At 62.9% G+C, this 109,142-nt stretch carries 113 protein-coding genes (2 of these 113 running past the window's edge); 54 read left to right on the top strand and 59 right to left on the bottom strand.

The window, feature by feature from the left end:
- On the top strand, positions 1-652 hold the 3' portion of the coding sequence (locus AD663_RS01575; protein ID WP_053213143.1) for a GlxA family transcriptional regulator. It extends 314 nt beyond the left edge of the window; the window shows 652 of its 966 coding nt (coding positions 315-966); its start codon lies beyond the left edge, outside the window; the stop codon is at positions 650-652.
- A 12-nt stretch (positions 653-664) separates the two neighbouring features.
- Here the strand turns inward: AD663_RS01575 and AD663_RS01580 are convergent, their stop codons facing one another.
- The 4 genes from AD663_RS01580 to AD663_RS01595 form a co-directional block, all read right to left on the bottom strand.
- Entirely contained in the window at positions 665-1,006 is a 342-nt protein-coding gene (locus AD663_RS01580; RefSeq protein WP_003177409.1) for a carboxymuconolactone decarboxylase family protein, read from the bottom strand.
- Between the two features lie 99 nt (positions 1,007-1,105).
- Positions 1,106-3,511 (bottom strand): penicillin acylase family protein, encoded by a 2,406-nt coding sequence (locus tag AD663_RS01585; RefSeq protein WP_053213144.1) that lies wholly within the window; start codon positions 3,509-3,511, stop codon positions 1,106-1,108.
- A 284-nt stretch (positions 3,512-3,795) separates the two neighbouring features.
- A complete protein-coding gene (locus AD663_RS01590) occupies positions 3,796-5,922 on the bottom strand; it encodes a hypothetical protein (RefSeq protein WP_053213145.1) in 2,127 nt (708 codons plus the stop codon).
- Positions 5,923-5,933: 11 nt separating this feature from the next.
- Entirely contained in the window at positions 5,934-6,422 is a 489-nt protein-coding gene (locus AD663_RS01595) for a CesT family type III secretion system chaperone (protein ID WP_003177412.1), read from the bottom strand.
- A gap of 157 nt (positions 6,423-6,579) precedes the next feature.
- Here AD663_RS01595 and AD663_RS01600 point away from each other — a divergent pair, with 157 nt between their 5' ends.
- Entirely contained in the window at positions 6,580-7,704 is a 1,125-nt protein-coding gene (locus AD663_RS01600; RefSeq protein ID WP_003177413.1) for a transglycosylase SLT domain-containing protein, read from the top strand.
- A gap of 35 nt (positions 7,705-7,739) precedes the next feature.
- On the opposite strand, the gene AD663_RS01605 is transcribed toward AD663_RS01600, so the two are convergent.
- Positions 7,740-8,897 (bottom strand): serine hydrolase domain-containing protein, encoded by a 1,158-nt coding sequence (locus tag AD663_RS01605; RefSeq protein WP_053213146.1) that lies wholly within the window; start codon positions 8,895-8,897, stop codon positions 7,740-7,742.
- A gap of 165 nt (positions 8,898-9,062) precedes the next feature.
- Between AD663_RS01605 and AD663_RS01610 the strand changes: the two genes are divergently transcribed.
- Entirely contained in the window at positions 9,063-10,277 is a 1,215-nt protein-coding gene (locus AD663_RS01610; protein WP_053213147.1) for a cytochrome P450, read from the top strand.
- A gap of 112 nt (positions 10,278-10,389) precedes the next feature.
- On the opposite strand, the gene AD663_RS01615 is transcribed toward AD663_RS01610, so the two are convergent.
- Positions 10,390-10,986 (bottom strand): GNAT family N-acetyltransferase, encoded by a 597-nt coding sequence (locus AD663_RS01615; RefSeq protein ID WP_053213148.1) that lies wholly within the window; start codon positions 10,984-10,986, stop codon positions 10,390-10,392.
- Positions 10,983-11,534 carry an RNA polymerase sigma factor gene (locus tag AD663_RS01620; protein ID WP_053213149.1) on the bottom strand — a complete coding sequence of 184 codons (552 nt, stop codon included), beginning with the start codon at positions 11,532-11,534 and terminating at the stop codon, positions 10,983-10,985. Before AD663_RS01620 ends, AD663_RS01615 begins: the two co-directional genes overlap by 4 nt.
- Before the next feature lie 318 nt (positions 11,535-11,852).
- Between AD663_RS01620 and AD663_RS01625 the strand changes: the two genes are divergently transcribed.
- The 12 genes from AD663_RS01625 (at position 11,853) to AD663_RS29020 (ending at position 22,985) form a co-directional block, all read left to right on the top strand.
- Positions 11,853-12,980 carry a TyeA family type III secretion system gatekeeper subunit gene (locus tag AD663_RS01625; protein ID WP_053213150.1) on the top strand — a complete coding sequence of 376 codons (1,128 nt, stop codon included), beginning with the start codon at positions 11,853-11,855 and terminating at the stop codon, positions 12,978-12,980.
- Positions 12,977-15,064, top strand: a complete 2,088-nt coding sequence (sctV, locus tag AD663_RS01630) for a type III secretion system export apparatus subunit SctV (RefSeq protein WP_053213151.1) — start codon at positions 12,977-12,979, stop codon at positions 15,062-15,064. The genes AD663_RS01625 and sctV overlap by 4 nt, the downstream gene beginning before the upstream one ends.
- A 154-nt stretch (positions 15,065-15,218) precedes the next feature.
- Positions 15,219-16,100, top strand: coding sequence for an FHA domain-containing protein (locus AD663_RS01635; RefSeq protein WP_053213152.1), 882 nt, complete (start codon positions 15,219-15,221; stop codon positions 16,098-16,100).
- On the top strand, positions 16,100-17,458 hold the full coding sequence (locus tag AD663_RS01640) for a FliI/YscN family ATPase (RefSeq protein WP_003177421.1): 1,359 nt from the start codon (positions 16,100-16,102) through the stop codon (positions 17,456-17,458). The genes AD663_RS01635 and AD663_RS01640 overlap by 1 nt, the downstream gene beginning before the upstream one ends.
- A complete protein-coding gene (locus AD663_RS01645) occupies positions 17,445-17,864 on the top strand; it encodes a hypothetical protein (protein ID WP_003177422.1) in 420 nt (139 codons plus the stop codon). Before AD663_RS01640 ends, AD663_RS01645 begins: the two co-directional genes overlap by 14 nt.
- Complete coding sequence (locus AD663_RS01650) at positions 17,857-18,426, top strand: hypothetical protein (protein ID WP_053213153.1); 570 nt, start codon at positions 17,857-17,859, stop codon at positions 18,424-18,426. The genes AD663_RS01645 and AD663_RS01650 overlap by 8 nt, the downstream gene beginning before the upstream one ends.
- Complete coding sequence (gene sctQ, locus AD663_RS01655; RefSeq protein ID WP_053213154.1) at positions 18,423-19,523, top strand: type III secretion system cytoplasmic ring protein SctQ; 1,101 nt, start codon at positions 18,423-18,425, stop codon at positions 19,521-19,523. Before AD663_RS01650 ends, sctQ begins: the two co-directional genes overlap by 4 nt.
- The gene (sctR, locus tag AD663_RS01660; RefSeq protein ID WP_003177425.1) at positions 19,520-20,173 is read left to right on the top strand and encodes a type III secretion system export apparatus subunit SctR; all 654 of its coding nucleotides are present in this window, start codon (positions 19,520-19,522) and stop codon (positions 20,171-20,173) included. Before sctQ ends, sctR begins: the two co-directional genes overlap by 4 nt.
- Positions 20,174-20,182: 9 nt before the next feature.
- Entirely contained in the window at positions 20,183-20,437 is a 255-nt protein-coding gene (sctS, locus tag AD663_RS01665; RefSeq protein WP_003177426.1) for a type III secretion system export apparatus subunit SctS, read from the top strand.
- Positions 20,437-21,234, top strand: coding sequence for a type III secretion system export apparatus subunit SctT (sctT, locus tag AD663_RS01670; RefSeq protein WP_053213155.1), 798 nt, complete (start codon positions 20,437-20,439; stop codon positions 21,232-21,234). Before sctS ends, sctT begins: the two co-directional genes overlap by 1 nt.
- A gap of 15 nt (positions 21,235-21,249) precedes the next feature.
- A complete protein-coding gene (gene sctU, locus AD663_RS01675) occupies positions 21,250-22,350 on the top strand; it encodes a type III secretion system export apparatus subunit SctU (RefSeq protein WP_053213156.1) in 1,101 nt (366 codons plus the stop codon).
- A 116-nt stretch (positions 22,351-22,466) separates the two neighbouring features.
- A complete protein-coding gene (locus tag AD663_RS29020) occupies positions 22,467-22,985 on the top strand; it encodes a hypothetical protein (RefSeq protein ID WP_003177429.1) in 519 nt (172 codons plus the stop codon).
- Positions 22,986-23,055: 70 nt separating this feature from the next.
- On the opposite strand, the gene AD663_RS01685 is transcribed toward AD663_RS29020, so the two are convergent.
- The 14 genes from AD663_RS01685 to AD663_RS01745 all read right to left on the bottom strand — a co-directional run bounded on the left by AD663_RS01685 (position 23,056) and on the right by AD663_RS01745 (position 33,218).
- Positions 23,056-23,505 (bottom strand): type III secretion system chaperone, encoded by a 450-nt coding sequence (locus AD663_RS01685; RefSeq protein ID WP_053213157.1) that lies wholly within the window; start codon positions 23,503-23,505, stop codon positions 23,056-23,058.
- A gap of 11 nt (positions 23,506-23,516) precedes the next feature.
- Positions 23,517-23,894 (bottom strand): hypothetical protein, encoded by a 378-nt coding sequence (locus AD663_RS01690; protein WP_003177431.1) that lies wholly within the window; start codon positions 23,892-23,894, stop codon positions 23,517-23,519.
- Between the two features lie 6 nt (positions 23,895-23,900).
- Positions 23,901-24,110, bottom strand: a complete 210-nt coding sequence (gene hrpT / locus AD663_RS28065) for an HrpT family type III secretion system protein (RefSeq protein WP_003177432.1) — start codon at positions 24,108-24,110, stop codon at positions 23,901-23,903.
- Entirely contained in the window at positions 24,107-26,257 is a 2,151-nt protein-coding gene (gene sctC, locus AD663_RS01695; protein WP_083455085.1) for a type III secretion system outer membrane ring subunit SctC, read from the bottom strand. Before sctC ends, hrpT begins: the two co-directional genes overlap by 4 nt.
- Positions 26,250-26,687 carry a type III secretion system chaperone gene (locus AD663_RS01700; protein ID WP_053213158.1) on the bottom strand — a complete coding sequence of 146 codons (438 nt, stop codon included), beginning with the start codon at positions 26,685-26,687 and terminating at the stop codon, positions 26,250-26,252. The genes sctC and AD663_RS01700 overlap by 8 nt, the downstream gene beginning before the upstream one ends.
- Positions 26,674-26,898, bottom strand: coding sequence for a type III secretion protein (locus AD663_RS01705; RefSeq protein WP_003177435.1), 225 nt, complete (start codon positions 26,896-26,898; stop codon positions 26,674-26,676). The genes AD663_RS01700 and AD663_RS01705 overlap by 14 nt, the downstream gene beginning before the upstream one ends.
- 649 nt (positions 26,899-27,547) lie before the next feature.
- On the bottom strand, positions 27,548-28,129 hold the full coding sequence (gene sctL / locus AD663_RS01710) for a type III secretion system stator protein SctL (RefSeq protein ID WP_053213159.1): 582 nt from the start codon (positions 28,127-28,129) through the stop codon (positions 27,548-27,550).
- Positions 28,107-28,697 (bottom strand): hypothetical protein, encoded by a 591-nt coding sequence (locus tag AD663_RS01715; protein ID WP_003177437.1) that lies wholly within the window; start codon positions 28,695-28,697, stop codon positions 28,107-28,109. Before AD663_RS01715 ends, sctL begins: the two co-directional genes overlap by 23 nt.
- The gene (gene sctJ, locus AD663_RS01720; RefSeq protein WP_053213160.1) at positions 28,694-29,581 is read right to left on the bottom strand and encodes a type III secretion system inner membrane ring lipoprotein SctJ; all 888 of its coding nucleotides are present in this window, start codon (positions 29,579-29,581) and stop codon (positions 28,694-28,696) included. Before sctJ ends, AD663_RS01715 begins: the two co-directional genes overlap by 4 nt.
- A 14-nt stretch (positions 29,582-29,595) precedes the next feature.
- Positions 29,596-29,970: a type III secretion system inner rod subunit SctI gene (gene sctI, locus AD663_RS01725; RefSeq protein ID WP_003177439.1), complete on the bottom strand. Its 375-nt coding sequence runs from the start codon at positions 29,968-29,970 to the stop codon at positions 29,596-29,598.
- Positions 29,971-30,012: 42 nt separating this feature from the next.
- Positions 30,013-30,942, bottom strand: coding sequence for a type III secretion protein (locus tag AD663_RS01730; protein WP_053213161.1), 930 nt, complete (start codon positions 30,940-30,942; stop codon positions 30,013-30,015).
- Between the two features lie 59 nt (positions 30,943-31,001).
- Positions 31,002-31,211 (bottom strand): type III secretion apparatus protein RspA, encoded by a 210-nt coding sequence (locus AD663_RS01735; protein WP_003177441.1) that lies wholly within the window; start codon positions 31,209-31,211, stop codon positions 31,002-31,004.
- Positions 31,212-31,281: 70 nt separating this feature from the next.
- On the bottom strand, positions 31,282-32,229 hold the full coding sequence (locus AD663_RS01740; protein WP_003177442.1) for a sigma 54-interacting transcriptional regulator: 948 nt from the start codon (positions 32,227-32,229) through the stop codon (positions 31,282-31,284).
- Between the two features lie 410 nt (positions 32,230-32,639).
- Positions 32,640-33,218 (bottom strand): DUF6436 domain-containing protein, encoded by a 579-nt coding sequence (locus AD663_RS01745; RefSeq protein WP_003177443.1) that lies wholly within the window; start codon positions 33,216-33,218, stop codon positions 32,640-32,642.
- 105 nt (positions 33,219-33,323) lie between these two features.
- Here AD663_RS01745 and AD663_RS01750 point away from each other — a divergent pair, with 105 nt between their 5' ends.
- Entirely contained in the window at positions 33,324-34,271 is a 948-nt protein-coding gene (locus tag AD663_RS01750; RefSeq protein ID WP_003177444.1) for an alpha/beta hydrolase, read from the top strand.
- A 128-nt stretch (positions 34,272-34,399) separates the two neighbouring features.
- Here the strand turns inward: AD663_RS01750 and AD663_RS01755 are convergent, their stop codons facing one another.
- Positions 34,400-35,143 (bottom strand): DUF2059 domain-containing protein, encoded by a 744-nt coding sequence (locus tag AD663_RS01755; RefSeq protein ID WP_003177445.1) that lies wholly within the window; start codon positions 35,141-35,143, stop codon positions 34,400-34,402.
- 140 nt (positions 35,144-35,283) lie between these two features.
- Between AD663_RS01755 and AD663_RS01760 the strand changes: the two genes are divergently transcribed.
- Positions 35,284-35,916 carry a 2OG-Fe(II) oxygenase gene (locus AD663_RS01760; RefSeq protein WP_003177446.1) on the top strand — a complete coding sequence of 211 codons (633 nt, stop codon included), beginning with the start codon at positions 35,284-35,286 and terminating at the stop codon, positions 35,914-35,916.
- 2 nt (positions 35,917-35,918) lie between these two features.
- Positions 35,919-36,452 carry a DUF523 domain-containing protein gene (locus AD663_RS01765; protein ID WP_053213162.1) on the top strand — a complete coding sequence of 178 codons (534 nt, stop codon included), beginning with the start codon at positions 35,919-35,921 and terminating at the stop codon, positions 36,450-36,452.
- An 84-nt stretch (positions 36,453-36,536) separates the two neighbouring features.
- On the opposite strand, the gene AD663_RS01770 is transcribed toward AD663_RS01765, so the two are convergent.
- Together AD663_RS01770 and AD663_RS01775 are read right to left on the bottom strand one after the other, a co-directional pair.
- On the bottom strand, positions 36,537-37,910 hold the full coding sequence (locus AD663_RS01770) for a GTPase/DUF3482 domain-containing protein (protein ID WP_003177449.1): 1,374 nt from the start codon (positions 37,908-37,910) through the stop codon (positions 36,537-36,539).
- On the bottom strand, positions 37,903-39,270 hold the full coding sequence (locus tag AD663_RS01775; RefSeq protein WP_053213163.1) for a DUF2868 domain-containing protein: 1,368 nt from the start codon (positions 39,268-39,270) through the stop codon (positions 37,903-37,905). The genes AD663_RS01770 and AD663_RS01775 overlap by 8 nt, the downstream gene beginning before the upstream one ends.
- A gap of 96 nt (positions 39,271-39,366) precedes the next feature.
- On the opposite strand from AD663_RS01775, the gene AD663_RS01780 reads away from it, so the two are divergent.
- Positions 39,367-39,879 (top strand): dihydrofolate reductase, encoded by a 513-nt coding sequence (locus AD663_RS01780; RefSeq protein WP_003177451.1) that lies wholly within the window; start codon positions 39,367-39,369, stop codon positions 39,877-39,879.
- A 114-nt stretch (positions 39,880-39,993) separates the two neighbouring features.
- On the opposite strand, the gene AD663_RS01785 is transcribed toward AD663_RS01780, so the two are convergent.
- Entirely contained in the window at positions 39,994-41,385 is a 1,392-nt protein-coding gene (locus AD663_RS01785) for an L-cystine transporter (RefSeq protein ID WP_003177452.1), read from the bottom strand.
- A gap of 243 nt (positions 41,386-41,628) precedes the next feature.
- On the opposite strand from AD663_RS01785, the gene AD663_RS01790 reads away from it, so the two are divergent.
- The gene (locus AD663_RS01790) at positions 41,629-42,684 is read left to right on the top strand and encodes a hypothetical protein (protein WP_003177453.1); all 1,056 of its coding nucleotides are present in this window, start codon (positions 41,629-41,631) and stop codon (positions 42,682-42,684) included.
- 453 nt (positions 42,685-43,137) lie between these two features.
- On the opposite strand, the gene ilvD is transcribed toward AD663_RS01790, so the two are convergent.
- The 4 genes from ilvD to AD663_RS01810 form a co-directional block, all read right to left on the bottom strand.
- Complete coding sequence (gene ilvD / locus AD663_RS01795; protein WP_003177454.1) at positions 43,138-44,979, bottom strand: dihydroxy-acid dehydratase; 1,842 nt, start codon at positions 44,977-44,979, stop codon at positions 43,138-43,140.
- A 258-nt stretch (positions 44,980-45,237) separates the two neighbouring features.
- Positions 45,238-46,443: a Bcr/CflA family efflux MFS transporter gene (locus AD663_RS01800; RefSeq protein ID WP_053213164.1), complete on the bottom strand. Its 1,206-nt coding sequence runs from the start codon at positions 46,441-46,443 to the stop codon at positions 45,238-45,240.
- A gap of 220 nt (positions 46,444-46,663) precedes the next feature.
- Positions 46,664-47,860 carry a class I SAM-dependent rRNA methyltransferase gene (locus tag AD663_RS01805; RefSeq protein ID WP_003206543.1) on the bottom strand — a complete coding sequence of 399 codons (1,197 nt, stop codon included), beginning with the start codon at positions 47,858-47,860 and terminating at the stop codon, positions 46,664-46,666.
- Between the two features lie 118 nt (positions 47,861-47,978).
- Positions 47,979-48,518, bottom strand: coding sequence for a type 1 glutamine amidotransferase domain-containing protein (locus tag AD663_RS01810; RefSeq protein ID WP_003177457.1), 540 nt, complete (start codon positions 48,516-48,518; stop codon positions 47,979-47,981).
- Positions 48,519-48,748: 230 nt separating this feature from the next.
- Here AD663_RS01810 and AD663_RS01815 point away from each other — a divergent pair, with 230 nt between their 5' ends.
- The 3 genes from AD663_RS01815 to AD663_RS01825 are packed head-to-tail and all read left to right on the top strand — an operon-like array spanning position 48,749 to position 50,782.
- Positions 48,749-49,564: an HDOD domain-containing protein gene (locus AD663_RS01815; protein ID WP_172680575.1), complete on the top strand. Its 816-nt coding sequence runs from the start codon at positions 48,749-48,751 to the stop codon at positions 49,562-49,564.
- A 30-nt stretch (positions 49,565-49,594) separates the two neighbouring features.
- A complete protein-coding gene (gene mutM / locus AD663_RS01820) occupies positions 49,595-50,407 on the top strand; it encodes a bifunctional DNA-formamidopyrimidine glycosylase/DNA-(apurinic or apyrimidinic site) lyase (protein WP_053213165.1) in 813 nt (270 codons plus the stop codon).
- Between the two features lie 54 nt (positions 50,408-50,461).
- Positions 50,462-50,782 carry a hypothetical protein gene (locus tag AD663_RS01825; RefSeq protein WP_003177460.1) on the top strand — a complete coding sequence of 107 codons (321 nt, stop codon included), beginning with the start codon at positions 50,462-50,464 and terminating at the stop codon, positions 50,780-50,782.
- Positions 50,783-50,944: 162 nt separating this feature from the next.
- Here the strand turns inward: AD663_RS01825 and AD663_RS01830 are convergent, their stop codons facing one another.
- The 5 genes from AD663_RS01830 to AD663_RS01850 all read right to left on the bottom strand — a co-directional run bounded on the left by AD663_RS01830 (position 50,945) and on the right by AD663_RS01850 (position 55,674).
- On the bottom strand, positions 50,945-51,196 hold the full coding sequence (locus AD663_RS01830) for a YfhL family 4Fe-4S dicluster ferredoxin (protein WP_003177461.1): 252 nt from the start codon (positions 51,194-51,196) through the stop codon (positions 50,945-50,947).
- A 133-nt stretch (positions 51,197-51,329) separates the two neighbouring features.
- Complete coding sequence (gene coaD / locus AD663_RS01835) at positions 51,330-51,809, bottom strand: pantetheine-phosphate adenylyltransferase (RefSeq protein ID WP_003177462.1); 480 nt, start codon at positions 51,807-51,809, stop codon at positions 51,330-51,332.
- A gap of 115 nt (positions 51,810-51,924) precedes the next feature.
- Positions 51,925-53,520 carry a GMC family oxidoreductase gene (locus AD663_RS01840; protein ID WP_053213166.1) on the bottom strand — a complete coding sequence of 532 codons (1,596 nt, stop codon included), beginning with the start codon at positions 53,518-53,520 and terminating at the stop codon, positions 51,925-51,927.
- 151 nt (positions 53,521-53,671) lie between these two features.
- Positions 53,672-54,217, bottom strand: coding sequence for a hypothetical protein (locus AD663_RS01845; RefSeq protein ID WP_053213167.1), 546 nt, complete (start codon positions 54,215-54,217; stop codon positions 53,672-53,674).
- Between the two features lie 26 nt (positions 54,218-54,243).
- Entirely contained in the window at positions 54,244-55,674 is a 1,431-nt protein-coding gene (locus tag AD663_RS01850; protein ID WP_053213168.1) for a coniferyl aldehyde dehydrogenase, read from the bottom strand.
- 148 nt (positions 55,675-55,822) lie between these two features.
- Between AD663_RS01850 and AD663_RS01855 the strand changes: the two genes are divergently transcribed.
- Both AD663_RS01855 and AD663_RS01860 read left to right on the top strand, forming a co-directional pair.
- Positions 55,823-56,494, top strand: coding sequence for a TetR/AcrR family transcriptional regulator (locus AD663_RS01855; RefSeq protein ID WP_033045878.1), 672 nt, complete (start codon positions 55,823-55,825; stop codon positions 56,492-56,494).
- 36 nt (positions 56,495-56,530) lie between these two features.
- On the top strand, positions 56,531-57,385 hold the full coding sequence (locus AD663_RS01860; RefSeq protein WP_003177467.1) for a sulfurtransferase: 855 nt from the start codon (positions 56,531-56,533) through the stop codon (positions 57,383-57,385).
- A gap of 30 nt (positions 57,386-57,415) precedes the next feature.
- Here the strand turns inward: AD663_RS01860 and AD663_RS01865 are convergent, their stop codons facing one another.
- The 4 genes from AD663_RS01865 to AD663_RS01880 are packed head-to-tail and all read right to left on the bottom strand — an operon-like array spanning position 57,416 to position 61,891.
- Positions 57,416-58,414: a hydrolase gene (locus AD663_RS01865; RefSeq protein ID WP_003177468.1), complete on the bottom strand. Its 999-nt coding sequence runs from the start codon at positions 58,412-58,414 to the stop codon at positions 57,416-57,418.
- Positions 58,415-58,441: 27 nt separating this feature from the next.
- The gene (rsmD, locus tag AD663_RS01870) at positions 58,442-59,053 is read right to left on the bottom strand and encodes a 16S rRNA (guanine(966)-N(2))-methyltransferase RsmD (protein ID WP_053213169.1); all 612 of its coding nucleotides are present in this window, start codon (positions 59,051-59,053) and stop codon (positions 58,442-58,444) included.
- Positions 59,053-60,543, bottom strand: a complete 1,491-nt coding sequence (locus AD663_RS01875) for a pitrilysin family protein (RefSeq protein WP_053213170.1) — start codon at positions 60,541-60,543, stop codon at positions 59,053-59,055. Before AD663_RS01875 ends, rsmD begins: the two co-directional genes overlap by 1 nt.
- Complete coding sequence (locus tag AD663_RS01880) at positions 60,536-61,891, bottom strand: pitrilysin family protein (protein WP_003177471.1); 1,356 nt, start codon at positions 61,889-61,891, stop codon at positions 60,536-60,538. Before AD663_RS01880 ends, AD663_RS01875 begins: the two co-directional genes overlap by 8 nt.
- A 332-nt stretch (positions 61,892-62,223) precedes the next feature.
- Here AD663_RS01880 and ftsY point away from each other — a divergent pair, with 332 nt between their 5' ends.
- The 4 genes from ftsY to rpoH all read left to right on the top strand — a co-directional run bounded on the left by ftsY (position 62,224) and on the right by rpoH (position 66,320).
- The gene (ftsY, locus tag AD663_RS01890; RefSeq protein ID WP_053213171.1) at positions 62,224-63,666 is read left to right on the top strand and encodes a signal recognition particle-docking protein FtsY; all 1,443 of its coding nucleotides are present in this window, start codon (positions 62,224-62,226) and stop codon (positions 63,664-63,666) included.
- On the top strand, positions 63,663-64,334 hold the full coding sequence (ftsE, locus tag AD663_RS01895; RefSeq protein ID WP_003177474.1) for a cell division ATP-binding protein FtsE: 672 nt from the start codon (positions 63,663-63,665) through the stop codon (positions 64,332-64,334). The genes ftsY and ftsE overlap by 4 nt, the downstream gene beginning before the upstream one ends.
- A complete protein-coding gene (gene ftsX, locus AD663_RS01900) occupies positions 64,331-65,353 on the top strand; it encodes a permease-like cell division protein FtsX (protein ID WP_053213172.1) in 1,023 nt (340 codons plus the stop codon). The genes ftsE and ftsX overlap by 4 nt, the downstream gene beginning before the upstream one ends.
- Before the next feature lie 112 nt (positions 65,354-65,465).
- A complete protein-coding gene (rpoH, locus tag AD663_RS01905) occupies positions 65,466-66,320 on the top strand; it encodes an RNA polymerase sigma factor RpoH (RefSeq protein WP_003177476.1) in 855 nt (284 codons plus the stop codon).
- 197 nt (positions 66,321-66,517) lie between these two features.
- Here rpoH and mtgA read toward each other — a convergent pair whose 3' ends face one another.
- On the bottom strand, positions 66,518-67,240 hold the full coding sequence (gene mtgA / locus AD663_RS01910; protein ID WP_003177477.1) for a monofunctional biosynthetic peptidoglycan transglycosylase: 723 nt from the start codon (positions 67,238-67,240) through the stop codon (positions 66,518-66,520).
- A 71-nt stretch (positions 67,241-67,311) separates the two neighbouring features.
- Here mtgA and AD663_RS01915 point away from each other — a divergent pair, with 71 nt between their 5' ends.
- From AD663_RS01915 to trmB, 4 genes are all read left to right on the top strand, one after another.
- Positions 67,312-67,692, top strand: a complete 381-nt coding sequence (locus tag AD663_RS01915; protein ID WP_003177478.1) for a DUF423 domain-containing protein — start codon at positions 67,312-67,314, stop codon at positions 67,690-67,692.
- A 91-nt stretch (positions 67,693-67,783) separates the two neighbouring features.
- Entirely contained in the window at positions 67,784-67,984 is a 201-nt protein-coding gene (gene thiS, locus AD663_RS01920; RefSeq protein ID WP_033045879.1) for a sulfur carrier protein ThiS, read from the top strand.
- Positions 67,985-68,039: 55 nt separating this feature from the next.
- Positions 68,040-68,834 (top strand): thiazole synthase, encoded by a 795-nt coding sequence (locus tag AD663_RS01925; protein WP_003177480.1) that lies wholly within the window; start codon positions 68,040-68,042, stop codon positions 68,832-68,834.
- Between the two features lie 9 nt (positions 68,835-68,843).
- On the top strand, positions 68,844-69,569 hold the full coding sequence (gene trmB / locus AD663_RS01930; RefSeq protein ID WP_003177481.1) for a tRNA (guanosine(46)-N7)-methyltransferase TrmB: 726 nt from the start codon (positions 68,844-68,846) through the stop codon (positions 69,567-69,569).
- Between the two features lie 129 nt (positions 69,570-69,698).
- On the opposite strand, the gene AD663_RS01935 is transcribed toward trmB, so the two are convergent.
- The 9 genes from AD663_RS01935 to AD663_RS01975 form a co-directional block, all read right to left on the bottom strand.
- A complete protein-coding gene (locus AD663_RS01935; RefSeq protein ID WP_003177482.1) occupies positions 69,699-70,022 on the bottom strand; it encodes a DUF3392 domain-containing protein in 324 nt (107 codons plus the stop codon).
- 19 nt (positions 70,023-70,041) lie between these two features.
- Positions 70,042-71,241 carry a radical SAM family heme chaperone HemW gene (gene hemW / locus AD663_RS01940; RefSeq protein WP_003177483.1) on the bottom strand — a complete coding sequence of 400 codons (1,200 nt, stop codon included), beginning with the start codon at positions 71,239-71,241 and terminating at the stop codon, positions 70,042-70,044.
- Positions 71,238-71,834 carry an RdgB/HAM1 family non-canonical purine NTP pyrophosphatase gene (gene rdgB / locus AD663_RS01945; protein ID WP_053213173.1) on the bottom strand — a complete coding sequence of 199 codons (597 nt, stop codon included), beginning with the start codon at positions 71,832-71,834 and terminating at the stop codon, positions 71,238-71,240. Before rdgB ends, hemW begins: the two co-directional genes overlap by 4 nt.
- Entirely contained in the window at positions 71,831-72,265 is a 435-nt protein-coding gene (locus AD663_RS01950; RefSeq protein WP_053213174.1) for a DUF4426 domain-containing protein, read from the bottom strand. Before AD663_RS01950 ends, rdgB begins: the two co-directional genes overlap by 4 nt.
- A 25-nt stretch (positions 72,266-72,290) precedes the next feature.
- Complete coding sequence (metW, locus tag AD663_RS01955; protein WP_003177486.1) at positions 72,291-72,911, bottom strand: methionine biosynthesis protein MetW; 621 nt, start codon at positions 72,909-72,911, stop codon at positions 72,291-72,293.
- 7 nt (positions 72,912-72,918) lie between these two features.
- A complete protein-coding gene (locus tag AD663_RS01960; RefSeq protein ID WP_003177487.1) occupies positions 72,919-74,058 on the bottom strand; it encodes a homoserine O-acetyltransferase in 1,140 nt (379 codons plus the stop codon).
- Positions 74,059-74,187: 129 nt separating this feature from the next.
- Positions 74,188-74,778, bottom strand: coding sequence for a YggT family protein (locus AD663_RS01965; RefSeq protein WP_003177488.1), 591 nt, complete (start codon positions 74,776-74,778; stop codon positions 74,188-74,190).
- Positions 74,779-74,788: 10 nt separating this feature from the next.
- A complete protein-coding gene (gene proC, locus AD663_RS01970) occupies positions 74,789-75,607 on the bottom strand; it encodes a pyrroline-5-carboxylate reductase (RefSeq protein ID WP_003177489.1) in 819 nt (272 codons plus the stop codon).
- Positions 75,608-75,642: 35 nt separating this feature from the next.
- The gene (locus AD663_RS01975) at positions 75,643-76,329 is read right to left on the bottom strand and encodes a YggS family pyridoxal phosphate-dependent enzyme (RefSeq protein WP_003177490.1); all 687 of its coding nucleotides are present in this window, start codon (positions 76,327-76,329) and stop codon (positions 75,643-75,645) included.
- Positions 76,330-76,382: 53 nt separating this feature from the next.
- Between AD663_RS01975 and AD663_RS01980 the strand changes: the two genes are divergently transcribed.
- A complete protein-coding gene (locus tag AD663_RS01980; RefSeq protein ID WP_003177491.1) occupies positions 76,383-77,417 on the top strand; it encodes a type IV pilus twitching motility protein PilT in 1,035 nt (344 codons plus the stop codon).
- 159 nt (positions 77,418-77,576) lie between these two features.
- Here AD663_RS01980 and AD663_RS01985 read toward each other — a convergent pair whose 3' ends face one another.
- Positions 77,577-78,188 (bottom strand): C40 family peptidase, encoded by a 612-nt coding sequence (locus AD663_RS01985; protein WP_003177492.1) that lies wholly within the window; start codon positions 78,186-78,188, stop codon positions 77,577-77,579.
- A gap of 249 nt (positions 78,189-78,437) precedes the next feature.
- Between AD663_RS01985 and AD663_RS01990 the strand changes: the two genes are divergently transcribed.
- Positions 78,438-78,863, top strand: coding sequence for a TM2 domain-containing protein (locus tag AD663_RS01990; protein ID WP_053213175.1), 426 nt, complete (start codon positions 78,438-78,440; stop codon positions 78,861-78,863).
- A gap of 132 nt (positions 78,864-78,995) precedes the next feature.
- Here the strand turns inward: AD663_RS01990 and AD663_RS01995 are convergent, their stop codons facing one another.
- From AD663_RS01995 to gshB, 7 genes are all read right to left on the bottom strand, one after another.
- The gene (locus tag AD663_RS01995; protein WP_053213176.1) at positions 78,996-80,267 is read right to left on the bottom strand and encodes a dihydroorotase; all 1,272 of its coding nucleotides are present in this window, start codon (positions 80,265-80,267) and stop codon (positions 78,996-78,998) included.
- On the bottom strand, positions 80,264-81,268 hold the full coding sequence (locus AD663_RS02000; protein ID WP_003177495.1) for an aspartate carbamoyltransferase catalytic subunit: 1,005 nt from the start codon (positions 81,266-81,268) through the stop codon (positions 80,264-80,266). The genes AD663_RS01995 and AD663_RS02000 overlap by 4 nt, the downstream gene beginning before the upstream one ends.
- Before the next feature lie 24 nt (positions 81,269-81,292).
- The gene (gene pyrR / locus AD663_RS02005; protein WP_003177496.1) at positions 81,293-81,799 is read right to left on the bottom strand and encodes a bifunctional pyr operon transcriptional regulator/uracil phosphoribosyltransferase PyrR; all 507 of its coding nucleotides are present in this window, start codon (positions 81,797-81,799) and stop codon (positions 81,293-81,295) included.
- A gap of 82 nt (positions 81,800-81,881) precedes the next feature.
- Positions 81,882-82,319, bottom strand: coding sequence for a Holliday junction resolvase RuvX (ruvX, locus tag AD663_RS02010; protein WP_003177497.1), 438 nt, complete (start codon positions 82,317-82,319; stop codon positions 81,882-81,884).
- Complete coding sequence (locus tag AD663_RS02015; RefSeq protein ID WP_003177498.1) at positions 82,319-82,888, bottom strand: YqgE/AlgH family protein; 570 nt, start codon at positions 82,886-82,888, stop codon at positions 82,319-82,321. Before AD663_RS02015 ends, ruvX begins: the two co-directional genes overlap by 1 nt.
- Before the next feature lie 213 nt (positions 82,889-83,101).
- The gene (locus AD663_RS02020) at positions 83,102-83,998 is read right to left on the bottom strand and encodes an energy transducer TonB (RefSeq protein WP_053213258.1); all 897 of its coding nucleotides are present in this window, start codon (positions 83,996-83,998) and stop codon (positions 83,102-83,104) included.
- 105 nt (positions 83,999-84,103) lie between these two features.
- On the bottom strand, positions 84,104-85,075 hold the full coding sequence (gene gshB, locus AD663_RS02025; RefSeq protein ID WP_003177500.1) for a glutathione synthase: 972 nt from the start codon (positions 85,073-85,075) through the stop codon (positions 84,104-84,106).
- A gap of 224 nt (positions 85,076-85,299) precedes the next feature.
- On the opposite strand from gshB, the gene AD663_RS02030 reads away from it, so the two are divergent.
- The 7 genes from AD663_RS02030 to AD663_RS02060 all read left to right on the top strand — a co-directional run bounded on the left by AD663_RS02030 (position 85,300) and on the right by AD663_RS02060 (position 96,432).
- On the top strand, positions 85,300-85,728 hold the full coding sequence (locus AD663_RS02030; RefSeq protein WP_003177501.1) for a PleD family two-component system response regulator: 429 nt from the start codon (positions 85,300-85,302) through the stop codon (positions 85,726-85,728).
- Between the two features lie 46 nt (positions 85,729-85,774).
- On the top strand, positions 85,775-86,140 hold the full coding sequence (pilH, locus tag AD663_RS02035) for a twitching motility response regulator PilH (RefSeq protein WP_003177502.1): 366 nt from the start codon (positions 85,775-85,777) through the stop codon (positions 86,138-86,140).
- Between the two features lie 10 nt (positions 86,141-86,150).
- The gene (locus tag AD663_RS02040) at positions 86,151-86,690 is read left to right on the top strand and encodes a chemotaxis protein CheW (RefSeq protein WP_003177503.1); all 540 of its coding nucleotides are present in this window, start codon (positions 86,151-86,153) and stop codon (positions 86,688-86,690) included.
- A 209-nt stretch (positions 86,691-86,899) separates the two neighbouring features.
- Entirely contained in the window at positions 86,900-88,960 is a 2,061-nt protein-coding gene (locus AD663_RS02045) for a methyl-accepting chemotaxis protein (protein ID WP_003177504.1), read from the top strand.
- Positions 88,961-89,138: 178 nt separating this feature from the next.
- Positions 89,139-95,072, top strand: coding sequence for an Hpt domain-containing protein (locus AD663_RS02050; RefSeq protein WP_053213177.1), 5,934 nt, complete (start codon positions 89,139-89,141; stop codon positions 95,070-95,072).
- Positions 95,065-95,538: a chemotaxis protein CheW gene (locus tag AD663_RS02055; RefSeq protein ID WP_053213178.1), complete on the top strand. Its 474-nt coding sequence runs from the start codon at positions 95,065-95,067 to the stop codon at positions 95,536-95,538. The genes AD663_RS02050 and AD663_RS02055 overlap by 8 nt, the downstream gene beginning before the upstream one ends.
- A gap of 288 nt (positions 95,539-95,826) precedes the next feature.
- Complete coding sequence (locus tag AD663_RS02060) at positions 95,827-96,432, top strand: nucleotidyltransferase domain-containing protein (RefSeq protein ID WP_053213179.1); 606 nt, start codon at positions 95,827-95,829, stop codon at positions 96,430-96,432.
- A 165-nt stretch (positions 96,433-96,597) separates the two neighbouring features.
- On the opposite strand, the gene AD663_RS02065 is transcribed toward AD663_RS02060, so the two are convergent.
- The gene (locus AD663_RS02065) at positions 96,598-97,089 is read right to left on the bottom strand and encodes a hypothetical protein (protein WP_053213180.1); all 492 of its coding nucleotides are present in this window, start codon (positions 97,087-97,089) and stop codon (positions 96,598-96,600) included.
- A 343-nt stretch (positions 97,090-97,432) separates the two neighbouring features.
- Between AD663_RS02065 and mdcA the strand changes: the two genes are divergently transcribed.
- From mdcA to madM, 9 genes are all read left to right on the top strand, one after another.
- On the top strand, positions 97,433-99,103 hold the full coding sequence (gene mdcA / locus AD663_RS02070) for a malonate decarboxylase subunit alpha (RefSeq protein ID WP_053213181.1): 1,671 nt from the start codon (positions 97,433-97,435) through the stop codon (positions 99,101-99,103).
- Positions 99,104-99,979 carry a triphosphoribosyl-dephospho-CoA synthase gene (locus tag AD663_RS02075; protein WP_003177513.1) on the top strand — a complete coding sequence of 292 codons (876 nt, stop codon included), beginning with the start codon at positions 99,104-99,106 and terminating at the stop codon, positions 99,977-99,979.
- The gene (locus tag AD663_RS02080) at positions 99,979-100,278 is read left to right on the top strand and encodes a malonate decarboxylase subunit delta (RefSeq protein WP_003177514.1); all 300 of its coding nucleotides are present in this window, start codon (positions 99,979-99,981) and stop codon (positions 100,276-100,278) included. The genes AD663_RS02075 and AD663_RS02080 overlap by 1 nt, the downstream gene beginning before the upstream one ends.
- A complete protein-coding gene (locus tag AD663_RS02085) occupies positions 100,271-101,122 on the top strand; it encodes a biotin-independent malonate decarboxylase subunit beta (protein ID WP_053213182.1) in 852 nt (283 codons plus the stop codon). Before AD663_RS02080 ends, AD663_RS02085 begins: the two co-directional genes overlap by 8 nt.
- Positions 101,119-101,922 carry a biotin-independent malonate decarboxylase subunit gamma gene (mdcE, locus tag AD663_RS02090; RefSeq protein ID WP_053213183.1) on the top strand — a complete coding sequence of 268 codons (804 nt, stop codon included), beginning with the start codon at positions 101,119-101,121 and terminating at the stop codon, positions 101,920-101,922. Before AD663_RS02085 ends, mdcE begins: the two co-directional genes overlap by 4 nt.
- Complete coding sequence (locus AD663_RS02095) at positions 101,916-102,539, top strand: malonate decarboxylase holo-ACP synthase (RefSeq protein ID WP_053213184.1); 624 nt, start codon at positions 101,916-101,918, stop codon at positions 102,537-102,539. The genes mdcE and AD663_RS02095 overlap by 7 nt, the downstream gene beginning before the upstream one ends.
- Entirely contained in the window at positions 102,536-103,456 is a 921-nt protein-coding gene (gene mdcH, locus AD663_RS02100; protein ID WP_003177518.1) for a malonate decarboxylase subunit epsilon, read from the top strand. The genes AD663_RS02095 and mdcH overlap by 4 nt, the downstream gene beginning before the upstream one ends.
- 66 nt (positions 103,457-103,522) lie before the next feature.
- Positions 103,523-103,939 (top strand): malonate transporter subunit MadL, encoded by a 417-nt coding sequence (gene madL, locus AD663_RS02105; protein ID WP_033045882.1) that lies wholly within the window; start codon positions 103,523-103,525, stop codon positions 103,937-103,939.
- A gap of 1 nt (position 103,940) precedes the next feature.
- Positions 103,941-104,705, top strand: a complete 765-nt coding sequence (gene madM, locus AD663_RS02110) for a malonate transporter subunit MadM (RefSeq protein ID WP_003177520.1) — start codon at positions 103,941-103,943, stop codon at positions 104,703-104,705.
- A gap of 111 nt (positions 104,706-104,816) precedes the next feature.
- Here madM and AD663_RS02115 read toward each other — a convergent pair whose 3' ends face one another.
- Positions 104,817-105,731, bottom strand: coding sequence for a LysR substrate-binding domain-containing protein (locus AD663_RS02115; protein WP_003177521.1), 915 nt, complete (start codon positions 105,729-105,731; stop codon positions 104,817-104,819).
- Between the two features lie 277 nt (positions 105,732-106,008).
- Between AD663_RS02115 and AD663_RS02120 the strand changes: the two genes are divergently transcribed.
- A complete protein-coding gene (locus AD663_RS02120; protein WP_003177522.1) occupies positions 106,009-106,626 on the top strand; it encodes a hemolysin III family protein in 618 nt (205 codons plus the stop codon).
- Here the strand turns inward: AD663_RS02120 and AD663_RS02125 are convergent.
- Entirely contained in the window at positions 106,614-107,537 is a 924-nt protein-coding gene (locus AD663_RS02125; protein ID WP_003177523.1) for a LysR family transcriptional regulator, read from the bottom strand. The two genes, AD663_RS02120 and AD663_RS02125, sit on opposite strands and share 13 nt — an antisense overlap.
- A 105-nt stretch (positions 107,538-107,642) precedes the next feature.
- Here AD663_RS02125 and AD663_RS02130 point away from each other — a divergent pair, with 105 nt between their 5' ends.
- Together AD663_RS02130 and AD663_RS02135 are read left to right on the top strand one after the other, a co-directional pair.
- Positions 107,643-108,884, top strand: coding sequence for a D-amino acid dehydrogenase (locus AD663_RS02130; RefSeq protein ID WP_053213185.1), 1,242 nt, complete (start codon positions 107,643-107,645; stop codon positions 108,882-108,884).
- A gap of 23 nt (positions 108,885-108,907) precedes the next feature.
- On the top strand, positions 108,908-109,142 hold the 5' portion of the coding sequence (locus AD663_RS02135) for a transporter substrate-binding domain-containing protein (RefSeq protein WP_003177525.1). The gene runs 668 nt beyond the window's last position; 235 of the gene's 903 nt are visible here — the first part of the coding sequence; its start codon is at positions 108,908-108,910; the stop codon falls past the right edge of the window.

The following is a 109,142-nucleotide window of genomic DNA, read 5'->3' on the forward strand; positions in this document are numbered from 1 at the left end:
TGGCTCGATCTGCAACGGCGCCTTCATGCTTGCCCGGGCGCGATTGCTGGACGGCAGGACCGTCACCACTCATTGGGGCGACGCCGTGGCGTTGGCACAGATGTGCCCCACGACCCGGGTCGAAGCGGATCGTCTCTACGTGCAGGATCAAACGCTTTACACCTCGGCCGGGGTTAGCGCGGGAATCGATCTTTCGTTGTTCCTGCTGGCCCAGGACCATGGCCCGGACGTGGCGCTGAGCGTTGCCAAGCGGTTGGTGGTGTTCACCCAGCGCGCGGGTGGGCAATCGCAGTTCAGCCCTTTCCTTACTCCCCATGCCGAGCCGACGTCCACCGTGGCCCAGGTCCAGGCCTATGTATTGGCGAACTTGAACGGTGACCTGGCCATCGCCGACCTGGCCGTCGCCGCGAACATGAGCCAGCGCAACTTCTCTCGGGTCTTCACCCGCGAGGCGAAGGTCACGCCGGCGGAGTTCGTCGAACAGGCCCGGGTGGACGCGGCGCGGGTGATGTTGGAAAGCACCCGCGCCCCACTCAAGACCGTGGCCTGGCAATGTGGCTTTCGCGACGCGCAGCACATGCGCAGTGTGTTCAATCGCAGGCTGGGGGTGACCCCGCAGCAATTCCGATTGAATTTCGCGGCGATGGTTTAGGTTCGTCGCCTCTCACTTCTTCAGCGCGTCATGGGCCTCCAGCGCCCGCAGGGAGTAGATGTACGCCGCGCCGGCATTCAATGACACCGCCGTGGCCAGGGTGGCGGCGATTTCTTCGCGGGTGGCGCCGGCCTTGATGGCGGCGTCCGTGTGAACGCCGATGCAGCCATCACAGCGAGTGGTGATTGCCACGGCGATGGAGATCAGCTCACGGGTCTTGGCGTCGAGTACGTTGTTTTCGGCCGCAGCTTCATCCAGGGCCATGTAGGCCTTGACCATCTTCGGGTTGCTTTTGCCCAAGGCGCCGAAGGCGCTCTTGATGGTAGGCAGCAGTTCGGACCAGTTATGGAACATGGCGTTGACTCCTTTGGCAGTGATGGGGACAGCGAGCCCTTGTAGTCTTGACCATGAATGGCAATCAAGCCCGCTGCCGATGAAAAATAACAGCGCGAATCATGGCGTTCTGGCCGGCAGCAGCTTCAAGGTGCCACGGGTGTTGGCCGTCACCTCTTCCTCGGCCAGGTGCGCCTGTTGATACAGCCCCTCGATGTACGCCTCGGCCTGGTCTTCGTAGTGCTTGTCGAACGGCACGCCGCTCTGGCCAACGGGGTTGATCGTGACACTGTGGGCCGGGTCGGCGAAGTCGATGATACGGCGGGTAGAAGGCCCGTAGGTCACAGGCCAAGGCGCCGGGCCGATCGTGGCCGAAAGGTTGTTGGGCACCTCGTGGGTGCCGGGTGCGGCAAACGGGCCGACGTTGAAGATCCGGTCCAGCGGCTTTTGCATACCCAGCGGGTGGCCGTGAGTGAGGGTGTGGGCCTTGCCCCACTGCCATTGCGTGGCGTCGTCACCGAAAGTGGCCTTCAGGTGCGCCAGGCTCCTGTTCCAGGCCGTTTTGACGATGTCGCTACGGGTTTCCTTGCCCAGCGTCGTGCGGTCGTCCCACCAGGGGGAATCTTTCGATGCTGCCAGGCGCGGCAGGGCTGCGTCGATCACCCGGGTCGACAATGCTGTTTCGAAGAAGCCATCGCCCAGCTCGTCGCGCAGGGCGGCATCGGCCAGGTTGAACAGCAACTGGTTGAACAGCGTGGCGCTGGTGGAATCCAGGGGGTAATCGCCCTGCCATTGGGCCAATTGCTCGACCCATTTGCGCTCCCCCGGGTCGCTGACCATCTCACGCAACACCGGTAGCAAAGGCGCGAGCAGACGCGGGCCATAGGCAGTGGTCGTGCCCAGTTGCAGTTTCTGGGTGGTCTCGATGTCCCACTTCGCCTGCTTGTCGCTGAGCAGCAGGTTGAGTTGCTGGCCGCGGTCGGCGAGGTTGTAGTAGCCCGGGATCTCGATGCCGCTGGCCGCCACCGGCTGGAAGTTGGCCGAAATGATATAGCCCCGCGCCGGGTTCTCTTCCTGCGGGTTGCTGCTGAACGGGTAGAAGCCTTCTTTTTCCGCCTCCGGGCTGCTGCCATCGAGGATGAAGCCGGGCTTCACGCCGGCCGGCCGCTTGGGCAGCTGTGCGGCGGCCCACCAGCCGATATCCCCTTTGGCATTGGCCCAGACCACGTTCAGCCCGGGTGCATGGATCTTCGCCGAGGCACCCCGGGCCTTGGCGAGGGTGTCGGCGCGGTTGAGCTGGTAAAAGGCCTCGAGGATCGGGTTGCGACTTTCCAGGAAGCCCCACCACATGGCGACCGGCGTCTTGCCGGCACTCGCCCCAAGGGCGTCGTTGACGATCGGGCCGTGGGGCGACTGGCGCAGCACCAGCGTCACCGGTGCCTGGCCCTTGACCGCAATCTGCTGTTCGCTGCGCGTCATGTCTACCCATTGCCCGCGGTACCAGACCTGTTCGGGATTGTCCGGGTTGGTCTTCTCGGCGATCAGGTCCAGGTCGTCGTTCTGGAACATGGTGATGCTCCAGCCGAAATCCTTGTTCATCCCCAGCGTCGCGAAGGGCAACAGTGCCTGGTAATGCCCATAGAGCTCGAAACCCGGCGCTGAGAGATGCGCCTCGTACCACACCGACGGCGCGGAAAAGCGGATGTGCGGGTCGCCCGCCAGCAACGGCTTGCCGCTGTGGGTGCGGCTGCCGGAGACCGCCCAGGCATTGCTGCCTTCGAATTGCGGCAGGCCGTTTTCGGCCAGGGCCTGTTCGCTCAGGCGGGCGAGGGCGTTCAGGCCTTTCCAGTCGCTGTCGGCCAGGGGCAAACCGGCCTTGCGACCTTCGGCCAATACGCCTTGGGGCTGCCAGTCCAGGTCGAAAATGTTCAGGTAGTCGGTGCCCAGTTGATCGCGCACGTAGGTCAGCAGCGGTTCGGTGCGAAAGGCCGCGGCAAAACTGTAGGCCATGTAGCCGGTGACGCTCACGGTGTCCTCGGCAGTGAAGGGCCGCTTGGGAATGCCCAGTACGTCGAACTCCACGGGTCGGGTGTGGGTGTCCTGATAGAGATTGATGCCATCCAGGTAAGCCTGCATCGCAACCCAGGCCGGGGATTGCGGATCCTGTTCCGTCACATAGGTCGCGGCACGCTCGCGGATGCGCAGGCTGCGCATCAGTTTGTCGGTGTCGAGCAGCTTTGGCCCGAGCACCTGCGCCAGCTCACCACGAGCGAGGCGGCGCATGATCTCCATCTGGAACAGCCGATCCTGGGCGTGGACGTAGCCGAGGGCGCGGTACAGGTCGGTTTCGTTTTCGGCGCGGATATGCGGCACGCCGCGTTCGTCATAGCGCACGGTCACCGAGCCGTGCAGCCCTTGCAACTGCACCGTACCCTGGCGGGTGGGCTGCTTGCTGTAGAGGTAGCCGCCCGCGACGATGATGGCGGTGGCGACCAATGACAGGAAGGCGATGAGGGTGCGTTTCATGGTGATTCCTTGTTGGGTGACAGCGGTTCCATGGCTTCGCTGTTCATGACTTCTTTAACACGTCGGTGCGTACCTGTGCATCGCTCGTCTGAGCGATTTTCCTCAGGCGGTCGAAAGGCTATCGTGGTTCGATGCTGTAATCACGTCGGTCGACATCGAAGAGCAGGGGGATATGAGTCGGCGTGTGTCGCGAGGGCCGGCCACGGGGAGTATCCCTGCGGCCGGCGTTGGAGGGAGGTATCAGTCCTGGTTATCGGGCCGCCACGCGACGCTCGATGGCTTCATCAGGCTGGCCGGGTGGTGGGTGCTGGTTCGTTGGACGGCCCGCCTTGGGGCCGCGCTTCGCCTCGTTCTGCCAGTTGAATGTCATCGCCAGGGGTTTTTTTAGGCCTCGTTGCCATGCTCTGAGCCCAGTCGGTAGTCAGGTTGAGCCCCGCGATAGCGGTTTGCGGAACGACTTGGGTAAGGCCGCGGGTCACGTGGTAGGTGTTTTCGAGGTCGCGCCGCCAGCCTTCTGGCTGGGTGTGGGGCAGACCGTCTCGATTTGGGTTTGTAACGTTCTGCAGTGGTACGTTTGCTCGCTTGGTCAGGTCGTCCGTGCCGCTCAGCGCCTTGTTTTCGAGCGGCGCCGCCACGCTGTTGGCAAAGAACGGAAGCAGTGTCAGGCCGGAGGAGAAAAAGGTGGTGACGATCTGTTCCATCTTTTCTCGCAACTCCGGATTCTCGTCCACCGCGGCTGCGTCGCCCACCGCTGTACGCATGGCGATCCCTTCGCCTACGCCAACGATCCGGTTGGCGTAGTCGCTGACGTTGGTCATGCTGATCGGGTTGAGTTTTCCTGCCGCTTCGGAAAATGCCTTGGGTAGCAGTTCGCTCCAGTTGCGGTTTTCCCTTGTTACCCGGTAGGTAGGAATCTCCTCGTCACCGTGGGTTTGTGCGTATTTCGCCACTGCCTGGCCACCGGCCATGAAGGTGCCGCCCACTGCGGAGGCAGTTGTGCGGGCGAGGATCCCGCCGGCGTTTACCGAGGTGAACTGATCAATGGTATCGCGCACAGCATGGGCGGCCCCAAAGGCGAGGTAGCCGGTGAAATCGCCACTCATGGTGCCAAAATTGTTCGCGTTCTGTTTGAGCTTGAAGTCGTTGCGCTTTTGCTCCTGTGTCAGGTTGAGCGCGTCGCGTCCAGTGTTTTCGACCCGACGCCCGTCCTGCGTGACGACATTCAAGGCCTTGGGATAGACCGACAACGGATCGACCTTTTCCAGGCCTGCACCGATGGTCTTGTCGACAACGACCTGGACGAACGGGCGGATGCCGTCGCTGATCACTTTGTGGGCGGCGCCAAGGACTGTCGAGGTCGCCGCGACATGTTTGCCATAGGAGGCGTCCGCCATTTTTTCATCGATCGACGCCGTGATGGCGCCAAAGTGACCCGCAGACGCCACGCCCTGTGGGATCCCCGCACCGGCAAATACCGCCAGGCCCGTTACAAAGCCGGTCTTGGTCTTGAGGTCGGCGACATAGTCCTGGCGTGCGACGTTCTTCAGCGCGGTGTCCAGTACCTCGTTTTTCTTCGTCGCCGTCGCCAGTGCGCTTGGCGTGTTCGGCTTGTCGTCATCGGTCTTCAGCAACTCGCCAAGCTCCTCCCGGACCTCGCGCAACTGGCCCAATTGATCCTGCGCCCGGTCCCGCTCGGCCTGGGGAAGGCTCTCGTTGCCAGCGGCTTGTTGCGCATGCTCGATTCGGCTTTCCATAAAGGTGTTCAAGCGCGTGGGCATGTCTTGTGTCATGGCTTGCATGACACCCTTCGCATAACTGCGGAAGGCTTTGTGGCTATCTTGCAGCAACTTGCGATCTTCCCCTTCCGGGGTTTTATCGATGACTTCCTGGCACAACGAATGATAGGCGCCGAGGGTATTACCCATGCGGTCGCAGTGTTTGTCCCAGACGGCTTTGAAGCCACCGTCTTCTTTCCTGTCGTCCTCGTTCTTGCCCAGGTATTCGTTGAAGTCCTTGACGAATGCTTCGGTTTCTTCGTGGCCCGACAGCATCGGGTGGGGCGTGCCACCCAGTGTGGTCAAGTGCTTCTGTACGTCTTGATAGCTGGTCCCCGGCGCGTAGCTCAATATTCTGCCTTCCAGGGTCATGTGATCACGTGCATAGCCGATGGGGTCGCTGTCAGGGTTCTTCTTGCCGAGGCTGTTGACCAGTCCTGTCAGGCGCTGTTGCCGGGTCTTGAGTGTTTTCTGAGTCTCATCGGTCGGTTTTCCTTCGAAGTGATAAGGCACGAGGGGATTGGTGGAGGGACGAACCTGCCCGGCCAGGCTGGTTCCCACCGGCGTGATCCGATCGTCCTGTTGCTGGCGCAACGCCGCGGAGCTGGTGCTTTGTCCTACTGATAAATCAGGCATGTGGTGTTCTCCTAGATTGACAGGGCGTTGTTGAGCCCGGAGCTACGGGGAGTGGGTTTGTGCTGGGTGGTCTTGGCGCTGTCGCTTGGGCTGGCACCGTCGAAGAAGTAGCCGTCTCGCCAAATCAGCGCCATATCGGCGGCGGCGCCCATCAGACCGAGCAGGCGTTCTGCCGCAAGCTCCTCCAGCGGCACGTGGCCGATCAGGATCACTTGTTCGCTGTCGCGGTTGTAGGACAGGGAAGGGCAGAACGCCCCGCTCAGCAGGTACAGGTTGGTTTCCAGCAGCCGTTGCAGGACCGCTTCCCGATTCGCCACCGGCAATGGCCCGAAGCTGCAATAAATAAAGACGTCTCCCTCACCCACGCCTGGGGTGTGCTTCAGGGAAAAGTCCACATCCTTGACTGACAGGTTCGCCTGTTCGTAGAACGCTGACGGGGTGGGGATCATCGTGAGTTCGCACAGCTGGTCGATCAGCCTGCAATAGGTGGGTGACGCCATGGTTGACCTCGCATTGTCGCGCCGGCGCCGACGAGCGCCTGCTAGCCCATGGTGAGTGACACCTGCGTCATTTCAGTTCCCGCCCACCGTTGGCGCGTGGAACCGCTGCCCTGTGATCTGCCACCCAATGGCGCCACCTCATTCAAGGTTGACCGCCATGTCCCGTTCACTTGCACGCTCGCCGGCCCTGCGCTTCGCCCCCAAAGGCTTGTCCATGCTTGCCATAGGCACCTTGTTGTACGGCTGTCAGCATCTCGAACCGCAGCTGACCATCGGCGATCCCTTCGCCAACGAGCCCTACCGTTCCCAGTTGCGCTGGCTGGAGCCGGCGCCCACGGACACCCTCGTGCAGATCGACGAGTTGTCGGGACAAAACAACGGCAGCCTGTGGGCGCGTATGCGCCAGGGATTTTCCCTGCAGGCCAGGACCCGGGGCGTGGCGCGCATCGATGAGCAGCGCCGCTGGCTGCTGGAACGTCCGGCGTTTCTTACCCAGACCGGACGCGCCGGCAGCCGTTACTTGCACTTCATCGTGGGCGAGCTGAGCAAGCGCAATATGCCGCTGGAGCTGGCGCTGTTGCCGGCCATCGAAAGCGGCTTCAACCCGAACGCCCAATCGCCTGCCCAGGCCATGGGCCTCTGGCAGTTCATTCCCGCCACGGGGCGCCGCTACCAATTGCAGCAGCGAGGCGACTATGACGAGCGCCGGGACATTCCATCCTCCACCCGGGCTGCCCTGGATTATCTGTCCTACCTGCATGACTACTTCGACGGCGACTGGCTGCTGGCGCTGGCCGCCTACAATGCCGGCGAAGGGCGGGTTCGCGACGCCATCACGCGCAATCGTGCCCGTGGCCTGGCGACCCGTTACTGGGACCTGTCGTTGCCCGGCGAAACCCAGAACTACGTGCCCCGGTTGCTGGCACTGTCGCAACTGGTGAATTCCCCCGCCGACTATGGCGTGAACCTGGCGCCCATCGCCGACCAGCCGTATTTCCAGATGGTTGCCTTGACGCAGCCCGTGGACCTGGCGCGCCTGGCGACGTTGTCGGGGGTGCATGAGCGCGAGTTGCGCATGCTCAACCCCGCCGGACGCGGCCGGGCCAGTGGGCGGCTGCTGATGCCCATGGAAGCCTCGCGCAGGTTGTTGGCACAACCAGACATGATCGCCAAGGCGGCGCGCCCTCACGTGGCCGGTGGCGAAGAGCCCTTGGTCGCCTCGCCCGATACCGGCACGGCCGAGCCGCAGGTGGCGGAGGTGGCTGCGCCACCAGGGGTGTGAGCCAAGGCCCACCCCCGAGCAGACCGCGCATTGAGTCAGAGGCAGGCCATCGCGACGTTGGCCAGGCCTCGTGCGCGAGGGTCCATCAAGACGTAGGAACCGATGGTGTTACAGGCGAAGCCGAACGCCACGTCGCGCTCAGGGTCGGCAAAGCCGATGGTGCCACCGGCGCCCATGTGCCCGAACGCCTCGGCCCCCATGCCGTAGCTGCCGTTCGCCACATGCGGTTGGTTGAGCATGACACCCAGGCCGAAACGCGCAGGGGTCTGCAGGGTCGGGTCGTACCCCGCACTGTGCTCGCGCAACATTTCGTTGAGCAGCGGCGACTCCAATAACCGTCCATCGAGCAGGCCCGCGTAGAACGTCGCCAGGCTGCGGGCATTGCCGTGTCCGTTGGCCGCCGGTTGGGTCATGCGCTTCCAGCCGGCTTCGTTGCTGCGTCCCAGCACCATCGGCGGGTTGGCGAAGGCCAGCGCGCTCATGGCGGTCGGTTCGTTGAGCACGAACTGAAGCACCCGGGCGAAGGCCTCGTCGTCGATCTCGTCCTTGGTGCGTGCCATGTAGGCGCATCGAGCGATGGCTGCATCGTCCAGGCCGAGGTGGAAATCCAGCCCGAGCGGCACCGCGACCCGTTGGCAGATGCTCTGCGCCGGTGTCTGGCCGTCCACCCGGCGCAGCAATTCGCCGAGGATCCAGCCGAACAGTAACGGCGAATAGGTCTGCTGTTCCCCTGCGGCCGCCCATGGATGCTCTTCGGCGATCAGGTCCGTCATGGTGGTCCAGTCGTAGAGGGTTTCCGGTGCCAACGGCGTGCGCAGCGCCGGGAGCCCGGCGCGGTGACAAAGCACTTGACGCAGGGTGATGGATGCTTTGCCGGCGTTGGCAAAATCGGGCCAGTAATGACAGATCGGCGCGTCCAGCTCCAGGCGTCCTTCGCCCACCAGTTGCATGATCGCCACCGCCGTGAACGGCTTGGTGCAGGAGAACAGATTGAGCAGTGTGTCGCGTTGCCAATGGCGCTGCGGCTCTGGGCCGGCAATGCCGGCCCAGAGGTCGATCACGGTTTCGCCGTCAATCTGGATACACAAGGCGGCGCCGCGTTCGAAGGGGCTTTGCATCAGTTGGGTAAAAGCTTTTTTGACCGGTTCGAAGCGGGTGTCGCATTGGCCATGGATAGCAAGTGCACGCGTCATGTCAGCTCCACGAAGGGATGGTATTTTCCCTTGAGTGACCGTGGCGGTGCAAACGGTTCATCGACAGCTAGACGCCCATGTGGAGAGCGAACTTGCTCCCCCAGGGATCTTTTTTGGCGAGCCGTGCCACTCAGGAGCAACGATGCATGCCTTTGGAGAGTGTTCATGGCTTACGAGCGTACCCTGGATTGGAACAGCGACGCGTTTCGCGGCGAAGCTTATCGGCATTATGCGGCGCTGCGCGAGGCCTCTCCGGTGTTCCTCAGCCAGCCTGAGGGGCAATTGCCGATTTGGTATGTCACCGGCGCCCGGGAAGTCGAGGAGGTGCTGCTCGACAGCGACCGCTTCGCCCGTGACCCGTCACGGATCGACCCACAGTTCGCGGCGATGCTCGGCGGCGAGCAATCCATCGCATTTCTTAACGACCACATGCTCAACCGCGACGGGGACGACCATCGCAGGTTGCGCCGTTTGGTCAACAAGGCCTTCACCCTCAAAGCGGTCAACGCCATGCGCCCGCGCATCCTGCAGATTGCCGAGACGTTGCTGGACCCCGTGGGGCCGAACGGGCAGATGGACGTGGTCAGTGAATACGCATTTCCCCTGTCGATCATTGTCATCGCCGAACTGCTCGGTGTCCCCGCTCAAGACCGGGACGATTTTCGCCGCTGGTCGCAGATGATCGTCCAACAGGTCGGGCAGGACTTGAGTCAATTGCAGCGTTGCTACAGTGAATTCGCCGCCTACATGCTCGCCTTGATCGATCAGCGCCGGGCGCAACCGGCCGACGATATGATTTCGGCGCTGGCACAAGTCGAGGAAGAGGGCCGGATGCTTAGCCGAAGCGAGCTGTGCAGCATGATCGCGCTGCTCATCATCGCCGGCCACGAGACCTCGGCGTCGATGATTGGCAACGCCGTCCACATGCTCTTGCAAAATCCCAGGGCGCTGGCGCGCTTGCGTGACGAGCCGGCACTGATGCCCAACGCGGTCGAGGAGTTCTTGCGTTATGACTCGTCGGTGGAACGGGCAATGGTGCGCTTCGTCACCCGCGACACCGTCCTGGCCGGCCAACATTTGCAACGCGGGCAACTGCTGGTTGCGGTGGTGGGCTCGGCCAACCGTGACGAAGCGCTGTGTGCAAATCCTGGCACACTCGACGTCGCTCGCCCGGCTTGTCCGCACATGGCGTTCGGCAAAGGTATCCACTACTGCCTGGGTGCCTCGCTGGCCAGGCAAGAGTTGGAGATTGCCTTGAGCACACTGCTGCGGCGATGTCCCGGCTTGCAATTGGCCGTTGACCCCGGCGCCATACGCTGGCGCTACGTTCCCAATTTCAGGGGCCCGCAAGCGCTGCCGGTGTGCTGGTCAGTGGACTGACGCAATCGCAACGCGCGATGAGACGCCAGGAGGCGCCCACCTCAAGAAACGGGATGGGCGCGAAAGCTGAAAAACACGGCCCGCCCGGCCAACCGCCGGGCGAGCCGCAGGTTCACGCCAGGCTGGCCTGCGCGTCTTGCCTTTGCACGAGGGGCTTGGCCGGCGCGGTGTCGCTTGGCGTCAGTTGCAAGCCATAGAGCACCACGTCCGCACGGGTGGCGCCGAACCGCGCGATGCCGGGAAAGCGGCCCCACAGCGTTGCGCCCAGGCCTTGCACGCCGCGTTTGCTCGCCTCGTTATGCTCGATGATCCAGGCCACCAGCGTCTCGAAACCATAACGCTTGGCCAAGGTGACGGCGGCCTGGCCGAGGCGAATGCCAACGCCGCTTCCGATGTGGTCGTTGCGTACGTAGATCGACACTTCGCCGGTCAATCGGCAGGCCTGGGCGCCCCAGCTGAAGCGGTTGACGATCAACCAGGCGATGACTTCGCCCCCCCGTTCGAGTACGTAGATCGGATCCCCTTCCTTGACGAAACAGTCGACGAAGAAGGTCATTTCCTTCAGGGAAAACGCTCTGAGTACCGGAGAACTGGTCCCTCCCAGAGCGCTTTCGTTGAAGATATCCGTCATCACCGGCAAGTCATCAGGGGTGAAACGGCGCACACCGCGCGGCAGGTCGGGCCGGTTGTTCAAACGATTGCCGGTCATGGCTGTACCTCCCCGTAGACGCTTCGCTTGAGTTGTTCGCGGGCGCGAAACAACCTGGAGCGCACGGTGCCGATGGGCACGCCCAGTCGCTCGGCGGCGTCGCGATAACTGCTCTCGGTGTCCACGGCGGTCCACAGCGTATCGCGCATGTCCTTGGGCAGCGCATCCATGGCCAACAGCGTGCGGTCCAACAGTCGACGGTGTTCGCACTGCTGGCTCAGATCGGTGCCGTCGCTGGATTCGATGAACTCGCTTTCATCGAAGGTACTCAGCGGCGGTTGTGCGTAGAAGCGCCGAAAATGATTGCGGATGAGGTTGAGGGCGATGCCACACAGCCAGGTGTCCGGCTTTGCCAAGCCCTTGAATTTCTCCTGGTTGCGCCAGGCTTCCAGATAGGTGAGTTGGACGATGTCGTCGGCGTCGTCCTGGTTGAGTACACGTTTTTGCACAAACAGACGCAGCTTGCGTTCTTCGCCGAAGACGAAGCTGGTTGCGCGGACGCCGGATCGGACGGTCCCTGGGGGTGTCATGAGGTTCAGACTGCTCATTGATGTATCCCTCTGAATGGATTCCATAGCGTCGACAGCAAGGTCGACCTGACCCCTTCAGCAGGAGCTGTGCCATACCTCTGTTTATTTTTATCTATCTGATAAACAAGGGTTTTATCTGTCTTTAAACACGCGTTCGGTGCAAAGGGCTGCGCAGCGGCTACAAGATCCGCTGCACTAATTTGCACGGACGAGGATCGGCTCAAGGGTCTGTGTGTCGTCGCCGCTGGAGGCCTGCGCAAAAGGCTGTTCAGGGATGGAACTCATTGCGCACTCGCCGCCACCCACTGAGCGTCCCAAACCACGCTCGCGGCCATCATGAAAGTAGAAGCACCGATCAATACGCGCATTGCCGTCAATCTTGCCCAGGCCGCTTCGGCGGTGGCGGGCCTGGGCAGGCCTGGCGAAACGTTGCAGGCCGTGCAGTCCAACTCGATGGAGGAGGTCGGCATGACCTTCAGCCATCATGTGGAGCGCAACACCAAGGCGCTGAGCCAGCGGCGTATTCGCAACGCCCGCAGCGAGGTGGGGCAGGCGCGGGTCGAGACGCGTGAGCAGTTGGAAGAGTGGTACGACCAGCTCGGTCATCCTGGCAAGCAGAGCCTCGGGGCGATGGCTGCCCAGGCCGGCATGCTGTTGAATGGCGAGCCGGTGCTCGAAGAGGTGGTGCAGGCCACCGGTGGTGATCCGGCCCGTACCGACCTGATCCTGCAGCAAGCGTTGCGTGATGCCGAGGCGCAAGGCCGCCTCGTCGAAGCCAGGCGTGCGCGCGATTACCTGCAGCTGTTGCGCGAACGCTATGGCGCACAGATCCAGGCGGGCATGAACATCGCCGAAGCGCTGCGTGCTTCGGGCGGTGACCCCGAGCTGCGCCAGGCGGTCAGGCGACTCTATTACGACACGGTGGTGCTCAAGCAGTCGTTGCCCACCATGATGCAGGCGTTGCTGGGACTGTTCGGCGAAGCGGCATTCGTTTCGGGGCTGGACATGATGCGTCGGGCGCTGGCTGACGACATCGCCGCGCAGACACCTTCGCGGCCAACCGCCCTGCTGCGCACGCTGCTGATTGGCCTGGCTGCCTCGACCCAGCTCAGCAGCGTGCTGCAAAGTTGCCGCCAGTTGCTGGAACAGTTGGCCTACAGCTGTCCGGCCAGCCAGCTCACGGCCGTGCTGTTGCTCCAGCGCATGCTGGGATTCGTCAGCAGTGGCCTGTCTTCGGCGGAAGTACGCCGCATCGGTCGGGAATTGGGTGGCGAACTGGAGCGGGATCAATTGGTTTGCCTGAACGGGTTGTACCCGATGCTCAAGCGCATGCCCGTGGCCCTGTGGCGCGATGGCAAGAGCCGTCAGACCGCGCTGAAGAACCTGCTGGTATTGCTCGATGAGCGTTCCCGGGGCGAACCCCGCACACAGACCGCCCGCCCGGTCATCGGGGGCCGCCCATGATCGCCCTGTTGAACAAAGTGGCCGGTGAAGCAGTGCGTCGCGTCGAAGTGGTCGGGGCGTTCGTGGTGCTCGGCATTGTATTCATGTTGATCCTGCCTTTGCCGACCTCGGTGGTCGATGCGCTGATCGCAATCAACATCTGCATCTCCTGCCTGCTGATCGTGCTCTCGCTGTACCTGCCCCGGCCGCTGGCGTTTTCCTCGTTTCCGGCGGTGCTGCTGCTGACCACGCTGTTCCGGCTGGCGCTGTCGGTGGCAACCACACGATTGATCCTGCTCCAGGGCGACGCCGGCCATATCGTTCAGGCGTTCGGCAATTTTGTGGTGGGAGGCAACCTGGCGGTCGGGTTGGTCATCTTTCTTATTCTGACGGTGGTCAACTTCCTGGTGATTACCAAGGGCTCCGAGCGGGTCGCCGAAGTGGCGGCGCGTTTTACCCTGGACGCCTTGCCGGGCAAACAGATGTCCATCGACAGCGACCTGCGTGCAAACCTGATCGATGTCAGCGAAGCCCGCCGGCGTCGCGAAGAGCTGAACAAGGAAAGCCAACTGTTCGGTGCGATGGACGGGGCGATGAAGTTCGTCAAGGGCGACGCCATCGCCGGCCTGGTGATCGTGGTGATCAACCTCATCGGTGGTTTCTCGGTGGGGATGCTGCAACACGACCTCGGCGCCTCCGAATCGATGCACTTGTATGCCGTGCTGACCATCGGCGATGGTTTGATCGCGCAAATTCCGGCACTGCTGATTTCCCTGACCGCCGGCATGATCATTACCCGGGTATCGCCGGAAGGGCAGCCGGCGGGTAGCAGCGTTGGCAAGGAAATCGCCAAGCAATTGACCGCCGAACCCAAGGCCTGGGTGATCGCTTCGGTGGGGATGCTCGGCTTTGCCGCCTTGCCCGGCATGCCCACGCTGGTGTTCATCGTGATCGCCCTGATCACCGGTACCACAGGCATCGTCCAATTGTATTCACGCGCGCGTGAAGCTCGCCGGGGCGACCAGCCGACGGATGTCGTGGCTCCCGAACACAACGGCGCTGAAGACCTGCGCAGCTTCGACCCAACCCGTGCCTATCTGCTGCAGTTTTCCAAAGCGATGGAAGGCAACGCTGCGACCGAAGAGGTCATCCAGGCCATCCGCAAGAAGCGCAATGGATTGGTGGCCGGCTTCGGCCTGACCTTGCCACCCTTCGAGATCGAGTACAGCGCCACGCTGGAGGATGACGAGTTTCGGTTCTGCGTGCATGAAGTGCCGATGTTGCGGGCTACCTTTGGAGAGCGTGTCGCCGTGGCACGTGGGCCGCTGCCGTTCGAGCCTAGCGATGCGCGAGTAGGCAGCGAGGTCCGTGACGAGCACCAGTGGTTGTGGCTGGCGCCAGATGACCCGCTGCTGGCGGACGAACGCGTGGAGGCAGTGTCGGCAGCCGAGTTGCTGGTGGAGCGGATGAGTCGTGCCATGTTTGCCACGGGGCCGCAATTCCTCGGGCTTCAGGAAAGCAAGTCGATTCTCAGTTGGCTCGAAGCCGGCCAGCCGGAGCTGGTGCAGGAACTGCAGCGAACCATGCCGTTGGCCCGTTTTGCCGCCGTGTTGCAGCGCCTGGCCGGGGAGGGTGTTCCGCTGCGCGCGGTGCGCCTGATCGCCGAGTCCTTGATCGAACATGGGCAGCATGAGCGTGACGTCGGTGCGTTGACCGACTACGCGCGCATCGCCCTGAAGTCGCAAATCTATCACCAGTACCGCGACGAAGCGGGCCTGCACGTGTGGCTGCTGACGCCGGAAACCGAGGGGCTCTTGCGCGACGCGCTGCGCCAGACCCAGACAGAAACCTTTTTTGCCTTGGAAAGCCTGCATACCCGTGCCTTGGTGATGCAGTTGCGCGAAGGCTTTCCGTTGCGTGCCAGGCGCGTGGCCGTGCTGCTGGTGGCCCAGGACCTGCGCGCACCGCTGCGTGATTTGCTGCGTGACGAATTCAATCACGTCCCGGTGCTGGCCTTCAGCGAGTTGCACAGCAACGCCCAGGTCAACGTGCTGGGTCGTTTCGATCTCGAACAGGAACACTTGCGAGTGGAGGAAGCCGCGTAACGGACGGGCTTGGCGCGTCGGGACCGTCGTCGCGCAATGATGCAAATCCAGGTGCGTTCGACGGCCTGGCTGTGACAGGAGAAGGGGGGCGCGAGAGCCCCGCCGTACAACCGGATTGAGGGCGAACATCGGTCGCCCCTTTGAGGACTTGGCCATGTTCGAACTGCGGGTATTGAGTGGTCTGCATCAAGGCGCGGCATTGCCGCTGGTGGGCGAGCAGTGGGTTATCGGGGCGGCGGAGGATGCCGACCTGGCGCTTTACGATCCGGGTATCTGCGCTCGTCACGTACGCCTGAGCCAGAGACAGGGCGAGTGGCTGTTGGATCGGTTGGACGGCACGGTGGGCGATACCGAGGGCGAGCCTCAGGTGCTACAGGCCAACACGCCGTTTTCGGTGGCGGGTGTCTGGTTGTGCCTGGCCCTGGCCGATCAGCCTTGGCCGTCCGAGGCGGTGCTCGATGACGCTGCCCCGATCGGTGCGAGCCAGGAAACCCCCAAGCCCGCCGCGCGGCCGTCATGGCCCAAGCGCCTGGCGATCGCCGCGACGGTGATCACCGTTGCCTCCAGCGCCTGGGCATTCACCAGTCAACCGACGCAGACCGTGGACCGCAGCCCGGCCCAGCCCCTCAAGCGCGTCAAGGTGACATTGGACAATGTCGAGGCGGTGCGCCTGGAGCTTGACCGCATGCTGCAAGAGCGTGATCTGGACGCGGGCGTGCGGGTCGAGGTGGATAACGATCGGCTCGTGCTGGTGGGTGAACTGCCACGTCAACGCCTGGCGGTGGTCGAGCGATTGATCGAGCGCTTCAATGACCGCTATGACACGCCGGTCACCCTGACGGCCAATGTGAAGGAACACCTGACGCAACTGCCCTTTCAGATTGCCCAGATCGTGGGCGGCAAGCGCGGCCATGTCGTCACGTCGGATGGGCGCCGGCTGTTTCTGGGCGACCAGATCGATGGCCTGCGCTTGACCTCGATCGACAGCGGCAAGGTCGTTTTCGAGGGTGATCAACGCTACGAGGTCACCTGGTGATGACGCAGGCGGCCATCGCCCGCCTTGAGGACTGGGAAACCAGGCAGCGCGTCCATTTGCGTCGGTTCGCGCCGGTCGTGGTGCGCGGGCGGGTGCAGCGGGTCAGCGGCATATTGTTGCAATGCCGCCTGCCTGGGGCACAGATCGGCGACCTGTGCCGGGTCGAGCGCGATGCACGGGAATCGCTGCTGGCTGAGATCGTCGGCTTCGATCAGCACGACGCTCTGCTCAGCGCCCTCGGTGGCCTGGAAGGCGTGCGGGTCGGGGCGGCGGTGGAACCGCTGGGCATGCCGCATCGGGTATGCGTGGGGCCGCAATTGCTCGGCCAAGTGTTGGATGGGTTCGGTCGGCCGCTCGTAGACGGCGGTGCGGGAGCGTTCGCCGATGCGCATGTGTTGCACGCGTCGGTGGTGATTGGCGAGGCCCCGGCGCCCACCGCAAGGCCGCGCATCCAGCGGCCCTTGATGACCGGTGTGCGGGCCATCGACGGCCCGCTGACGCTCGGCGAAGGCCAGCGTGTGGGCTTGTTCGCCGGTGCCGGTTGCGGCAAGACCACGCTGCTGGCGGAGATCGCCCGCAACGTTGACTGCGATGTCATCGTGTTCGGCCTGATCGGCGAGCGTGGTCGTGAACTGCGCGAGTTCCTCGACCACGAACTCGACGATGAGCTCCGTGCCCGTGCCGTCCTGGTGTGTGCCACCTCCGACCGTTCCAGCATGGAACGCGCCCGCGCGGCGTTTACCGCCACGGCATTGGCCGAGGGCTTTCGCGCCCGCGGCCAACGCGTGCTGCTGCTCATCGATTCGCTGACCCGGTTCGCCCGCGCCCAACGGGAAATCGGCCTGGCCGCAGGCGAACCGTTAGGGCGCGGTGGCCTGCCTCCGTCGGTCTACAGCCTGCTGCCGCGCCTGGTCGAGCGGGCCGGGCTGACCAACGAAGGCGCCATCACCGCCCTGTATACGGTGCTAATCGAGCAGGACTCGATGAACGATCCGGTGGCGGACGAAGTGCGTTCTTTGCTTGACGGTCACATCGTGCTGTCACGAAAGCTCGCCGAGCGCGGCCATTACCCGGCGATCGACGTGCTGGCGAGCCTGTCGCGAACCCTGGCCAACGTAGCCGAGGCGGAGCACCTGCGGGCGGGCATCAATCTGCGTCGGCTGCTATCGGCCTATGAGCAAATCGAATTGATGCTGCGCCTGGGCGAATACCAAGCCGGCGCCGACCCGCTGACCGACCTTGCCGTGGAGTCGCGTGGTGCCCTGGATGCGTTCCTGCGCCAGGACCTGCGCGAGCCTGCGCTGTTTGCGTCCACGCTCGATCATCTCCAGCAGTTGACCGCCTATGTCCCGGGCTGACCTGAACGCCCTGGCGCCCGTGCGCCGCCACCGCGAAGCGCAAGCTGAACGGGTATGGCACCAGCAGCGCGACCTTTTGCGCGAGCGGGAAGCGGCGCTGGTTGCCGCGCGGGCGCAATGGCAGGCCGCCGCTGAACGGCAGGCGGCGCAGCGCGAGGCGTTGTACGACGAACATCGGGGGCGGGCGGTAAGTGCGAGCCAATTGAAAGCCTGGGGCACGCAGGAGCGTCGCTTGATCGGCGAGTTGGCCGAGCAGGCGCGTGCCGTGCAGGTGTTGGATGAGCAACAGGCGCAACAGGCCCGCAACACCGAAGCCGCCCAACAGCAGTTGCAACGACGCCGGCGTGACCTGGAAAAGCTCAAGGCATTGATGGAGAGCCTCGTGGAGATTCCCTGTGATGAATGAACGCACCGTGGGCAATGGACCGACGCCCCGTCACGAACCTTCGACGTCCCCCGTCCGGCATCCGTTTCGGGCCTGTGAGCCGCCGCCCGTCCAGGTCAGTCGGGCGACGCGGCCAGCGGCGCGCGAGCCTGCGCCGGGTGCTGGGCGCGATCCTGATGGCACGGTGGGGCGCAGCGACAGCTACTGGTTTCGCCAGTGGGTCGATGCGCCACAGGGCGACTCGCAAGATGACACCGCAGGTACCGGTTCTCTGTCTGGGCGGTTGAGCCTGGAGGGTGGCGACGTGGAGGCCTTCGTCGACCAGCTCACGCCACGCTTGCAGGCCACGCTCGACCAGCAACTGGACCTGCTGCTGCATCTGCCGAATCTGGGCCGCATCCGGGTGGCCGCACGGCGCTTGGGCGGGGCGTCGGGTTGGGACATCGGCCTGAGTGGCGAAAGCGATGAGGCACAGGCGCGACTGTCGAGTCGCTCCGGCCGCCTCGAAGACGCCTTGACCCAGGGCTTGGGCCAGCGAGTGATCGTGCGCGTGGAGCGCGAAAAAGAGGAAAGCCTGACATGACCGTCCGCGCGTTACCGCTACCGCGTATCCGCACCGAGGACGCCAGCGCCCGGCAGCTTTTAGGGGTAGGCGTCAGCTTGCCCTTCGAGGTTGCCGGCGAGACCGGGCTGCTGGAGCTGACCCTGGGCAGCGGCCCCGAGGGCGCAGCGCCCTGTGTGCTGGAATGCGCCCATGGCGTTTTCACCCTGAGCGAGCCCGGCGCGGTGTTGAGTCTGTTCGGTGAGTGCCCGGTGGTGCTGCCTGCCGACCCCGGGCCGGATGACGCGTGGTTCTGGGCGCTGTTTCATCAAACCCTGAGCGAGACCCTGCGTCAGGCATTCGGTTATCTCAAACCGGTGGCCACGCCCAGCGCCCCTGGCATCGGCTGTCGGCTCGAAGTGAGGCTGGGGACGGCGTGCGTCGTCAGTCATCTGGAAATTGCCGGATCGATCCTGCTGGCGCTGCTCCGTGGCGCTCCCTGGCAACGCCGTGCAACACCTTGGATCGAGGGCCTTGAGCTACGCGTGCCGTTACTGGTGGGCCAGTTGGCACTGCCCGCCGGGCAGTTGGCGGCGCTGCGCCCCGGTGACGTATTGGTGCCGGAAACAGCGTTGTTCGATTCGTCCGGCCAGGGACTGATCCACTTGGGCCGGCATTGTTTGCAGGTGTGCGTGCAAAGCCGTACCGCGCCGTTGCGCCTGACCGTATTCGCTCTGGAGGAGACCGTTATGAGCACCACCACCGATACCGATATCCTGACGCCCGACTGGGACGATACCGCCCGATACGAACCCGATGCCCAAGCCGACGAGGCGGCAGCGCATCCGGTATCGCTAGCTGCCGATACCCCGGCCGAGGCGATGGCCGAACCGATCGCCGTCGATGCCAACGAGCGCTTCGATGACCTGCCGCTGGCACTCACGATACGCTGCGGTCACTTGAGCCTGACCTTGGCCGAACTGCGCAACCTGGCGCCCGGTGCCGTGCTGCAAGTGCAAGGCATGGCTCCAGGAGGCGGGGCGCTGTTCTATGGCGAACGTGCCCTGGCCCATGGCGAGTTGGTGGAGGTCGATGGCCGGCTGGGCCTGCAAGTCGCCCGCGTGGATGTGGCTGGATGAGTTTCCAGGGGGTCGACCCCTTCCTGCTGGCGCTGTTCATCGGTGGGATCTCGCTGGTGCCGCTGCTGCTGATCATTTGCAGTGCCTTTCTCAAGATCGCCATCGTATTGACGATCACCCGCAACGCCATCGGCGTGCAGCAGGTGCCGCCGAATATGGCGCTGTATGCGATTGCGCTGGCCGCGACGCTGTTCATCATGGCACCGGTCGGCCACAACATCGCCGAAGCGCTCAAGGAACGGCCACTGGATTTCAGTAACAGCGAGGCCTTGCAGGAGACGGCCTTGAACGCAGTCAAGCCGCTGCAGGCCTTCATGTCGCGCAATACCAACCCGGACATCCTTGCGCACCTGCTGGAGAACACCCAGCGCATGTGGCCCAAGGAGCGCGCCGAGCAGGCCAGCCGTGACGACCTGATGCTGCTCATCCCGGCGTTCATGCTGTCGGAGCTCGAAGCCGGTTTCCAGATGGGATTCCTGATCTACATCCCGTTCATCGTCATAGACCTGATCGTGTCCAACCTGCTGCTGGCGCTCGGTATGCAGATGGTCGCGCCCATGACCATTTCGTTGCCGCTCAAGTTGCTGATCTTTGTCCTTGTGCAGGGCTGGACGCAGTTGCTCGACAGCCTCTTCTATTCCTATCTTTGAGGACCTGCGATGGATGCGCTGACGTTATTCAAGGAAGGCATGTTGCTGGTGGTCCTGCTCTCTGCGCCGCCGTTGATCGTGGCGGTGATCGTCGGCGTGCTGACCTCGCTGGTCCAGGCACTGATGCAGATCCAGGACCAGACCTTGCCCTTCGGTATCAAGCTGGTGGCGGTCGGGCTGACCCTGCTGGTAACGGGACGCTGGATCGGCGGGGAGTTGTTGGGGTTGTTGCGCCGGGCGTTCGAAATGATGGCCAACACCTGATGACGGCCCAGGCGTTCATCCCCTATGTCGACTTGCTGCTGTCGATAGCGCTCGGTATGGCGCGCATTTACCCGGTCGCCTACCTGGTGCCGGTGTTCTGCTTCCAGCATCTGCGAGGCTTGCCGCGTCATGCCGTGGTATTTGCCTTGAGCATGTTGCCAGCGCCCGGCATCCGCCAGGCCTTGATCGACGCAAAGGTCAACTGGCTGTCACTCGGTGGGCTGATGTTCAAGGAGCTGGTGTTGGGTTTCTTGCTCGGGGTGCTGCTGGCCGTGCCGTTCTGGCTGTATGAATCGGTAGGTGCGTTGCTGGACAACCAGCGCGGCGCCCTCATCGGTGGCCAATTGAACCCGGCGCTGGGCGCTGACACCACGCCCCTGGGCCATCTGTTCAAGGAAATGACCATCCTGCTGCTGGTCGCCACGCTGGGCATTGGCACGCTGACGCAGGTGATCTGGGACAGCTACCTAGTGTGGGCGCCCACCGCCTGGTTCCCGTTGCCCGGAGCGGATGGCTTCGGTGTGTTCCTGGGGATAATCGCCGAGATGTTCATGCACATGATGCTGTATGCGGCGCCGTTCATTGGCTTGCTGTTGTTGGTGGAATTCAGCCTGGCGCTGCTTAGCCTGTACAGCCCGCAATTGCAGGTGTTTGTCCTTGCCATGCCGGCCAAGAGCCTGATCGGCTTGGGCTTCCTGTTGTTCTACCTGCCCACGCTGTGGGATGCGATGACCGGCCGTCTCGGTCGCTACGTGGAAATCCGGCACCTGCTTCACCTGCTGTTGCAGGCACCCTGATGGAGGGCTCCGTCCATGAGCGACGACAGCGGTGAAAAGACCAAGCGCGCGACGCCGAAGAAAATTCGCGACGCGCGCAACAAAGGCCAGGTCGGCCAGAGCCAGGACCTGAGCAGCCTGCTGGTGCTGGCAGTCATCACCGAGGTGGCGTTGACGCAGGTCGAAGACAGCATGCAGACGCTGCAAGACATGGTGGCGTTCCCGCTGCGCCGGTTGGATGTCGTGTTCGTGCGTGCGTTCGAGGAGACCCTGGCTCATGCCGGTGGGGTGTTGCTCAGTTTCACCTTGATGACCGTAGGGCTGGCGATCGTCACGCGCCTGGTGGCCGGTTGGATGCAGTTCGGCTTCCTGTTCGCCCCGGAGGCCCTTCAACCCGACCCCAACCGTCTGAATCCGCTGAACCAGGCCAAGCAAATGGTCTCCGGCCAGGCGTTGATCCATTTGCTGATGGGCCTGGTAAAGGCGGCGTTTATCGCCATGGTGCTTTATCTGGTGACCCTGCCGTCGCTCGGGTCGCTGATCGGTTTGGTCAACAGCGACCTCCACACCTATTGGCGCGGCCTGGCCAGCCTGTTCCGGCACATCATGCACGTTTGCCTGGGTGTGTTGCTGGTGCTGGCGATTCTCGACTTCGGCCTGCAGAAGTACTTCTTTGCCAAGCGCCTGCGCATGAGCGAGGAGGAGGTGCGCAAGGAATTCAAGGAAATGGAAGGCGATCCTCACGTCAAGATGCATCGCCGCAGCCTGGCTCGGCAATGGGTCGAGCAGCCCGCCAGCAAAGAGACCAAGCCGGTGGAAGATGCCGACATGCTGGTGGTCAACCCCACCCACTTTGCCGTTGCGTTGTTGTATCGGCCGGAAGAGACCGCGCTGCCACAGCTCATCGTCAAAGGTGTCGATGCCGAGGCCCGTGCGCTGATCGAGCGGGCCAAGGCGGCGCGGGTTCCGGTGATTCAATGCATCTGGCTGGCGCGCACGATCTATCGCGAGGACGTCGGTGGGTATATCCCCAGGGAAACGCTGCAGGCGGTTGCGCACATTTATCGGGTGCTGCGCGAGCTGGACGATGAGGCCAAGGGGGAGGTGATCGAGATTCCGGAATTGAATCTGCGCTGAGGCGATGGAACCGATGCACATGCGGTTGCCACTCAGGTAGTGAGCCAGGCTCGTCCGGACGATACCGGCCTGCCGACAGTGCCCATCACACAGACATCGACTCGTGGAGGATTCCCATGCCTGAACCCAATTCCCTGACGAGCCCCGTGGGGCGCGCAGGTGCCCTGCACGGCATCGACAGCTTATCGCCATCGCGCTCACCCTCGCTGAGCCAACGACCCCGCGAGGCGCAGCAGCGCCAAGGCACCCAAAGCCTGCACGGCCGCGGACGTTCGTCATCGACGCCTCCGGCGGTGCATCAACGCGGTCGCACCCGGACGCGGGATGCCAGCCACGCGGCGGCGCCGAATGACACTCAACCGCTGGATGACGCGTCAACCTCCAGCCCCACTTCGGCATCTCGCACTCCGGACTCCTTCATGAGCGAGATGGAAACCCGTCAAAAGCAGTTGATGGAAAGGCAGTTCGATATGCAGATGCGGATGGAGGAGCGCCAGAGCGCCATGGTGCTGGTTAAAAGCTCCGCCGACATGGCCAAATTGATGAGCGATACGGTGACAGAAGTCACCAAGGGCTTTATGGACAGCGCGAGGAAAGTCATGCAGGAGGGCGGAGAAGCCATGAAGCTTCGTTAACGTCCGGCGATGCCTTTCGGTCCCGTGGGCGTTGCCCAGCGGGGTCGGAAGGCATTCATGCCGTGGCCGCTTAACCCAGCCGCGTGCGGTTTGTGTTGAGCGAAGCCGGGCGTGGACCACTGGGCGTCGCGGGCGCCATCAGGCGTGTACGAACCTCGGCGACCTGGTCAATGAAGCCCACGATCCAATGGCAGAACCGCGCCTCATCGAGCATCGACAACGGGCAATGGGCACAAAGGCGAACGCTGCCCTTATCGTCCAGCGCCAGCCAGCTGCCGCCGAGCAGGTCCAAGCGGAAATTGAGCTCCAGCAAGCGCTTGTGCAGGCCGGGCGCGTGGGCCGGCACATCGATCGAGCAATGAAGAATAACGGCGTCGCCGAGGTCGGGTAGTTCGATGACCACGGCTTCGCGGTTGTTTGTGTCATACAGCGCGCATACGCCACCTTCCAGTTGCAAGTCCGCATGCAGATGTTCCGCGAGGGCCGAGATCAAACGCTGGGCTAGCGGTGCGACGGTCATGGACACCTCCCTCAATAAGTGGCTGAGTAGTCGTCGAGGTCTTCCAGGCCCAGCAGCGACAACTGCCGGGACTGGATTTGATCGAGCAGTTCAGTGGATATCGACGAGTCCGGCAGAGCATGCCAAACCACCAGCGCTCGCTGTGGATCGAGAAATACGAACAATTGGGCGTACTCCGTCGGGTTGGCGAAGCGCCGTTCCAGTGCCCGTTGGATCTGGTTCGCATGCAGCGCCTGGCTTTGTATCTGCAAGGCGAGCCCCACGCTGTGCGGCTCGCGTCGCAGGCTGAATTCAATGCCGGGAGCAATTTCCCAATACGTCGCGATGCCGGCCATGATGTTTTTCTGAAAAGCCTGGCGAGTGCTTACGCTGTGTACCGAAAAAGACATGGCGTTTCAGTTCTCCAGTGGGACGACCGTATGGTCGAGCGGGTGTTCAGGAGAGCCAAGACCGCCACGCATACCGGGCGACCACCAGATCACCAGTCGGCCGCTGTCGGGCTCGGCACGATCACAGGCCTCGCCGTGGCAGCCCGAGCGGCTCGCACAACCGGCGAACACGGGCAGGCTCAGAAGTAGAACGAACAGCAGTGATGGGCGATTCATGGCGTGGTCCTCGCACGGGTTTGCAGGAGGGAAGGGCGCTCACCGCCAGGGGTGCGAGCGGGTTGTTTCATCACCACGAACACTTCGGTTTCCTCGCCGGGCTCAAGCCACACCTTCGGCCAGGCGGAGGCGGCCATGGACCAGCGACTGCTGCAGCTTGCCTCGTCGAAGCGCAGACGCTGCTGGCCGTCATTGCGGACCACGCCCACGGCGATTCCATAATCGGGGCCCGCAAACCATTGGGCCCGTGCCGCGTCCAGCGATAGTCCGGGTGGCAAGGCGCAAAGCGTATCGGGCGAGTATGGAATCGATGCCGCTTGTTTGAACGTTGTCGGGACATGGCCATCGGCGAGTTGGGCCAGCACGTCGCTGACCTCCAGCCGACCGACGGGTCGGTTGCCGTTGCGTCGCTCTTCCAGGCGCGCCATGGCGCTGTCGACCTGTTCGCGGTCCAGGGCGGAAATGTAGCGGGCCGGGTCGACCTGGTCGCCGATCAGGCGTGGTGTGATGATAAACACCCGTTCGCGGCGGTTGGTCTGGCGCGTGGTCGACGAAAACAGCAGCGGGCCGATCAGCGGGATACGACCCAGCCACGGCACCCGTTCCAGGTTGTCGCCGGTCTCTTCGGTATGAAAACCGCCCACGACCAACGAGCGGCTTTCGCCCATGACCGCCTGGGTGCTGACCACGCCCCGGCGCACGCTGGGTGTCTGCTGGCCAACCTCCGAGGGTTCGATGCGACCGTCTTCGATGTCCAGGGACATCTGGATCTGGTTGCGACCCCCGGTTTCGATGGCATGGGGTACCACCTGCAGGCTGGTGCCTGCTGTGATGGGTTCGATGTTGGCCACGCGTTCACCGATGGCGGAGAGGTATTCGGTGCGGCTGAAGTCAATCACCGCTGGCTGGTTTTCCAAGGTCAACACTGACGGATTCGCCACCACCGAGGCCAGGCCACGCCCCTCCAGGGCCCGCAGTTGTGCAGAGAAGTCGCCGTAGTCCTGAATGAATACCGTCGAGCTGGCGCCAGGGCGAATCATCGAGGCCCCGCCAATCAGATCGCCGCTCTCGACGTTCCAGTTCGAAGCCAGTTCGGCCAGTTGGGTGCGGTCGATGTCCAGAATGATCGCGTCGATTTCCACCAGCTTGCGCGGCACGTCCACGTCGCGGATCAGCGGCGTGTAGATTTCCCTCCGCTTGGGCGCGTCGTAGATGAGCACCGCATTGTTGCGCACGTCGGCTTCGACCCGGATCTTGCCTCGGCCACCTCCACCACCGTGCCCGACGGGTTGGACCCGGTTGGTGTTCGGTCGGCCCATGCCGCTGAATGCCAACTGTTCGATATTGCCCATCGCCAGGGATTGATGGTTCTGCATGTTCTGGAACGACGCTTGCGGCGAAGCCGTTTGCATGCCTCCCGTCGCGGAACTGCGGGTTTCCAGCAACCCCCTGAGGATGCTCGCGACGCCGGGAATGACCAGTGTCTCGCCCCGGTACTTGACGTTGCGGTCGGCGGCGGTGGCGTAGCGCAGCGGGAAGCTGATGACTTCCTGCTTCTCTTCCGGGGTCTTGCGCGCCTCGGCAAACTGCGCCACCAGGCGCACGTAGCGCTCCGGGCCCGACACCAGTACGACGCCTTCGTCGGGCAATTCACCCCAGCCAAAACGCGGGTCCAGCAGGCCGATGTCGGTCAGGGCCTGTTTCATGTCCGGACCGGCATCGGCGGAGACTTCCAGGCGCATGGAGTCTTGGTTTTGCAGCGGGCTGACGTACAAGGTGTTGCCGTACACGAACCACTGGAAACGATTTTCCAGGCCGAGCCTGTCGAGAAACGCCTGGGGGCTTTCGGCGCGCATCCGGCCCTCGACGGTGCCTTTGACGGTGCCGTCGATCACCAACTGCACTGCGAAGGTATTGGCGAAGTCACCGAGTACCTTGGCCAGCGGCGTGTTCTGGGCGTCATAGGCGTAGGGCGTATTCTTCCAGTCGGTCGGCACGGCTGCCTGTGCCGGCATACCCAGGCCAAGCGTGCCGGCCAATGCCAGCGCCATGAGTGAAGGTCTCGCCCACTGGCCTGGGATCAACTGGCGAAGGCGTGCCTTGCCTTCGGTCATCAAGCGGTACGGCGTAAGCCACCTGTTAGGCATGTCGGATTCCTGTTCCGAGGAGGGGAGAGTGCGAGGGGCGTCGCGCCACAGGCGCCGCAACGGCACGTTGGTCTTTGTTGAGGATCGACTGCCATGTGTCGCGCTGGTTGAGCAGCGCTTCGAGCATCTCGATCAGGTCGTCGATGTGCCAGCCGGGAGACTGTTGCGCCATCAGCCATAACCGGCCGTCCTGCGGTGAAAGGGCCAGCGCACCGGGAAATCGTGAAAGGCTTGGGTGTGCCAGCCGAAGCAGGCCTTCCAGGGAGGCCCCGTTGGCCCATGACGGGCTCAGCTCGACCGAAACCAGCAGGGTCTCTTCGAGCTTGCTGAAGGTCGCTTCGCCATCGTCGACGATCAGGGCGAAGGCCTCCGGTTCATCGCCACTGGCGCTCCAGCGCATGAGCTGCGCGCGCAGCTCATGGCATTGCATCGATGATCGCCTTGGCGAGGTTATGGTGGGCGGTGGTTTGCTGGGTGGCCGCGTTCACCGCGACGGACATGCCGTTCATGCTGGTGACGAAGGCATGCATATCGTCGAGCGACTGAGTGTCTGCGGCATTCATCGCCGCGTCGTTGACGTTGTCGGTCGCGCGCTGGAAATAGGTGTCGAGGCGGCGCTGGACGGCATCGGTAGAAGACATGGACGGTTCCTCCTGGCTGGGCATATTCACCGTATGAGTGGCGATGACCCCCACAGCGGTTCCGCGACAGTCGCAATCCCTCAGGCGCAAGCTCGCTCGCGATAGCGGTGGCTCAGCTTGCACCGCTGTTGGATGGACTGCCGCCTTCGCGAGCAAGCCCGCTCCCACAGGATGTCGCTCGCTTGAGAAGTACATATTCCCGTGGCGAGGGAGCTTGCTCCCGCTGGGCTGCGCAGCAGCCCCAAACCAGAGCAAGCGGCATATCTGAACGACCGAGTCGGCTGGCTTGAGGGCCGCTTCGCGCCCCAGCGGGAGCAAGCTCCCTCGCCACGGTGTAACTGACCTGAAACCTTATGTGGAAGCGAGCTTGCTCGCGACAGCGGTGGCTCAGCTTGCATCGTTGTTGGATGGACTGCCGCCTTCGCGAGCAAGCCCGCTCCCACAGGATGTCGTTCACTTGAGAAGTAGATATTCCCGTGGCGAGGGAGCTTGCTCCCGCTGGGCTGCGCAGCAGCCCCACACAGGGCATGCGGTGTATCTGAATGACCGAGTCGGCTGACTTGAGGGCCGCTTCGCGCCCCAGCGGGAGCAAGCTCCCTCGCCACGGTGTAAATGACTTGAAACCCCCTGTGGGAGCGAGCAAGTCCGATTACTGGTGTGGCTCGGGCAGGCGTAGTGCTTCGACGGCGGTGCTCCAGTCGAGCAGGAACGTGCCGCCCGGTGTTTCCAGTTTCAGTTGATACCGCGCCATGTCGGCCTCTGCCACTGGCGTCCAGGGGCGTCGGTCATCGCTGCCCAGGCTCTGCGTCAGGTGCGCCAGGTCCTCGGGATGACAGCGAAGGGTGGCGCTGACCGGGTCGTTCTGGCGATAGGCAAGCTGGCGTACGAGCGCATCGATGCGCGCCTGATCCGGGATATCGTCCAATAGCGTCCCCAAGGCTTCGTTGACCAGCTGCGCGGCACTTGTCTCGATCCGCTCCCACATGGCCTGGCGTTGGGCGTCCCACGCGGCGAGCACGGTCTCGGCGTTGTTCCAGAATTGAGCCTGGGCTTGGAGCACCACCGCGTCGGCCTCTTCGGCGGCGCGCTCAAGCAACTGAGCGGCCTGGGCCTGGGCCTGTTCAATGACGACTTGCGCGCGGGTGCAATCGGCCAGGGTCTCGCGTGCGATATAGGGCTGCAACAAGCCCTGGCCATTGGGGCGCAGTTCAAGCGAACGCCGAGCGAACATCGTGTGTCTCCGTTTCGACAGGGGCGCGGATTGCCAGGCTTTGCTCGGCTTTCCAGCATGCGGACAGCCACAGTGTGTTGAGCTTGGAAGCCGGCGGTTGTGGCGCTGGTAAGGATTGGAGGGCAATGATCCGGGCGCGAGGGAAGGCCAGCCGCGCGCGTTCCCAGGTCCGCTCCCCCAGCCAGGCACGCAACAAGGCGAGCGGGTCCTGGCCTTGTTCCAGCCAGTGGCCCGGGCGCAAGGCTTTGGCGGTGCGTTCGCACCAGGCTCGATCTTGCGGCGAAAGCGCATCCGTTGCGGTCAATGGCGAGCAGGTAGTTGCCACCAGTTCGCAGGCCAGGGGCAAGGCCTGGGGAGTGCCGCAGAGCAACGACTGCACTGCCGGGTTGGGCTGTGGTGGCAGACAAGGGGTGATGCCGAAGCTGCGCGCAATTGCGCCATGATGCCCTCGGGCCAGGGCGTCGAGGTGCGCCGCGCTCAGCAGGCAAAGCGTCGGCGGATACCAGTCACTGTCTGCCTCGCGCCACGCCTGACTCCACCAACGAGCCCACTCAAGCGCCGTGCTCATGCGGCGCTTCCCTTGCTATCCGGCTTGGCGCCCGGAGATTTCACTGCAAAGAGCGGAGGCGTCGTGCTGCCATGCGGTGAGGGGGCGGTCATGGTCGGCTTGGCGAGCTTGCGTTCCAGAAATCCTGGAAGCACCCACACACCTTTGCGCCATAGCCTGTAGAGGCCGAACACGCCGCCCAGCAGCAAGGCCAGCAACGTGATGCTCGCCGCCACGGTCATCGCCCGCCAATAGCCGACGTCATCCGCCTGCATGAGAAAGGGGCCGAAGTAAGCCATCTTGCGACGTTCCTGATACGGCGCCGTGGGCACGAACACCACCGACAATTTGCTCGCGTTCTGGGCGGCGTCGGCCATGCCGGGGATCCCGCTGGCGACCAGGTTGCGCACACGCGGCGTAATACTGTCGGGGTCCAGGGCACGGGTGTGCTTGATGAATACCGAGGCCGATGCTGGCTGCACCGGCTCACCCGGTGCAACCCGTTCCGGCAGGACCACATGGACGCGGGCGAGCACCACGCCGTCGATCTGTGAAAGCGTCGATTCGAGTTCCTGGGACAGCGCATAGATATAGCGGGCACGTTCTTCCATCGGCGTGGAAATGACCCCCTCCTTGCGGAAGATTTCACCCAGGCTGGAGCGCGAGCGACGAGGCAGGCCCGCGGCTTCGAGCACATGAACGGCGCTGTTCATGTCGGCCGGCTCAACCAGCACGGTCAGCCCTTCCTTGTCGGCTTGCTTGCTGGCCTCGATGCTCTTGTCCGCCAGTTCAGCGATCACTTCGTTGGCATCTTGCTCGGAGAGGCGGCTATGCAGCGCCGCTCGCTCGTCGCAACCGTTGAGCAGCAGACACAGCAGCAGTGTGGAGAGCGCACGCATGCACATGACCGAGCCTTCCTTTATTGAAGATTGGTGAGCTTCTCGATCGCCTGGGAGCCTTTGCTGACCATTTTCGCGGTCATCAGGCTTTCCAGTTGAAACGCTGACAAGGACCGGTTCGACTGCAACATGTCCTGTGGGTCTGCGGTGCGGACGGCCTTGAGCATGTCTCGGTTGGCGCGATCATCGAGCCGCTGCAGTTCGCCGGAGCGGCTCGACAACGAGTCGATGATCCTTGCCGCGACATTGTTCTCGCTGTCCGGGACGGGTGGCTTGTCGCGCATCTGCGCGTTGAACCAATGGACGTCACTGGCTTCGGCGCCGCCGTTTGGCCGGGCGGTGGCCTTGGCAGAAGCAGAAGCGAGGTTGCTGGTATCGATGGCTTGTATTTCCATGGGGTTTTCTCCAGTGCCGAACGGATTCATTGCAGGGGGGCTTCAGACGCACATCAGTCTCAAGACGTTGCGAGCGCTACCGGTGACGCTCAGGTGAAACTCGATTTCTTCCCGGCTCCGTTTGCCGCGCCGACGCATCGGAGCGTGCTGGCCGGCCAGGCGGGCCAGTGCGAAGTCCAGTTGTTCCAGGGCGAGTTGAAACAGGCGGGCCTCATGGGCATCGAGCCATGAGCCCTGGGCAATACGTAGGGTCCATGTCCACGGCTCGGCGCTGAAAGCCGCAGGGGGCGGATATCGCGCGGGATGCTGGTCCATGAATGCTGCGATTTCCAACAGCAGGTCCCGGTCGTCTGGCTCATGGCGCGCCCGGCCGTCGCTTTCGTCGATGTCCAGCAGCGTCAGTAATTTGCGACGACCCAGGACCGCAATGAGCTTTAGCAGTAGCAACAGGTTCGCACTGTGGCGATCGCGCAGGGTGGCGGGGCCACCGTCCATTTCCCAGGCACCGAACAGTGCACCGCAGAAAGGATTGTTGGCATTACCGAACTCGCTCTGGCTGTCGACATCGTTATCGCCGATGGGCTGCCGGCGATGGGCGAACATCTGCGCCAGGTCGTCGAACAGATCTTCGTCGGAGTAGGCATCATCGATATCGACGTTGAGATTGGAGCCGGTGCCGCCGTTGATTTCTTCCAGGATGTCTTGCAGCACAAGGTGCAAGGGATTCGCCGTCTCTGGCGCCAAGCTGTTCTGCGAGCCTCGCCAATCTTGCTGGGACCGGCCTGACGCCGTGCCATGCTCGCTGCCCCATTGCGCAAGCGACTCCTTCAACCGGTCGCTGGCCGCATGATGTGTCAGGTGCTCGACGACCACGCTCGCCAGGCCTTGCGAGGCCGGGGCCGGGCGCCGCGTGGATGCGTCAGGTGGCAGGTCCTCGGACGAACGAAGGCTGTTCAGCAAGTCGATGTGCATGGCGCCTCCTCTCATCGCGCTTGGGGTTACCCCGCCAGGGCGGGGTCTGGAGCGTGGTGTCAGAATCGTATGTTCTTCGAGGCCTCCCCCATGGCCGTGATGGCTTTGGTCGCGGTGTCCATCGAGCCGGCCGCGATGGCGTTCATGGTGTCGGCGACCAGTTTTTTCTGGTCGAACTCGGATTTCATGGTTGTCATCGCAGCCGAGGTAGCGTCCATCTGCTGCATGGCAGCCGTCGAGGCGGCGAGAGAAAGTCCACCAAAACTCATAGTCGTATCTCCAGATTGTGGAATGGCGAGACGATCGTGAGCGTCTCGACGGGTAAGTGGTGGCGGGGACCTAAACGGTTCCACACCGATCCAGTTGACTCGTCGATATTTGCAGGCACTTCATCCGGTAATACAGCGTGCGCCTGGCGATACCCAGTTCGGCGATGACCTTGTCGATGCAGTGATGGTGGCGGCGCATGCAGTCCTCGATGAGGATTTTCTCGAACTGCTGCAGGTGTTCCTTCAGCTTGAGGGTGGAACTGCTGTGTTCCAGTGGTTCGGCGCGGGGCAACGGCGGCAAGCCCAGCACGTATCGCTTGGCGGCGGATTGCAACTCGCGAATGTTTCCAGGCCACGAGTAGCCGAGTAACTGGCGCAACAGCTCTGGCGAAGGTGCGATATAGGGCCGGTCAAGCGCCAGCGCCTCGCGGCGTACCAGCGACTGGAACAGCGGCACGATGCGCTCCTTCCGGCTGCGCAGCGGAGGCAGCTTGAGGCTGATGATGTTCAGGCGGAAATACAGATCGCGGCGAAATTCACCCCGCTCGACCATCTCTCCCAACGGGCACTGGGCGGAGGCGATCACCCGCATGTTCACTGGAATGTTCTGAGTCGAACCCAGTCGCTGGACCGTCCTGGACTCCAGGACACGCAACAGCTTGGCTTGCAGCGACAAGGGCATGCTGTCGATTTCGTCGAGGTATAACGTGCCGTTATGTGCGGCTTCGACGAATCCGGCGCGATTTTGGCTGACCCCGGTGAACGCGCCAGTGTTGGCGCCGAAGAGTTGGCTTTCCGCCAGGGATTCGGGGATAGCGGCGCAGTTGATGGCCACGAACTTGCCGGAGCAGCCGGACATCCGGTGGATTTTCTCTGCCAGCGTATCCTTGCCAGTGCCGGTCTCACCGCGCAGAAGCACGTCGATCATGAGCGGCGCCACGCTTTGGACAAACGCCTCGAGGTTGAGCGCATCTTCTTTATGGGTGTTGGAAAGTGCAGCGCATAGCAGCTTTTGCATCACTGACGATTCCATTTTTTGTTTAGTTTAGGAAGGTCGACGAGTAGGACGATGAAAAGGCGTTTACAAGATCCTCGATAGAGCGCCGCCGCGCGACTGCACAGAAATCAACATTTTGCTGGTACCGAGGTTTAGAGAAGCGATTAAAAAAAAGTTCATGCTTGGAGGCGTCTGTTAATCGATTCAGCGGACGCTCAGGAAACTCCGATAAGCCTGCACAACCCCGGGTTCTCTGGCGAACAGGCCGTTAAGGAAGCGTATCGGCCTCATTTGGGCAGGATTGGATCCGACAAACGGTTCAGCATCGGCAAGCAATTGGAGCAGCAGCTCTAATAGCGAGCAATTGCTCTAACGGTTTACGACTGCCAGGGATGAAAAACCGCAATGGTGCTGCTCGTGGGCGACCGGGTTCATGGGGTGGAAGTCGACCACGGGCAATAGCAGCCCACCGCCAAAGTGTGGGTTGCATTGACCGCCCGGCCAACGCTCAACGCCTCGAGAATCGGTTCGATGAAGCTGTTGCTCGAGTTGCAGGTCAGGCCTTCGCTGTAAGGGCCGAAATACGCCAGTTCGCCGCTGTGATCCCAGATCGCCACGGCTGGGCTGGCGGGGATCTGGTTCGAGCCGGGCAGCGCGGCGAGAGGTTTGAGGCGCGTCAGCGTGGCCGGTAATTGGCCCTGGCTGCCGGTCTTTTGTACGGCATAGAACTCGACGCCTTGCGGCAGGTATTTATCGACCAGCTCGGAAAGGTGTTGTTGATTGCCAACGTTGCACGGGCAGGCCGGGTCCCAGAAATGCACGAGACGGATCGGGCCGGGGCCGGCGAGGTCGGCGGGCAGGCGCAGTGGATCGCCGGAAAACACCGCCGTATGTTGGCTGAAGGCCCGCAGGAAACGTCCCTGGAACCAGTCGTAGGCCATCCACAACACGACGGCGCATCCGAGGGCGAGCAGGCTGGCAAGCAAGGTCGTGCGGTGGGACGGGCGCATGAAGTCGATCCTCTGGAGCCGCGTAGCTTGCCATGCCTGTCGCGACAGATGAATATCGCAGGCCTAAAAGTCTGTTTCGCGCGATGCGCCTGCCTGGGAATACTGATGCCTGCCACTTTTGATCCGGATGACCTGCGCGCCAGCCTGCTGCCCCTGGCTCAGTGGCAACCCCTGTCGGAGCAGGCGCAGGCTTACCAGCGGTTCTATGGATTGGATTTCCCCCAATACCCGTTGCGTAAGGGATTGGGGCGTTTCGAGATCGACGGGTATGAGGTGGTTGCCCAAGCCTGGTGGCCGGAAAAAGCCGTGGCGACGATGTTCGTGTTCCACGGTTACTACGATCACATGGGGTTGTACCGGCACTTGATCGAATGGGCGCTGGGGCAGAAATTCGCGGTGATTGCCTGCGACTTGCCGGGTCATGGCCTGTCCAGCGGCGAGCGCGCCAGCATTGGCGATTTCGCCGAATACCAGGCGACGTTGCAGGGCCTGCTGGTCGAGGCCGGCACATTGGGCCTGCCGCAACCCTGGCATCTGTGTGGGCAAAGCACTGGCGGGGCGATCGTGGTCGATCACGTGCTCAACCACGGCGCGCACAGCCCGGCCCAGGGCCAGGTCATCCTGTTGTCGCCCCTGGTGCGGCCACGGGCCTGGGGCTGGTCGCGGCTGAGTTATTACTTGCTCAAACCTTTCGTGACCGGCATCGCCCGTCGCTTCAGCGAGAACTCCACTGACCCCCAGTTCTTGCCATTTCTACAGGCCGATCCGCTGCAACCGCTGCGCCTGCCCACCGCGTGGGTCGGAGCGTTGGGGCGTTGGATCAAACGCATCGAAGCCGCCCCGAGCAGCCCACGCCAGCCGCTGATCGTGCAAGGGCAGGCGGACATGACGGTGGATTGGGCGCACAACCTGCAAGTGCTGCGCAGCAAGTTCGACCGGCCCCAAGTGTTGATGCTGCCCGAGGGCCGGCATCATCTGGCGAACGAGGCCCTGGCGATGCGGCAGGAGATGTTTGGGTTTCTGACGAAGCGGATGAGCCGGGTTCGGCGGTGACTGATCAATCGCCATCGCGAGCAAGCCCGCTCCCACATGGGATCTTCGCCGGTCGAAGAACTTAAGTTCACTCAAGACCCTGTGGGAGCGGGCTTGCTCGCGATGGCGGCCATGCAGGCGCTGCGAATCTACTGCCCGAGATTCTGTCCCACCGCCAGCCCCGCCCGAATCGCCGCCAAAGCCGCCTGATAATAAGCCTGGCCCTCGGCCGATTCGGCGAACGTGGCGAATTCTTCCAGCTCGGTGTCCGTCAAGTCACGGTAGACATACAGCAGCGTGTTGTTCAGGTCGGCGCCGATCTGCTCCATCAGCCGCTGACGCTGGCCGTTCAGCATGCCTTGGGCCTGGCCGCCGCCCAACAGTCCGGGGATCATCGAACTCAGGCTGTCGGCCGCGACACCGGCGATCGCCAGGCTGACCTCGGCGCCGGCTTCGCGGGCGGGCAGGGCCTGGGCCAGGTGACCGATGGTCAGCAAGCGGTTGTCGCTAGCTTGCATCTTCGGCAGGCCCTTGGCGTTCTTGGCCAATTGATCGCGCCGGGTCGCCAACAGCTCGGCGGAAACCACCTTGCGGCCCAGGGGTGATTGGAAAAATTCCAGCGCCGGGCTTGGGTCTCGCAGGTTCTTGCGCATTTGCGCCTCGGCCCGCTGGTCCATGGCCTGGGGGGCGAAGCGTTGGTTGCTGTTGTTCACCAGCGCCTGGAACACCGCCGGTGGCAGGCTATTTTGATAGCGCTGCTGCGCGGCGCTCAAGGCATCGTTGAAATGCGCACGTTGTTCCGGCCAGCCGGCGACCTTGTACAACTGGTCATAGCTGTCTGCCCAGGCGGGCAACACGCAGAACATCAACAGTGAGAAAAGCAAACGGCGCATAGGGACTCCTGTCAGCAGCCGACTATTCTCCGTGGGGTGTGGGATCTTGTCGAGAATTCGTATCAAGTTCGTACCGTGGTGCCATCTGGCGCGGCGAACCTGCTGCGTGGCGCTGTCGGTTTTGCAGGCACAGGAATACTATGCGCGCCATGCAAATACCTTCTGATCATCCGCTGCTGCTACGTATCGTGGACGACCTCGCCGAGCGCGGCTGGTCGCAGCAGGACATTTTCCTGCCGGATGCGCTGACTCGCGCCCTCGCGGCCGAATGTCGGCAACGTGCCGCCGAAGGCGAACTGGCCCCGGCGGCAGTCGGGCGCGGGCCGTTTTCGGAGATCCGGGAGGGCATTCGCGGTGACCGGATCCAATGGATCGAGCCCGGCCAGGCGCAAGCCTGTGACGATTATTTGATGCTGATGGACAGCCTGCGTGAGGCGATGAATCGTGGGCTTTTCCTGGGCCTGGAAGATTTCGAGAGCCACTTCGCCCTTTACCCGCCCGGCGCGTTCTACCTCAAGCACGTCGACCGCTTTCGCGACGATGACCGACGCATGGTGTCGGCGGTGCTCTACCTCAATGAGGCCTGGCAGCCGGAGCATGGCGGGCAATTGCGCATGTACTTGGACGACGCCGTGGAACAGGACGTGGTGCCCATCGGCGGCTGCCTGGTGGTGTTCCTCTCGGGGGATATTCCTCACGAAGTGTTGCCGGCCACGCGGGATCGCCTGTCACTGACCGGCTGGTTCCGGCGCCGTGGCAATGAGTTGTTTTGAACATGGAAAAGATTCTGGTCAGTCGCTGCCTGCTCGGCCATCGTGTGCGCTATGACGGTGGCGCGAGCGGGCCATTCGATCAGCTACAGCAGTGGCTCGACGACGGCCGGGTCGTGCCGCTGTGCCCGGAAGTCGCCGGCGGCTTGCCCACGCCTCGGGCGGCGGCGGAGATCCCCGGCGGGCAGGGCGGACAAGTGCTCGACGGTCGCGCAGCGGTGATCACCACTGACGGCGAAGACGTCAGCGCGCAATTCTTGTCAGGTGCGTACCAAGCGCTGGCGTTGGTGCGTGAGCATGGCATCCGGATCGCCGTGCTCAAGGCCAACAGCCCATCGTGCGGGAACCTGCTGACCTATGACGGGACGTTCGGCGGCGTGAAAGTCCCTGGTGAAGGCGTGACGGCAGCCTTGCTCAAGCGACATGGAGTAAAGGTGTTCAGTGAACTGGAATTGCCTGAAGTGGCTGTCGCTCTTGTGGCGAGGGAGCTTGCTCCCGCCGGGCCACGCAGTGGCCCCAAAAAGCGGGAACGAGGTTGACCTGAGACACCGACGTGTCCGGTTTTGGGGCTGCTGCGCAGCCCAGCGGGAGCAAGCTCCCTCGCCACGGGGTTTTGTGTCGCTTCAGATTTCTTCGGCCAACCGCTCGATCTGCTCCTGCCGTTCTGCCTGGCTCAATCGCGGCTGAGGATTCAAAGAGGACCATTGCGGATACGCCCGGGCCTTGCTCAAGGCTTCGGGCAACTTGCCTTCGCGCCAGGCTTTGTCCTCAGGCGGGGCGATGCGGATGCTGTCCATCGCCGCATGGCCGCGCTGGTCGAGTGCGTGCAACAGCTGGCGCTGGCGCAAGGCCAACAGGCGCAGCACGTTGTCATCCACCGTCAGTTCGCGCTGGCCCTTGAGCTTGCCCATCAGCCGATTGCCATAGCTGCGTGCGGTTTGCAGGGCACCGCCAGCGATGGCCCCGGCCAGGGCGGCGGCGCCGAGGGTCAGGCCGCCCACCAGCAAATCGACGCCGGCGCCGGCCGCTGCGCCCGCCGCGATCCCGCTGCCGACCCGCACGCCCAATTGCTTGAGGGTTTCGGGGTTGAACAAATCATCGCCCCAACGCCCGTCGAGCAGCGGCAGGTCGCTGGCGGCAGCGTCGCGGGGACGGAAGGCGTAGAGCTTGAGCAGGGCCTCGACGCACCGTTGTTCCCGCTGCCGCACCGCGTTGCGCAAGTCGCTGATGGCTTGGTGCTCAAGCTCGGGAGTGCTGGCGACGCTGCGTCGGCAGGCGGCGCAGTCGATCAGCAGTTCGGCGATCAGTCGCGCCGCGCTCTGCTGCCGGGCCAGACGTTGGGCCTGCTGGTCGGCTATCAACCGTTCCAGTTGGCCGCGAGCGCTTTCCAGCAACAGCGCGAGGCTTTCATACAGGCGCCGTTCGCCGTCTTCGGGCGGGGCAACACTGTCAAAGCGCACCAGGGCGTGCAGGCCCAATCGCGCCAGGGCTTCGCGCCAGTCGGGCTCGCGATGGTGGGTGCTGCTGACAAAATTCAATACCGGCAACAAGGGCTTGCCGCAACTGGCGAGGACTTCCAACTCATCGCGATATTTGGCCAGCACCGGTTCCCGGGCATCGATCACATACAGTCCGGCATCGCTGGCGAGCAATTGCCGCAGCACCTTGGCTTCCTGCTCGAATCGTTGCCGCGCCTCGCTGCCATCGAGAAAGCGCGCCAGGCGCGCCGGACCGTCCAGGCGTTCGCCAGGGCGTTCAAGGCGTTCGAGATAATCGAGCAGGGCGATGGCGTCTTCCAGCCCCGGCGTGTCGTACAGCTCCAGCAAGGCCTCGCCGTCCACCGACAAACGCGCGCCCTCGACGTGGCGAGTGGTGCTGGGGCGGTGGGAGACTTCGCCGAAGCCGACGTCCCGGGTCAACGTTCGCAACAACGAGGTCTTACCGACGTTGGTGTGGCCGACCACGGCGAGTTTCAGCGGCTTGATGGCGTCAGTCATGGCCGCTCTCCAGCCAGTTCAGGGGGGCGCAATCGGCGAACGGCAATTGCAGCTGGCGCAGCGCGTTGTGCCAGTCGCCCAGGCGCTCGGCGTCCAGCGCTTCGCCGGGCGGCGCCTGTAACAGCCAGACGCGGGTGGCGCCGGCGCTGCGGGCCAACTCGGCGATCAATGCCAGGCTGCCGCGGTCCGGTGAGCGGCGTGGGTCGCAGGCAATCGCCAGTCGGGCAGGGGGAAAGCGCGACAGTTGCTCAAGAAGTTTGTGGCGGGACTCGCGGCTGTCGAGAATGCCGGCGTTTTTCACGCTGCCGGGCAGTTTTGGCGGCCAGGGCCGCTCGTCCAACTCAATGGCCACCAACAGCGCGCCGTCGCTGTGCATCGCATTCAGGGTGGTTTCGACCGGATGCAACTGCGCGGGCGCGGCGTCGTTGACGCCCAGTCGCTCACTGCTGGGCATCAGGCGTTCGCGCAGTTGCGCGTAACCCGGCAGGTTCAAGTCCAGGCGCAACGTGGCCCGGCCGCGCCGCCAGCGCCACAGGCACAGCAGCGCCAGGCACAGGCGCGGCAACACGCCGTAGACCAGCAGCACGCCCACCAACCAGCCGGCCCAGGCCTGGCGGGCGCTTTCGATGTTCAGGGCTGCGTCGCCACTGGCGCGGATCATGTCCGCGGTTGGCACGCTCAAACCCAACAGTGCAGGCAAAGCACCGAGGGCCTGGGTCACGGCAACGAAGGTCTCGCCGCCAAGGATCGTGGTCTCCCAGACAAAGCCATAGCGCCGGGTCGCCATCAGCATCAGTACGATGACCAGCGCACTGAGCATCGCCAGCAGCCATAAGCCGTTGACCAGCCCACCGAGCGCCCAGCGATTGAGCTTGTGGCGTTGCAGCAACAGCAGCAGGGCCGGCGCCAATTGGGCGGCCTTGGCATCGCGGGCAAGCTTTTCGCTGAGCCACAACCACAAGCGTCCCAACGTTGCGCCTTGCTCGCTGGCGAATATCAGGCCCAGGGCCCAGCCGATGAGCAGGATCAGGTTCAACCCCAGCAGGCTGCCCAGGGCCCAGAACACATTGACGGGTGTTTGCCCGTCACCGAGCGCGGCGAACCCGAGGCCGGCGCCGCTGATGATGGCGAGCGCCGCCAGGACGATCAACGCCAGCCGCGCCCCTTGCAGCCAATGGCGCAGGGCTTGGGTGAGACCATCACGTTCGGCCAGCGAGCGGGCACGGTGGCGGATGCGGGTGGATAAGTCGCCGCCCGCCGCACGGGCCAGGCGATTGGCTTCCTGGTCCTCGAGCGGGCCGGCGTGTTCTTCACGCAGGCGAACCGTCTCGGTCAACCAGAGGTTCTGCAGTTCTGTCACGGGCGCTTCCGTTGCTCGAATGAGCGATGAGCATAACCTCTGTGGCGCTTGTCGGGGTACGTTGCCAGGCGGCGAGCCTCTGGTATCCTCGCCGCCATGAAAAAAACTCTCCCCCTCAGCCTGATCGCAGCCCTCGGTGAAAACCGCGTGATCGGCGTCGACAACAGCATGCCCTGGCACTTGCCGGAGGATTTCAAATACTTCAAGGCCACCACGCTGGGCAAGCCAATCATCATGGGGCGCAAGACCTGGGATTCCCTGGGGCGGCCGCTGCCGGGGCGCTTGAACATCGTGGTCAGCCGTCAACCGGGCCTGGTGCTGGAAGGGGCGGAAGTCTTTTCCTCGCTGGACACAGCGGTGCAGCGAGCGCAGGCGTGGGCGCTGGAACAGGGTGCCGATGAACTGATGCTGATCGGCGGTGCGCAGTTGTATGCCCAGGCCCTGGAACAGGCTGATCGGCTGTACCTCACCCGTGTGGCGCTGAGCCCGGATGGCGATGCGTGGTTCCCGGAGTTTGATTCGAGCCAGTGGAAGCTGGTTTCGAACCAGCCGAACCCGGCGCAAGGGGACAAGCCGGCTTATAGCTTCGAGGTGTGGGAGAAGCTCTAAGGCAAAAGCTTCGCGAGCAAGCCCGCTCCCACAATTGACCGAGTTGTATCAGCAGAAACCGGTCGACTGTGGGAGCGGGCTTGCTCGCGAAGGCGATCGACCAGGCGCCGCAACTCAAGCGTGCACCAACTCCCCATGCTCCTCGGCGTCCAGCAACGCCTTGTCGGTTTGCTGCATCACCTGGCTGGTGATCGCCCCGGCGGTGATCGAGCCGCTGACGTTCAACGCCGTGCGGCCCATGTCGATCAGTGGTTCGACGGAAATCAGCAGCGCCACCAACGAGACCGGCAAGCCCATGGCCGGTAGCACGATCAACGCAGCGAATGTCGCGCCGCCACCGACCCCGGCCACACCGGCTGAACTCAGGGTCACAATTGCCACCAGTGTCGCGATCCACAGCGGATCCAGCGGGTTGATGCCCACGGTCGGTGCGACCATCACCGCCAGCATGGCCGGATAGAGCCCGGCGCAGCCGTTCTGGCCGATGGTCGCGCCGAACGAAGCGCTGAAGCTGGCGATGGCCCGTGGAATGCCGAGGCGGCTGGTCTGGGCTTCAATGCTCAACGGGATGGTTGCGGCGCTGGAGCGGCTGGTGAACGCAAAGGTCAGCACCGGCCAGATCTTGCGGAAGAAGCGCAGCGGGTTTATTCCAGCGGCGGACACCAGCAGGCCATGAACCACGAACATCAGGCCCAGCCCCAAGTACGACACCACGACAAAACTGCCGAGCTTGATGATGTCTTGCAGGTTGGAGCCGGCGACCACTTTGGTCATCAGTGCCAGCACACCGTATGGGGTCAACTTCATCACCAGGCGCACCAGGCGAGTCACCCAGCTTTGCAGGGTGTCGATGGCGTTGATCACTTTCTGACCTTTCTCCACATCATCCTTGAGCAATTGCAGGGCCGCGACACCCAGGAACGCGGCGAAAATCACCACGCTGATGATCGACGTCGGCTTGGCCCGGGCCAGGTCGGCGAAGGGGTTCTGTGGAATGAACGAAAGCAGCAGTTGCGGGACATTCAGGTCGGCGACCTTGCCGGCGTAGTCGCTTTGGATCACTTGCAGGCGCGCCAGCTCCTGGGTCCCGGCCACCAAGCCTTCGGCGGTGAGACCGAACAGGTTGGTCAGGCCGATGCCGATCAGGGCGGCGATGGCGGTGGTGAACAGCAACGTGCCGATGGTCAGGAAGCTGATCTTGCCCAGGGACGAGGCGTTATGCAGCCGGGCCACGGCGCTGAGAATCGAGGCGAAGACCAGCGGGATCACGATCATCTGCAGCAATTGCACGTAGCCGTTGCCCACCAGGTCGAACCAGCCGATCGAGGCTTTGAGCACCGGGTTACCTGCGCCATAAATCGCGTGCAGGGCGACACCGAACACCACGCCCAACGCCAGTGCCAGCAGCACTTTCTTGGCCAGGCTCCAGGTGCTGTGACGGGTTTGCGCCAGGCCGAACAGCAAGGCGAGGAACACCAGGAGATTGAGGATCAGCGGCAGATTCATCAAAAAGAGACTCCGATAAGACTGGCCAGTCGCTTGATGCTGCGACTGTGAGCCGGGAAGCCTAACAGTTTGATAACTATTGAATTAATACTAAAAGCGCATGTGAACTGTCGCTTTTGGAATAAGCCGCTGACGCTCTGGGGAATGCCGCTGGCGTTATCGGGATGCAAGCGGTCGCGCACAGGCGAGGATTGTCACAGGCATTTGTTAGCGTCGAGTCTTTAAACCCTGGGAGTAACGCCGATGAAGCTCGTACCGCACCTTCTCGCTGTCGCCTTGGGCCTGAGCCTCGCCGGTCAGGCACTCGCCACCGATCTCAAGCATTGGCCAGCCGAACAGGCCAAGGCACTGGACGCGATGATCGCGGCCAATGCCAACAAGGGTAACTTCGCGGTGTTCGACATGGACAACACCAGCTACCGCTACGATCTGGAAGAGTCGTTGCTGCCGTTCATGGAGAACAAGGGCCTCATCACCCGCGAAACCCTGGACCCTTCGTTGAAGCTGATGCCATTCAAGGACACGGCCGATCACAAGGAGAGCCTGTTCAGTTATTACTACCGCCTGTGCGAAGTGGACGACATGGTCTGCTATCCATGGGTCGCTCAAGTGTTCTCCGGTTTTACCCTGCAGGAACTCAAGGGCTACGTCGACGAACTGATGGCTTCCGGCAAACCGGTGCCAACCACTTATTACGATGGCGACAAGGTGGTCCAGTACAACGTCAACCCACCGAAAGTCTTCACCGGCCAGGCCGAGCTGTACAACAAGCTGATGGAAAACGGCATCGAGGTCTATGTCATGACCGCCGCTTCCGAAGAACTGGTGCGCATGGTCGCTTCCGATCCGAAGTACGGCTACAACCTCAAGCCGCAGAACGTGATAGGCGTGACCACCCTGCTCAAGGATCGCAAGACCGGTGAGCTGACCACCGCACGCAAGCAGATCACCGCCGGCAAATATGACGAGAAAGCTAACCTGGGCCTCGAGTACACGCCTTATCTATGGACCCCGGCGACCTGGATGGCCGGTAAACACGCGGCGATCCTGACCTACATCGACGAATGGAAAAAACCGGTGCTGGTGGGGGGCGACACGCCGAGCAGCGATGGCTACATGCTGTTCCACGACGTGGACGTGGCCAAGGGCGGTATTCACCTGTGGGTCAACCGCAAGGACAAGTACATGACCCAGATAAACGGGATGATGGCCAAGCACGCCGCGGCCCAGGCCAAGGAAGGACTGGCGGTGACGGCGGATAAAAATTGGGTGATCGTCAAGCCTGAAGACATCCAGTAAGTCTCATGGAACCTTGTGGGAGCGGGCTTGCCCGCGAAGACGTCGGCACTTCGATACTGATGCAAGCTGACCCACCGCCTTCGCGAGCAAGCCCGCTCCCACAAAGATCTGTGGGTATTCGAAAATGTGCGGCCCCCCCGTCCCCCTGTGGGAGTGGGCTTGCCCGGGAAGACGTCGGCACATTCGATACTGATGCAAGCTGACCCACCGCCTTCGCGAGCAAGCCCGCTCCCACAAAGATCTGTGGGTATTCGAAAATGTGCGGCCCCCCCGTCCCTCTGTGGGAGTGGGCTTGCCCGGAAAGACGTCGGCACATTCGATACTGATGCAAGCTGACCCACCGCATTCGCGAGCAAGCCCGCCCCCCACAGGGGGATCGGTGTTGTCAGGGTTGTCCCACCCATAAAAATGCCCCGCACTTGGCGGGGCATTTTTTATTACGGCTAACGACGCTTACAGGCCGTCGAGCATCGCCTTGTTGCGCACCGCGCCTTTGTCGGCGCTGGTGGCGAGCAGGGCGTAGGCCTTGAGCGCGGTGGTGACTTTGCGCGGACGCACTTCCACCGGTTTCCAGCCTTTCTGGTCCTGTTCGACGCGGCGCGCGGCCAGTTCTTCATCGCTGATCAACAGGTTGATCGAGCGGTTCGGAATGTCGATCAATACTTTGTCGCCATCCCGTACCAGGCCGATGGCGCCGCCAGCCGCTGCTTCCGGTGAAGCGTGGCCGATGGACAGGCCCGAGGTGCCGCCGGAGAAACGGCCGTCGGTGAGCAGGGCGCAGGCTTTGCCCAGGCCCTTGGACTTCAGGTAGGAGGTGGGGTAGAGCATTTCCTGCATGCCCGGACCGCCTTTCGGGCCTTCGTAGCGGATGATCACGATATCGCCGGCCTTCACTTCGTCGGCAAGGATCCCGCGCACCGCGCTGTCCTGGCTTTCGAAAATCTTGGCGTTGCCTTCGAACACGTGGATCGACTCGTCGACACCGGCGGTTTTCACCACGCAGCCGTCCAGGGCGATGTTGCCGTACAGCACGGCCAGGCCGCCTTCCTTGGAATAAGCATGTTCGACACTGCGAATGCAGCCGTTTTCACGGTCGTCATCCAGGGTTTCCCAACGGGTCGACTGGCTGAACGCGGTCTGTGTCGGAATGCCCGCCGGGCCCGCCTTGAAGAAGTGATGCACTGCCTCGTCGGTGGTCTGGGTGATGTCCCATTTGGCGATGCCTTCGGCCATGGTCTTGCTGTGCACGGTCGGCAGGTCGGTGTGCAACAGGCCGCCACGGGCCAGGGAGCCGAGGATGCTGAATATGCCGCCGGCGCGGTGCACGTCTTCCATGTGGTACTTCTGGATATTCGGCGCGACCTTGCACAGTTGCGGCACGTGACGGGACAGGCGGTCGATGTCGCGCAGGTCGAAATCGATCTCGGCTTCCTGGGCTGCGGCCAGCAAGTGCAGGATGGTGTTGGTGGAACCGCCCATGGCGATGTCCAGGGTCATTGCGTTTTCGAACGCCTTGAAGTTGGCGATATTGCGCGGCAATACCGACTCGTCGTTCTCGCCATAGTAGCGCTTGCACAGCTCGACGATGGTCCGGCCGGCCTGCAAGAACAGCGCTTCGCGGTCGCTGTGGGTGGCCAGTGTCGAACCGTTGCCCGGCAGGGCGAGGCCCAGGGCCTCGGTCAGGCAGTTCATCGAGTTGGCGGTGAACATGCCGGAGCACGAACCGCAGGTCGGGCAGGCGCTGCGCTCGTACTCGGCGACCTTCTCGTCAGAGGCGCTGGAGTCGGCGGCGATGACCATGGCATCCACCAGGTCGAGGCCGTGGCTGGCGAGCTTGGTCTTGCCGGCTTCCATCGGGCCGCCGGAGACGAAGATCACCGGGATGTTCAGCCGCAGGGCGGCCATCAGCATGCCAGGGGTGATCTTGTCGCAGTTGGAAATGCACACGATGGCGTCGGCGCAGTGGGCGTTGACCATGTACTCGACGGAGTCGGCGATGATCTCGCGGCTCGGCAGCGAATACAGCATGCCATCGTGGCCCATGGCGATGCCGTCGTCCACGGCGATGGTGTTGAATTCCTTGGCAACGCCACCGACACGTTCGATTTCCCGGGCAACCAGTTGACCCAGGTCCTTGAGATGAACGTGGCCCGGTACGAACTGGGTGAAGGAGTTGGCAATGGCGATGATCGGCTTCTTGAAGTCGTCATCCTTCATCCCCGTGGCGCGCCACAATGCGCGGGCGCCGGCCATGTTGCGGCCATGGGTGGATGTTTTCGAGCGGTAATCAGGCATGGAGCACTCCGGGCGGCTAATCAGATATCAAAGGGGAAGTGAGCTTCTGTTGACGTTCTGGAACACCGGGGATTGGCCGAGAGTCCGGAAGTGGCCGATGACGGTGCAGGATCGCTGCGCGTCTCAGCATGAGCTCATAAACCCGCCGGGGATGAATGGCGATGAATGACGCGATTCTACACCGCTGGCGTCAGGATGAAATGACGCAAAGCGCTGATCGGACGCCAATGTCGCGTGCGGGATGACGACTGGCAGTGTTCAACCGGCTTGCAGCGCTCTGTCACGATGCCGGACCAGGGCGTTAAGCATCAGTCCCAGGAGACTGAGCAGTATCAGGCACAGGGCCAGTGTGAGTTGAAGATCCAGCGCAGAGGCGCTGATCGCCGCACTGGTCAGCCCGCCGACGACGAAGATCAGCACGCTACCGGCCGAGGCGGACGTGCCGGCCTGTTCGGGAAACGTGTTCATGGCCAGGGTGTGGGCTGCGGCACGGGTGATGGTCGTTCCGGTGGTGCAGATGATCATGGGCAGCAATACGGTCATCACTGTCGTGCCGAGATAACGCAAGGACACGACCATCAGGACCCCCGCCATCAGGATCAGGCTTAGACCGGCCATGATTTGCGTTTGAGTGCCGATTCGGCTGCTCAGCGCGGCCGCAATGGCTCCCCCGCCGATGTAGGCCAGTCCGTAGGCCAACAGGACAAGGGAGAAAGACTGAGGCGAGAGTTGTAATTGATCGATGAAAACCAATGGCGAAATGACGATGAATGAGAAGTGGCAGGAAAACGCCAGCGCTGACGTAAGCCAATAAGCCATGAAGCTGAAGTCACTGCATACGTTTCGATAGGCCTCCATGAAATTCAGAGGCCTGGGTTTGCGGTCTGTTATCGAGCCGCGCAGCAAGCGGCAGGCGCCCAGGAACGCAGCGACCGCCAAGGCGATGAACACCAGGAAACTGCCACGCCAATCCATCCAGCCCTGCAGCCAGGTGCCGACCAACGGCGAGACGGAAATGAAAATTCCCCCGCAGGTGACCAGGAAGATGCGCAAGCGCGGCTGCTCGTCGCCTGTAAATAGATCCTGTATCAATGCTTGGGACAGCACGAAACAGCCGCACCCTAACGCCTGGATGATGCGAAACAACAGGAAGAATTCAAACTCATCAGCGATGACGCAGCCGGTCGCGCCGATGGCTGCAACGGTGATGCCGGCCAGTAACAACTGCTTGCGCCCGATCGTATCGGAAAGCGGACCGACCACCAGTTGCGCCAAGGCGATGCCGATCGCGTACAGGCTGACCGACAGGGCGATGTCCGACGATGGGCGTTCGAACTGCGCGGAAAGAGCCGGAAAGGACGGCAGCACAACATCGATAGGGAAGACGCCGAGCAACGTCAGCATGAGCAATAAGCCAACGGTGGCAGGTTTATGGGCAGCCAGGCGATTTTGCGGATCAGGCATCGGGGACCCCAAGGCGTACCTGAGCGGCACGTTTCAATCCTAATGCGTCATGCCCGCCGAGCGCCGGGTAGATTGAGTAGGAAGGCTCTGGAAATTGCGTGGGGGGTCTCCTACAGATTTATTCGCACGGGCAAAAAAAAATCGCAGCCAAGGCTGCGATCAGGATGCCGCTGATATGAGCGCGCGGGGCGCAGAGCGATGGCCCTGGCCCCGTCCAGCCTCAACTGTTGGGCAACAGCCGGCAGGTGATGCTCTTGATGTAACGGGTTTCCGCGATGGCCGGGTGTACCGGATGGTCCGGGCCTTGACCGCCGCGTTCGAGCAGTTGGATGTTGCGGTCCAGGTGACGGGCGCTGGTCAGCAGGATGTTCTGCAGGTCATCTTCGGGCAGGTGCATCGAGCACGACGCGCTGACCAGGATGCCGTCCTTGCTGAGCAGGCGCATGGCTTGCTCGTTGAGGCGGCGGTAGGCGCCTTCGCCGTTCTTCAGGTCTTTCTTGCGCTTGATGAAGGCGGGTGGGTCGGCCACGATCACGTCGAAACGCTCTTCGCTGGCCTTGAGCTCCTTCAGGGCTTCGAACACGTCGCCTTCGATGCAGGTCAGTTTCTCGGCGAAGCCGTTCAACGCGGCGTTGCGTTCGACGCCGTCAAGGGCGAAGGCCGAAGCGTCGACGCAGAATACTTCGCTGGCACCGAACGCTGCGGCTTGTACGCCCCAGCCACCGATGTAGCTGAACAGGTCCAGGACGCGCTTGCCCTTGGCATACGGTGCCAGGCGTGCGCGGTTCATGCGGTGGTCGTAGAACCAGCCGGTTTTCTGGCCTTCCATGACCGGTGCTTCGAATTTCACGCCGTTCTCTTCCAGGGCAACCCATTCCGGGACGAGGCCGAACACGGTCTCGACGTAGCGGTTCAGGCCTTCGGCGTCGCGGGCGGCGGAGTCGTTCTTGAACAGGATGCCGCTGGGCTTGAGCACCTGGGTCAGGGCGGCGATCACGTCGTCTTTGTGGGCTTCCATGGTGGCGGAGGCGATCTGCACCACAAGAATGTCACCAAAACGGTCGACCACCAGGCCCGGCAGCAAGTCGGAATCGCCGTAGACCAGACGGTAGAAAGGTTTGTCGAACAGCCGCTCGCGCAGGGACAACGCCACGTTGAGGCGATGCACCAACAGGGACTTGTCCAGGGGCAGCTTCACGTCGCGGGACAGCAACCGCGCGCAGATCAGGTTGTTGGGGCTCATCGCGACGATGCCCAACGGCTTGCCGCCGGCGGCTTCGAGGATGGCCTGGTCGCCGGCCTTGAAGCCATGCAGTGGGGTGGCCGCCACATCGATTTCGTTACTGTAGACCCACAGGTGGCCGGCGCGCAGGCGACGGTCGGCGTTGGCTTTGAGGCGCAGGCTAGGCAGGGACATGACGTCGCTCCGGAAAAAAGAGCGGGAGTATAACGCGTTGAAGCCTGCACGGGGCTTGCGGTGGACATGTGGCGAGTGCGCTTGTTTCGCCGGGTGGCAGCGCCCTCGCCACGAGGGGTCAGGCCGAAAGTGCGTTGATCAGCTCGCGATTGAAGGCTGGAATGTCATCGGGCTGGCGGCTGCTGATCCAGGTACCGTCCTTGACCACTTCCTGGTCGACCCAGTTCGCGCCCGCGTTGACCAGATCGTCCTTGAGCGTCTTGTAGCTGGTCAGGGTCTTGCCCTTGACCAGGCCGCTGGACACCAGCAACCAACCGCCATGGCAAATCACTGCGATGGGCTTGCCCGCCGCCTCGAAGCCCTTGACCAGTTCCTGGGCGTCGGGGTCGATGCGGATCGTGTCGGAGTTCTGCACGCCGCCGGGCAGCACCACGGCGTCGTATTGGTCGACATTGGCGGCCTTGAAGGTCAGGTCGATAGGGAAGTCGTCGGCCGGCTGGTCATGGTTCCAGCCTTTGACCTGGCCTTCACTGGCCGAAACGATATCCACCTTGACCCCGGCCTGTTCCAGGGCCTGTTTGGGGCCGGTCAGTTCGGCCTGTTCAAAACCGTCGGTCACCAGGATGGCAACACGTTTACTGTTCAGGGAGCCGGGCATGAAAAATCTCCTCAAGCTGAGTGGGTGGGCTGCCGACCTAGCCTCTATGAGGCGTGACTGTCGGCCCTACACAGTCCGAAGCCGGTGCCTGAAGGAAAGTTCCGCCGATCTACCCGGCGGTGTATCGGATCCATCTTTAAGGGTTAGAATCCCCGCCTGCCCCAGAGTGTGTACTCATGTCCAAAGAACTCTCCGCTGAACAGATCCAACAGTCCCTGCAAGGCATCAGCGTGCCGCCCCAGCCGCAGATCATGGTGGATCTGCAGATGGAGCAGTACATGCCCGACCCTGACCTTGAGACCATCGCCAAGCTGATCTCCCAGGATCCAGGCCTGTCCGGTGCCTTGCTCAAGATTGTCAATTCGCCGTATTACGGCCTGCGCAACAAGATCACCTCCATCCAGCGTGCGGTGAACCTGCTGGGCAGCCGGTCGATCATCAACCTGATCAACGCGCAGTCGATCAAGGGCGAATTGCATGACGACGCCATCGTCACCCTGAACCGATTCTGGGACACCGCCCAGGACGTGGCGATGACCTGCCTGACCCTGGCCAAGCGGGTCGGCCTGGAAAATGGTGACGAAGCCTACGCAATGGGCTTGTTCCACGATTGCGGCGTGCCGTTGATGCTCAAGCAGTTTCCCAACTACATGAGCGTGCTGGAGCAGGCCTATGCCAGCGCCAGCGCCGAATGCCGAGTGGTCGACACCGAGAACCGGGTGTTCAACACCAACCATGCGGTGGTCGGCTACTACACCTCCAAATCCTGGCGCCTGCCGGATCACGTCAGCCAGGCCATCGCCAACCACCACAACGCCTTGGCGATCTTCAGCGACGAGTCTTCGCGCAACAACAGCCCGCTGAAAAACCTGCTGGCGATCCTGAAGATGTCCGAGAACATCTGCGCGTCCCACCGGGTGTTGGGCAATCAGGCCGAAGACCACGAGTGGGAATGTGTCGGTGCGCTGGTGCTCGATTACCTTGGTTTGTCGGAATACGACTTCCAGACCCAGAAACAGGAAATCCGCGACCTCGCCTCTCGTTGAGTGCGTTGCTTCGCCTGACCCGAGAACCTCATGCCAGAACTGCCGGAAGTCGAAACCACCCGTCGCGGCATCGCGCCGCACCTTGAAGGGCAACGGGTCAGCCGCGTGGTGGTACGTGACCGCCGCCTGCGCTGGCCTATCCCGGAAGATCTCGATGTGCGGCTCTCGGGCCAGCGCATTGTGCTGGTGGAGCGGCGGGCCAAGTACCTGCTGATCAATGCCGAGGTCGGTACCTTGATCAGTCATTTGGGCATGTCCGGCAACCTGCGGTTGGTGGAGGTCGGCATGCCTGCCGCCAAGCACGAACACGTCGACATCGAGCTGGAATCCGGCCTGGCCTTGCGCTACACCGACCCGCGGCGCTTCGGGGCGATGCTCTGGAGCCTCGATCCGCTCAATCATGAGCTGCTGATTCGCCTCGGGCCGGAGCCGCTGACCGACCTGTTCGATGGCGAGCGTCTGTTCCAGCTCTCCCGCGGTCGCTCCATGGCGGTCAAGCCGTTCATTATGGATAACGCGGTGGTGGTGGGCGTGGGCAATATCTACGCGACCGAGGCACTGTTTGCCGCCGGCATCGATCCGCGGCGGGCGGCCGGGGGCATTTCCCGGGCGCGTTACCTGAAGCTGGCCATCGAAATCAAACGCATCCTTGCCCATGCCATCGAGCGCGGCGGCACCACGTTGCGTGACTTCATCGGCGGGGATGGCCAGCCCGGGTACTTCCAGCAGGAACTGTTCGTGTATGGCCGGGGCGGGGAGCTTTGCAAGGTCTGCGGCAGCGGGCTTCGGGAAATCCGCCTGGGACAGCGGGCCAGCGTCTGGTGCCCACGCTGCCAGAGCTGATTCGTCCTACGGTCTATAGTCAGTAGTCATACTGCTTAGCCGAAGGATCGCGCCATGAATCTGCTTCGACCTGTCGTTCTTGCGCTGCTGCTGAGTGTCGGTTTGCCTGCCCAGGCGAACGGCGGCAGCGGCGACCCGCGCTACACCATCCAGAATCCGCCCGCCTACGCCATGCTCGGCGATCTGCTGATCGCTCGTCCGCTGCTGCTCGCCGCCACGGTGATCGGCACGGGGGCGTTCGTGGTGTCGCTGCCCTTTACCGTGCTGGGCGGTGGGGTCGGCGATGCCGGGAAAGCGTTGGTGGTGGACCCGGCGAAAGCCACGTTTGTGCGATGCCTGGGGTGCATTGGCGAGGGGTTTGAGCGGCAGGAGTGAGGCGGGCAGTTGGATTTTGGGCGTTGCTGATGGCCCCTTCGCGAGCAAGCTCGCTCCCACAGGGTTTTGTGGTGTCCACAGCACTTTTGCCTTAAGCAAATCCCCTGTGGGAGCGAGCCTGCTCGCGATGAGGCCGGCACAGGCGCTACAAAACTACCTGGCTCAAGCCTTGGCGGTAATCTTGATGTACTTGGCCATCAACTGTTCTTCCGTCTCCGGATGCGCTTCGTCGAGCGGGATGCAATCCACCGGGCAAACCTGCTGGCACTGGGGCTCGTCGTAATGGCCGACGCATTGGGTGCACAGGTTCGGGTCGATGACGTAGATCTCTTCGCCTTGGGAAATCGCTTCGTTCGGGCATTCGGGTTCGCAGACGTCGCAATTGATGCAGTCGTCGGTGATGATCAGGGACATGCAGGCTCCTGCCGGGGCGTTGAGCCCGGGCATCTGAAAACGTATGGGCGCAATTGTGCCGCATTGGCGCGCGCAGTGCACGCGGGGGCGATGGACTGCGCTGTGCTGCGAGATGGCTCGCAGCGCCAGCAGGTTATTTCTTGAAGCGCAGGGTCAGCGCGTCGGCCACGGCCGGGTGGACGAACTTGGTGATATCGCCGCCCAGGGCCGCGATTTCCCGCACCAGGGTCGAAGAGATAAACGAATAACGCTCCGACGGCGTGAGGAAAAGGCTTTCGACGTCCGGCGCCAACTGGCGGTTCATGTTGGCCAGCTGGAACTCGTACTCGAAGTCCGAGACCGCGCGCAGGCCGCGCAGGAACACATTGGCGTTCTTTTCCTTGGCAAAATGCGCCAACAGCGTCGAGAAGCCGACCACTTCCACGTTGGGCAGGTGCTTGGTGACTTCGCGGGCCAGCTCCACGCGTTGTTCCAGCGGGAACAGCGGGTTTTTCTTCGGGCTGGCGGCGACAGCAATGATCACATGGTCGAACAGGCGCGCGGCGCGTTCGACCAGATCGCCATGGCCCTTGGTAATAGGGTCGAAGGTACCTGGGTACAACACTCGGTTCATCGCGTCGTCCTGGCGGGAGTCCGTTGGGGAGTCGGATGGTATCGCAGCCTACTCGGTCGGCCAAGTCGGCTGTTCGGTAAGAAAGCACTATAGACGCTGCGAATACTGCGGATATTCATGAGTTCTTCAGGCGCTCGGCCAAGGCAGTCGCCAATTGTGCAGTCAGCCCGTACACCGATAATTGCGGGTTGGCGCCGATGCTCGTGGGAAAGAGCGAACCGTCATGGATCGAAAGATTGCCCAGTTGATGATGGCGACCAAGGCTGTCGGTCACGGCGGTTTTCGGATCCTCACCCATGGCGCAACCGCCCATCACGTGGGCGCTGCCCAGGCGCGTGCGGTATAGCGCGAGGTCCAGGCCGTCGATCAGCGAGCGGGCTTGCGCCAGGGTTTTTACATAGCCGGCGTCGCTGTGCAGGGGCATGACCGCCTGGGCACCGCCGGCGAACTGAATCTCCGCCATGCTGTGGAAGGCCCGGCGCAAGCCGTCCCAGGCGTATGGCGAAACCGGATAGTCGAGCACCGGCGTGCCGTCGCCGCGCAACTCGACGCTGCCGCCGGGGCTGTCCGGATGAAAGCCGTCGCGCAGCAGCGCCAGCATCGCGTGGGTGTGGGGCAGTCGCGACATGTGCAAGGCGCTCTCGGGGCCGAACCCGCCCAGTAGCGTGGCAGCAAGGGCCGGGTGCAAGGGCGGGACTTCGAGTTTGTAGGACATCTTGCCGGTGGCGCCGTCCTGCCATTGGAAATGATCGGAATAGATCGATTGAGGGGCGCCGTAGAACGGGTTGATGACCTCGTCGAATTGCCCGGCGGACATGTTCACCAGATGCAGGAAGGTGCGCTTGCCCAAGCGTGCATGCGGATCTGGTGCATCGGAGCGCAACAGCAGGCCCGGGCTATTGATACCTCCGCCCGCCAGCACGTAGTGCCGCGCCTTGACCGTTATGCGCCGCCCGGTCGGGGCCACGCAGCGCTCATCCATGGCTTGGCATTCCAGGCCCACAACCGCATCGTGCTTGAATAACAGGCGTTCGGCCCGGGCCAGGTAAAGCAGCGCGCCGCCCTTTTCCAGCGTGGCGGGGATGGTGGTGACCAGCATCGACTGTTTGGCGTTGGTCGGGCAGCCCATGCCGCAATAGCCCAGGTTCCAGCAGCCGCGCACATTGCGCGGGATGACGTGCCAGCTATAGCCCAATTGTTCGCAGCCCTTGCGGATCACGTCGTTGTTGGCATTGGGTGGAACCAGCCACGGCGCCACGCCCAATCGTTGCTCCATCCGCTCGAACCAGGGCGCCATCTCGGCGGCGCTGTGCCCCTTGACGTTGTGCTCGGTGGCCCAGTGTTCGAGGGTTTGCGTGGGGGTGCGAAAACTGGAGGTCCAGTTGATCAGCGTTGTGCCTCCGACCGCCCGGCCTTGAAGAATGGTGATCGCGCCATCCTTGCTCATGCGGCCGAGGCCTTCCTGATACAGGCTGGTGTAGGCCTGGGCCTCGAGGAGCTTGAAATCATGGCTGGTCTTGAGCGGGCCTTCCTCGATCAGCAGCACTTTATAGCCGGCGGCGCTGAGAATTTCTGCCGTGGTGCCGCCGCCGGCGCCGCTGCCGATGATCGCCACGTCCGCTTCCAGGGTCATGTCGCTGCTCAGCTGCGCGCCGTTATAGGTGGTCCAGCCACGGGCCAGGCCTTCGAGGAAGGGATCGGGTACGGGCATGTTCAGGTTCTCTTATTGTTATGAGTTGTCGAAAGAACCCTGTGGGAGCGGGCTTGCTCGCGAATACCGTTGCGCATTCAATACTTTTGCAAGCTGACACACCGCCTTCGCGGGCAAGCCCGCTCCCACAGAGGAGAGGCTGGTCTGGTTTTCAAACGGTCGGCGGTCCCGGATACCCGCAATGCGCCCAGGCTTCGGGCCGGCTGTACCACGCCATCATCACCATTTGCAGCAACGAGCTGTGGCCTTGCTGCAAAAGGTCCAGCGAGCTGTTTTCCCAGCGCGTCAGAAACTGGCGAATGCCATCGGCGTCGGCGTTTTCCCACGAGCCCCAGACCCCGGTCAACGGCCCGCGGGTCACGCCCAGGGTCAGCACATCGAATAGCTGGCGCGTGAGCTTGAGCATGGAGGGCGACAGGTGGGCCAGGCCGTCGTCCAGGCTCTGCAGGGTCGTGCTGGCGGCGGCGGGGATCTGCTCTACGGCCACTGCACCATCGAGTAGCACCGGAATGACGGCGCGCAAGAACGACAGGTCGCTGTCACGCAGCACCGCCAGGCCACCGGCCGGTTGGCTGGCCGAGCAGCCGCTCAGGCTCGCCCCCAACCCGACGGTGGCCAGGAAAGCGCTGGCGCCGAAGCTGAATTTCAGCAGGCCGCGCCGTGACAGGGCAGGGGTATCGGTGAGGCTTGGGGGCATTTTGGTCACACCGGCAGAGATGCGCGTTAGCGGACGAACAGCTTCTGGATCAACTTCTGCAGCGGCTTGCCATAGGGCGGATAAACCAGTTTCGCGACGTTGAATCGCTGCTTGACCAGCACGCCCTTGGCCTTGCTGAAGGTCAAGAAGCCTTCGTGCCCGTGGTAATGGCCCATGCCCGAAGGCCCGATGCCGCCAAACGGCAAGTCATCCTGGGCAACGTGCAGCAGCGTGTCGTTCAAGCAGACGCCGCCGGAATGGGTTTCATGCAGCACTCGATTCTGTTCGGCCTTGTTGTAGCCAAAGTAGTAGAGCGCCAGCGGGCGAGGTCGCTGGTTGATGTAGGCAAATGCCTGGTCCAGATTTTCATAAGGCACGATAGGCAGCAACGGGCCGAAGATCTCGTCCTGCATGACGGTCATGTCGTCACTGACATTGAGCAGCAGGCTGTGGGCCATGCGGCGTCCCTGGCCCTGCTCGAACAGTTCGATCAGCAAGGCGCCCTTGCTGGTGGCGTCACTGATGTAGCCGTTGAGCCGCGCCAGTTGTCGCTCGTTGATGATGGCGGTGTAGTCCGGATTGTCCGCCAGGGTCGGATAAAACCCGCGAACCGCCGCGCGATAGGCTTCGACGAATTCACCGACACGGCTTTGTGGCACCAGCACGTAGTCCGGCGCGACGCAGGTTTGCCCGGCATTCAGGGTCTTGCCGAAAGCAATGCGTTCGGCGGCGTCCTTGAGGGGCACGTCGGCCGACACGATGGCCGGCGATTTCCCACCCAGTTCGAGCGTGACCGGCGTCAGGTGTTCGGCCGCCGCCCGCATGACATGCTTGCCGATGCTGGTGGCGCCGGTGAACAACAGGTGGTCGAACGGGAGCCGGGAAAACGCCATGCCGATCTCAGCCTCGCCAAGCACCACGCACACCAGGTCCTGAGGAAAGATCCGGGCCAGTAGTTGCTTGAGCAGCAGCCCGGTGGCAGGGGTCGATTCGCTGAGCTTGAGCATCACCCGGTTGCCCGCAGCCAAGGCGCCCACCAACGGCCCGATGGCCAGGAACAGCGGATAGTTCCAAGGCACGATGACCCCAACCACCCCCAGTGGTTGATACACCACTTTGGCCGACGCCGGCTGGAAAGCCATGCCCACCTTGCGTCGGGACGGTTTCATCCAGCGCGGGAGGTGACGGCTGGCGTAATGGATGCCGTGCAGGCTGGGCATCAGCTCGGCCAGCAGCGTTTCGTCAGCGCTGCGGTGGCTGAAATCCTCGCTGATGGCGTCGATCAAGGCTTGCCGTTCACTGCTCAGGACCTCTCGCAGCGCCTTGAGCCACTGGCGGCGCTGTTCGGCCGGCGGCATCGGATGGGCGGCATAGGCCTGGCGCTGGGCATCGAAGAGAGACCGCAACTCGCCGAGTTGCTGTTGAGACTCGTGCAGGTAAGCAACGTCGGCAGGCATCGTCGGGCACCGGTTATTATTGGAATGGGTGTTTTCTAGAGCTTGTACTCTAGAAAGTCAATGGCTTGTGCAACGGCGATGGGTTTTTCCTGTGACCGTTAGGTCGTAAGATGCCATGCAATGCCTTCGTCGAATTAAAGCCCAAACCATGGCCCCACGAATAAAAACCAGCGAGCGCATCGTGCAAAACAGCCTTGAGCTGTTCAACCAGCAAGGTGAGCGCAGCGTCAGCACCAACCATATTGCCGCCCATATGGACATGTCGCCGGGCAATCTCTATTACCACTTCCCCAACAAGCAGGCGATCATCGCCGTGCTGTTCAGTGAGTATGAAAACCTGGTGGACAGCTTCCTGCGCCCGCCCCAGGGGCGAGCGGCCACGGTGGAGGACAAGCGCTTCTACCTCCAGGAGCTGCTGGCGGCCATGTGGCGCTACCGCTTCCTGCATCGGGACCTGGAGCACCTGCTCGACAGCGATCCGGAGCTTGCGGCGCGCTACCGACGGTTTTCCCAGCGCAGCCTGATTCACGGCACCGCCATCTATGAAGGCTTCGTCGCTGCCGGCATCCTGAAAATGGACCGGGTGCAGATCGAGTCCCTGACTCTCAATGCCTGGATCATCCTGACGTCCTGGGTGCGTTTTCTGTGCACCACGCGGGAAAATTTCAGTCACCTGAGTGAACAGGCCATCAAGCGTGGCGTTTATCAAGTGCTGGTGCTGGAGGCCGGTTTCGTCACCGATCAGGCCCGCGACGCGGTGGATGCACTGTTCAAAGAATATTACGTCCCGCTGGCCCAGACCCTGGAAGAAGGGCAGTAGGCATCGGATCTCGACTTGACCATACAGGAGCTCACCATGCCCATCGCGCAACTCATCAGCCCCTCAGCCCTTGAGGATAAAAGGTCACAGCCGGGGCTGGTGATCCTCGATTGCCGGTTTGCCCTGGAGGATCCGGATTACGGCCAGTGCAGTTACGCCGAGGGTCATATCGCCGGGGCGTCGTTCGCGGACCTTGAGCGAGATTTGAGCGGGCCGGTGACCAAGGGCGTGACCGGGCGTCATCCGCTGCCGGAGCCCGAGGCCTTGATAGAACGCCTTCAGGCCTGGGGCATCAGCAACGACAGCGACATCGTGCTTTATGACGACGGCCCCGGTGCCTTTGCCGCCCGGGCCTGGTGGCTGCTGGCTTGGCTGGGCAAGCGTGATGGCGTGTTCATCCTCGACGGCGGGCTCAAGGCTTGGCACGCCGCCGGCCTGCCCTTGAGTCTTGATGCCCCCCAGGGCACGCGCGGGACCTTCGCTGGATCGCCCGACGCATCCTTGCTGCTCAGTGCACAAACGCTGCAACAACGCCTCGGCCAACCGGACATGACCCTGCTGGACGCCCGGGCATTGCCGCGCTTCAAGGGCGAAGTCGAGCCGATCGATCCAGTGGCCGGGCACATCCCAGGTGCCCAATGCGCAGCGTTCGCCGACAACTTGGGCGCAGATGGGCGCTTTTTGCCAGTCAATCAGCTCAAGCAGCGCTTCGCCGAGAGACTGGGGGATCGTTCACCGACGGACCTGGTGGCGTACTGCGGCTCTGGCGTGACGGCGTGCCATAACCTGTTTGCCCTGTGCCTGGCAGGCTATCCGCTGGGCAAGCTGTACGCTGGCTCGTGGAGCGAGTGGATTACGGACCCGCAGCGGGAAGTGGCGACGGGTGAATAGATATTGGCAGGGAGCTTCCGTGGCGCCGGTTCAACCCCGGCCCAGACTGGCCAGCCAATGGGGAATCCGCCGCTCCAGGTAATACCCCGGGCGCCGCAACGTCCCGTCGACAAAACCCACATGCCCACCTTGCTCGTGCAACTCAAGTTGGGTTGACGCAGACAACTCCGCAGGCCCGGGCAAACTGTGGGGAAACACGAAAGGATCGTCGGCAGCCTGGATAACCAGGGTCGGCGTCTTGATCCCACCCATGAAATAGCGGCTGGAGGCGCGCCGGTAGTAATCCGCCGCATCCGAGAAACCGTGCAATGGCGCCGTTACGCGGCCATCGAAGTCCCAGAAGGTGCGCATGTTTTCCAACGGGCCCAGCGCCGTCAGGGTCGCCAGGCCTTCGTGGCGTCCGTCGTGCTGGAACTGGCGTTGCTTGTTACGTACATAGATCACCAGCTGGCGCATGAAATGTGCTTGGTAGAACTTGGAGAACCCCTGTCCGATACGGTCGGCGCACTGGTCGAGGCGAAACGGCACCGAGACCGCCACCGCGCCCTGCAACTGGCTGTCGCCGCCGGTTTCCCCCAGGTGCTTGAGCAGCACGTTGCCGCCCAGTGAATAGCCCACCGCAAACAGCGGCGCCAAGGGCCGTCGGGCGCGCAAATGAGCGATGGCGGCGGCCAGGTCTTCGCTGACGCCGGAGTGGTAACTGCGTGGCAACAGGTTCGGCTCGCCCGAACAGCCGCGCCAGTTCAGCGCAACACTGGCCCAGCCTTGACGGCCAAGGGCTTGTTGCAGTCCGGCCACGTAAGGCGAGTTGGACGAACCGGTCAGCCCATGAAGCACCAGCACCAGTGGCGCCTTGGCGCTGTGGGGGCCATGCCAGTCGAGATCGAGGAAGTCACCATCCTCCAGCCACAGGCGCTCGCGCTGGCGATCGACATGGGTGGTCTTGCGCCACAAAGGGCCCCACAAGGTTTGCAAGTGGGGGTTGCGAAGGCCAAGGGCCGGAACGAAAGGTTCAGGTGCGGCGGACATTCTTATTCTCGATGCACTGGCAGCCGTTCAGTCATCGTCCTTTGCCGAGCGCTGCCACAACGCGTAATAGACCCGTCCGGATTTCTGCTCCCGATGCAAACGCCAATTGCCGGGCAAGCCCAGTGTGGACGGGGCGGTCTCGCTTTCAGTGTAGACCCAGGCATCCTCGGCCAGCCACTGCCGTTCCTCGAGCAGGGCGCACACCGTCGGCAACAGGTTCTGGTTGAACGGCGGGTCGAGGAACACCAGGTCGAAGGGCGTTGCCGGCTGGCTGTCGAGGTAGCGCAGCGCGTCGGCCGTTTGCACCTGGCCGACGGTGCAGCGCAGGGTGCCCAGATGCTCCTTCAGGCTCGAGACCGCCAGGCTGCTGGCGTCCAGGGCCTGGCCCATGGCCGCGCCACGGGACAGCGCTTCGAGAAACAACGCGCCGCTGCCGGCGAACGGGTCGAGCACCCTCGCGCCCGCCACGTAAGGTGCGAGCCAGTTGAAGAGGGTCTCCCGCACCCGGTCCGGCGTCGGCCGCAAGCCCGGGGCGTCGGGGAAACTCAGGCGCCGGCTGCGCCATTGTCCGCCAATGATGCGCAATTGGTTCACACCGTTGTGAACGGGTTTCTTGCTGGAATTCGATGGACGGGCCATTAATGCTCCGGTACCCCGAGCGGTTGCTCGGCAGGTTTGTCAGTGGGGGCCGGTAGCGGCTTCTGCGGCACGGTCGGGCCGGCGGTGACGATGACCATTTTGTCCGTGCTCAGGTGTTTGTTCAGTGCAGCCTTGACCTGCTCGACCGTCAGCGCCTGGGACTGGCGCATGAAGTCTTCCAGGTAGCTGAGTGGCAAGTCGTAGAAACCCATGGCGCCGAGCTGGCCGACGATGTCTGCGTTGCTGGCGGTGGACAATGGGAAACTGCCCGCCAGCTCGCGTTTGGCGTCATCGAGTTCTTTCTGGGTGGGGCCGTTCTTGAGGTAATCGGCGAATACCTCCTGCACCAGTTTCAAGGTGCCTTCGCTCATCTCGGCACGGGTTTGCAGGTTGATCATGAACGGGCCGCGGGCCTGCATCGGCGTAAAGCCCGAATAAACGCCGTAGGTCAGGCCGCGCTTCTCCCGGACCTCGGTCATCAGCCGCGTGCCGAAACCACCGCCGCCCAGGATCTGGTTGCCCAGGGACACGGCGGCGAAATCCGGATCGTCCCGGTCGATGCCCAGTTGCGCGAGCATCAGGTTGGTTTGCTTGGACGGGAATTCGATATGGCCAACGCTGGCCTTGGGTTCCACCGGTGCGGGAGTTTTCACCAGGGCGGGACCCTTGGGCAGCGCCACGGATACTTGGCTGGCAATGGCCTCGGCTTCGGCGCGGGACAAATCGCCCACCAAAGCAATCACGGCGTTGCCGGCGGTATAGGCCTTGGCGTGGAATGCCCGGGCCTGGGCCAGTGTGATCGGTGGAATGCTCTCGGCTGTGCCGTCACTGGAATGGGCGTAGGGGTGTTCGCCGTACAAGCGCTTCATCAGCTCCAGCCCCGCCAGCTTGCCGGGGTTCTGTTTCTGGTACTCGAAACCGGAGAGCATTTGGTTCTTGATGCGGGCGAAGGAATCGGCGGGGAAGGTCGGTTTGCCGACCACCTCGGCGAACAGCTTCAACGCCGGCTCGCGTTTGTCCAGCGCGCTGAGGCTGCGCAGGGACGCCACGGCCATGTCGCGGTAGGCGCCGTTGCCGAAGTCCGCGCCGAGGCTTTCGAACCCTTGGGCAATGGCACCGACATCCTTGCCGGCCACGCCTTCGTTGAGCATGGCATTGGTCAGCAGCGCCAGGCCGGGAGCATCGCCGTCCTGGCTGCTGCCGGCGGCGAACGTCAGGCGCAGGTCGAACATCGGCAATTCCCGGGCTTCGACGAACAGTACCTTGGCGCCCTCGGCGGTTTTCCAGGTTTGCACGTCGAGCTGGCGGTGGCTGGGCGCTTTACCGTCGAGTTCCGCCAGTGATTGCAGCTTGTTACCGGATTGGGCGTTGTCCAGGGCCTGGCTCGCGGTGACGCCAGTGGACGGCGTCAGGTAGAAGGCCACGGCACCGACCAGGGCGATGAGTACCAGGCCAACCAGCACCAGGCGCGGTGATTTGCGCTCACTCATGAGCTTTCTCCTCGGGCAGGACGTGCGCAACGCTCAGGCGCGAGCGGGTGAAATACAGCTGGGCTGCCTTCTGGATATCTTGCGGGGTCACGCTTTGCAGCTCGGCGAGCTCGGTGTCCATCAGCTTCCAGGACAGGCCGACGGTTTCCAGCTGGCCGATGGCGGTGGCCTGGCTGGTGATCGAGTCGCGTTCGTACACCAGGCCGGCAATGACCTGGGCGCGCACGCGTTCCAGTTCGTCGGCAGCCGGGGCGGTGGTTTTCAACTGATCGAGCAGGCGCCACAGGCCGGCTTCGGTCTGGGCGAGGGTTTTGTTTTTCTGGGTGTTGGGCGTCGCCGACAAGGTGAACAGCGTGTCGCCACGGGTGAAGGCGTCGTAGTTCGACGAGCCGCCGGACACCAGTTCTTCACCGCGCTCGAGCTGGGCTGGGATCCGCCCGCTGTAGCCGCCGTCCAGCAAGGCCGAGATCAACCGCAGGGCGTTGACCGAACGTTTGTCCGTCGTGGTGGCGATGCTGGGCACGTTGAAGGCCAGCATCAGGCTCGGCAGTTGGGTCTGCACATGCAGGGTGATCTGGCGTTCGCCGGGTTCGGCCAGCTCCAGGGGAATTTTCGCCACCGGCACGTCGCGCCGCGCAATCGGGCCGAAATACCGCTGGGCCAGGGCCTTGACCTCGTCCGGCGTCACGTCGCCGACCACCACCAGGGTGGCGTTGTTCGGGGTGTACCAGGATTCGTACCAGTGCCGCAGCTCCTGCACGGTCATGCGGTCCAGGTCAGCCATCCAGCCAATGGTCGGCGTGTGGTAGCCGCTGGCCGGGTAAGCCATGGCCTTGAAGCGCTCGAAAGCCTTGGACATGGGCTTGTCGTCGGTGCGCATGCGGCGTTCTTCCTTGATTACCTCGATCTCGCGGCTGAACTCCTCCGGCGGCAGGCGCAGGCTGGCCATGCGGTCGGCTTCCAATTCGAAGGCCACGCCCAGGCGGTCACGGGCCAGCACCTGATAGTAGGCAGTGAAATCATCGCTGGTGAACGCGTTTTCTTCGGCGCCCAGGTCCCGCAGGATCAGCGACGCTTCGCCGGGGCCGACTTTTTCGCTGCCCTTGAACATCATGTGCTCCAAGGCGTGGGACAGACCGGTCTGGCCCGGCGTTTCATAGCTGGAGCCAACCTTGTACCAGACCTGTGAGACGACCACCGGCGCACGATGATCTTCACGAACCACGACCTTCAGGCCATTGTCGAGGGTGAATTCGTGGGTGGGTTGTGGGTCGGCAGCCAAGGCTGAAAAGGGCAGACAAACTGTGCTGAGCAGCAGGCCTGCGGCGCGGCGGGCAAGAGCATTCATTCGTGTTTAAACCTGTTGGGCTGCCTGCTAGGTCTTAGCCTCAGCAGGCGAGGAGGTGCTAGGATACTGATCCGTTTTACTGGCGGCCACGCCTATCGGGCGTTTTGTCGGCCCAGGGTGGTCCGCGAGTGTTGGGTTTTTTCGTGGTTCCCTGCGTTTTCGCCGATGATGCCCTGCCAGTCCTTCGTAAAATCGACGATGGGGTGTCCTTGGGACATTTCGACAATCTGTTGCGCGTGAACGAGCTGGATGAAACGCAGTCTGTTCAGCATCGAATATTTATCACCGAGGCGCCCTCGTGGCGCGTCGCTACCGTGAGATAGCCGTCCTCCATGTTTGGTTCCAACGACGACAAGAAGACCCCAGCTGCGGCTGGCGAGAAAAAAGGCCTGTTCGGATGGCTGCGCAAGAAACCGCAGGAATCCGCCGTCGAACAGCCGCAACCGCTGCCAGAGCCTGCCGTCGAGGCGGTGGCCGAGCAAGCGGAGCCGATCGTCCTGCCGATCGCCGAGCCGGTGCTGCAACCGGTCGAGCCTGAGCCCGAACCTGCGCCAGAACCCGTGGCCGAACAGCCGCTGCCCCCGCCCGTCGAGCAGGCCCCCTGGTTGACCCTGCCAGTGGCGGAAGAGCCGGTGGCGTTTGTCGAGGATGAACAGGCCCCGCACATCACCCCGCCGATTCCTGCCCCGACGCATGCTGTCGAGGCGCCAGTCGTCGAACCTGTCGTTGAGCCGCCGGTCGCTGCCATTGTGCCCGTGGTTGCGCAAGCAGCGCCCGAGGCGCAACCGGCTGTGCCGGACACGACCGCTCCCATCGAACCCCTAGCTGTTGCCGAGGAAAGCAAGGTCGGCTTCTTCGCCCGCCTCAAGCAAGGCCTGTCCAAGACCAGCGCCAGTATCGGCGAAGGCATGGCGAGCCTGTTCCTGGGCAAGAAAGTCATCGACGACGAATTGCTCGAAGACATCGAAACCCGCCTGCTGACCGCCGATGTCGGCGTCGAGGCCACTTCGGTGATCATCCAGAGCCTGACCCAGAAGGTCGCGCGCAAGCAGTTGACCGACGCCGACGCGTTGTACAAATCCTTGCAGGGCGAGCTGACCAATATGCTCAAGCCAGTGGAAAAACCGCTGGTGATCGCCTCGCAGAACAAGCCGTTCGTCATTCTGGTGGTAGGCGTCAATGGTGCCGGCAAGACCACCACCATCGGCAAGCTGGCGAAGAAGCTGCAGTTGGAAGGCAAGAAAGTCATGCTCGCCGCCGGCGACACCTTCCGCGCCGCCGCCGTCGAGCAACTGCAGGTGTGGGGCGAGCGCAACAAGATCCCGGTCATCGCCCAGCACACCGGCGCCGACTCCGCTTCGGTGATCTTCGACGCCGTGCAGGCCGCCAAGGCCCGGGGCATTGACGTGCTGATCGCCGACACGGCCGGTCGCCTGCACACCAAAGACAACCTGATGGAAGAGTTGAAGAAGGTTCGCCGGGTCATCGGCAAGCTCGATGCCGAGGCACCCCACGAGGTGCTGTTGGTGCTGGACGCCGGTACCGGCCAGAACGCCATCAACCAGGCCAAGCAATTCAACCAGACCGTCGAACTGACTGGCCTGGCCCTGACCAAGCTCGACGGCACCGCCAAGGGCGGAGTGATTTTCGCCCTGGCCAAGCAATTCGGCCTGCCCATTCGTTATATCGGCGTGGGTGAAAGCATCGACGACTTGCGCACCTTTGAAGCCGAGCCCTTTGTCCAGGCGCTGTTTGCCGAGCGGGAGCATTCATGATTCGTTTCGAACAGGTCGGTAAACGCTATCCGAACGGTCACGTCGGCTTGCATGAGCTGAGCTTTCGGGTCCGTCGGGGCGAGTTTCTGTTTGTCACCGGCCATTCCGGGGCCGGTAAAAGTACCTTGTTGCGTCTGTTGCTGGCGATGGAGCGGCCCTCCACGGGCAAACTGCTGCTGGCCGGGCAGGACCTGAGTACCATCAGCAATGCGCAGATTCCTTACCTGCGTCGGCAGATCGGCGTGGTGTTCCAGAATCATCAGCTGCTGTTCGATCGCACCGTGTTCAATAACGTAGCATTGCCATTGCAGATCCTTGGCCTGTCCAAGGCCGAGATCATCAAGCGCGTGGATTCGGCCCTGGAGCGGGTGGCCCTGTCGGACAAGACCGATCTGTACCCGGGCGACCTGTCCACCGGTCAGCAACAGCGCGTCGGCATTGCGCGGGCCATCGTCCACCGTCCAGCCTTGCTGCTGGCGGACGAACCCACCGGTAACCTCGATCCACGCCTGGCGGCGGAAATCATGGGCGTATTCGAAGACATCAACCGTCTGGGCACCAGCGTGCTGATCGCCAGTCACGACTTGGCCCTGATCGCCCGCATGCGTCACCGCATGCTCACGTTGCAGCGCGGTCGATTGATCGGTGACGGGGAGGCTGGCGTATGAGTGCGACTCGCAGTCCAAAAGTGGCCGAACGCGTGGCCCCGAAGGCCACCGACCCACAGCCGCAAAAGAAAAAGCGTGACGATGATGACGGTCCGGACTTTCCTACGCTGCTGCGTGCCTGGATCGAAAGCCATCGCGCCAGCCTGCTGGACAGCCTGCGACGCCTGGGCAAGCAGCCCATCGGCAGCTTCTTTACCTGCATGGTGATGGCGGTTGCCCTGAGCCTGCCCATGGGCCTGTCATTATTGCTTAACAACGTGGAGCGTCTGGGCGGTTCCTGGCAGCGCGCGGCGCAGATATCCCTGTACCTGCAACTGGACGCGACGCCAGGCGAAGGCGAGGCGTTGCGCGAGCAGATAAAAGCCATGCCAGGCGTGGCCGATGCCGAATACATCAGCCGCGAGCAGGCACTGGAAGAGTTCCAACAGCAGTCCGGCCTGGGCGAAGCCCTGAAGGAACTGCCGGAGAACCCGCTGCCAGGCGTCGTACTGGTAACGCCCAACGAGGTCGACAAGCCGGCCCTGGAAGCATTGAGACAAAGACTTTCCGAACTGCCCAAGGTACAACAGGCGCAGCTTGATTTAGTCTGGGTCGAGCGTCTTGCGGCGATCCTCAAGCTCGGCGACCGGTTTGTCTTCGGTCTGACGGTGCTGTTGGTTTCTGCATTACTTTTGGTGATAGGCAATACCATTCGTCTTCATATTGAAAACCGCCGCACCGAGATAGAAGTGATTAAACTCGTTGGCGGTACGGACAGCTATGTACGCAGGCCTTTCCTTTATATGGGGGCTTTGTACGGCTTCGGCGCCGGGATTCTGTCCTGGGGCGTATTGGCGTTCGGCCTGGATTGGCTGAACGATGCGGTAGTGGGACTGGCCGGTTTGTACGGCAGCGATTTCGCGTTGGCCGGCGTGCCAGTCGCCGACGGTCTGTCGCTCTTGCTTGGCGCGGTGCTGTTGGGTTATATCGGTGCATGGATTGCGGTCGCACGCCACTTGCGTGAGCTGGCGCCAAAATAGGTTTTTTTGCGCGTATTGACCTTTCAGTTTTTGTGGGAACTTGTCCTACGGTTCCCGGTCAATTTTCGCAGTGCTGAACTGCACGAGTTATGTGAGTCGGAGGTTTTTTCGTATGACCACTTCTTTGCAACCTGCTTATGCTCTGGTCCCGGGTGCGAACCTGGAGGCCTATGTGCACACGGTGAACAGCATTCCATTGCTGACACCTGAGCAGGAGCGTGAACTGGCCGAGAGTCTCTATTATGAGCAGGATCTTGAGGCGGCTCGGCAGATGGTGCTCGCCCACCTGCGTTTTGTCGTACATATCGCCCGCAGCTATTCCGGCTACGGGCTGGCCCAGGCCGACCTGATCCAGGAAGGCAACGTCGGCCTGATGAAGGCGGTCAAGCGTTTCAACCCGGAAATGGGTGTGCGCCTGGTGTCGTTTGCGGTGCACTGGATCAAGGCGGAAATCCACGAGTTCATCCTGCGCAACTGGCGCATCGTGAAAGTCGCGACCACCAAGGCCCAGCGCAAGCTGTTCTTCAACCTGCGCAGCCAGAAGAAGCGCCTGGCCTGGTTGAACAACGAGGAAGTCCATCGCGTGGCCGAAAGCCTGGGCGTAGAGCCTCGGGAAGTGCGCGAGATGGAAAGTCGCCTGACCGGCCATGACATGGCGTTCGACCCGGCTGCCGAAGCGGACGACGACAGCGCGTTCCAATCGCCGGCCAACTACCTGGAAGACCACCGGTACGACCCGGCGCGTCAGCTGGAAGACGCCGACTGGAGCGACAACTCCAACACCAACCTGCACGAAGCCCTGGAAGTGCTGGACGAGCGCAGCCGCGACATTCTCTACCAGCGCTGGTTGGCTGAGGAAAAAGCCACGCTGCACGACCTGGCGCAGAAGTACAACGTGTCGGCCGAGCGGATTCGCCAGCTTGAGAAAAGCGCGATGAACAAGCTCAAGGTGTCGATTGCGGCCTGACCGGCGGCAACGCTAATACAAAAACGCCCCGACCGGTGATGGTCGGGGCGTTTTTGTTTGTGCTCAATGTCGGACCCGAGACTCCACCTGTGGGAGCGGGCTTGCTCGCGAATTCGGTACACCAGATACATCGATGTGGACTGACACACCGCATTCGCGAGCAAGCCCGCTCCCACAGGGGGTCTTCAGTGTTTGGGCTATTGGGCCCACGGTGCCCGTCGCGAATCATTGAGCCCCAGCAAATAACTATCGCCGCCCAACTGGCTCATCTGCTGGCGGATCCAGCTCGCCCGCCGCAATACATAGGGGCTCGGTCGGCTGGCGCTCCACACCCGCGGGTTGGGCAACACCGCCGCCAGCAGGCTGGCCTGTTGCCGGGACAAGGCGTCAGCGCTGGTGCGGAAGTGATGCCGTGCCGCCGCTTCTGCCCCGAACACACCGTCATCCCACTCGACGCTGTTGAGATACACCTCGAGGATCCGTTGCTTGGGCCAGAACACCTCGATCAGCGCCGTGAACCAGGCTTCCAGCCCTTTGCGCAGCCAACTGCGGCCCGACCACAAAAACAGATTCTTGGACACTTGCTGGCTGAGGGTACTGGCGCCGCGAATCGAACCGCCACGCCCGTTGTGAGCGAACGCGGCCTGGATGGCGCTGATGTCGAAGCCCCAATGCTCGGGGAATTTCTGGTCTTCACCAGCAATCACCGCAATTTTGAGGTTGTCGGAAATCCGCTCCCAAGGCTGCCAGGTGCGCTGCAGGTCGATCGGTTCACCGCCAAACCAGGATTCAACCTTGCGCTCGATCATCAACGCGGTGAACGGCGGCGGCACCACACGAAACAGCAGCACCAGCACAACGCTGCCGACGGCGAACCAGAGCAGGGCTTTAAGGAATCGTCGAAACAATGTACGCAGCATAGAGATGGCTTGGCCGAACCCGTCGAGCGGGCCATTATACAGACCCTGTCCACCGAGTCTGAGGAGTTCTCATGCTGCGTAGCTTTCTGATGCTGGCTGCTTTTTTCGGCTTCACGGGCGTAGCACTGGGGGCGTTTGCCGCCCACGGCCTGAAAAACCGCCTGAGCGCCGATTACCTGGCGATTTTCCACACCGGCGTCACCTACCAACTGGTGCACACCCTGGCGTTGTTGGGCGTGGCGTTGCTGGCCACGCACATTCCCGGTCGCATCGTCACCTGGGCCGGGATTTCATTCGTGATTGGCATCCTGCTGTTCTCAGGCAGTCTGTATCTGTTGACGATGACCGGCATCACCAAGCTGGGCATCATCACACCGTTTGGCGGACTGGCGTTCCTGATTGGCTGGCTCTGCCTGGGCCTCGCGGCGTGGCGCTTGCAGCTTGCCGCTTGAAGCTCGCCGCTTATAGCTGACCAAGGGACTTGGGTCACCCTGACTGATCGGGCTAGAATGCCAGCCCCTAAAAATGATGGCGGCATCCGGCATGCGCATTCAGTTGAACGGCGAACCCCTTGAACTGCCCGATGGCGAAACCGTCGCGGCCCTGCTGACCCGTCTGGAACTCACCGGACGCCGCGTCGCGGTGGAGCTCAATCTGGATATCGTCCCGCGTAGCCAGCATGCCGACACGACTCTCAACGAGGGTGACCAGGTTGAAGTCGTGCACGCCATTGGCGGCGGCTGAACCCCCTCGGCTTCGCAGTATTTCGCAAGAACCTCACCCCTACAGAGGATTTCCCATGAGCATCGTTCGTAGCGACAAGCCCTTCGTCCTGGCCGGTCGTACCTACCAGTCGCGCTTGCTGGTAGGCACCGGCAAATACCGCGACATGGAAGAAACCCGCTTGGCCATCGAAGCCTCGGGCGCCGAAATCGTGACCGTCGCCGTGCGCCGCACCAACATTGGCCAGAACCCGGGCGAACCGAACCTGCTGGATATCCTCCCGCCGGACCGCTACACCATCCTGCCGAACACCGCCGGTTGCTTCGACGCCATCGAGGCCGTGCGCACTTGCCGACTGGCCCGTGAGCTGCTTGACGGCCACAACCTGGTGAAGCTGGAAGTGCTGGCGGACCAGAAGACCCTGTTCCCCAACGTGATCGAAACCCTCAAGGCCGCAGAAACATTGGTCAAGGAAGGTTTCGACGTGATGGTCTACACCAGCGATGACCCGATCATTGCCCGTCAACTGGCGGAAATCGGCTGCATTGCGGTCATGCCGCTGGCCGGCCTGATCGGCACGGGCCTGGGGATCTGCAACCCGTACAACCTGCAGATCATCCTCGAAGAAGCCAAGATCCCGGTGTTAGTGGATGCCGGTGTCGGCACTGCCTCCGACGCCACCATCGCCATGGAACTGGGTTGCGAAGCGGTGCTGATGAACTCCGCCATCGCCCACGCCCAACAGCCGATCCTGATGGCTGAAGCCATGAAGCACGCCATTGTGGCGGGTCGCCTGGCCTATCTGGCCGGCCGCATGCCGAAAAAACTCTACGCCAGCGCCTCCTCGCCGCTGGATGGTCTGATCAAGTAAGAGCCATTGATGACTGAATCGAACGACACGCCTGTCCTGCCGGAAGAAGGCGAAGAGCGCCAACACCGCCGCATCAAGAGTTTCGTGATGCGCGCCGGGCGCATGACCGAAGGCCAACAACGCGGTCTGGAACAGGGCGCGCCGCTGTTCGTGCTGCCCCTGGCCGATGAACCGGTGGATTTCGACCAGGTGTTCGGCCGTTCGGCCCCGCGCTCGCTGGAAATCGGCTTCGGCATGGGCCACTCGCTGCTGGAAATGGCCGCCGCTTCGCCGGAACAGGATTTCATTGGCGTGGAAGTGCATCGCCCTGGCGTCGGTGCGCTGCTCAACGGCGTGCTGACCCAAGGATTGACCAACCTGCGGGTCTACGATTGCGACGCCATCGAAGTGCTCAACCGCTGCGTGGCCGATAACAGTCTCGACCGGCTGATGCTGTTCTTCCCCGATCCGTGGCACAAAAGCCGCCATCACAAGCGCCGTATCGTCCAGGCTTCATTCGCTGAGCTGGTGCGTAGCAAGTTGAAGGTCGGTGGCGTGCTGCACATGGCCACCGATTGGGAGCCCTACGCCGAATACATGCTGGAAGTGATGAACGTCGCACCGGGTTATCGCAACCTGGCCGAAGACGGCAAATGCGTCCCGCGCCCGGCCGAACGACCGATCACCAAGTTCGAGCGCCGTGGCGAACGGCTCGGGCATGGGGTTTGGGATTTGAAGTTCGAGAAGCTGGCGTAAGCATCACGCAATACCCAATGTGGGAGCGGGCTTGCTCGCGAATGCGGTGTATCAGGCAAATTATTGTCGTCTGACACACCGCATTCGCGAGCAAGCCCGCTCCCACAGTTATTTAGGGGGGGCGCTAAATCAGCGTCGATCCGCCACCACGCCAATCAACACCAGCACCACCAACAGCACCGGTGCCAGGCTGTAGTTGTTGAACTGGCTCAACCCCCTGACGACCCATGGCGTGGCGTAGATCAGTGCCGCGCCGCTGCCGATCATGCACAGCAGGGCGATCAGCGGGACGCGCAGGGCGCCGGCGATGCTGCCCAGGCGTTGTTCGACCCAGCCCTTGATGTCCGCGCCAAACAGCACCAGCAGGCAGCCCACCAGCGCCAGGGAGATTTCCGACAGGTTGCTGCGGCTCCAGCGGGACACGGTGGCGAGCAGGTCGAGTACCAGATCCATTCGATTTCCTTTGTGTTGATCAGCTCAAGAATGTTTGCAGCAAGTCGTTGAGAAACAATTGTCCGCGCTCGGTGGCTGCCAGACGTGTCGGTTCGACCTGCAACAAACCGCTTTGTTCGGCCTCGCGCCGGCCTTCGGCCAGGCTTTCCAGGGGCAGCCCGGTGCGCTCGGGGTAGAGCCGCGCTTCCACGCCTTCGGTCAGGCGCAGGGCGTTCATCAAGAACTCGAATGGCAGCTCTTCGTTGGCCAGGGCTTTCTCGCCGGCCAGGAAACGTTTGGCCGGGTTGAGGTAATCCTTGGGCAGGCGGGTCTTCCAGGTGCGAACGATGCGTCCGTCCGGATGACTGAGCTTGCCATGGGCGCCGGCACCGATGCCGATGAAGTCGCCGAAGCTCCAGTAATTGAGGTTATGCCGCGCCGGCCTGCCGGGCTGGGCATACGCCGAGACTTCGTACTGGGCGTAGCCGTGCTCGGCCAGCAGCGCTTGACCGGCTTCCTGGATGTCCCAGAGCGTGTCGTCTTCGGGCAGGGTCGGCGGTTGGTTCCAGAACACCGTATTCGGCTCCAGCGTCAGCTGGTACCAGGACAGGTGCGTTGGCTTCAAGGCGATGGCCTGGCGCAGATCGCCCAGGGCATCGTCGAGGGACTGATCGGGCAGGCCATGCATCAAGTCCAGGTTGAAGTTATCGAAGCCGGCCTGACGGGCCATGCCGGCGGCGCGTATCGCCTCGTCACCGTTATGGATCCGGCCCAGGGCCTCGAGCTTGGCCTGCTGGAAACTCTGGATGCCGATGGACAGGCGGTTGATCCCCAGCGCCCGGTAGGCCACGAATTTTTCCTGCTCGAAGGTGCCGGGGTTGGCTTCCAGGGTGATTTCGATATCCGGGGCGAAGGCGATTCGTGCCTCGACACCTTTGAGCAACCGGCCCAGGGCCTGGGCGCTGAACAGGCTGGGGGTGCCGCCGCCGAAGAAGATCGAGCTCAACGCGCGTCCATGCACCCCGTGCAGGTCCTGGTCAAGGTCGGCCAGCAAGGCGTCGACGTACTCCTCTTCCGGCAGTTGCGCGCTGGCGGTGTGGGAATTGAAGTCGCAATACGGGCATTTGCGCACGCACCAGGGGATGTGGACGTACAGCGCCAGGGGCGGCAGCACCGGCAGCGGCGCCCGAGGCGTTTGTGCTCCGCCGTGAATCAGCGGGGCTGGAGCGTCATCGGTCATTGCAGACCCAGGCGCTGACGCAGCAGGACCATGGCCCGGGCGCGGTGGCTCAGCTGGTTTTTTTCCACCGGGCCGAGCTCGGCGCTGGAGCAATTGCGTTCCGGCACCCAGAACAGCGGGTCGTAGCCGAAACCGTGCTCGCCACTGGCCTCGGTGAGGATGCGCCCGTGCCACAAACCTTCGCAGAGGATCGGCAGCGGATCATCGGCATGCCGCACCAGGGCCAGGACGCACACGAACTGCGCGCCGCGTTCGGCTTCAGGCACGTCCTTGAGGGCTTCGAGCAGCTTGGCATTGTTCGCCGCGTCACCTTTGCCGTCGGCGTAGCGGGCCGAATAAATGCCCGGCGCGCCACCCAGGAAGTCCACCGCCAGCCCGGAGTCGTCGGCCAACGCCGGCAGGCCCGAGATGCGCGCAGCGTTGCGCGCCTTGAGGATGGCATTCTCGACGAATGACAGGCCGGTCTCTTCAGGTTCGACCTGGCTGAATTCGCCAATCGAGCGCAACTGCACCGAGCCACCGAGCATGGCCTGGAGTTCCTTGAGTTTGCCGGCGTTGTGGCTGGCGAGTACGAGTTGGGTGAAGTTCATCATTCGCCGGGGAACAGTTCCTGGTTGAAGTTGAGGGTGTTGATCTTGTCGCCGGTCTGCACCTTGATCTCGAAGGTGCGGGTTTCCTGCTGGTTCACCGGGTATTGGGCGATGTAGTAGATCGCGTCTTGCTCGACCACCTGCTTGAATTTCAATGGCACGCTCTGGCTGGTGAGGTCTTTCACCGTGCCGCTGACGTCAGCGACCAATGGCTTGCCGGACTTGATCACCGAAACGTTGATAACGCCCTGGTTCTTGCTGCGGATCAGCTCGGCGGCCTTGGCGATATCCGGCGTCAGGTAAGTGGAATTGAAGGTGTTGTAGTGCACGGTGACGTCGCCGAACACTTCCTTGCGCTCGCCCTTGATGGCATCGGCGGCCATGACGCCGGCGCCCAGGCAAGCGGTGATGAGAAACAACGCTAGACGTTTCATGTCGTGCTCCTGATGAGGCCGGGGTTCACACCGCGACCTGGTAATCGCTGAGGCCTGGGCTGCTGACCCGATAGATGCCTATCTCACCTAACAGGTTAGGCCAAAGCTTGCTGGCCCACCCGTGGCGATGCTGCTGGTCCACCGCCAGGCGGTCGATGACCTTGGCTTCCCGCTCGCGGCACAGCGCCTCGAAGTCCTCAAACGTACAGAAGTGGATGTTTGGCGTGTTGTACCAGGTATAGGGCAGGAATTCCGATACCGGCATGCGGCCCTTGCTCGCCAGGTACCAGCGGCAGCGCCAATGCCCGAAGTTGGGAAAGGTGATGATGCACTGGCGCCCGACCCGCAGCATTTCGTCGAGGATCTTGTCCGGATAATGCACCGCTTGCAGGGCCTGGGTCATGACCACGATGTCGAAGCTGTTGCTGGCGAAGTTGCCCAGGCCCTTGTCCAGGTCCTGCTCGATGACGTTGATGCCCTTGGCGACGCACTCGGCAATGTTCTGCGGGTCGTTTTCCAGGCCATAGCCGCTGACCTGCTTGTTATCGCGCAGCCAGGTCAGCAGTTCGCCGTTGCCGCAACCCAGGTCGAGCACGCGGCTGCCGGCGGGGATCCATTCCTGGATGATGTCCAGATCGGCTCTCATGGCGTCCTCACAGCGTTATACGGTTCATGTAGTTGCCGAACGCCTGCAGGTAGCGCGGGATCGGGATCAAAAAGGCGTCGTGGCCCTGGGGCGCGTCGATTTCCAGGTAGCAGACATCCTTGCGCGCAGCCATCAGCGCATCCACCAGTTCCCGCGAGCGGGCCGGGGAGAAGCGCCAATCGGTGGTAAACGACATCACGCAGAACTTGGCCGTGGCATTGGCGAAGGTTTTCGCCAGGTTATCGTCGAAGTTCGCCGCCGGGTCGAAGTAGTCCAGGGCCTTGGTCATCAGCAGGTAGGTGTTGGCGTCGAACCGCCCGGAGAACTCCTCGCCCTGATAACGCAGGTAGCTTTCCACCTGGAACTCGACGCTGTGGAAGTCGTAGTTGAGCTTTTCGCTCTTGAGACCACGGCCGAATTTTTCGCCCATGGAATCATCGGACAGGTAGGTGATGTGCCCGACCATCCGCGCCAGCATCAAGCCGCGCTTGGGGATCACGCCATGTTCCTGGAACGAACCGCCGTGGAATTCGGGATCGGTGAGAATCGCCTGGCGTGCCACTTCGTTGAACGCAATGTTCTGCGCCGACAACTTGGGGGCCGAGGCAATGGCTAGGCAATGACGCACGCGGTCCGGGTAGGTGATGGTCCATTGCAGCGCCTGCATGCCGCCCAGGCTGCCACCGATCACTGCCGCCCATTGCCCGATGCCGAGGCGATCGGCCAGGCGAGCCTGGCTGTGGACCCAGTCTTCCACCGTCAGCACCGGGAAATCGGCGCCAAAGGGCTTGCCGGTGTCCGGGTTGAGGCTGCTGGGGCCGGTGGAGCCGTTGCAGCCGCCGAGGTTGTTCAGGCTGACCACGAAAAATCTGCTGGTGTCGATGGGCTTGCCCGGGCCGATGCAACTGTCCCACCAGCCCGGCTTGCGGTCGTCGATGCTGTGGTAGCCGGCGGCGTGGTGATGGCCCGACAAGGCGTGGCAAATCAGCACGGCATTGCTCGCCGTGGCATTGAGGGTGCCGTAGGTTTCGTAGATCAGGTCATAGGCTGGCAACGAACGGCCGCAGGCCAGGGCCAGGGGCTCGCTGAAATGCGCCATTTGCGGCGTCACCAGACCAACGGAATCGGGGGGAAAGGCAGCTGGCATCGACCCTGCTCGCGTTGAAATGAGGCGTAAGTCTAAAGACCGCTGTGGCGGGGGGCAAGCAAACGGCTGCGCTGTCGTTTTTGTGGTGAGGGAGCTTGCTCCCTCACCACAGGGATCAGGCAGCCTGGGTCAGATCAGCAGGCGCAGGATTTCCGGCATCATGGTCATCGCCGCCAGGTTGTTGATCACCAGCATGTCGATCAGCTTGAGCACCATGAACGCCAGGATTGGCGAGATATCCAGGCCGCCGAGGTTCGGCACGATGCGGCGGAACGGCGCCAGGGCCGGCTCGCAGATCTGGTTCACCAGTTCGGCACCCGGGTTATGGCTGCCTTGGGCGACCCACGACAGGATCACGCTGATGATCAGGGCAAAGAAGAAAATCTTCAGGAACAGTGCAGTCACGCCAATGATCGACCAGATCAGCAGTTGCAGCGGGTTGCCGGTGGTGCCGTAGGTCAGCAGCAGGGTCAGGGCCATCAGCGCCAATTGCACGAGGATCGCCAGGACCAGCGACGACATGTCCAGGCCGAACAGGCTGGGGATGATCCGGCGCAGGGGCTTGAGCAGCGGTTGGGTGGCCTTGACGATGAACTGGCACAGCGGGTTGTAGAAGTTGGCGCGCACCAGTTGCAGCACGAAACGCAGCAGCACGATCAGCAGGTACAGGCTGCCGAGGGTTTGCAGCACGTAGACCGCTGCAGTGTTCAATCCAATCATGAATGGCTCCTTATTGGCCCAGTTGTTCGGCCATCTCGGCCGAGCGGTGCGCGGCGGCGCCGAGTGCTTTTTCCACCAGGGCTTCGAAGCCCCCGGCCTGGAACGATTTGATGGCCGCTTCGGTGGTGCCGGCCGGCGAAGTCACGCGGCGACGCAGCTCGGCCGCGTCGACATCGCTGGAGACTGCCATGTGCGCGGCGCCGAGAGCGGTCTGCAAGGTCAGCTTCGCAGCGATGTCCCGTGGCAGGCCGAGCTTCTCGCCGGCGGCGGTCATGGCTTCGATCAGCAGGAAGAAATACGCCGGGCCCGAGCCGGAAACCGCGGTTACCGCATCCAGCTGTTGCTCGGTTTCCAGCCAGAGCGCCAGGCCCACGGCCGACAGCAGCGTTTCGGCTTGCTGGCGTTGTTCGCGGGTCACCTGTTCGGTGGCAAACAGGCCGCTGACGCCCTGGCGCAGCAGTGCCGGGGTGTTGGGCATGCAGCGCACGATGGGTTGCGCGCCGAGCCAGTTGTTCATGCTGGCACAGGTGATGCCCGCTGCAATCGATACCACCAGTTGATGAGGCTTGAGGCTTGGGCGAAGGGCTTGGCACACGGTCTTCATGGCTTGTGGCTTGACCGCCAGCACAATGACATCCGCGCCATCGATGGCCTGGGCGTTGTCGGCGAAGGTTTCGATGCCGTGCTCGGCGCTCACCCGGGTGCGGGTCTCTTCGCCCGGATCGCTGGCGCGGATCTGCAAGGCGGCCAGGCCCTTGGCCCGCAGGCCCCCGATCAGGCTGGCGGCCATGTTGCCGGCGCCGATGAAGGCAATACGCGTGTTGCTCATGACAGGTCCTTATAAAGAGATGAGTGGGCCATGTTTCAAGATTGTCCGTAGTCGCGGGCGCCGAACAGGGCGGTGCCGATGCGTACCCAGGTGGCGCCCTGGGCAATCGCCGACTCGAGGTCATGGCTCATGCCCATCGACAGCGTGTCCAGTGGCAGTCCGAGGCTGGCTTGCAGGCGTTGAACCGCGGCGAAGGCCGCATCCTGGGCGGCGCGGTCTTCGGTGGGTTCGGGAATCGCCATCAACCCACGCAACTTCAGGCGCGGCAGGGCGCAGATGGCGTTGGCCAATGCTGGCAGGTCTGCCGGGGTGCAGCCGGATTTGCTGGCTTCACCGCTGACATTGACCTGTATGCAGATATTCAGCGGCGCCAGGTCGGCCGGCCGTTGCTCGGACAGGCGCTGTGCAATTTTCAAGCGATCCACGGAGTGCACCCAGTCGAAATGTTCAGCGATCGCGCGCGTCTTGTTCGATTGAATGGGGCCGATGAAGTGCCAGATCAAGGGCAGGTCGGTCAGTTCGACCTGTTTGCCAAGCGCCTCTTGCAGGTAGTTCTCACCGAAGTCCCGCAAGCCGGCGGCATAGGCTTCGCGCAGGGCCTGGGCGGGTTTGGTCTTGCTCACGGCCAGCAGCTGGACACTGTGTTCGGCACGCTGGGCGGCCTGCTCCGCAGCGCGGATGCGGGATCTAACCTGAACGATGTTGTCTGCTATGGTGGACATAAAGAAGCGCCAGCGGTGAGGTTCGCGGCATTCTACTGGAATTGAGGAGCGCTATGGATATCACTGAACTGCTGGCGTTCAGCGCCAAACAGGGAGCGTCGGACCTGCACCTGTCCGCCGGGCTGCCGCCCATGATCCGCGTGGATGGCGATGTGCGGCGGATCAACCTGCCGGCGCTGGACCACAAGCAGGTCCATGAGTTGATCTTCGACATCATGAACGACCGGCAACGGGTAGATTACGAGAAGTTTCTGGAAACCGATTTTTCTTTTGACGTACCGGGCATCGCGCGGTTTCGGGTCAACGCCTTCAATCAGAATCGCGGTGCGGGTGCCGTGTTCCGGACCATTCCCTCGAAGGTCCTGACCATGGAAGACCTGGGGATGGGCGAGGTATTTCGCAAGGTGACCGAAGCAGCTCGCGGCCTTGTGCTGGTGACCGGGCCAACCGGCTCAGGCAAGTCCACCACCCTCGCGGCGATGATCGATCACCTGAACAGCCATAAACACCACCACATCCTCACCATCGAAGACCCGATCGAATTTGTCCACGAGCCGCGCAAATGCCTGATCAATCAGCGCGAAGTGCACCGCGACACGCAAAGCTTCTCCACCGCCTTGCGCTCGGCCCTGCGGGAGGATCCCGACGTAATCCTGGTGGGGGAAATGCGCGACCTGGAGACTATCCGCCTGGCGTTGACCGCTGCCGAAACCGGCCACTTGGTATTTGGCACCCTGCATACCACGTCGGCGGCCAAGACCATCGACCGGGTGGTGGACGTGTTCCCGGGCGATGAGAAGTCGATGGTGCGCTCGATGCTGTCGGAGTCGTTGCAGGCGGTGATTTCCCAGACGCTGGTCAAGAAGATCGGCGGCGGGCGGGTCGCGGCCCATGAAATCATGTTGGGCACCTCGGCCATCCGCAATCTGATCCGCGAAGACAAGATCGCGCAGATGTATTCATCGATCCAGACCGGTGGCTCGCTGGGGATGCAGACCCTGGACATGTGCTTGAAGGACCTGGTGAACAAGGGCCTGATCAGCCGCGAACATGCGCGGGAAAAGGCGCGGACGCCGGATAACTTTTAGCGGGAAAGAGGGAGCTCTTGTGGCGAGGGAGCTTGCTCCCGCTGGGCCGCGAAGCGGACCCAAAATGATTGGGTCCAGGGAGATCATTGGTCTGTTTGGGGCGGTTGCGCCACCCAGCGGGAGCAAGCTCCCTCGCCACAAGGCCGTGTACGGTTCGGATCAGCGCTGCACAACCCGCATCGCCGCCGGTTCTTTCGGCAAGACCCGCTTGGCAACCACGTAATGGGTGTCCCAGTACGGTTTGTTCAAGGTGTCGATGGTCACCGACTTGCCACGGCGCGGGGCGTGGATGAAACGGTCGTTGCCCAGGTAGATGGCTACGTGGTTGACCCGGCGGCTCTTGAGCTTGAAGAAGATCAGGTCGCCGGGCTTGAGATCCTTGCGCTCGACCTTCTCGCCGTGGCCGGCGGCCATGGCGTTGGAGGTGCGCGGCAGATCGAAAGTCGCATCATTGAAGGCGTATTTCACCAGTCCGCTGCAATCGAAGCCTTTACTTGGGCTGCTGCCGCCCCAACGATAGGGTGTACCGAGGACGTTCACCGCGCGGCTCAATACGTTGCTGCTCGCTTTGGTCGCCATCGGCGCAACCAGCGCGCTGTTGGCAGTACCCGAGCGCTGGGTGTTTTGCTTGTTCTTGCTCGAAGGAGCAGAAACGTGGGATTTAGGGGTAAAGCCGTTGACGTTGGGAAGACGTTGCTCACGATTGGTGGCGTGGGCGGCCAGTGGCAATAATAGGCAAATGGTTAGCCATGTCTTGAAAAATGGACGCATTAGGCAGGGCTCTTAAAGGTTAGCGCGCAACTTTATAACAGCTTTTTTTGCCTTTCCGAGGCCGTTTGTCGATTCGAAACCCAGCGTCAAATCCCTATAAATGCGACAAATTGCCCCGATTGTCCGACACAGCCCCTGTGTCACGGGGCTTTCATCGATTCGGTTGGTCCAGGACCGCTTGTCGGCGAGACACAAAAAAGTCACAAAAAGTCCGAAAAAATTTATCTATCGAGGCAAAAGAGACTCTCCATGAACAGCTATCAACAGGACACGAGCTCCGATACCCACAGCAAAGTCATCGGGTATCTGCTCTGGATTTTCGGTTTCACCGGTGCCCATCGTTTTTATTACGGCAAGCCCGTCACCGGCACGATCTGGTTCTTCACCTTCGGCCTGTTGGGCATTGGCTGGCTGATCGACCTGTTCCTGATCCCGGCCATGGACCGCGAAGCCGATCTGCGCTTCACTCCGGGGCCGATCGAATACACCGTGGCGTGGATCCTGCTGACGTTTCTCGGCGTGCTGGGCGTGCACCGCATGTACCAGGGCAAATGGCTCAGCGGGATTATCCTGCTGACCGGCGGGGTGTTTTTCCTGGGGGTGCTGTATGACTTCTGGACGCTGAACGATCAGGTCTCGATTCGCAATGCGCAGAAGCGGGGGGCTTTTCGGTAAGACGGGGCGATCCAGTCGCCTGCATTCGCGAGCAAGCCCGCTCCCACATTTGATCCGAGGCGTTCACAAAACATGTGATCACTGAAGATCCAGTGTGGGGGCGGGCTTGCTCGCGAAGCAGTCGCCGAGGTATCAAGCCTGGTGAGTGATCCGCCCGTCCATCAAGGTGTAGCGCACCACACCCGGCAAGCTGTGGCCCAGGAACGGGCAGTTGTCGCCCTTGGAGCGCCAGGTTTCACCCGCGACGGTGGAAGCTGAGGGATCGAACAGCACCAGGTCCGCCGCTGCGCCAACCGCCAGTTTCCCAGCGGGTAGTTGCAGCGCCTGGGCCGGGCCGGCGCTCAGGCGTGCCAGCAGGGTCGGCAAGTCCAGCAAACCGTCTTCCACCAGCGTCAGCGCCAGCGGCAGCAGCAGTTCGACACTGCTGATGCCCGGCTCGGTGGCCCCGAACGGTGCCAGCTTGGCATCGCGCTCGTGGGGTTGGTGATGGCTGGAGATGGCCGAGATCACTCCGGATTTCACGGCTTCGCGCAGGCCGTCGCGGTCGGCGCGGGTGCGCAGTGGCGGCTGGACGTGATAGACGCTGTTGAAATCGATCAGCGCTTCGTCGGTCAGGATCAGTTGGTACAGCGCTACGTCGGCGGTCACCGGCAACCCACGGGCCTGGGCCTGGGCAATCAGTGCCGCACCGCGGGCGCTGGTCAGTTGGCTGAAATGCGCGCGCACGCCGCTTTGCTCTACCAGCAGCAGATCCCGCGCCAGGGCCACGGTCTCGGCGGTTTCCGGAATGCCTGGCAGACCGAGGAAACTGGCGGTGGGGCCTTCGTGGGCCAGGCCACCTTCGGCTAGATCGTGATCCTGGGAGTTGAAGATCACCGTCAGGCCGAAGGTCGCTGCGTATTCCAGGGCGCGGCACAGGGTACGGGTGTTGCGAAAGCTGTTGAGGCCGTTGCCGAACGCCACGCACCCGGCGTCACGCAGGGCGATGAGCTCGGCCAGTTGCTCGCCGTCGAGGCCTTTGCTCAAGGCGCCGATCGGGAAGACCTTGGTGTTGCCGGCTTCACGGGCGCGGTCGAGGATCAGTTCGGCCACGGCCGAGGTATCCAGCACCGGTTTGGTCTGTGGCGGGCAGCACAGGCTGGTCACGCCACCGGCAGCGGCGGCGCGGGTTTCGCTGACGATGCTGCCTTTGCGGCTGTAGCCGGGTTCGCGCAGCGCAACGTTCAGGTCCACCAGGCCGGGGGCGGCCACGAGCCCTTGGGCGTCGAGGACTTCGGCAGCCACGAAACCGGTCGGTGCGGCGCCCAGGGCGACGATTTTGCAGGCATCGATATGAATGTCGGTCACTTGATCCAGGCCACTGGCTGGATCGATCACGCGTGCGCCGAGAATGCTGAGCTTCACTGGGCGTTCTCCTGGTCGAATTGGCGCTGGGCCGTTTGCCCGCTCATGGCCATGGACAGCACGGCCATGCGGATGGCGATGCCGTAGGTGACCTGGTTGAGGATCACCGAATGCGGCCCGTCGGCCACCGCCGACTCGATCTCCACGCCGCGGTTGATCGGCCCGGGGTGCATGACGATGGCATCCGGCTTGGCGCCGGCCAGGCGAGCGGTGGTCAGGCCGAACAGGCGGTAGAACTCGCCTTCGCTGGGCAGCAGGCCGCCGGTCATGCGTTCGCGCTGCAGGCGCAGCATGATCACCACGTCCACATCTTTCAGGCCTTCGGTCATGTCGGTGTAGACCTTCACCCCGTATTGCTCGACGCCGATGGGCAGCAGGGTTTTCGGCGCGATTACGCGGATGTCGGGGCAGCCGAGGGTCTTGAGGGCCAGCATGTTCGAACGGGCTACCCGCGAGTGCAGGATGTCGCCGACGATGGCCACCGAGAGGTTTTCGAAGCTGCCCTTGTGCCGACGGATGGTCAGCATGTCGAGCATGCCCTGGGTCGGGTGGGCGTGACGGCCGTCGCCACCGTTGATGATCGCCACTTGCGGGCACACATGCTCGGCGATGAAGTGCGCCGCGCCGGAATCACCGTGACGCACGACGAACATGTCGGCGGCCATGGCTTCGAGGTTGCGCAGGGTGTCGAGCAGGGTTTCACCCTTGCTTGCCGAGGATGTGGACACGTTGAGGGTGATCACGTCCGCCGACAGGCGCTGGGCCGCCAGTTCGAAGGTGGTGCGGGTGCGGGTGGAGTTTTCGAAGAACACGTTGCACACGGTCTTGCCGCGCAGCAACGGGACTTTTTTCACCGCCCGGGCGCCGACTTCGAGGAACGAGTCGGCGGTGTCGAGGATTTCCGTCAGCAGCTCGCGGCGCAGGCCGTCGAGGGACAGGAAGTGCCGCAGCTGGCCCTGATCGTTGAGCTGCAGCGGGCGCTTGGTTTCGAGAGGCGTCATCGCGATGGACTCTTACAAGGGCAGTTAAAGGGCAAGGTCTTGCAGTTCGAGTTGCAGCGGCGACGGTCCGGAGAGCTTGACCCGCTCATGGGCGGCCAGCGTCAAGGTTGCGCCGACCACGTTCGGGCGGATCGGCAGCTCGGCGGCGTCCAGGTCCAGCAGGCAGACCAGCGTCACGCTGGCCGGGCGGCCGTAGTCGAACAGTTCGTTCATGGCGGCGCGGATGGTCCGGCCGCTCATCAGTACGTCGTCGATCAGCACCAGGTGCTGGCCTTCGATCTCGAAAGGCAGGGCCGACGGGCGTACTTGCGGGTGCAGGCCGTTCTGGCTGAAGTCGTCGCGGTAGAAAGACACGTCCAGGGTGCCCAACGGCGATGGGCTGCCCAATTCTTCGAGCAAGGCCTGGGCGACCCAGACGCCACCGGTGCGAATGCCGATGTAGCGCGGTTCGCTGATGCCGCGTTGTTCCAGGTGTGCCGTAAGACGAATCGCCATCTGGCTGATCAGTTCGGCAGGATTGGGCAGGCTCATGCTGGCTCCTTCAGGTTCCCGGGCCGGGGTGGGTGGCGCGGTCTATCGCTAAGAGAAAGCGCCTTGCGGCGCTTTCAAAAAATCAGGTTTCGAACAGGGCGGCGTTGGCATCGAGCCAGCCTTGCAGCAGCAGGGCGGCGGCGATGGCGTCCACCGGGTTGTCGCGGTAACTGCCTTTCTGCCCGCCACGCACCAGGCGCTCGCCCTTGGCCTCGAAGGTGGTCAGGCGTTCGTCATGGGTATAGAAGGGCAGGTTGTAGCGGCCGTTGAGCCGGCGGGCGAATTTTTCAGCGCGCAGGCACATGTCGCTGGGTGTGCCGTCCATATTCAATGGCAGGCCGACCACCACGGCATCGGGTTTCCATTCCTTGATCAGCGCTTCGACCTGGTTCCAGTCCGGAACGCCGTTCTGCGCCTTCAATGTGCACAATTCGCGGGCCTGGCCAGTAATGACCTGGCCGACCGCCACGCCGATCTGTTTGGTGCCGTAGTCGAAGCCCAGCAGCAGGCGCAGGGCCATCAGGCGTGTCCCGCCTGGCTGGTGAGCAGGCTGAGGTTGACCCCCAACCGACTGGCCGCAGCTTCCAGGCGCAGTTCGCTGCTGGTGTTGAACAGGATGTCGGCGTCGAACGGGCAGGTCAGCCAGGCGTTGTCGGCCAGTTCGGCTTCCAGTTGCCCAGGTTCCCAGCCGGCATAGCCGAGGGCAATCAGGCTTTTTTCCGGGCCGACACCGTCGGCGATGGCGAACAGCACGTCCTGCGAAGTCGACAGCGACACGCCGTTGAGGTCTACCGTGGCTTGGTATTTAGGGCCCGACGGATGGAGAACGAAGCCGCGATCGGTCTGCACCGGGCCGCCAATGAAGATCGGTACGTGCTGGCACAGGAGTGGCGGTTCTACATCGGGGCGCAGTTGCTCAAGAATGTCCGCCAGGTTCAGTTCCTGCGGGCGATTGACCACCAGCCCCATGGCCCCATTGGCCGTGTGCTCGACGATGTAGGTCAAGGTGTGGGCAAAGTTCGGATCGGCCATGTGCGGCATGGCAATCAGGAATTGATGCTTGAGGTAGGTGGGGCTGACGTTTTTCATAGGCGCTAGTGTGGCGGCGCAGGGCCGAACTGACAAGCTGGGGATGCGCAGGAAATGCCTCGATCTGGTGGGCGACACCGATCAAATGTGGGAGCGAGCTTGCTCGCGAAGGCGCCAGCACATCCGATGGATCTCCTGTGGCAGGACCGCCGCCTTCGCGGGCAAGCCCACTCCCACAGGGGATCCGCGGCAGGCTCAGGCTATCTACATGGCTCAGTTACTGGACAGCCGATCGCCCCGGGCAAACTTCCAGGTGCGGATGATTTCCAGTCGGTCGATGTCCGACAAGTCCCCGGTAAACGGCGCGAATGGGGCCGCCAGACGCACGATCCGCTGGGCGGCCTGGTCCAGCAGTGGCTGGCCGGAGGATTCGAGCACCAGCACTTCATACAGCGAGCCGTCGCGGTTGATCGAGACCATTAGCCGCAGGTTGCCGTAGATCTGCTTGCGGCGTGCTTCGTCGGGGTAATTGAGGTTGCCGATGCGCTCGACTTTCTTGCGCCACTCATCTTTGTACCAGGCACCCTTGTCGCGCATGGTCGAAGCGGCGCTCAGGCGATGGATGCGCGGGCGCTTGGCGTAGAGCTGTTGCTCCTGGGCCAGTTCGGCTTCCAGGCTGGCGATGTCGCTGGACAATTGTGAGCTGTCGAAGCTCGGGGCAGGCGCCTTGGGCTTGGGGTCGGGCTTGACCTCTTCCTTGACCGGGGCTTTTTTCGGCTTCGGCGCCACAGTGGTCACGGCCGCCTTGGGCGCCGTTTCCTGGACCTCGGGCTTGGCTGCCGGCGGCGGGGTGACTTTCTGTACCGTGTTGTCCTGGAATGGCGCGATCTCGGTGGTCTTGGGGATCGCCTTCTTTTCCAGGGTGCCACTGCCTTGCTGGTTGTCCTGGGCCAGGAAATCCGCCTTTGCCGGCTTGGTTTCGCTCTTGAAGGTCGCCAGGGTGATTTCCAGGGTCTGGCTGATCTGCTTGGGTTCGACCGAGGCAAACCCGACGCCCAGCAGCAAGGCCAGGTGGATCAAAGCCGCCAGGAACAGGGTAAAACCGAGGCGATCAGCCGGGCGCACGCCACGATGGGCGAGCTCTAGAGGCAGATCGGACGGGAGTGTCATGGCAGCAAAACCAACATCGCGTTTTTCAGGCCCGGCATGATAACGCAATGTTGGTTTTTAGCTGCAAGCTTCAAGCTGCAAGTGACAAGCTGTATGTCGTCCGTATCAAACTTGCCGCTTGAAGCTTATAGCTTGCAGCTGCTTCTCTATCGCATCCATCAGCATGCCGCCAATGTCGGTGCCAAAGGCGTTGTCGATCTCGCGGATGCACGTCGGGCTGGTGACGTTGATTTCCGTCAGGTGCTCGCCAATCACGTCCAGGCCCACGAACAACAGGCCTTTCTCACGCAGGGTCGGGCCGACCTGGGCGGCGATCCAGCGGTCCTTGTCGGTCAACGGACGCGCTTCGCCACGGCCACCCGCCGCCAGGTTGCCGCGGGTTTCGCCGGCGGCCGGGATGCGCGCCAGGCAATAGTCCACTGGCTCACCGTCGATCATCAGGATGCGCTTGTCGCCATCGACGATGGCCGGCAGGTAACCCTGGATCATGATTTGCTGCTTGCCATGCAGGGTCAGGGTTTCCAGGATCACGGACAGGTTCGGGTGGCCGGCGGTGTGCCGGAAGATCGAGGAACCGCCCATGCCGTCCAGGGGCTTGAGGATCACGTCGCCGTGATGGTCGGCGAATTCGCGCAACACGTCCGGGCGACGGCTGACGATGGTCGGCGGCGTGCACTGCGGAAACAGTGTGGCGAACAGCTTTTCATTGCAGTCGCGCAGGCTCTGGGGTTTGTTGACCACCAGCACGCCGGCGTTTTCAGCCTGCTCCAGCAGGTAGGTGGAGTACACGAATTCCATGTCGAACGGCGGATCCTTGCGCATCAGGATCACATCCAGATCGCTCAGCAGCGCATCGCTTTCCTCGCCCAGCTCGAACCACTTCTCGGGGTTGGCGAAGACCTTCAATGGCTTCATCCGCGCCCGCGCCTGGCCTTCGGCCTGGTAGAGGTCGCGCTGCTCCATGTAGAACAGCTCCCAGCCGCGCTTTTGAGCGGCCAGCAGCATGGCCAGCGAGCTATCCTTTTTATAGGAAATGCTGGCGATAGGGTCCATGACAATGCCGACGCGTACGCTCATGGCTTGGTTCCTCGAAAATGTGGTGGGCACAAATGGCGTGAAAAAGTGGCGTCAGAGTGGCGCCCGGAAGATTGGCGGTCAAGGAAAAACCGCCGCGCCGAGCGGCCGATAGATCGGCGATGGAGACTGTGCTAAAAAGGCTGCCATGTGACGTGCGGGCCTTGAACATCAAGGGTTTGCGCTGTCGTTCACTCTTAAGCGATAAAAACCGGTCCGCAGCGGCAATGGCAGAGCATCCTACGCAACAGCAACCCAGCGCCTTGAAGGTCATGGTCATCGACGACTCGAAGACCATCCGCCGCACCGCCGAAACCTTGCTGCGCAACGTGGGCTGCGAGGTGATCACGGCCGTCGACGGCTTCGATGCCCTGGCCAAGATTGCCGACCATCAGCCGGGCATCATCTTTGTCGACATCATGATGCCGCGCCTGGACGGCTACCAGACCTGTGCCCTGATCAAGAACAACAGCGCATTCAAGGCCACGCCGGTGATCATGCTGTCGTCCCGGGACGGCCTGTTCGACAAGGCCAAGGGGCGCATCGTCGGCTCCGATCAGTTTTTGACCAAACCGTTCAGCAAGGAAGAACTGCTGGGGGCGATACAGGCCCATGTCCCGGGCTTTGCCGCTGTCCAGCCGCACCAGGCATATTAATGACGCTCGGCCAATGGGCCTGGGGTCAAGAAAAATGGGGAACACCATGGCACGTATCCTGATCGTCGATGACTCGCCGACCGAAATGTACAAACTGACCGGCATGCTGGAAAAGCACGGCCACCAGGTCCTGAAGGCCGAAAATGGCGCCGATGGCGTGGCCCTGGCTCGCCAGGAAAAACCCGACGCCGTGCTGATGGATATCGTCATGCCGGGCCTCAACGGTTTCCAGGCCACACGCCAGTTGACCAAGGACCCGGACACCGGGCACATCCCGGTGATCATCATCACCACCAAGGATCAGGAAACCGACAAGGTCTGGGGCACGCGCCAGGGTGCGAAGGATTACCTGACCAAACCGGTGGACGAAGAAACCCTGATCGCGACCCTGAACAAAGTGCTGGCGGGTTGACGGCGCGGCCATGAGCCAGTCCCTGACCGCATTCGAGCTGCTGCTGCAGATCGATCGGCGCTGCCGGTTGCTGGGGGCGGACCTGCCTTCGCAGCCGACCCACCGCGACAGTTGGAGCGGCATCGGCTTTCGCCTGGGCGAACACTGGTACGTGGCGCCCATGGGCGAAGTCAGCGAAGTGCTGCACGAGCCACGTTACACACAGTTGCCCGGGGTCAAGCCATGGGTCCGTGGCGTGGCTAACCTGCGGGGGCGATTGTTGCCGTTGATGGACCTGTGCGGTTTTTTCGGCCATGAACTGTCGACGGTGCGCAAACAGCGACGCGTGTTGGTGGTGGATCGCGACGAGGTGTTCGCCGGATTGCTGGTGGACGAAGTCCTCGGGCTGCAGCATTTCGCCCAGGATAGCCTGGAGCCGACACTGGTCGACGACCTCGACGGCCCGGAGTCAGCCTTCGTCAAAGGGCAGTTCCGGGGTGAGCAGGCGTGGCAGGTATTCAGCCCGTTTGCGTTGACGCGGTCACCGGGGTTCATGGATGTGGCTGTTTGACGAAAAATCTCGAATGAACGGGCTGGCCTCTTCGCGGGCAAGCCCGCTCCCACATTGGATCTGTGGTGCTCACAAGGTTTTGAGTTCACAGCAGATCGATGTGGGGGGCGGGCTTGCTCGCGAAGACGGCGACTCGGTCTGACAGGTAAGCAAGGCAGTGGCCCCACTGATAAAGCAGTGAGTTGATTGGGCAGTACAGGCGAGAATCGATGATCAAGGCAAAAACAGGCAAGCCACTGGAAGCGTCGCGCAGTCGTTCGCAGATCATCGTGCTGTTCGTCGCATTGATCATCTTCATCGTGCTGCTGTTCGCCAACTTCGCTTACCTCAACACCCAGTCCACTTACGACAAACAGTACATTGGTCACGCCGGTGAATTGCGGGTGCTTTCCCAGCGCATCGCCAAGAACGCCACCGAGGCCGCCGCCGGCAAGCCTGCGGCCTTTAAATTGCTGAGCGACGCGCGCAATGATTTTGCCCAGCGTTGGGGCTACCTGAAGCAGGGTGATCCGGTGACCGGCCTGCCACCGGCGCCCGCCACCCTGCGCCCGCAAATGCGCGCGGTGCAATTGGATTGGGAACGGCTGCTGCAGAACACCGATGCGATCCTGTCCAGCGAACAAACCGTGCTGTCGCTGCACCAGGTGGCGGCCACCCTGGCCGAAACCGTGCCGCAATTGCAGGTCGAATACGAAAAAGTCGTCGAGATCCTCCTGCAACGCGGCGCGCCTGCCGCCCAGGTCGCCATGGCCCAGCGCCAGTCGCTGCTGGCCGAGCGGATTCTAGGCGCGGTGAATACCGTGCTGGCCGGGGATGAAAACGCCAGCCAGGCCGCCGACACCTTTGGCCGCGACGCCGCCCGGTTCGGCCAGGTGCTTAACGGCATGCTGCAAGGTGACCCGACCTTGAAGATCTCCCAGGTCCAGGATCGCGATGCCCGGGCGCGCCTGACTGAAATCAGCGAGCTTTTCGAATTCGTCTCCGGTTCGGTGGATGAAATCCTCGAAACCTCCCCGGAGCTGTTCAAGGTTCGTGAGTCGGCCGGCAATATCTTCAACCTGTCGCAGACCCTGCTCGACGAGGCTTCGCACCTGGCCACGGCCTTCGAGAACCTGGCCGGCGGACGCTCCGTCAACACCATCGGCGGCTACGTACTGGGCCTGCTGGCGCTGATGTCGATCATCCTGATCGGCCTGGTGATGGTCCGTGAAACCAATCGCCAACTGCGCGAAACCGCAGAGAAGAACGAGCGCAACCAGAACGCGATCATGCGGCTCCTGGACGAAATCGAAGACCTGGCCGACGGCGACCTGACCGTTACCGCTTCGGTCACCGAGGACTTCACCGGCACCATCGCCGACTCCATCAACTACTCGGTGGATCAATTGCGCGACCTGGTGGCGACCATCAACCTCACCGCCGGCCAGGTCGCCGCTGCCGTGCAGGAAACCCAGGCCACGGCGATGCACCTGGCCCAGGCATCCGAGCATCAGGCCCAGCAAATTTCCGAAGCATCGGCTTCAATCAATGAGATGGCCCAGTCCATCGACCAGGTATCGGCCAATGCCGCCGAGTCGTCGGCGGTGGCCGAGCGTTCGGTGGAGATCGCCAACAAGGGCAACGAGGTGGTGCACAACACCATTCATGGCATGGACAACATTCGCGAGCAGATCCAGGACACCGCCAAGCGCATCAAGCGCCTGGGCGAGTCGTCCCAGGAAATTGGCGACATTGTCAGCCTGATCGACGACATCGCCGACCAGACCAACATCCTGGCCCTCAATGCCGCCATTCAGGCGTCCATGGCCGGTGATGCCGGGCGCGGGTTCGCAGTGGTGGCCGATGAAGTGCAGCGGCTGGCGGAGCGCTCTTCAGCGGCGACCCGGCAGATCGAAACCCTGGTGCGGGCGATCCAGGCCGACACCAACGAGGCGGTGATTTCCATGGAGCAGACCACCACGGAAGTGGTGCGCGGTGCTCGCCTGGCCCAGGACGCCGGCGTCGCCCTGGAAGAAATCGAAGGCGTGTCCAAGACCCTGGCGGCGCTGATCCAGAGCATCTCCAACGCGGCGCAGCGACAGACCAGCTCGGCGGGGCAGATTTCGTTGACCATGAATGTGATCCAGCAAATCACCACGCAGACCTCGTCCGGCTCCACCGCCACCGCCGAAAGCATTGGCAACCTGGCAAAAATGGCCAGCCAGCTACGCCGCTCGGTGTCCGGGTTTACCTTGCCGGCGGGGCCGGTGGTTGAAGAGAACAAAGGGTGACTGACCGGCAGGAAGGGGATTTACCTGGTGCAAGCGTGTGGCGAGGGAGCTTGCTCCCGCTGGGTGGCGCAGCCGCCCCAGAGATTGTGTGAGCGCTGCGCGCTCAAACGGGAGCAAGCTCCCTCGCCACGGGGTTCTCGTCCGTGCCCCAGGCATACGACTTTGATTTGGAGTGGTTATGGGTGATCGGCACGACTATGTGGCCCTGGAATGGGTCAAGGGCGAGATTGCCGAAACGCTGAAGCAGGCCCATCTGGCCCTCAACCGCCTGCTGGACGATCCGCAGGCAGCGGATGCCCTTGGGCAATGCCTGGCCTGCATTCACCAGGTGCACGGCGGCCTGCAGATGATCGAATTCTACGGCGCGGCGTTGCTGGCCGAGGAAATGGAGCAACTGTGCGCTGCCCTGCAAGACAACCGCATCGCCCATCGTGACGAAGCCATCAGCCTGTTGAGCCAGGCCCTGGGCCAGTTGCCGATCTACCTGGACCGCATACAAAGCGCCCGTCGTGACCTGCCGCTGGTGGTGCTGCCGCTGATCAACGACCTGCGCAGTGCCCGGGGCGAGAGCCTGTTGTCGGAGACCAGCCTGTTCAGTCCCGAGCTGCCCGACATTGCGCCGCTCCAGGACGAGGCCCTAAAGCGCCTCGAACCGCCGGATCTGCCGAACACGTTGCGCAAATTGCGCCAGACCCTGCAAGTGGCACTGGCGGGCCTGCTGCGCGAACAGGACGATGCGACCCATCTCGGTTACCTGGCCAAGGTCTTCCACCGCCTCGAGGGCCTGTGCGCCGCAGCGCCGCTCAATGAGCTGTGGCAGGTGGCTTCGGCACTGGTCGAAGGCATGCGTGAAGGGCGCATCGCCAACAGCCCGGCGCTGCGCAGCCTGTTCAAGGAAGCCGACAAGGAACTCAAGCGCTTGCTCGACCAGGGCATGTCAGGCATCAATCAACCGGCACCGCCCCACCTGCTCAAGAGCTTGTTGTTCTATATTGCCAAGGCCGAACATCCCAGCGGGCAGATGCACATCATGAAAGAACGCTACTCACTGGACGACGCGCTGCCTGACAGCGCCATGGTCGACGAAGAACGCGCGCGCCTGGCCGGGCCCGACCGCGATGCCATGCGCTCGGTGCTCACCGCGCTCTGTGAAGAACTGGTGCGGGTCAAGGAACGCCTCGACCTGTTCGTGCGCAGCGACCGTCAGCACGCCTCGGAGCTGGACAGCCTGCTGGCGCCCTTGCGGCAGATCGCCGATACCCTGGCGGTGCTCGGTTTCGGCCAGCCGCGCAAAGTCATCATCGACCAATTGGCGGTGGTGCTGAGCCTCGCCCAGGGCCAGCGCGAGCCGGATGACGCGACCCTGATGGATGTCGCCGGCGCCTTGCTGTATGTCGAGGCGACCCTGGCCGGCATGGTCGGCACCGTCGAGCCCGAAAGCCGCGAAGACACCCAACTGCCCACCACCGACCTGACCCAGATCCACCAGATCGTCATCAAGGAGGCCCACACCTGCTTGCAGCAGGCCAAGGACATGATCGTCGACTACATCGACGCTGACTGGAACAGCGAACAGTTGGAGCCCTTGCCGGCGCTGCTGACCCAGGTCCGTGGCGCGTTGGCGATGATCCCGCTGGGCCGCGCCGCCGGGCTGGTGGAGGCTTGCAACGGTTTCATCCGCGAGCATCTGCTGCTGGAACATGCCCAGCCAGGCTGGGAGGAACTCGATCATCTGGCCGATGTGATTACCGGCCTCGAATATTACCTGGAACGGCTGAGCGAGGATCCGGAAACCCCCGGTGAGCCTTTGCTCGATGGCGTCGAACGGAGCCTGGCGGCCCTCGGCTATTTCCCTGACGAAGCGCGGGTTCCGTTGCTCGACGATGTGCTGAGCCCCAATGAGGCCCAGGTCATGCACGACTTGCAGGAGCTGAATGACCCGCAGACGGTGCAGTCCCTCGCCCAAGTGCTGGCCAGTCCGGTCTCGGCGGTGAACCCGCCGGCCCGCAATACCCCGGGCAGCCTGCTGCCGCCACCGACGGATGAGCACCCGGTGGACGATGAGTTGCGCGAAGTCTTCCTCGAGGAAACCGCCGAGGTGCTGGACGTCCTGCGTGAGTACCTGCCGCGCTGGAACGCCCATCCCGACGATCATGACGCCCTGGGCGAGCTGCGCCGGGCGTTCCACACCCTCAAGGGCAGTGGCCGGATGGTGCGCGCATTGGTGCTGGGTGAACTGGCCTGGGCCATGGAAAACCTGCTCAACCGGGTGCTGGAGCACAGCGTCGAAGCGGGTACGACGGTTCGCCAGTTGATCGCGGACACGGTGCAATTGCTGCCGGCGCTGGTGGCCGAATTCGCCGACAGTCAGCAGCGCCAACGCGACGACGTCGATCGACTGGCCGCCCGCGCCCATGCCCTCGCCAAGGGCAACGATGAAGAGGATGACGACGAGCAGGATGTCGCCGCCCTCGATCCCTTGTTATTGAAAATCTTCGGCAACGAAGCCCAGGGCCACCTGGCCAGTCTCAATCATTTTCTTGAGCAGGCCGCCGACCACTTGCCGTTGCAGGCCAGCGATGAGTTGCAGCGGGCCTTGCACACCCTCAAGGGCAGTGCATCGATGGCCGGGGTGCTACCGATCGCCGAGTTGGCCGGGGCGATGGACGACCTGGCCCGGGAGTACAAGGCGCACCTGATCGCCCTCGATCTGGATGAAATCGACCTGCTACTGGAAGCCGAGGGTCTGCTGCGGCTGGGGCTGCGGCAACTGCACAACGAGCCACTGGCAGCGATCCCCGGCGCCGAGGACCTGATTCGCCGCGCCCAGGCTCAGTTGGCCGAGCGTCTGCAAGCGGCCCTCAGCACACCGGACAAAGGGCTGCGGACCAAGCGTGATCCGCAACTGATCAACAACTTCCTCGCCCAGGGCATGGACATCCTGCTGGACGCCGAAAGCCTGTTGCAGCGCTGGCAGCAGCATCCCGGCGAAGGCCAGGAATTGAGTGCGCTGCTGGATGAGCTGACCACCCTGGGTGAAGGCGCGCATTTGGCCGACTTGCATCCGGTGGACGAGCTTTGCGAAGCCTTGCTGGATCTCTACGGCGCGGTGGAAGAAAGCAGCCTGGCGGTCAGCGACGGGTTTTTCCAAGAGGCGCAGCGCGCCCATGAAGCACTTATCGACATGCTCGATGAACTGGCAGCCGGGCAGCATGTGCGCCCGCAGCCCGAACGGGTACAAGCCTTGCGCAGCCTGCTTGAGGCCAGTCTCGATCCGGCGGCAACCGGTCTGATCCGCAGCGACGGCAGCCGCACCCTGAGTATCCGCGAGCTGGGCAATGCCACCGCTGAGCTTGAACGTGAAACCCCCGCCGACACGTCGGTGGACGATGATATTGCCGCGATCTTTCTCGAAGAAGCCCAGGACATTCTCGAAAGCGCTGCCCAGGCGTTGCAACGTTGGCTGGCCGATCCGGACAACGGCGCGCCGCTGTCTTCGTTGCAGCGGGATTTGCACACCCTCAAGGGCGGGGCGCGGATGGCGGGCGTGCGCCCCGTGAGCGACCTGGCCCAGGAACTGGAAAACCTCTACGAAGGCCTGGTGGACCGCCGCTACAGCCACAGCGAGGAACTGGCGCAACTGCTCAACAGCAGCCACGAGCGCCTGGACCTGCTGCTTGGGCAATTGCAGCAGGGCCAGCCGTTGGGCGATCCCGTTGCATTGATCGATGCCATACGCCGGTTTCGTCAGGACCAACCCAGTGCCATCGACGCCGCCGGGACGGCCCAGGGCGATGCGGCCGGTCACGATCCGGAGCTGCTTGAAATCTTCCTCGAAGAGGGCTTCGACATCCTCGACAGCTCCAGTGCGGCGTTGCTGCGCTGGCAGGCGGAACCGTCGAATCGCCAGGCCGTGGAAACCCTCCTGCGAGATTTGCACACGCTCAAGGGCGGTGCGCGAATGGTGGAAATCGGGCCCATCGGTGACCTCGCCCATGAACTGGAGAACCTTTACGAAGGCCTGTCGGCGGGGCTGCTGCAACCGAGTCCGGCATTGTTCACCTTGCTGCAAAGCAGCCATGACCGATTGGCGCAGATGCTCGACGCGGTGCGCGCCGGGCAACCGTGCCCGTTGGCTGATCGGCTGATCACGCAGATCCAGGCGGTGAATCATCCGCAGGAGCCTGAAACGCCTCAAGCCGTCGCGGTCCCGGAGCCGGTCTCTGCGCCGCCTGCGGCGCCGACGTCGGCGCCCGCCCGAACCGAGCCGGCGGTCCCCAGCGACGGTGCCGACATGGTCAAGGTCTCCGCCGAGCTGCTCGACGACCTGGTGAACCTGGCCGGCGAGACGTCGATCTTCCGTGGGCGTATCGAACAGCAGGTCAACGACGCTCGTGTGGCCCTGAGCGAGATGGAAACCACCATCGAGCGTATGCGCGACCAGTTGCGGCGCCTGGATACCGAAACCCAGGGGCGGATTCTCAGCCGCCAGCAGGTTGAGGCCGAGCGCCTGGGCTACGAAGAGTTCGACCCGTTGGAGATGGACCGGCATTCCCAGTTGCAGCAGTTGTCCCGGGCGCTGTTCGAGTCCGCCTCGGACCTGCTCGACCTGAAGGAAACCCTCGATCGCGGCAACCACGACGCCGAGAACCTTCTGCAACAGCAAGGACGCATCAACACCGAGCTCCAGGAAGGGCTGATGCGTACGCGCATGGTTCCGTTCGAGCGCATGCTCCCGCGCCTCAAGCGTATCGTCCGGCAGGTGGCGCAGGAGCTTGGCAAGGACGTGGAATTCGTGGTCGGCAATGCCGAGGGCGAGATGGATCGCAACGTGCTCGAACGCATGGCCGCGCCGTTGGAGCACATGCTGCGCAACGCCGTCGACCACGGCCTGGAGCCGGCCGATGTGCGTATCGCCGCCGGCAAGCCGGCCCGGGGACGCATCAGCCTTGACTTGTCCCGGGAAGGCGGCGACATCATTTTCGACATCCGCGACGACGGTGCCGGTGTGCCCTTGGAGGCGGTGCGGCGCAAGGCAATCAAGCGCGGCCTGCTGACGCCGGACAGCGACATCAGCGACCGTGACGTGTTGCAGTTCATCCTCCAGCCGGGGTTCTCCACGGCGGAAAAAATCACTCAGATATCCGGGCGCGGCGTTGGCATGGACGTGGTCCATGAAGAGGTGCGGCAACTGGGCGGCAGCATGGTCATCGACTCGACGCCCGGGCAGGGCGTGCATTTTCGCATTCGCCTGCCGTTCACCGTGGCGGTCAACCGGGCATTGATGGTGCAGTGTCATGACGACCTGTACGCGATCCCGTTGAACACCATTGACAGCATCGTCCGGGTATTGCCCGCCGAACTGGACGGTTATTACCAGCTCGATCCGCCGACCTACAGCTATGCCGGCCAGCGTTATGAACTGTGCTACCTGGGCGAACTGCTGAAGACCGGCGCCCGCCCGAAACTGCTGGGCCAGAGCCAACCCTTGCCGGTGCTGCTGATCCAGTGCAACGAGCGGCATGTCGCGGTGCAAGTAGACGCGACCGCCGGGACCCGCGAGATTGTGGTCAAGAGCCTCGGCCCGCAATTTTCCTCGGTGCAGGGCCTATCCGGCGCGACCATCCTGGGGGATGGCCGGGTGGTATTGATCCTCGACCTGCTGGCGCCGATCCGCGCCTTGCCTCACCAGGTCCCGCGCCGTCCGTTGGCGGCGCAAGGTGAGGGCGAGCACCAGCGGCCGTTGCTGGTGCTGGTGGTGGACGACTCGGTGACGGTGCGCAAGGTCACCAGCCGCCTGCTGGAACGCCATGGCATGCACGTCCTCACCGCCAAGGACGGCGTGGACGCGATGGCACTGCTGGCTGAGCACTCCCCGGATCTGATGCTGCTGGACATCGAGATGCCGCGCATGGACGGCTTCGAAGTGGCCACGCAAGTGCGCAACGACCCGCGCCTGGCGCACCTGCCGATCATCATGATCACCTCCCGTACCGGCCAGAAACACCGCGACCGCGCCATGGCCATCGGCGTCAACGACTACCTGGGCAAGCCGTACCAGGAATCGGTGCTGCTCGACAGCATCGCCCGCTGGAGCAAGACCCATGCATGACCTGCATTTTCACCAGCGCACCAGCCACCTCACCGGCCTGCTGCTGCCCTTGGCCGACCGGCACCTGATCCTGCCCAATGTGGCCGTGGCCGAACTGATCGACTACCAGAGCAGCGCCTTCGATATGGACACCCCGCCGTGGTTCCTCGGCTGGGTGAGCTGGCGCGAACGGCAAATACCGCTGCTGAGCTTCGAGTCGGCCTGCGGCCAGAAAACCGTGCTCGGCGAGCGGGCCCGCATCGTCATCCTCAACGCCCTGGGCGGACGCCCGGAACTGCGCTTCATCGCACTGCTGGTGCAAGGCATCCCGCGCTCCTACAAACTCGACAGCCAATTGAGCTACGTCGACGTGCCACTGTGCGGGTTGGAGCAGGCGGCGGTGCAGGTGGGGGAACATGTGGCGAAAGTGCCGGACTTGTTGGCGTTGGAGGAGTTGGTGGTGGCGGCCGGATTGATGAGTGCCTGAGTCCGCTACCCCATAAGAGTCATCCACCTGATAGATCGGTCCACCGACACCCTGTGGCGAGGGAGCTTGCTCCCGCTCGGGCGCGCAGCGGCCGCTCTTTTTTGGGGCCGCTTCGCAGCCCAGCGGGAGCAAGCTCCCTCGCCACAGGAGTTTGCTGCCAGAAGTCAGGCTGTATCTCTTTTATTGGCGTCGAACCCACCATTCAGAACAAGCAGCGCATAGGTGCTGAGCTTGACAAGTCCCAAAAAGGGACCTATCGTTCCCTTTTTGGGACTTATAGCCTTTGCCATGAATCACCTCTCTCTAAGCGATGCCTTGTTCACGGCCACTCAGCAACGGGTCCTGGGCCTGTTGTTCGGTAAACCGGATCGAAGTTTCTATGCCAATGAAATTGCTCGCTGGGCTCAAGTTGGCAAGGGCAGTCTCATGCGGGAGCTGGAGCGTTTGCAAAACTCAGGGATTTTGCTGATGACTCGTCAGGGCAATCAAACCCATTACCAAGCCAATGTGCACTGCCCGATCTACACGGAACTGTTGGGCATCGTTCAAAAAACCATGGGGATAGCCGAGCCGTTGCGCCAAGCCTTGGAGCCGTTTTCCAGGCAGTTGAGTTGGGCGTTCGTCTACGGCTCCATCGCCAAAGACCAGGCGAACGCATCCAGTGACATAGATCTCATGCTGATCGGCGAAGGCCTGCACTACAGTGAAGTTATGGAGCGGCTTATGCCTCTGGAGGAGCAACTGGGCCGCCCTCTTAACCCTACGCTCTACACGCCCCAGGACTGGGCTGCAAAATTTGCGGCGGGTAACAGCTTCGTGGTGCGGGTAGCGCGGCAGGACAAGATCAACTTGCTGGGTGAAGACCCTTTGGGGGAGCGAGCTTGCTCTCGATAGCAGTGTGTCAACCAACATCATATCGATTGATCAAACGCCATCGCGAGCAAACTCATTCCCACAGGGTCAGTTTCAAACTGATACATCGGGTCGCCGAGAACCTGTGTCGAGGAAACCGTTTCCGCTGGGTAGAATCCCTATAAGTCGGGTGTGAATATCCAGCCGCTATTGGGATACGCGCACAACCTCAATGTCATCGATGTCCACCTTGCGAGAAGCGACTTCCCCGAAATGTGCGCCGATCAGGATGTGGCTCCTGCCACCGAAGTAGGAAGTTGTGATTTTACGACTCTGGAGCCACTTGCCGGTTGGAGTTTGCGAGCCTAAGGTGAAAGCAGCGCTCCAGCCCAGCGATATGTCTTTAGTAACAACGACCGTCATCTCAGTTGCTTCCCCTGGCTCCGGTGGGTGAACGCGATACTTGAAGGTCGTCAAAAGAGATCCTTTCTCTTCTTCTCCACCAGAAAAGGTAAATATCTTGGCGAGAGATGGCATAAACGGGTATGGGGATTTCCATTCCAGCTTGCCGGACCAGAAAGTATTCTTGCGGCCTCCCTCTTCTTCCGTCTTGAGTATCCCATCCAGGGATCCAGTGTCATTTTCCCAGCCGTTTCTTCCTCCATCCTCAAAGTCGTGCCCATACTCGTTGTGGTTCATGTGGTTTCTCCTGTCCCAGTGCTTTTGACCCTGCCCAGCAAACCGGACATGGTTCGCGGTTCAACGTATTCGGCGCTGCAAGGGATGGATTGGCTACTGTCAGGACTGACAGGTTGAAGCCGCGATCCGACAAGCGGTTGCGTACGGGAGGAAGATTGCGGAGTTTCAGCCAGCTCAATGTTGACTGATCCATTGCCATCGCGAGCAAGCTCGCTCCACAGGAGGCTGGGTCCGTTTTCCCCACCATTACTCCAACCGTAACGATCCGCCGCTGACCTTGATTGATGCATCTGCCACGACGCTCCTAAGGTAACCCCCACGACAGCGAACCCGTGGAGTGGTCATGACAACAACAATATCCCCCGACTCGCGCTGGACGCGGCGGCGCGGCGAGAAGCAGCGGCGTCTCGAGCTGGTGAAGGGGCTTGCCGACGGTGTGGTGTTGCCCACCGACAAGATCGTTGCGGCGCTGGAGGCGTTGATCCTGCCTGGCGATCGTGTGGTGCTGGAGGGCAACAACCAGAAGCAGGCGGATTTTCTCTCCCGCTCACTGGCGAAAGCCGACCCTTCGAAGCTGCACGATTTACACATGATCATGCCCAGTGTCGGCCGGTCCGAGCACCTGGATCTGTTCGAACGCGGCATCGCCCGCAAGCTGGATTTCTCCTTCGCCGGTACCCAGAGCCTGCGCATCAGCCAGTTGCTGGAAGATGGCCTGCTGGAAGTCGGCGCGATCCACACTTACATCGAGCTCTATGCCCGGTTGGTGGTGGACCTGATTCCCAACGTGGTGCTCTCGGCCGGGTTCATGGCCGACCGCGCCGGCAATATCTACACCGGCCCCAGCACCGAAGACACCCCGGCACTGATCGAACCGGCGGCCTTCAGCGACGGCATCGTCATCGTCCAGGTCAACCAGTTGGTGGATGACGTCAGTGACTTGCCCCGGGTGGATATCCCGGCGTCCTGGGTCGATTTCGTGGTGGTGGCCGACAGGCCGTTCTACATCGAACCGTTGTTCACCCGCGACCCGCGCCACATCAAGCCTGTGCATGTGCTGATGGCGATGATGGCGATCCGTGGGATCTACGAAAAACACAACGTCCAGTCTCTCAACCACGGCATCGGTTTCAACACCGCCGCCATCGAACTGATCCTGCCGACCTACGGCGAATCTCTCGGTTTGAAGGGCAAGATCTGCCGCAACTGGACGCTCAACCCGCACCCGACCTTGATCCCGGCCATCGAAAGCGGCTGGGTGGAAAGCGTGCATTGCTTCGGCACCGAATTGGGCATGGAACACTACATCGCCGCCCGGCCGGACGTGTTCTTCACGGGGCGCGACGGCTCGCTGCGTTCCAACCGCATGGTCTGCCAATTGGCGGGGCAATACGCGGTGGACCTGTTCATTGGGGCGACGCTGCAAGTGGATGGCGACGGTCATTCCTCCACCGTGACCCGTGGCCGACTGGCCGGTTTCGGTGGTGCGCCGAACATGGGCCACGACCCACGCGGTCGCCGTCATGGCACGCCGGCGTGGCTCGACATGCGCCATGGCGACGGCGAGGCGCCGCTGCTGGAGCGCGGCAAGAAACTGGTGGTGCAGATGGTCGAGACGTTCCAGGAGGGCGGCAAACCGACCTTCGTCGAGACCCTCGACGCGGTGGAGGTGGCGAAGAAAGCCGGCATGCCCCTGGCGCCAATCATGATCTACGGCGATGACGTCACCCATTTGCTCACCGAAGAAGGCATCGCTTATTTGTACAAGGCTCGTTCCCTGGAGGAGCGCCAGGCGATGATCGCGGCGGTGGCCGGTGTCACCGCTATCGGCTTGCGCCACGACCCGAAAGACACCGCGCGCATGCGTCGCGAAGGGCTGGTTGCGTTGCCCGAAGACCTCGGCATCCGCCGCACCGACGCCACCCGCGAGCTGCTTGCCGCCAAAAGTGTGGCCGACCTGGTGGAATGGTCCGGTGGCCTCTACAACCCGCCCGCCAAGTTCAGGAGTTGGTAAATGCACGCCTACAACCTGCAACCTGCAAAACTGTCCCTGGCCGAGCGCCTGGCTGACGTAGCGGTGGACGCGCTGATCGACGAAGCCGACCTCTCGCCCAAACCGGCGCTGGTGGATCGGCGTGGCAGCGGCGCCCATACGGATTTGCACCTGGGCCTGATGCACGCCTCGGCGCTGTCGCTGTGGCCGGCGTTCAAGGCAATGGCCGAAGCGGCTGTCGAGTGCGCTGAGATCGGCTTGCCGTTGCGCGAAGCCCTCGGACGGATCGGCCGCGAGGGTGAGGCCGCAATGCTCGTCACCACGGGCGGCGTGAATACTCACCGTGGCGCGATTTGGGCCTTGGGCTTGCTGGTGGCGGCGGTGGCGCTGGAACCTCAATCCTGCGGCGCCGGCGCAGTCACTGTTCGTGCTGCGCGCCTGGCCTTGCTCAACGACCGCTATGCGCCGCAACCCATGAGCCATGGCGCCCAGGTCACGCAGCGCTACGGCGTGCGCGGCGCCCGTGAAGAAGCGCAGCTGGCTTTTCCGGCAGTCACCGGCCTGGGCCTGCCGCAGCTCAAGCGCAGCCGCGCGGCGGGTGCCGGTGAGCAGAACGCCCGGCTCGATGCCTTGCTGGCGATCATGACCACCCTGGCCGATACCTGTGTGCTCTACCGCGCCGGCGAGCCGGGCTTGCAGGCCATGCAACAAGGCGCCAAAGCGGTGCTCGATGCCGGTGGCAGTGCGAGCCTGGGCGGTCGTCGCCAACTGCATGCGCTGGACCAACAACTGATTGCCTTGAACGCCTCGCCCGGTGGCGCCGCCGACCTGCTCGCCGCCTGCCTGTTTCTCGACCGCATAGAACGCGGCGATGGCCTCTTCCCTGGAGTGTGCTGATGGAAACCTTATCCTTTGAATTCCCCGCCGGGCAGCCGCCACGGGGTCGGGCGCTGGTGGGCTGTGTTGGCTCGGGCGACCTGGAAGTGCTGATCGAACCCGGGCTGGCAGGCAAGCTGACCATCCAGGTGCAAACCTCGGTCAACGGCAGCCAACAACGTTGGGAACATCTGTTCGCCCGCATGTTCGATGGCCAGACGCCGCCGGCCCTGGCCATCGACATCCACGACTTCGGCGCGACCCCTGGCGTGGTGCGTTTGCGCCTGGAGCAAGGCTTCGAGGAGATCGGCCATGACTGACAGTGCAGCGCTGCTCAACAAGCACAGCTTTGTCGAACTCGGTGCCCGGCAACGGGCCAAGGCCCTGCTCGACGAGGGTACGTTTCGCGAACTGCTCGACCCGTTCCAGCGAATCATCTCGCCGTGGCTGTTGCGCCAGGGCGTGGTGCCGCAAAGCGACGACGGTGTGGTGATTGCCAAGGGCCGCATCGATGGCCTGCCGGTGGTGATCGCCGCCATTGAAGGCGCATTCCAGGGCGGCAGCCTCGGCGAAGTCGGCGGGGCAAAGATTGCCGGCGCGCTGGAACTGGCCGCCGAGGACAACCGCAACGGCGTTCCGACCCGTGCCGTATTGCTGCTGGAAACCGGCGGGGTGCGCTTGCAAGAGGCCAATCTCGGGCTGGCTGCCATCGCCGACATTCATTCGGCGATTGTCGATCTGCGCCAGTATCAGCCAGTGGTTGGCGTAGTGGCCGGCAGCGTCGGCTGCTTTGGCGGCATGTCCATCGCCGCCGGGTTGTGCAGTTATCTGCTGGTGACCCAGGAAGCGCGGCTGGGCCTGAACGGCCCGCAAGTGATCGAACAGGAGGCCGGGCTCGACGAATACGATTCTCGCGACCGGCCATTCATCTGGAGCCTGACCGGCGGCGAACAGCGCTTTGCCACCGGTCTGGTGGACCGTTATTCGGCTGACGATGTGGCGCAGATCCGCACGCAGGTCAGCCAGTTGCTGCACACGGGTGTTCCCGCTGAACACCGCAGCGGGCAGGCCGAACTATTCCTGCAACGCCTGGGCCGGTTGGACACCGACGTGCAAATCGAACCGGCCGCGGTTCGCCAGCTGTATCAGGGAGAACGCCCATGACTTCATATTCGTTGAGAGGCTTGCGCTGGTTCGAGGCCTTGAGCGGCGGCGCCAAACCGCTGGAAGGACTGCCCGCTTCGTTGAAAGTCGCTGACCTCGAATTGGCTGGGCAGAACGTGCGCCTGCTGGCGGTGGTGGCTGATCCCGACAGCCGCTTTCCTCGTGCGCGCAATGGCGAAGTCGGTTTGCTCGAAGGCTGGGGCCTGGCCAAAGCCGTGGACGACGCCATCGAGGCCGACCGCGATGCCCCCCATAAGCGGGCATTGGTGGCCATTGTCGATGTGCCGAGCCAGGCCTATGGCCGCCGGGAGGAAGCTCTCGGCATTCACCAGGCATTGGCCGGCGCGGCAGACAGCTATGCCCGTGCGCGGCTGGCCGGGCATCCGGTGATCGGTTTGCTGGTGGGCAAGGCGATGTCCGGGGCGTTCCTGGCCCACGGCTACCAGGCCAACCGATTGATCGCATTGCGCGATCCGGGTGTGATGGTCCATGCCATGGGCAAGGCTTCGGCGGCGCGGGTGACCTTGCGCAGCGTCGAGGAACTGGAAGCCCTGGCCACCAGCGTGCCGCCGATGGCCTATGACATCGACAGCTTTGCCAGCCTGGGGCTGCTCTGGGAAACCCTGTCGGTGGAGCAGATCGAGCAGCCGACGATGGCGGACTTGGCGCGAGTGACCGATTGTCTGCACCAGGCCGTCGATGAGATTGCCGGGGCGCCGCGGGACTTGAGCAGCCGACTGGGCGCGCCCCATCGCGCCGCGTCGAGCCAGGTTCGCCAACTGTTGAGGGAACAATGGTGAGCAGATTCCTGGCCCATGACCTGCTCTGGGGCATGACCGCGCAGCAGTTGCCGACGGATGCGCCGGTATGGGCGGTGGAGTCGATCCGCGCCGGGCAGCCTGTGGTGGTCCGCCGCGCGCTGGCGGCGCCGGGCCATGTGGCGGTCGGGATACGCGGGCGCCTGCGCGAGCAACGTTATGCCACGACGATGTCGATGGCTGTGGTGTCGCGCCGCGTAGCGCCGGAAGCGCTTGGTCATGTCGAGTCGACATGCAATTTGCCGGCGTTGCAGGCGTTGGCCCGGCTGCGGCCATTGCTCGACGCCAGCGGCTGGGTCTGGGGTGTCAGCGGCAGCGCCGGTTTTGAGCTCGCCAGCGGCAGCGAGGCACTGCATGAACACAGCGACCTGGACCTGATCCTGCGCACGCCACAGCCGTTGGGCCGCGACCGGGCCCGGGAACTGCTGGCGCAACTGGACGCCGTGGGGTGTGCTGTGGATATGCAATTGCAGACGCCTTTGGGCGCCGTTGCCCTTCGCGAGTGGGCAGGATCGTCGCACCAGGTCTTGCTCAAGGATGATGTATGCGCCCGGCTGGTGATCGATCCCTGGCAGTCGTCGTTGGAGTCGGTGGCGTGAGCAGCCTGTTCGTGTTTCCCGGCCAGGGCGCGCAGCGAGCGGGCATGCTCCATGGCTTGGCGCCGCAGATCCTGGCCGAGGCAAGTGATGTGCTTGGCGAAGATGTATTGCAGCTGGACAGCGCCAAGGCGTTGCAATCGACCCGTGCCGTGCAGTTGTGTCTGTTGATCGCCGGTGTCGCCGGGGCCCGTCGATTGTTGGAGCAGGCACCTGCGCCGGACTACGTCACGGGCCTGTCCATCGGGGCGTATCCGGCGGCGGTAGTGGCCGGTGCGCTGGGGTTCGATGATGCGTTGCGATTGGTGAGCCTGCGTGGCGAGCTGATGCAGCAGGCGTATCCCAACGGCTATGGCATGACCGCGATCATCGGCCTCGATCTCGCGACTGTAGAGAGCTTGCTGGCGCAGGTGCACAGCGACAGGACGCCGGTCTACCTGGCCAACATCAACGCGGACAACCAGATCGTCATTGCCGGCAGCGACGAGGCGATGGGTATCGTTGCCGGGCAGGCACGAAACCAGGGCGCGGCCAGGGCGTGCCGTCTGGCGGTGAGCGTGCCGTCCCATTGTCCGTTACTGCAAGCGCCGGCCCGGGCATTGGCCCAAGCCTTTGCCAGCGTGCCGATGGCGAGGCCCACGCTGGGCTACCTCAGTGGCAGCCGCGCCCGGCCGGTGGTTGACGTCGAAGCCTTGCGCGACGACCTGGCATTCAACATGTGCCGTGTCGTCGATTGGCGCGGCACGGTACAAAGCGCCTACGAGCGAGGTGTGCGGCTACAAATCGAACTGCCGCCCGGTGCGGTACTCACCGGGCTGGCGCGCCGGGTGTTCGAGCAGGGCACCGTGATTGCCTTCGACGGTGCGCGGCTCGACACCTTGCAAACGCTGTTGCGTGAGGAGGGAAACCGCCAACCCTAGACACCGACTCAAGCTGGCGAAGCACAAAAACAACAACTTCGACGATGCACTTTGAGGACTACGACAATGATTATTTACGGTGTGGCGCTGTTGGCGATTTGTACGCTGACAGGGGTGATCCTGGGCGACATGCTCGGGGTATTGCTGGGCGTCAAATCCAATGTGGGTGGGGTCGGCATCGCGATGATCCTGCTGATCTGCGCGCGGCTATGGACACAAAAGCGCGGCGGCATGACCAAGGACTGCGAAATGGGCGTCGCCTTCTGGGGCGCCATGTACATCCCCGTGGTGGTTGCGATGGCCGCGCAACAGAACGTCGTTACCGCCCTGCATGGCGGCCCGGTGGCGGTGTTGGCGGCCATCGGTTCGGTGGTGCTCTGTGGCTGCACCATCGCGCTGATCAGCCGGACGCACAAAGGCGAACCCTTGCCCGATGAGCCAGCTGAAGTCACGCCGCTTGGCACGCCAGTAGGAGGCCGCTGATATGTGGGATCTCATAAAGAGCGGCCTGGAACATAACGGCCTGGTCACGGCGTTTGCCTTCGTCGGCATAATCATGTGGGTGTCGGTGGTGCTGTCCAAGCGCCTGACCTATGGGCGGGTCCATGGCTCGGCAATTGCCATTGTCATCGGCCTGGTGCTGGCCTGGGTGGGCGGAACCATGACTGGCGGGCAGAAAGGCCTGGCGGACCTGTCGCTGTTTTCCGGCATTGGCTTGATGGGCGGCGCCATGCTGCGGGACTTCGCCATCGTCGCCACGGCGTTCGAGGTGCAGGCCACCGAAGCGAAAAAGGCCGGGATGATCGGGGCCATCGCGCTGCTGCTGGGCACGATCCTGCCGTTCATCGTCGGCGCAAGCATTGCCTGGGTGTTCGGGTATCGCGATGCGGTCAGCATGACCACCATCGGCGCGGGCGCGGTGACCTACATTGTCGGGCCTGTGACCGGTGCGGCGATTGGCGCCACGTCGGATGTGATGGCGCTGTCCATTGCGACCGGCTTGATCAAGGCGATCATCGTCATGGTCGGCACTCCCATGGCGGCTCGCTGGATGGGCCTGGATAACCCACGCTCGGCCATGGTGTTCGGTGGTCTGGCCGGTACGGTGAGCGGCGTGACGGCAGGCTTGGCGGCGACGGATCGGCGGCTGGTGCCGTATGGCGCGTTGACGGCGACCTTCCATACCGGGCTTGGGTGCCTGCTGGGGCCGTCGTTGCTCTACTTCATTGTTCGCGGAATTGTCGGTTAAGCGGCATTGCTTAGGGTGGCGAGGGAGCTTGCTCCCGCTCGGGTGCGCAGCGCCCGCTCTTTTGGGGCTGCTGCGCAGCCCAGCGGGAGCAAGCTCCCTCGCCACAAGATCTCAAGCCTGGCGATTGGCATACATCCGGCACTCGGCCAACAGCGCCAGCAGGTTCGGATCGCGCTCCTTGGCCTTCAGGAATACCACGCCGATGTGCTGTTGCAGCCGGTACTTTTCCTGCAACGGGATCAGTTTCACCCGGTTTTCATACACCGCCGCAATCCGCCCCGGCAGTAACGCATAACCGACCCCGGAGCTGACCATGCTCAGCAGGGTGAAGATATCGTTGACCTGCATCGCCACTTTCGGCTCGAACCCTGCCTGCTTGAAAACCCGGACGCCGTCCTGGTGCGTGGCGAAGCCCTGGGTCAGGGTGATGAACGTCTCGTCCCGCACTTCGGCCAGGTCCACTTCGGTCCGCTGGGCGAAGGGTGAATCGGCTGGTGTGGCAAGGAAAATATCATCGGAAAACAGCGCAATGTGCTCGCAGTCAGGGTCGTTGACGCTGTCGTCCAGCGACACCAGGATCGCGTCGACTTCCATGTTCTTGAGCTTGTACAACAGGTCGATGTTCGAGCCCATGATCAGGTCGATATTGAGTTCGCTGCGGCGAATCTTCAGGCCCATGATCAATTGGGGTACGGTCTTGACCGTCAGCGAATACAGCGAGCCGAGCTTGAAGCGCTCGGCGGAAAAACCGGCGGCTTCGCGGGTCAGGCGCACGCTTTCGACCACGTCCTGGATCAGTTTCTGCGCCCGTTCCTCCAGCACATAGGCGCTTTCCAGCGGCGTGAGGTTGCGGCCTTCGTGCTTGAACAGCGGACAACGCAGGGCGCTTTCCAGCGAATGGATGGCCCGGTGCACGCTGACGTTGCTGGTCTGCAACTCCGCCGCCGCCCGCGCCAGGTTGCCGGTGCGCATGAAAGCCAGGAACACCTCGAGTTTCTTCAGGGTCAATTCTTCGTCGATCAACATGGGGCAGGCTCTTATTCGTATGGCCTGATTGTGCCCCAACCGACTCTTGCGGTGAGGAAATAACCGTGGCGAGGGAGCTTGCTCCCGCTTGAGTGCGCAGCGCTCACAGATTTTTAGGGCGGCTGCGCCCGAAACGTCGGACCGACCCAGCGGGAGCAAGCTCCCTCGCCACAGAGACCTCACGCTCTTGAATGTTAGGTAGCTTGAGCAAACCATTGCACTTTGCAGCGCCAAGCCTGAGCCTTGGCGCCTGTTTCGCAAATTGAGGTGGGATGGGATGTATCACGGGGAACGACTCAACGCCTGGACGCACCTGGTCGGGGCGGTGGCGGCTTTTATCGGCGCGGTGTGGTTGCTGGTGATTGCCGGGATGGCCGGCGATCCATGGAAGATCGTCAGTGTGGCGATTTACGGGTTCACTTTGCTGGTGCTGTACAGCGCTTCGACGGTTTACCACAGCGTGCGCGGGCGCAAAAAGGCGATCATGCAAAAGGTCGATCACTTTTCGATCTACCTGCTGATCGCCGGCAGCTACACGCCGTTCTGCCTGGTAACGTTGCGCGGGCCCTGGGGCTGGACCTTGTTCGGGATCGTCTGGGGCCTGGCGCTGATCGGAATCTTGCAGGAGATCAAGCCGCGTTCCGAAGCGCGAATCCTGTCGATCGTGATCTACGCCGTGATGGGCTGGATCGTGCTGGTGGCGGTCAAGCCCTTGCTGGCGGCCCTGGGCAGTGCCGGGTTTGCCTGGCTGGCCTCGGGCGGCGTGCTGTACACCGTGGGCATCATCTTTTTTGCCCTCGACCATCGGCTGCGCCACGCCCATGGCATCTGGCACCTGTTTGTCATGGCCGGCAGTTTGCTGCACTTCGTGGCGATTCTGTTCTACGTGCTCTGAGCGGTCGCGAACAGGCGATCAAGTTGCGCCTGGGCCTGGCTGGCGAAGATTTCCAGCAACGCGCCCACGGTATGGGCGGGTGCCTCGTTGGCCCGGGTCACGGCGTACAGGGTAATGGGCAACGGCGGCGACAACGGCCGGATCGCCGTGAGGGTGTCCGAGGCGCCCAGGGCCGTGAACGGGTCGATCACCGCCAGCCCGGCACCCGACTCGACCATCGCCCTGGCCAATGAATACGTCTGCACGGAGATGCTGATGCGCGGCGGCGGTTCCACAGACTTCAGATAACCGTCCAGCTTGGCCGACAGTGGGTCAGCGCTGGACAGGCCGATCAACGGTGCTCCGGCCAGCTCCTGTAACGGCATCGGCTGACCCACTGCCGCGTCCCCCCAGTAACCGCTCGGCGCCAGGGCCACCAGCACGCCGTTGGCCAGGGCCTGGGCCTTGAGCCCGGGGTGTTCGGGCGGTTGCAGAGTCAGGGCGACGTCGATTTCGCGCATCAACAGGTTTTGCACCAGCTCGCGGCTGTGAGCGCTGGACAGTTCACAGGCGATGTCCGGGTAGCGGCGGGTCCATTGGTGGATCGCTGCCGGCATCAACGACAAGGCCAGGGCCGGTGTCGCGCCGATCCGCAGGCTGTGCCCCGGCTCGCGGCGCAGGCTCTGGGCCAACCGTCGCACGCCTTGCAGGCTTTCGCTAACCTTGTCGACTTCACGCTCCAGCTCCAGCGCTTCCGGCGTGGCCTGCAACTTGCCGCGCACCCGCAGGAACAGCGCGAACCCCAGCTGTTGCTCGGCATGCTGCAACACTTTGCTTACCGCCGGTTGCGAGACGTGCAGCAGTTGCGCGGCGCCGCTGATGGAGCCGGTCTGGCGGATGGCCTGGAAAATCTCGATGTGGCGAAGGCGCATGACGGGCCCATAACCTTTGTTTATAGGAGGGCTATCTTTATTCATTGTTCGAGCACTGTCACCTGCTCCTAATCTGCGCCTATCGGAAACAGATGTGAGGCGGACATGGTTCAGCGGGTATGCATCATTGGCGGCGGCGTGGTCGGCTTGGCGACGGCTTATGCGCTGGTTCGCGACGGCATCGACGTGACGTTGGTGGAGGCCCGGGCTGCGCTGGGCAGCGAAACCAGTTTCGCCAATGGCGGGCAGTTGTCCTACCGCTATGTCGCCCCATTGGCGGATGCCGGCGTGCCCTGGCAAGCGCTGGGCTGGATGCTGCGCACGGACTCGCCGCTCAAGCTGCGCCCCCGCCTGGACCCGGCGCAGTGGCGCTGGATGGCCGCGTTCATCGGTGCCTGCCGGAGCTCGGTGAACCGGCGCAACGGCAGCCACCTGCTGCGCCTGGCACTGTTGAGCCAAGCCACCTTGCAGGGTTGGCGTGAAGACGACGGCCTCGACGGTTTCGACTGGCGGCGCAACGGCAAGCTGGTGACGTTCCGCGACGCCGGGCATTTCCAGCGGGCGCGGCAAGGGCTGGCGGACAGCGCTCATCAACAAGTGCTTGGCCCCGCTGAATGCGCGAGCCTGGAACCGGCCCTGGCTGATGTACCGTTCGTGGGCGGGATCTATACGCCGGATGAAGAAGTCGCCGATTGTCACGCCTTTTGCCAGCGATTGGCGGCCCGCCTGCGCGCTTCGGGGCGTTGCGAATTCCTGTTGGGACATCCGGTGACTGCCATTGACCATGGCGCTGGAACGGTCCGGGCCGTTGAATTGAACGGACAACAGTTGCCGGTCGAGCACTTGGTGATCGCCGCCGGCCACCGCAGCGCCGCGCTCGCATTGCCCGATTTGCGCATGCCGCTTTACCCGCTCAAAGGCTACAGCCTGAGCGTGCCCATCGGCGCGCAGCATCGGGCGCCGGAGCTGAGCATCACCGACTACGACCGCAAGATGGTCTACGCGCGCATCGGCGAACAGCTGCGCGTCGCGGCGATGGTGGACATCGTTGGTTTCGACCCGTCACCGGACCCCAAGCGCCTGGCCCTGATCAAACGCCAGGCCGTGGAGACCTTTCCCCTGGCCGGGGATTATGCCCATGCGATCGAATGGGCCGGCATGCGCCCGGCCACTCCCAGCGGCGTACCGCTGATCGGCGCCACCGGCTACCGTAACCTATGGCTCAACCTCGGCCATGGCGCCTTGGGTTTTACCCTGGCCTGCGGCAGCGCCCGCTTGCTCAGCGAGCTGATCCGCCGACGCCCGCCTTCCATCGATTTGCAGGGCCTCACGCCCCGCGTTGCCTGACCCACCCCCAACGGAGAATAACAATGCAAAAAATCACGTTGATCGGCTGCACCCTGAGCCTGCTGTTGACTGTCCAGGCCCACGCCAATGAGGCGCCCCAGAGCGGCACGCTGGAGAAAATCGCCAGCTCCCATAGCATTACCTTGGGTTATCGCGATGCTTCGGTGCCGTTTTCCTATGTGGGTGACAGCAGCGGCAAGCCGATGGGTTACTCGGTGGACCTGGCGAGCAAGATCGTCGAGCGTATCCAGAAACAAC

The organism is Pseudomonas sp. Q12-87, assembly GCF_001269755.1.
GTDB classification, from domain to species: domain Bacteria; phylum Pseudomonadota; class Gammaproteobacteria; order Pseudomonadales; family Pseudomonadaceae; genus Aquipseudomonas; species Aquipseudomonas fluorescens_S.

Excerpts from the sequence above, each read along its gene's own strand:
- AD663_RS01865 (WP_003177468.1), bottom strand. The coding sequence starts at position 58,414 with ATGTCCGCCGCACCTGAACCTTTCGTTCCGGCCCTTGGCCTTCGCAAC.
- gshB (WP_003177500.1), bottom strand. The coding sequence starts at position 85,075 with ATGAGCGTACGCGTCGGCATTGTCATGGACCCTATCGCCAGCATTTCC.
- AD663_RS01610 (WP_053213147.1), top strand. The coding sequence starts at position 9,063 with ATGGCTTACGAGCGTACCCTGGATTGGAACAGCGACGCGTTTCGCGGC.
- AD663_RS01730 (WP_053213161.1), bottom strand. The coding sequence starts at position 30,942 with ATGCACATCGACTTGCTGAACAGCCTTCGTTCGTCCGAGGACCTGCCA.
- AD663_RS02130 (WP_053213185.1), top strand. The coding sequence starts at position 107,643 with ATGGTTCAGCGGGTATGCATCATTGGCGGCGGCGTGGTCGGCTTGGCG.
- sctS (WP_003177426.1), top strand. The coding sequence starts at position 20,183 with ATGGATGCGCTGACGTTATTCAAGGAAGGCATGTTGCTGGTGGTCCTG.
- AD663_RS01825 (WP_003177460.1), top strand. The coding sequence starts at position 50,462 with ATGAATCTGCTTCGACCTGTCGTTCTTGCGCTGCTGCTGAGTGTCGGT.
- AD663_RS01715 (WP_003177437.1), bottom strand. The coding sequence starts at position 28,697 with ATGAGCACGGCGCTTGAGTGGGCTCGTTGGTGGAGTCAGGCGTGGCGC.
- AD663_RS02060 (WP_053213179.1), top strand. The coding sequence starts at position 95,827 with ATGAATCACCTCTCTCTAAGCGATGCCTTGTTCACGGCCACTCAGCAA.
- pilH (WP_003177502.1), top strand. The coding sequence starts at position 85,775 with ATGGCACGTATCCTGATCGTCGATGACTCGCCGACCGAAATGTACAAA.
- trmB (WP_003177481.1), top strand. The coding sequence starts at position 68,844 with ATGACTGAATCGAACGACACGCCTGTCCTGCCGGAAGAAGGCGAAGAG.
- AD663_RS01780 (WP_003177451.1), top strand. The coding sequence starts at position 39,367 with ATGAAAAAAACTCTCCCCCTCAGCCTGATCGCAGCCCTCGGTGAAAAC.
- AD663_RS01600 (WP_003177413.1), top strand. The coding sequence starts at position 6,580 with ATGTCCCGTTCACTTGCACGCTCGCCGGCCCTGCGCTTCGCCCCCAAA.
- AD663_RS01640 (WP_003177421.1), top strand. The coding sequence starts at position 16,100 with ATGACGCAGGCGGCCATCGCCCGCCTTGAGGACTGGGAAACCAGGCAG.
- sctT (WP_053213155.1), top strand. The coding sequence starts at position 20,437 with ATGACGGCCCAGGCGTTCATCCCCTATGTCGACTTGCTGCTGTCGATA.
- mdcA (WP_053213181.1), top strand. The coding sequence starts at position 97,433 with ATGACAACAACAATATCCCCCGACTCGCGCTGGACGCGGCGGCGCGGC.
- AD663_RS01850 (WP_053213168.1), bottom strand. The coding sequence starts at position 55,674 with ATGCCTGCCGACGTTGCTTACCTGCACGAGTCTCAACAGCAACTCGGC.
- rdgB (WP_053213173.1), bottom strand. The coding sequence starts at position 71,834 with ATGATGAACTTCACCCAACTCGTACTCGCCAGCCACAACGCCGGCAAA.
- sctU (WP_053213156.1), top strand. The coding sequence starts at position 21,250 with ATGAGCGACGACAGCGGTGAAAAGACCAAGCGCGCGACGCCGAAGAAA.
- AD663_RS02050 (WP_053213177.1), top strand. The coding sequence starts at position 89,139 with ATGGGTGATCGGCACGACTATGTGGCCCTGGAATGGGTCAAGGGCGAG.
- AD663_RS01685 (WP_053213157.1), bottom strand. The coding sequence starts at position 23,505 with ATGACCGTCGCACCGCTAGCCCAGCGTTTGATCTCGGCCCTCGCGGAA.
- AD663_RS02040 (WP_003177503.1), top strand. The coding sequence starts at position 86,151 with ATGAGCCAGTCCCTGACCGCATTCGAGCTGCTGCTGCAGATCGATCGG.
- sctJ (WP_053213160.1), bottom strand. The coding sequence starts at position 29,581 with ATGTGCATGCGTGCGCTCTCCACACTGCTGCTGTGTCTGCTGCTCAAC.
- AD663_RS01985 (WP_003177492.1), bottom strand. The coding sequence starts at position 78,188 with ATGCGTCCATTTTTCAAGACATGGCTAACCATTTGCCTATTATTGCCA.
- madL (WP_033045882.1), top strand. The coding sequence starts at position 103,523 with ATGATTATTTACGGTGTGGCGCTGTTGGCGATTTGTACGCTGACAGGG.
- AD663_RS01790 (WP_003177453.1), top strand. The coding sequence starts at position 41,629 with ATGAAGCTCGTACCGCACCTTCTCGCTGTCGCCTTGGGCCTGAGCCTC.
- AD663_RS01705 (WP_003177435.1), bottom strand. The coding sequence starts at position 26,898 with ATGTCTTCTACCGATGCCGTCCAGCGCCGCCTCGACACCTATTTCCAG.
- ftsE (WP_003177474.1), top strand. The coding sequence starts at position 63,663 with ATGATTCGTTTCGAACAGGTCGGTAAACGCTATCCGAACGGTCACGTC.
- madM (WP_003177520.1), top strand. The coding sequence starts at position 103,941 with ATGTGGGATCTCATAAAGAGCGGCCTGGAACATAACGGCCTGGTCACG.
- sctL (WP_053213159.1), bottom strand. The coding sequence starts at position 28,129 with ATGTTCGCTCGGCGTTCGCTTGAACTGCGCCCCAATGGCCAGGGCTTG.
- AD663_RS01735 (WP_003177441.1), bottom strand. The coding sequence starts at position 31,211 with ATGAGTTTTGGTGGACTTTCTCTCGCCGCCTCGACGGCTGCCATGCAG.
- AD663_RS01805 (WP_003206543.1), bottom strand. The coding sequence starts at position 47,860 with ATGTCCCTGCCTAGCCTGCGCCTCAAAGCCAACGCCGACCGTCGCCTG.
- AD663_RS01975 (WP_003177490.1), bottom strand. The coding sequence starts at position 76,329 with ATGTCCACCATAGCAGACAACATCGTTCAGGTTAGATCCCGCATCCGC.
- AD663_RS01855 (WP_033045878.1), top strand. The coding sequence starts at position 55,823 with ATGGCCCCACGAATAAAAACCAGCGAGCGCATCGTGCAAAACAGCCTT.
- AD663_RS01840 (WP_053213166.1), bottom strand. The coding sequence starts at position 53,520 with ATGCCCGTACCCGATCCCTTCCTCGAAGGCCTGGCCCGTGGCTGGACC.
- rsmD (WP_053213169.1), bottom strand. The coding sequence starts at position 59,053 with ATGGCCCGTCCATCGAATTCCAGCAAGAAACCCGTTCACAACGGTGTG.
- AD663_RS01915 (WP_003177478.1), top strand. The coding sequence starts at position 67,312 with ATGCTGCGTAGCTTTCTGATGCTGGCTGCTTTTTTCGGCTTCACGGGC.
- AD663_RS01590 (WP_053213145.1), bottom strand. The coding sequence starts at position 5,922 with ATGCCTGATTTATCAGTAGGACAAAGCACCAGCTCCGCGGCGTTGCGC.
- rpoH (WP_003177476.1), top strand. The coding sequence starts at position 65,466 with ATGACCACTTCTTTGCAACCTGCTTATGCTCTGGTCCCGGGTGCGAAC.
- AD663_RS02065 (WP_053213180.1), bottom strand. The coding sequence starts at position 97,089 with ATGAACCACAACGAGTATGGGCACGACTTTGAGGATGGAGGAAGAAAC.
- sctQ (WP_053213154.1), top strand. The coding sequence starts at position 18,423 with ATGACCGTCCGCGCGTTACCGCTACCGCGTATCCGCACCGAGGACGCC.
- ilvD (WP_003177454.1), bottom strand. The coding sequence starts at position 44,979 with ATGCCTGATTACCGCTCGAAAACATCCACCCATGGCCGCAACATGGCC.
- ruvX (WP_003177497.1), bottom strand. The coding sequence starts at position 82,319 with ATGGCCCTGCGCCTGCTGCTGGGCTTCGACTACGGCACCAAACAGATC.
- ftsX (WP_053213172.1), top strand. The coding sequence starts at position 64,331 with ATGAGTGCGACTCGCAGTCCAAAAGTGGCCGAACGCGTGGCCCCGAAG.
- AD663_RS01750 (WP_003177444.1), top strand. The coding sequence starts at position 33,324 with ATGCCTGCCACTTTTGATCCGGATGACCTGCGCGCCAGCCTGCTGCCC.
- AD663_RS01765 (WP_053213162.1), top strand. The coding sequence starts at position 35,919 with ATGGAAAAGATTCTGGTCAGTCGCTGCCTGCTCGGCCATCGTGTGCGC.
- AD663_RS01845 (WP_053213167.1), bottom strand. The coding sequence starts at position 54,217 with ATGCCCCCAAGCCTCACCGATACCCCTGCCCTGTCACGGCGCGGCCTG.
- sctI (WP_003177439.1), bottom strand. The coding sequence starts at position 29,970 with ATGGAAATACAAGCCATCGATACCAGCAACCTCGCTTCTGCTTCTGCC.
- AD663_RS01965 (WP_003177488.1), bottom strand. The coding sequence starts at position 74,778 with ATGATTGGATTGAACACTGCAGCGGTCTACGTGCTGCAAACCCTCGGC.
- AD663_RS01760 (WP_003177446.1), top strand. The coding sequence starts at position 35,284 with ATGCGCGCCATGCAAATACCTTCTGATCATCCGCTGCTGCTACGTATC.
- AD663_RS02085 (WP_053213182.1), top strand. The coding sequence starts at position 100,271 with ATGACTGACAGTGCAGCGCTGCTCAACAAGCACAGCTTTGTCGAACTC.
- AD663_RS01830 (WP_003177461.1), bottom strand. The coding sequence starts at position 51,196 with ATGTCCCTGATCATCACCGACGACTGCATCAATTGCGACGTCTGCGAA.
- sctV (WP_053213151.1), top strand. The coding sequence starts at position 12,977 with ATGATCGCCCTGTTGAACAAAGTGGCCGGTGAAGCAGTGCGTCGCGTC.
- proC (WP_003177489.1), bottom strand. The coding sequence starts at position 75,607 with ATGAGCAACACGCGTATTGCCTTCATCGGCGCCGGCAACATGGCCGCC.
- AD663_RS01615 (WP_053213148.1), bottom strand. The coding sequence starts at position 10,986 with ATGACCGGCAATCGTTTGAACAACCGGCCCGACCTGCCGCGCGGTGTG.
- mtgA (WP_003177477.1), bottom strand. The coding sequence starts at position 67,240 with ATGCTGCGTACATTGTTTCGACGATTCCTTAAAGCCCTGCTCTGGTTC.
- metW (WP_003177486.1), bottom strand. The coding sequence starts at position 72,911 with ATGAGAGCCGATCTGGACATCATCCAGGAATGGATCCCCGCCGGCAGC.
- AD663_RS01635 (WP_053213152.1), top strand. The coding sequence starts at position 15,219 with ATGTTCGAACTGCGGGTATTGAGTGGTCTGCATCAAGGCGCGGCATTG.
- coaD (WP_003177462.1), bottom strand. The coding sequence starts at position 51,809 with ATGAACCGAGTGTTGTACCCAGGTACCTTCGACCCTATTACCAAGGGC.
- AD663_RS02075 (WP_003177513.1), top strand. The coding sequence starts at position 99,104 with ATGCACGCCTACAACCTGCAACCTGCAAAACTGTCCCTGGCCGAGCGC.
- AD663_RS02125 (WP_003177523.1), bottom strand. The coding sequence starts at position 107,537 with ATGCGCCTTCGCCACATCGAGATTTTCCAGGCCATCCGCCAGACCGGC.
- AD663_RS01580 (WP_003177409.1), bottom strand. The coding sequence starts at position 1,006 with ATGTTCCATAACTGGTCCGAACTGCTGCCTACCATCAAGAGCGCCTTC.
- sctR (WP_003177425.1), top strand. The coding sequence starts at position 19,520 with ATGAGTTTCCAGGGGGTCGACCCCTTCCTGCTGGCGCTGTTCATCGGT.
- AD663_RS01990 (WP_053213175.1), top strand. The coding sequence starts at position 78,438 with ATGAACAGCTATCAACAGGACACGAGCTCCGATACCCACAGCAAAGTC.
- ftsY (WP_053213171.1), top strand. The coding sequence starts at position 62,224 with ATGTTTGGTTCCAACGACGACAAGAAGACCCCAGCTGCGGCTGGCGAG.
- AD663_RS01585 (WP_053213144.1), bottom strand. The coding sequence starts at position 3,511 with ATGAAACGCACCCTCATCGCCTTCCTGTCATTGGTCGCCACCGCCATC.
- AD663_RS01595 (WP_003177412.1), bottom strand. The coding sequence starts at position 6,422 with ATGGCGTCACCCACCTATTGCAGGCTGATCGACCAGCTGTGCGAACTC.
- thiS (WP_033045879.1), top strand. The coding sequence starts at position 67,784 with ATGCGCATTCAGTTGAACGGCGAACCCCTTGAACTGCCCGATGGCGAA.
- AD663_RS01650 (WP_053213153.1), top strand. The coding sequence starts at position 17,857 with ATGAATGAACGCACCGTGGGCAATGGACCGACGCCCCGTCACGAACCT.
- AD663_RS01925 (WP_003177480.1), top strand. The coding sequence starts at position 68,040 with ATGAGCATCGTTCGTAGCGACAAGCCCTTCGTCCTGGCCGGTCGTACC.
- AD663_RS01625 (WP_053213150.1), top strand. The coding sequence starts at position 11,853 with ATGAAAGTAGAAGCACCGATCAATACGCGCATTGCCGTCAATCTTGCC.
- AD663_RS01810 (WP_003177457.1), bottom strand. The coding sequence starts at position 48,518 with ATGCCCGGCTCCCTGAACAGTAAACGTGTTGCCATCCTGGTGACCGAC.
- hrpT (WP_003177432.1), bottom strand. The coding sequence starts at position 24,110 with ATGAATCGCCCATCACTGCTGTTCGTTCTACTTCTGAGCCTGCCCGTG.
- AD663_RS02055 (WP_053213178.1), top strand. The coding sequence starts at position 95,065 with ATGCATGACCTGCATTTTCACCAGCGCACCAGCCACCTCACCGGCCTG.
- AD663_RS01770 (WP_003177449.1), bottom strand. The coding sequence starts at position 37,910 with ATGACTGACGCCATCAAGCCGCTGAAACTCGCCGTGGTCGGCCACACC.
- AD663_RS01645 (WP_003177422.1), top strand. The coding sequence starts at position 17,445 with ATGTCCCGGGCTGACCTGAACGCCCTGGCGCCCGTGCGCCGCCACCGC.
- AD663_RS01605 (WP_053213146.1), bottom strand. The coding sequence starts at position 8,897 with ATGACGCGTGCACTTGCTATCCATGGCCAATGCGACACCCGCTTCGAA.
- AD663_RS01800 (WP_053213164.1), bottom strand. The coding sequence starts at position 46,443 with ATGCCTGATCCGCAAAATCGCCTGGCTGCCCATAAACCTGCCACCGTT.
- pyrR (WP_003177496.1), bottom strand. The coding sequence starts at position 81,799 with ATGAGCCTGCCCAATCCTGCCGAACTGATCAGCCAGATGGCGATTCGT.
- AD663_RS02080 (WP_003177514.1), top strand. The coding sequence starts at position 99,979 with ATGGAAACCTTATCCTTTGAATTCCCCGCCGGGCAGCCGCCACGGGGT.
- AD663_RS01620 (WP_053213149.1), bottom strand. The coding sequence starts at position 11,534 with ATGAGCAGTCTGAACCTCATGACACCCCCAGGGACCGTCCGATCCGGC.
- AD663_RS01740 (WP_003177442.1), bottom strand. The coding sequence starts at position 32,229 with ATGCAAAAGCTGCTATGCGCTGCACTTTCCAACACCCATAAAGAAGAT.
- AD663_RS01960 (WP_003177487.1), bottom strand. The coding sequence starts at position 74,058 with ATGCCAGCTGCCTTTCCCCCCGATTCCGTTGGTCTGGTGACGCCGCAA.
- AD663_RS01875 (WP_053213170.1), bottom strand. The coding sequence starts at position 60,543 with ATGAGTGAGCGCAAATCACCGCGCCTGGTGCTGGTTGGCCTGGTACTC.
- AD663_RS02000 (WP_003177495.1), bottom strand. The coding sequence starts at position 81,268 with ATGACGCCTCTCGAAACCAAGCGCCCGCTGCAGCTCAACGATCAGGGC.
- sctC (WP_083455085.1), bottom strand. The coding sequence starts at position 26,257 with ATGCCTAACAGGTGGCTTACGCCGTACCGCTTGATGACCGAAGGCAAG.
- AD663_RS02095 (WP_053213184.1), top strand. The coding sequence starts at position 101,916 with ATGGTGAGCAGATTCCTGGCCCATGACCTGCTCTGGGGCATGACCGCG.
- AD663_RS02020 (WP_053213258.1), bottom strand. The coding sequence starts at position 83,998 with ATGACACTCCCGTCCGATCTGCCTCTAGAGCTCGCCCATCGTGGCGTG.
- AD663_RS02030 (WP_003177501.1), top strand. The coding sequence starts at position 85,300 with ATGGCAGAGCATCCTACGCAACAGCAACCCAGCGCCTTGAAGGTCATG.
- AD663_RS01700 (WP_053213158.1), bottom strand. The coding sequence starts at position 26,687 with ATGCAATGCCATGAGCTGCGCGCGCAGCTCATGCGCTGGAGCGCCAGT.
- AD663_RS02120 (WP_003177522.1), top strand. The coding sequence starts at position 106,009 with ATGTATCACGGGGAACGACTCAACGCCTGGACGCACCTGGTCGGGGCG.
- mutM (WP_053213165.1), top strand. The coding sequence starts at position 49,595 with ATGCCAGAACTGCCGGAAGTCGAAACCACCCGTCGCGGCATCGCGCCG.
- AD663_RS01950 (WP_053213174.1), bottom strand. The coding sequence starts at position 72,265 with ATGAAACGTCTAGCGTTGTTTCTCATCACCGCTTGCCTGGGCGCCGGC.
- AD663_RS01980 (WP_003177491.1), top strand. The coding sequence starts at position 76,383 with ATGGATATCACTGAACTGCTGGCGTTCAGCGCCAAACAGGGAGCGTCG.
- AD663_RS01935 (WP_003177482.1), bottom strand. The coding sequence starts at position 70,022 with ATGGATCTGGTACTCGACCTGCTCGCCACCGTGTCCCGCTGGAGCCGC.
- AD663_RS01745 (WP_003177443.1), bottom strand. The coding sequence starts at position 33,218 with ATGCGCCCGTCCCACCGCACGACCTTGCTTGCCAGCCTGCTCGCCCTC.
- AD663_RS02045 (WP_003177504.1), top strand. The coding sequence starts at position 86,900 with ATGATCAAGGCAAAAACAGGCAAGCCACTGGAAGCGTCGCGCAGTCGT.
- mdcE (WP_053213183.1), top strand. The coding sequence starts at position 101,119 with ATGACTTCATATTCGTTGAGAGGCTTGCGCTGGTTCGAGGCCTTGAGC.
- AD663_RS02115 (WP_003177521.1), bottom strand. The coding sequence starts at position 105,731 with ATGTTGATCGACGAAGAATTGACCCTGAAGAAACTCGAGGTGTTCCTG.
- AD663_RS02015 (WP_003177498.1), bottom strand. The coding sequence starts at position 82,888 with ATGAAAAACGTCAGCCCCACCTACCTCAAGCATCAATTCCTGATTGCC.
- AD663_RS01880 (WP_003177471.1), bottom strand. The coding sequence starts at position 61,891 with ATGAATGCTCTTGCCCGCCGCGCCGCAGGCCTGCTGCTCAGCACAGTT.
- AD663_RS29020 (WP_003177429.1), top strand. The coding sequence starts at position 22,467 with ATGCCTGAACCCAATTCCCTGACGAGCCCCGTGGGGCGCGCAGGTGCC.
- hemW (WP_003177483.1), bottom strand. The coding sequence starts at position 71,241 with ATGACCGATGACGCTCCAGCCCCGCTGATTCACGGCGGAGCACAAACG.
- AD663_RS01860 (WP_003177467.1), top strand. The coding sequence starts at position 56,531 with ATGCCCATCGCGCAACTCATCAGCCCCTCAGCCCTTGAGGATAAAAGG.
- AD663_RS01690 (WP_003177431.1), bottom strand. The coding sequence starts at position 23,894 with ATGTCTTTTTCGGTACACAGCGTAAGCACTCGCCAGGCTTTTCAGAAA.
- AD663_RS01755 (WP_003177445.1), bottom strand. The coding sequence starts at position 35,143 with ATGCGCCGTTTGCTTTTCTCACTGTTGATGTTCTGCGTGTTGCCCGCC.
- AD663_RS01785 (WP_003177452.1), bottom strand. The coding sequence starts at position 41,385 with ATGAATCTGCCGCTGATCCTCAATCTCCTGGTGTTCCTCGCCTTGCTG.